Genomic DNA, 113655 nt, shown 5'->3' with positions numbered 1-113655 from the left:
AAGGCCTTCAATGCCTATGCCGACAAGACGGTGCTGTCCAAGCTGCCGCGCGACGGGCTCGAGGGCCGAACCGCGAAAGTGCTCGGCGCCTATACGATAGATGGCGGGCAGGATCTGCCGCTGGTGACGCCGGCGGAGGCCGAGATCGGGCCGAAGCCATGAGCGCATCGACCGGCCACGACGTCATCCTCGAGCTGGAGGACATCTCCAAGGTCTATGCCGGCACGGTGGCGGTCAAGCATGCCAATTTCGAGGTGCGCAAGGGCGCGGTCAACGTGCTTGTCGGCGAGAACGGCGCCGGCAAATCGACGCTGATGAAGATCATCGCCGGCGTCGAGCGGCCGACCGCGGGCCGCATCCTGCTCGACGGCAATGAGGTGTCCTTCTCCTCCTCCGGCGACGCGGTGAGCCGCGGCATAGGCATGGTGTTCCAGGAACTGAACCTGTTCGGTAATCTCTCGGTCGCCGAGAACATCTTCGCCACGCGCGAGCTTACCAACGCCTTCCACAAGATCGACCACAAGGGCCAGGAGCGGCGCGCCGCCGAATTCCTCGAGCAGCTGGAAGCCGGCATCCGGCCGGACATGCTGGTCGAGGACCTGCGCATCGGCCAGCAGCAGCTGGTCGAGATCGCCAAGGCGGTGTCGCTCGACGCGCGCATCCTGATCATGGACGAGCCGACCTCGGCGCTGAGCGCGGCGGAGGTCGAGATCCTGTTCAAGGTCATTGCCGATCTCAAGACGCGCGGCGTGGCCATCGTCTACATCTCGCACCGGCTGGAAGAACTGATCCGCATCGGCGACTACATCACCGTGCTGCGCGACGGCCGCATCACCGGACAGGAGGAGATGCGAAACGTCGACACGCAGTGGATCGTGCGGCAGATGATCGGCTCGGACGCCAAGGATTTCGCCAAGGACGACGGCCATCAGCCGGGCGACGAAGTGTTCCGCGCCGAGGAGATCTGCCTGCCACGCGTGACCGGCGGGCTTGCGGTCGACCACGTCTCCCTGTCGGTGCGCGCCGGAGAGATCCTTGGCATCTACGGCCTGATGGGCGCCGGGCGCAGCGAGCTGTTCGACTGCATCATGGGCCGTCACAGCCAGGCGAGCGGCAGGATCTTCATCGACGGCAAGCAGGTCAGGGAGCGCGACACGGCGCGGCGCATCCAGCGCGGCCTTGCGCTGATCCCGGAAGACCGGCAGCGCGAGGGACTGGTGTCGATCCTGTCGGTGGCCAGCAACCTCACCCTGGCAAGCCTGTCGCGTTTCGTCAGCCTGTTCCACATCCGCGGCGGCGCCGAGCGGCAGGCGGTGGCGCAGATGGTGCGCGAGCTGGCGATCAAGGTCGCCGACCCGGCGCAGGAGGTATCGTCGCTGTCGGGCGGCAACCAGCAGAAGGTGGTGATCGGCAAGGCGCTGCTCACCGGACCGAAAGTGCTTTTGATGGACGAGCCCAGCCGCGGCATCGATGTCGGCGCCAAGGCCGACGTCTTCCGCACCATGCGCAAGCTTTCGCGCGATGGGCTGGGCATCCTTTTCGCCACCTCCGACCTCGACGAGGTGATGGCGCTGTCCGACCGGATCGCGGTGATGAGCAACGGAAAACTGACGGGCATGTTCGATCGCGCCGAGACGACGGGGGCGGCGATCGTTGCCGCGTCGGCGCTTGGCCACGGACCCGTGCATGGAGAGCAACGCTGATGACCGACATTCCAGCCAAGGCGGCCGCGCCATCCGCATCCAGCGGCTCGCTGCTGCTGACGCTGATGAAGCTGCGCACCTTCATCGCGCTGATCGCGGTGCTGGTGTTCTTCTCGGTCGCGGTGCCGAATTTCTTCTCGGCCGCCAATCTCATCCTGATGGCCAAGCATGTGGCGCTCAATGCCTTCCTCGCAATGGGCATGACCTTCGTCATCGTCACCGGAGGCATCGACTTGTCGGTCGGCTCGATCGTCGGCCTGTGTGGCATGGTTGCCGGCTACCTCGTGCTCAACGGCATCGATCTGCAGATCGGCTACACCGTCTATTTCAACGTCGTCGAGATCGCCCTCGTCACGCTTTTGGTTGGTATCTTGATCGGGGCCGTCAACGGACTGTTGATAACAAGGCTGAACGTCGCGCCCTTCATCGCCACGCTGGGCACGCTCTATGTCGCTCGCGGCCTGGCGCTTTTGTCGTCGGACGGCCGCACCTTCCCCAACCTCGTCGGCAAGCCGGAGCTCGGCACAACAGGTTTCGGCTATCTCGGCGCCGGCCGGCTGCTCGGCCTGCCGGTCTCGATCTGGATCCTCGTCGTAGTGGCGCTGGGCGCGGCCTATCTCGCCCGCTACACGCCGCTCGGCCGCCACATCTTCGCCGTCGGCGGCAACGAGCGCGCGGCCCGCATCTCGGGCGTGCGCGTCAACATGGTGAAGATGTTCGTCTACATGTTCTCCGGCTTTTGCGCGGCGATCGTCGGCCTCATCATCTCGTCGGAGCTGATGGCGTCGCACCCCGCGACCGGCGAGAGCTTCGAGCTCAACGCCATTGCCGCCGCCGTGCTCGGCGGCACCTCGATGTCGGGCGGGCGCGGCACGATCGGCGGCACCATCGTCGGCGCCTTCGTCATCGGCATCCTGTCCGACGGGCTGGTGATGATGGGCGTGAGCTCGTTCTGGCAGATGGTGATCAAGGGCCTCGTCATCATCGTCGCGGTGGTGGTCGACCAGACTCAACGCCGGCTGCAGAGCCGTGTGACGTTGATGCAGATGGCAAAGGCGGGCTGACATGACGGCATTGCGTGGGGCGCTGATCGGCTGCGGCTTCTTCGCCGTCAACCAGATGCATGGCTGGCATGACATCGACGGCGCCTCGATCGTGGCGATCTGCGATCGCGATCCCGATCGCCTGAGGATCGTCGGCGACCAGTTCGGCATAGCGAGGCGCTACAGCGATGCGGCCGCGCTGTTTGCCAATGAGACGCTCGACTTCGTCGACATCGCGACCACCGTCGGCAGTCATCGGCCGCTGGTCGAGATGGCCGCCGCCAACCGCGTCCCGGTGATCTGCCAAAAACCGTTCGCGCCGACGCTGGCCGACGCCAAGGCCATGGTGAAAGCCTGCGCCGACGCCAGCGTGCCGCTGATGGTGCACGAAAATTTCCGCTGGCAGTCGCCAATCCAGGCGGTGCGCGCCGTGCTCGACAGCGGCGAGATCGGCACGCCCTTCTTCGGGCGCATCTCCTTCCGCTCGGCCTATGATGTGTTTTCCGGTCAGCCCTATCTGGCGACGGGCAGGCGCTTCATCATCGAGGATCTCGGCATCCACATCCTCGACATCGCCCGCTTTCTGCTCGGCGATGTTTCCAGCCTCACCGCCCGTACGGCGCGCATCAATTCCAACATCGCTGGCGAGGACGTGGCGACGATGCTGATGGACCATGAAGGCGGGGCAACGTCGGTGGTCGATTGCAGCTATGCGACGAAGCTTGCCACCGAGCCGTTTCCCGAAACGCTGATCGAGCTCGACGGCTCAGACGGCACGATCCGGCTGGCGCAAGGCTACCAACTCACGGTCACCGGCAAGAGCGGCACCACCGTCAGCGACGTGTCACCGCCGCTGCTCTCCTGGGCCTCGCGGCCGTGGCACAACATCCAGGAAAGCGTCGTGGCGATCCAGAAGCACTGGGTGGACTGCCTGACGAGTGCCAAGGAGCCGGCAACTTCCGGCGCCGACAACCTCAAGACCTTCGCGTTGGTCGAGGCAGCCTATGCCGGTGCGGCGAGCCGCGAACCGGTGCACCTCGACAGCTGGCTCTGATGACCGCCGATCCGTTCCTCCTCTACGGTACGCGCGCGGTCGAAGCCGAACCGGTCCGGCTCGCAGCCGGCCCGCTCGGCGCCGATCTCGTCAACGGCAATCTGCGCACCATCCGGCACGGCGGCATCGAGGTGCTGCGCGCCATCGCCTATATCGTGCGCGACCGCGACTGGGGCACCTATGAGCCGGCGCTCTCGGATCTGATCATCGAACAGAGCGACGACAGTTTCTCGGTGCGCTACGCGGCAAGCTGCGAGGGGCCGGGCGGCAGCCGGCTCAGCTTTCGCGCCACGATCGAAGGCACAGCCGACGGCCGTCTGACCTTCGATGTGAGCGCGTTGCCCGAAAGCGATTTCGAGACCAACCGCTGCGGCTTCTGCATCCTGCATCCGATTGCGGGCCTCGCCGGCAGCCCGGTCAAGGTCGAGCACACCGACGGCAGGGTGGTGGACACGGAACTGCCGCTGCTGATCGACCCTTGGCAGCCGTTCAAGGACATGCGCGCTATCACCCATCAGGTCCGCCCGGGCGTCAGCGCCGAATGCCGGATGGAAGGCGACGTTTTCGAGATGGAAGACCAGCGCAACTGGTCGGATGCTTCTTACAAGACCTACGTGCGGCCGCTCGCTTTGCCATGGCCCTATGTGCTGCCGGCCGGACGAGCCAATCGGCAGACGATCACCCTGCGCATAACGGGCGGCTCCAAGATGACTGGCGCCGCGACAGGCGCCGAGCCGGTGCGCATCGAACCCGGCGAGGCCGGGGCGAAGCTGCCCGATGTCGGCGTGGTCATCTATCCGGAAGATGTCGAAGCGGCTTTGAATAACCTTTCGCTGCTCAACAAGCTCGGCCCGCAGCAGCTTCTCCTTCATTACGATCCGACACGCGGCCATGGCGTGGACGCCTTGCAGGCTCATGCCGAACTGGCCGCCGCGTTCCCCGCCAAGACGACGCTCGAATGCGTCGTCGCCTGCGCCGGCGATCTCGACAGCGAACTTTCCGCCGTCGCCGGGATGGTGCGCAGGGCCGGCCTGCGGCTCGATGCCGTGGCGGTGTCGCCTTCGGTCGACCGGCAGTCGACGCCACCCGGCAGCGCGTGGCCGGCCTGCCCGCCTCTGGAGGACGTCTATGCCGCCGCGCGGCGCGCCTTCCCGGATATCCGTCTCGGCGGTGGCATGTTCAGCTATTTCACCGAGCTCAACCGCAAGCGTGTTCCGGCCGGCGTGCTCGATTTCGTCACCCATTGCACCTGCCCGATCGTGCATGCGGCGGACGATCTCAGCATCATGCAATCGCTGGAAGCGCTGCCTTTCATCACACAGTCGACACGGGCGATCTACAGGACAAAACCCTACCGCATCGGCCCTTCGACCATCGCCATGCGGCAGAATCCCTATGGCGGCGCGACCAAGGATAATCCCGACGGCCAGCGCATCGCCATGGCCAATCGCGATCCGCGCCATGCCGGGCAGTTCGCCGCCGCATGGACGATCGGCTATGCCGCGCGCGTGGCGCCGGCCGAGCTGGAGATGTTAACGCTCTCCAGCTTCGCGGGATCGTTCGGTGTGCTGGCGGGTGCCGGCGAGCCCGTGAAGGAAGGAGTGCCGCGGTCGGTCTTCCACGCGGTGCGAGGCCTGGCCGCGCTGGCCGGCCAAGCGCATATCGCCACGCGCTCAACTGACGAGAATCGCGTGGCGGTGCTTGCAGGACGTTCGCCGACTGGCGCCGTCACGGTCTGGCTTGCAAACCTCACGCCGGACGATGTTGCGGTCGACGCCTCGGCGTTCGCAGGTTCGATCACGATTTGGGACGGAGCAGGTGAGCGCAGGCTTGACCCAGGTGCAGCATCGGCACGCCTGACGATGCCGGCCTATGCCATAGCCAGGATCGACTGAAGGATGCTATTTCTCGGAGTTCATCACGTAGAGGGCGCGCGAGCGCTCGAGATGCTTGATCATCGCCTTCTCGGCGCCGTCGGCATCATTCTTGTCGATACGGCCGATGATCTCTTCGTGCTCGGTCAGCGTGAATTTTTCCTTGCCGGTCCAGATCAGCATCTCGGTGTGATATTCCTTCAGCCAGCCGAGCATCGCCTCGCTAACCGCGACATAGATCGGATTGCCAGAGATCGCGGCGATCTGGGTGTGGAACTTCATGTCGGCGGAGATGAAGCCCTCCGCATCACCACGCGCGGCGCGCTGCTCGGCGACGATTACCTTCAGCCGCTGCACGTCCTCGGGCGTCGCCTTCTCGGCGGCTTCTCTGACCATGCCGCGCTCGAAGAAGATGCGCGCGCTCTTCAGATGCTCCAGCGTGTCCTTCGACGACGACAGGATGATCTTGGCCGCGCCGTCGACCTGCCTGATGATCGACTTGGCGGTGAGCTGAAGCACCTTGGCGCGCTCGCCATGCGAGATGGCGACCAGGCCCATATTGCTCAGCGCCTGCATCGCCTCACGAATCGCCGGCCGGCCGACCTCGAAACGCTCCATCAGCTCGCGCTCGGACGGCATGTCGTCGCCCGGCTGCAATTCGCCGCTGGTGATGAGGCGCTTCAGCCTGGCAAAGACTTCGTCGGAAAGCTTGCGCCGGACGATCGGTTCCGAACGGTTCATCGCCGAGAATCACTCCCTTGATCCAAGCCCAATCTAGCACCGTCGCTGCAATTTCCGGAATGCCCGTCGTCCTTCCACATGGCGCTTCGTCGGGCAGGATATTGCTTGCAATGCTTATGTACTCATTATACCAGATTTACAGCGCATGGAATTCTTTTCCTGCCTTTCGACTGCTATGACCGGCCATGATCACCCTCACTTATCGCATCGAGACCGCAGGAAGCATCGAGGCGCTGGCGGCCAAGATCGCCAGCGACCAGTCGACCGGCACCTTCGTCGCATTGCCCGGCGAGACCGAAGAGCTGAAGGCGCGGGTGGCGGCGCGCGTGTTGGCGATCCGGCATTTGCCGGACGCGGCGCAACCATCGATACCCGAGCCCGGCAGCGGTCCCTTCAAGCGCGCCGATGTCGTTATCGCGTTCCCATTCGATGCGATCGGCACCGACCTCGCGGCGCTGATGACGATCGCCATCGGCGGCACCTATTCGATCAGGGGCCTGTCCGGCATCCGCGTCGTCGACATGAAGCTGCCCGAGGAATTCAGGGGCGCCCATCCCGGGCCACAATTCGGTGTCGCCGGCAGCCGCAGGCTGACCGGCGTCGAGGGCCGTCCGATCATTGGCACCATCGTCAAGCCGGCGCTCGGTTTGCGACCGCATGAGACGGCCGAGATGGTTGGCGAGCTGATCGAGGCCGGTGTCGACTTCATCAAGGACGACGAGAAGCTGATGAGCCCGGCCTATTCGCCGCTCCCGGAACGGGTGAAGGCAATCATGCCGCTGATCCTCGATCATGAGCAGAAGACCGGCAGGAAGGTGATGTACGCCTTCGGCATCTCGCACGCAGATCCCGACCAGATGATGCGCAACCACGATCTAGTGCTCGAAGCCGGCGGCAATTGCGCGGTCATCAACATCAACTCCATCGGCTTCGGCGGCATGGCATACCTGAGGAAGCGTTCCGGCCTGGTGCTGCATGCGCATCGCAACGGCTGGGACATCCTCACCCGCCATCCCGGCCTCGGCATGGACTTCAAGGTCTGGCAGCAGTTCTGGCGACTGCTCGGCGTCGACCAGTTCCAGATCAACGGCATCGCCTCGAAATACTGGGAACCGGACGACTCCTTCATCCGCTCTTTCGAGGCGGTGACGACACCGCTCTTTTCGCCGGATGACTGCGCCCTGCCGGTGATCGGCTCCGGCCAATGGGGCGGACAGGCGCCCGAAACCTACGCCCGCACCGGGCGCACGGTTGATCTCCTCTATCTCTGCGGCGGCGGTATCGTCAGTCATCCGGACGGGCCGGGCGCCGGCGTACACGCCGTGCAGCAGGCCTGGCAGGCGGCGGTCGAGGGCATTCCGCTCGATGAATTCGCCAGGAGCCATGTCGAGCTGGCACGCTCGATCGAAAAATTCGCCGACGGCAAGGCCGCTTGAGCATGCAGAACCTGCTCCTCAGCTATTATGGCGACGACCTCACCGGCTCGACCGATGTCATGGAAGCGCTGGAGCTCGGCGGCGTGCCAACCGTGCTTTTCATGCGCAAGCCAGACGCCGATCTGCTGGCGCGCTTCGCGGATTGCCGCGCCGTCGGGCTCGCCGGCACCAGCCGCAGCGAATCCCCGCAATGGATGGACACCCATCTTGAAGACGCTTTCGGCTGGCTGAGAACGCTGCGCGCCGAGATCTGCCACTACAAAGTCTGCTCGACTTTCGATTCCAGCCCGACGATCGGCAGCATCGGCCGCGCGATAGAGATCGGTCGCGCAGTGTTCACGCAAGCCTGCGTGCCGCTGGTGGTGGGCGCGCCGCAGCTCAAGCGCTACACCGCCTTCGGTCATCTCTTCGCGGCCTATCGCGACCGATACTACCGCATCGACCGCCACCCGGTGATGAGCCGCCATCCCGCCACGCCGATGGATGAATCCGACCTGCTGGTGCATCTGTCACGGCAAACAGACCTTCCATCCGAGTTGCTCGATTTGGCGACACTGCGCTCACCCGGCAGAGCCGCAGCCTTCGACAGGCTGGCCGCCGGCGCGGCGATCCTGTTGATCGATGTCGACAGCCCCGAGAGCCAAGCACTGGCCGGCAAGGAGATCTGGCGCGCCCGCAAGCCGGGCGGACACTTTGTCGTCGGTTCGTCCGGCATCGAATATGCGCTGCTGTCCGAATGGCTCGGCAATGCAGGGGCAAGCGCGAGCTTCCCGCCGCCCGGAGCGGCAGACCGCATCGCGGTGGTGTCGGGTAGTTGCTCGCCGACGACGGAACGGCAGATCCGCCATGCGATGGGCGACGGTTTCGACGGCGTCGAGGTCGATCCAGTCGAGCTGGTCTCGGAGGAATCCGACAAAGCAATCGCGCGCGCGGCGGCAGCCGGCAAGGCCAGCCTGCAGGCAGGGCGTAGCGTCGTCCTTTACACCGCACTTGGTCCGGCCGCCGACCGCGGCGCCGAGATCGACCGCCAGGAAGGCGCCCGCCACAAGCTCGGCCGCGGCCTCGGCGAACTGCTTCGCGCATTGGCCGTCGAGCAAAAGTTGAAGCGCGTGATCATCGCCGGCGGCGACACGTCCAGCCACGCGCTTGGCCAGATGGGCGTCGATGCGCTGACGGTGAGAATGCCGCTCCCGGCGTCACCCGGTTCGCCGCTTTGCGTCGCCCATTCGAGCATCGCCGCGGTCGACGGGCTGGAAGTCGCGCTGAAGGGGGGACAGGTCGGCACCGACCGTTATTTCTCGGCCATCCGCGACGGCCTCGGCGGTGAGCAATTGCTGTGTTGCCGCGGGAAATCCGCGACACGGCCGCTGCCGGGTGGAAATCCCGGTAACAGCCTGTAGTATCTCGAAAATAGTGAAATTGGGAGGATGCCGGTGCAGACCAAGAAGATCATCAACGACGGCAACCGCGCCGTTGACGAGATGCTGGAAGGGATCCTCGCCGCGCATCCCGCTCACCTCAGGAGCGTTGACGGCAGCCCGCGCTCTATCATCGCCCGCGACGGTCCGAGATCCGGCAAGGTCGGGCTCGTCATCGGCGGCGGCTCCGGCCACGAGCCGACCTTTCTCGGCTTCGTCGGCAAGGGGCTGGCGGACGCAGCCGCCATCGGCAACGTCTTTGCCTCGCCGCCACCCGATCCGATCCTGGAATGCGCCAAGGCGGCGAGCGGCGGTGCCGGGGTGCTGTTCATGTACGGCAACTACGCCGGCGACGTGATGAACTTCGACATGGCAGCCGAGATGGCGGCGATGGACGACATCGAGGTGCGCACCGTGCTGACGACCGACGATGTCGCTTCGGCACCGCGCGACCAGCGGGGAAAACGCCGCGGCGTCGCCGGCAATTTCTTCATCTTCAAGGCCGCGGGCGCGGCCTGCGACCGCATGCTTTCATTCGACGAGGTCGAGCGCATCGCCCGCAAGGCCAACGACCACACCTTCACCATGGGTGTCGCCTTGTCGCCTTGTTCGCTGCCGCAGACGCGGCGGCCGAATTTCGAGATCGGCGCCGACGAGATGGAGGTCGGCATGGGCATCCACGGCGAGCCCGGCATCGCGCGCGGCGCGCTCAAGAGCGCCGATGCTATCACCGACGAGATGCTGGATAGGATTCTCCCCGAAATGGCGCCGTCACGCGGCGACAATGTCGCCGTGCTCGTCAATTCGCTGGGTTCGACGCCACTGATGGAACTCTACATCATGAACCGTCGGCTCAAGCAGAGGCTCGACGATATCGGTGTCTCGGTGCACGCGACCTGGGTCGGCAATTACTGCACCTCACTGGAGATGGCCGGCGCCTCCGTAACCTTGGAGCATCTCGACGGGGAGTTGCAGAAGATGCTCGACCATCCTTGCGACTGCGCGATGTTCAGGGCCGGCTGAGGAGTTTGCCATGACCTCGATCGGCTCGCCTGAACTGAGCAAGATGTTCGACGCCATCGCCGCCGCGATCGCGGCGGACAAGGACCGGCTCTGTCAACTCGACGGCGTGATCGGCGATGCCGATCACGGCATCGCCATGGAGCTCGGCTTCAACGCAGCGCGCGACGCGGTTGCCGGCCTCGATCTCGCCGCGACCGACCCGACAGCTCTGCTCAACACGGCGGCGAAATCATTCCTCAATGCGGTCGGCGCGTCGTCCGGGCCGCTCTACGCAACTGCCTTCATGCGCGGCGCCGCCGCCGTCAAGGGCAAGACGAAGCTCGGCGCCGACGATGCCATCGCCATGTTCCAGGCGATGGCGCAGGGCATCAAGGCTCGCGGCAAGGCCGAGCTCGGCGAAAAGACCATGGTCGATGCCTGGCAGCCGGCGGTCGAAGCCGCTGGTGCCGCGCGGGCTGCTGGCAAGAGCCTCGCAGACAGTCTTGCCGTGGCACTTGCCGCCGCCGAGCGCGGCGCCGAAGCCACCAAGGACATGATTGCCGCCAAGGGCCGTTCCTCACGCCTCGGCGAGCGGTCGCTTGGCCATGTCGATCCAGGCGCGGCCTCGGCCGTCACGGTCATCGGCGCAATGGCGCAGAGCTTAAACAGCCCAATTCCAGGAAAAGTGTGAAGCGGTTTTCCGTCCGGAATTGCGTCAAACCAAGCAGCTTTAGCGCTTTGCCTCGTCGAGGCGGTTGATCGCCTGTACGTTGCCGGCTGATGGTCCCTTCTCGTCGAATTCGGAAGCGAGCCAGGTGTCGACGATCGCCTTGGCAAGCTCCGGCCCGATGACGCGGGCGCCCATGGTGATGATCTGCGCATTGTTGGATTTGGCCGCGCGTTCCGCTGAATAGGTGTCGTGGGTGAGTGCCGCACGGATGCCCGGCACCTTGTTCGCCGAGATCGAGACGCCGATGCCGGTGCCGCAGAACAGGATGCCGCGGTCGTTCTTGCCGTCGACGATCGTCTGGGCGAGGTTCTGCGAAAGGTCGGCGTAGTAGCCCGCCTGGCTGAGATCGCTGACGGTAAGGCCGGGCTTTGTGGCGAGGTGCGCCGCGATCACGTCGAGCAGCGGCTTGCCGGCGCTGTCGGCTCCGATGGCTATCTTCATGGTTCTTGTCCTTCCTTTGACTGAAATGTGCTTTCCATCGGATTTAGATCGCTGCCGAGGCGCGCCGCAGGATGTCGATGTAGCCTTCGGCCTGCCAGGCGGAGCGGCCGATGAACAGGCCATCGACATTGGGCTGGCCGATCAGTTCGGCGGCGTTCTGCGGATTGACGCTGCCGCCATAAAGCACCGGCGGCGTTGCGAGCAGCAGGGCAGTGGCCACTCTTTTGATCAGCGCCTGCTGCTTGTCGGCATAGTCGGAACTGGCTGGGATGCCCTTGTCGCCGATCGCCCAGACCGGCTCATAGGCAAACAGAATCCTGGCTGACTTTGCTTCTCCCTCCAGGAACTGCAGCGCGCCTTCGACCTGCGCCGTCAGTACCGCATCCGCCCTGCCGCTCTCGCGCTCGGACAGCGTCTCGCCGACGCAGATCAGCGGCACCAGCCCCTGCCTCACCGCCGCCGCCGTCTTCAAGCCGACAGCGTGGTCGCTCTCGCCGAAATGCTCGCGCCTTTCGCTGTGGCCGAGTTCGACAAGATCGAGGCCGCAATCCTTGAGCATCAGCGGCGAGATCTCGCCGGTCCAAGCGCCGTTGTCGGCCCAATGCATGTTCTGCGCGCCGACCTTGATGTGCGTTGACGACAGCGCCTTCTTGACTTCGCGCACCGCCGTGAAAGGCGGGATGACGAACGGCTGGATGCGCTTGTCGAAGCCAATAGTGAACGCGGCGATTGCTTCGGCGAAAGCGAGCGCTTCAGCAAGCGTCTTGTTCATCTTCCAGCTTGTTCCGACCCAGTACGTCACGCCTGCGCTCCTGATGTTCAATCTCTGTTGACAACCGTCAGCGAAATCCCCGCGGCTTCCAGTTCTTCGCGCGCGGGCGGCTCCAGCTCGCCGCCGGTGAAGACGATGTTGAACGCCTTGAGGTCGGTGAGGAAGTGCAATGCCGTGCGGCCAAACTTCCCATGATCGACCAGCAGGTATTTGCGCGCCGCGGCCGCCATCATCAGCCTCTTGGTCTGCACGACCTCCTGGTCCTGGTGAAATGCCGCAGCGCCGTAGATGGCCGACGACGAGAGAAAGGCGACATCGGCGCGAAGCGACCGCAGCGTCTCCTCTGCGATGAGGCCGAAGAAACCGTGGAATTTCTTGCTGTAGTGCCCGCCAAGCGCGATCAGGGTGATGCCGCTGAGCCCCGACAGCTCCTGGATGACGGCGAGGTTATTGGTGATCACCGTCAGCGGGCGCAATTCGGCCAAATGCGCGGCTATGCCCCCGGCCGTCGAACCATCGTCGATGATAACGGTCTGGCCGGGCTCGATCATCGCCACGGCCGCCATTGCCAGGCGGCGCTTCTCGTCGCTCGCCTGTTTTTGGCGGTAGCGGAAATCGCTCTCGAACAGGCCGCTCGACTGGATCGAGGCGCCGCCACGCACCTTGCGCAGAAAGCCGCTTTCCTCGAGCTCGTCGAGGTCGCGATGCACGGTCATCTTGGAGACGGCGAAACGCGAAGCGAGATCGTCGACGGAAGCCGTGCCGGCCTCCATCAGGAAATCCATGATGCCTTGTCGGCGGTTGTCGCTTTTCATTGCGGTGCCTTCGAAATGCGCCGTCTGTATCACATCAATATCCGATGAAGATATCATATTTTTTGTGATAATGTGATATTATTCGCAATAATATGTGATTTTCACGGTCGACAACCAGTTAACGCAAGGCGCATCCCAATCCCTTGAGGGCGGTGGCGACCGGCTTGACAAGCGACGCGCGGGTTCTGGTCGATCACCGCGTTGAGCGTGCCGTCGAGCAAAAGCTCCTTGGTGCCGTCGGTCACCAGGTCATCGATCGCGGGAATGTCGTCACGCTGGATGACGCCGCGGTCATTGCCGTAGTGCATCGCTCGGCGCGCGCTTGCATCCAGCATCGGCCTACGCGCCTAAGGCCGATCAGGCAAGGTGAAGGCGAGCCGCAAGGCCGCGCACCGACTGACGGGCGAGAGCGATCACGGTAGTCCTGTCGGCCTTCAGCACCTCGCCATGCTTTAGAACGCACTTGCCGTCGACGAACACGGAGTCGATTGTGCCAGCGTCGGCGATGACCGCGAATTCAAGAGCCGCATCAAGACCCAGGTTTTCAGATACATCCGGCCTACGCACCACGAAGTCGGCGCGCTTGCCGACCTCGAGACTGCCAAGGTCCGAAGCCGCCCCCACAGTGGCAGCTGATCCGATTGTGCGCATGCGCAGGATTTCGTGGGCCGACGCGGCCAGCCCCGTCGCCGCCGCCGTCACCGCGGCCAATGTACCGAGCCCACTAAAATGCACCGCGCGAGGAATGTCGCTTGCGATTCCGACCTTCACGCCCGCCCGGTGCAGTTCCACCATCCGGCCTTCGGCGCCGCCCCGGCCAAGCATCTGCAGCTGCCCGTAGGGACACCACACAACGCCGACGCCATGGGTCGAGATGATGCGGACATCCCGGGGATGAACGGCATTCATGTGCACAAAGGTGACGTGGCTGCCGAGGAGACCCTCGTTGCCCATGTGCTCCATCATGCTGACCCCGAGCGCGTATTCCCGTTGACGGTAAAGGAGAGGCGCGTAGCCCAGATGCTCCTGCATCTGCACGCCATGCTCACGGGCCAGATCGAAGGCTGTGCGGAAAAGAGCCTGAGAGTCCGTGCCTTCACCATAAAGGCCGACAAACGCTTTGACGAGGCTCTTCCGGTCCTTGTTACGGAACAGTTGCGACCCCAGGCGGCGGAAGGCTTCGTCCCGATTTTTTGGCCAAAGGGCGAGAAACGACTCGCTGACAAGTTCCGGGAAGTGTTTCTGGAGTTCGGTGCCGGCGTCGGCGACATACGGATCTGTCAGCCATATGCGAATGCCGAATTCTTCCGCGACCGGGGCGACCGCGTCCGGCGAGAAGATGGTGCCCGGGTCGACGAAGCCAGTGTAGCCGCTTCTCAAATAGTCGACAGCCGCTAAGGCCGCGCTCGCATGCTCATCATCCGGCGTAAGCGCGGCTTTCCAGTCGCCCATGGTAACACTTGTCCCTTCCAGGCAGGAAAGGACGCTGCGCGAGGTGTACTGGGAAATATGGACATGGGCGTCGATGAAGCCGGGATGGAGGATTCCTCCGCCAGCGTCGATGACCTCGCGGAAATCATGGCGAGAAAGGATGTCCCGACTGTATCCGACTGCAACAATCAGCCCATCGTGAATCGCGATGGCGCCGTTCGCGATCACCTGGTCCTTTTCGTCGACCGTCAGAAGCACCGCATTGTGAACGACAAGGTCATACACTTGCCTCTCATTCTCCGAGGGACCCGACGTCTTCGCGGTCAAGATTTTCATGGTTCTCTCCATCCTGAGCGGCTTGACGCGAGCCTTTGGCTCGCATTTTTTCTCGATCGCCTTACCGGCTCGGGCGCGCCTCGTAAAAACCCTTCACGCGATCGCTGTATGGTTTGTCTTCGAGATGTGTGAACCCGATCTTTTCGGCCGCGCGAATCGCGCGCTCGTTCTCGGGCCTGATCAGCGCGACCACCCGCTCCAGGCCAAGTTCCTCGAAGGCATGGCGCAGGATCTCCCCGCCGAGTTCGGGACCGATCCCGCGGCCAGCAGCGTGCCCGAACAAGCAAAGGCCGTACTCGACATCCGCCGTATTCTCGAAGCGGCGCAGGCCCGCGCGGCCCGCGAATTCACTTCCTGCCCGCGAATTTCCTCTCAAGAACACGCCAAAAAAGCCAAAGCCGTTCTGCCGCCAAGCCTGGACATACTGGTCCAGCTTTTCCTCGGTGTTCTGGCGGGACGGAGGCTCGCCTGAAAACAGCGATTGTACGACCAACGGATCGGTGTGCAGGCGATGAACGTCTTCGAGGTCGGACTTGGCCAGCGGGCGCATAAAAAGTCGCGGCGTCTCAAGAGCAAGCATGATCGTTCTCCTCCAACGAGGCGTTTCATAATTTTCGGGAGATCAGCCCACGAACGATGAAAACGCTCGCGACTATGGGCATCATGAGCACCAATTGGATTGGAGTCGGCCTCTCGCCGAGAAACGCGGCGCCGAAGGCGATACTCAAAGCAGGGACCAAGTAGTGATGCGTGCTGGCAAAGGCCGGCCCACTCAACCTGATCAAGCGATAGTAGGCGACATACATCACGGCTGTGGACACGACGCCGAGGACTGGGAGAGCGACAAGAGTCTGCGCTGTCGGGGTGATCGCCCAAGGCCGCTCGAAGGCGAGGCTCAGCGGCAGCAACATTGGAATTGCGCAGATCATGACCGCCGTTCCAGTCACAAGCGCATTCTTGTCCTGTAGTCGGGCCACCGCGCGACCGGACAGCGCATAGCTTGCAGCTGCTACCAAAAGGGCGATTAGCGGTACGGCACTTTTGCTCGAGTGCAACGTCGATACCGTGGAAGGAATTAAGAATGCAGCGAGGCTGATAAAGCCCAGCAACAGACCGAAAATGGTTGCTCGCGATGGTCTCTCACGAAGAGCCAGATGGGCGAGAAGCACCGCGAAGAAAGGCGTCGTGGCGACCAGGATCGCCATTTCGCTCACCGGTACGGTCATGGAGGCCCATGCGATCAGATAAAGGGGCAGAGCGTGGCCGAACATCGCGACCTGTGCGTATCTGGCCCAGGCATCGAGGTCTGCGGGAAGGGATCCTGCATCGCCAAACTTCAACCACACCAGCAGCACGGTTGCTGCAATCAGCAGTCTCGCCGTCGCAAGGGTCGCCGGCGGCACATCAAGAACCGCGATCTTGATGAGAACATAAGAGCCCGCCCACCAAATTGAGACGGCGGCGAGCAGGAGGTAGGCGAGGAGCGATAGCCGATCGTTAGCAAACGCAAAGACGCCCTTCATGACAGTCATTCTCCTGCCTCACGCGACAGCGGCGGACGGTGTCGTGGCGGCCAGCTTGGCCAATGCTCGACCGAACCGCACGGCGAGCGTGGCGATCTCGGCCGTTGCCATTGGGGTTGAAAGGGCCCCCAGGCCGATGCGCGATAGGAGAATCCCTTCGTCGCGGCAGAGCGAAATCAACCGCGAAAGGCGCTGTCTCTGCTGCCACGCATGATAGGCGCTTGCGTAGTCCTTGACTTCTTCGTCGCCAATGAACACGCAAAAAAGGGAGGCGGCGCCGGTGACATGCCCTCCTAAATCTGAGGCAGCCAGTGTTGCGCCAAGTTCCGAACGGGCCTGCGCTCCAAGGGCGTTGAGCCGCTCGATCTCCACTTCGGTCAGGGCGCGCATGGCGGCAGCCCCTGCAACCATGCTTAGTGGATTGGCGGTGAAGGTCCCCGCCTGGGAGACCGGCGGTTTGCCGCGGCTTGGATCAAAGACACGCATGGTTTCGGCTCGACCGGCAACAGCCCCGATGGGCAGTCCGCCGCCGACGATCTTGCCGAAGGTGCACAGGTCCGGTTCGATCCCGTAGGTGGCAATCGCACCGCGATAGCTCAACCGGAAGCTCAGAACTTCATCCGAGATCAGCAGAATTCCATGGCGAGCCGTGAACTCGCGCAGGAAATGCAGGTACGAGCGATCGACGGGTACCAGCCCCGCGCGCGATGGCAGGGGGTCGATGACGACGCACGCCAGCGTCTGCTTGTGCGGCTCCAGCAGCCGCTCAGTCGCAGCAACGTTGTTGAAAGGAATGACGACCACCTCGGCCAGGACTGAGGCCGGGGTTCCGTAGTTATACGCCTGGGCCTCTGCGGTCCCCGTTTGCCAGTCGGCAGGAACGGGATCGAAACTTGCTTCGACATAATCATAGTTGCCGTGATAGGCGCCTTCGCACTTTGCTATTTGCGGGCGCCCGGTGATGGCACGCGCGGCCTTGATGGCCACCATCACCGCTTCCGATCCTGTATTTGTGAAGCGCACCTGCTCGAAAAAGGGCACCCTTTCGCAAAGAATCTCGGCGAGATCGATCTCACTCTCGGTGGGAAAAGCAAAACTCAGTCCCATGCCGATTTGTGTGAGCAGCGCCGAGTTCACCTCTGGGTGGTCATAGCCATGGATTAGCGCCGTGAAATTATTCTGGAAATCCAGATAGGCGTTGTCGTCGACATCTGTCACATAGGCTCCCTTTCCGGATTTCAGATAAAGCGGAAAGGGCGCCTCGTAGACGCTGCTGCGGGTGTTGCCTCCAGGCATGACCTTTTTCGCACGCTCATTGGCCAGGCGAGAGGTCCTCATTTGTTCGTGGCTGGTCATGGTCCGAAACTCCGATAAGCCGCTTTGTCCGGATGCGACTGAGTGGTCACCTGGGCCCCACAGGCCGCGACGAAGCCGACCTGATTGCCGCGTAGGCATCGATGTCGTTCGTGGCTCAGGCCTCCGTCAGTGCTTCTTGCTCATAGCAAGCGATCTTGGCGCAGAGCTGCCCCAGGTCCGAAAGCTCGTGACTTGCCGTCAGGCAGATGCGTATGCCTGACCGACCCTGAGCAACCGTCGGAAAGAACGTCACGGATGTGTAAAAGCCTTCGTCGAGCAGGCGCTCCGCGAACTTGATGGCCGCGAATTCGTCACCCACTTTGATCATGCGGATTGGCAGCAGGGCGCTGCGCTGGTCTGTCACGATGTGCTTGTCGAAAAAGGCAATCCGCTCGGCCAAGCGTTCCTGGCGAAGCTTGAGCTCGGCCGTTTGGTGAATCTTCGCCGAGGCGAGGGCGGCGCCAACGGCCGCGACATTGGGTGAAGCAGAGAATGCATGAGGAAGGGAGTAGCAGCGAAACAGCGCTTCCTGATGCACCGTTCCCAGCATGAGCATGCCGCCAGAAGCGCCGAAACCCTTGCCGAGCGAAGCCGCAACGATCGTGCGCTCGCCAAGTTCGGGGGGCAACTGCGAGCGCACAAAACCTTCGCCGTTGTCACCAAAGATCGAAATGCCGTGCGCATCGTCGATGTAGAGAAAAAGACCATACTTTTCCTGCAACCTCAGAAGTTCTTTGATCGGCGCAAAGCCGCCCATCGAATAGACGCCATCGCACACATAGGCGACGACCGGATGCTTCCGGCAAATCTGCTCCAAGGCATCGAGGTCGCTGTGAGGAATAGTCTCGACCTGGGTCTCTTGCGCCACGACCGGCCTGTGAAAGGCGAGCGAGGCATGGGCCAGACGGTCGAAAACCATCACTGGTTTCTGTCCCTCCGTCAGATGTCCAGAAGCAATGATCGGCAGTGCCCCCATGTTGGCGACCATAACCGTTGAATACGCAATGACGCGTGCGCCAAAGAGTTGGGAGAGGGTGCCCTCAAGATCGCCTATGAGCGCAAAATTCAATCGTGTGCGTGCACAGGACCAGTGAAGCGAGCCATATTCTTCGACTGCCGTGATGGCGCCGGCAACGATAGCCGGATGATTGTCGAGGCCAAGGTAGGAACAGCGCACAAAATCTGTGACCGTGTTGCCTCGACGCGCTCCTGCTGTGAGTGAGACGGCCCTTCCCGGTGCGGAGTGCCCGTAGACGGCCATCAGCCCGCGCCGGTGAGCCTCTTCGAAAAACGTCCGAGTCCGATCGATGACCGAGGCAGTGTTTCGGAAGCGAGCGGCGCGGCCAGCGCTTGCTGAAGATTCTGCTGCCGACATCTGAACCTCTTTTCGCGAGTAAAGGATCGAACAGATGTGGCACATGAGCCCATCTTTCTTTCGCGGGTAAGCATCTTCCGCGAGAGAGGATGGATATAGAGCAGAATATTCTGGTCGTGCGTGAATTGTTGTTAATTGCTTCTGACCGGCAATTAATAATCCAATCAAACTTTCACAGTGTTGTAACAAGCTGGGGGAGGGGACTCGCAGGCGGATCCGGCAAACCCGCGCCGGCGAGAAACAATCAGCTTCGTGTTAAATTCACGGCACGCCGCAAGTGGCGAGGACGTGATGGTGCAGGATGGCAACAGTTCTGCCGCTCAGAAATTGTCTGTGTCATCAAGCATGTAGCCCGCGGACCGGACCGTTCGGATGGAGATTCCAGTTCGGAGCTTTTGCAGCGACTTGCGTAGCCGACTGACATGTACGTCCACCGTGCGAGCGTCGACATGGATGTTTTTTGGCCACGCGACCGCAATTAGGTCCTGGCGGCTGAAAACCTGGCGCGGATTTTCGAGCAGATGTCGTAACAAGCGGAATTCAATCGCTCCTAGTTGGATCTCCCTATCGCCACTTCGCGCGCTCAAGCTGTCGGGGCGCAGTTCCATGGCGCCGAAGCTAAGAACGTGGTGAGCGTGAACATTGCTACGCGCGCCCGTCGTTCGCTTCGACGGCAGGGAAGCCAACAACTTCGCTGGCACAAGAGGTCGCACGAGGCTGTCGTCCACGCCTGCCTTCAAAAGCTGGATATGCTGGTCTTCCGCGCCCGGTGCGATCAGCGCAACAAGTAGGATAGAGCGAGTCGTCGGGTCCTCCTTGAGCTGCGCACATAGTCTGGCAACTGGAAGACCGCTGGGGCGACAGTCCAGGACGACCGTCACCGGGGACGTTTCCCTTGCCCGTTCCGCCGCTTCCTCGATGTTGCCGGCGAGCAAGGTTTTGTATCCGTCCAAGCCAAGAATGTATTCGAGGATTATGTAGAGTTCTGCGTCTTGTGAGCAGATAATTGCCACTGGCTCCATCGGCAGCTCTGCTCCCGGTCGAAGGCGAGCCGATATACGAGATCGCGCGCGGTCGTACTCCTCTCGCCGCAATACCAGCACCCGCTGGATTCCGACCTCGAAGGTGACACAGTCAACACTGACCGCTATCGCAATCGATCCTAGCGAAATAGGTAGTAGAATTACTACCTTGCCAAGAGGCGCTCAACGCGCACCTTGACCGCAAGACCAGGGACGGCACGAATGTTCCCGGGCAGATGCCCGAGACCGTGGCTCACTTCTGTGGGTGAACAACGTCCGGTCTAATGGCTTCGTCAGCCCCGCGCCGGACGCAACCCGCGGGAGATTTTGGCGTGGAACAACACGATAGCGAAGACGTACTGGCTGGCGGAAATCGGTTAACATTATGGCATTTCGCCAATCCTTCCGAGGCTGCTGACGCCGCAGTCGCCCTTTACGGTTCAGGGGCATCGCTCGCAGCTGCGTCCGCGGCCTTCACTGCCCGCTATGCCGGCCGCGAAGATGATTTTCGTTTTTGGTTCACTGTCTTTTCGCAGCTGAGGCGCAGTGATCGAAAAGAACCGTCCGTACGGAAAACCTTGCCGGACGAACAGAAGCCGTCCGGCTGATAGCACATTGGAAGGTCAAGCGAGAGCGCTGCCAGGATGAATTTGCGACAGTGCTAATATCTCAGCCTTGGCTTGCTTTGTAGCTTCCGATGATCGAAAACAGCTTCAATAGCCTCAATCCATCATTAAACTCTTACCGTGTCCGTGGCATTCACGCGAAAGGAAGCGCCGGATGAATACCATGCACATACTTCAGGACGCCTTACAGTTGGCAAATGCCCCAACCGTCGGGGCGCTCATCGGACTCTATCGCGCCGCTATTCGCCAGTTCGGGTTTAGCCACTTCATCGTGACGGGATTGCCAAGCCACGGCCAGCGCTTCGAAAATCTGGTCCTTGAACGGTTCTGGCCCGAAGACTGGATGTCCCACTATCTATCGCGCGACTACATCAAGCGCGATCCGGTTGCGATGGCCTCCCTTGTCCTTAGGACACCCTTCACCTGGAAAGAGGCCAGTATGCGCGCCAGCGCGTTGGGATCCGCTGGCGATCGCATCATGAGGGAAGGGGCCGATGCCGGCCTGAAAGACGGCGTATGTATTCCCATTCCCGTCCGCAACGCGCTCGCCGGCTGCATTTCGCTTGCCGGCGAGACGCCAATCACGCGCAAGGAGGCCCTAGAATCCGTGAATGTCCTGTCGCTTACTTTCGCGAGCAGGCTTCAACTGCTCGTCGACCATAGCCGTCCCAAAGGCCTGACACTCTCTGATCGGGAACGCGAGGTGCTAGCCTGGGTGGCGGAGGGCAAAACAGCGTGGGAGATCTCGCAGATACTCGGCATATCCGACTCCACGGTGAACAAGCACATTGCTGGCGCTATGCGAAAGACTGGGTCCGTCACGCGCACGCAGGCCGTCGCAAAAGCTTTGAGCGCGATGGAGATCGCCGGTTGAACCACGCCCCGCGTCAATGGCTAAAGATGGCAATAGCCGGCGCGAGCGCCTCCTAAGAATGTCGCTCCAAATAGGAGTGGCCGCATTTCATGATTCGTCTCATCACAGGTAGCGCTGACCCTCGCCACCAAGATCTCCTGGAGGAACACTACAGGTTGCGTCACGACATTTTTGTCGGCGAGCGTGGGTGGGCGGCGCTTGCCCGACCCGACGGGCGCGAGGTGGACGGCTATGATACACCCCACGCAGTTTATGTGCTCGCCCTCGAGGATGACCATGTGGTTGGAGGGTACAGGTTCCTGCCGACGAGCGCCCCTCATCTTCTCCAAGATCGTTATTCGCACCTGGTCGATGGACCTGTGCCGCATGGGCGTGAGATCCACGAATGGTCCCGATTTTTCATAAGAAGGGATCGTCGCGGAGGGAAGCTCTTCGGCCAGTTGATGGGTTCAGTTCCCGAGATGTGCAGGCTTCTGGGCGTATCGAGACTAACGAGCGTGATAGAGCCTGATTGGCTCACGCGGTTCGATGCCGCGAGTTTTCGCTATGGACTGCTCGGGCCATTTGTCGAGGTGGCCGGCATGCAACTCGCCGCGGTGCAGATTGACATCGAACAAGCTCCCGAGCCGGGCCAGCCAATCGGCTGGAATACGACAATTTAGGTCGGGCCGATATAGGGTCAGGCTAAACAGGGGTGCCTCGTTGGACGAACAAGTTCACGCTTTGATCGACGCCATCGATCTTGCTCGCGACGAACGCGCGGTGCGAAACGCTCTGAAGAAGTTTGTAGTGGATTGTGGCTTTGAGCGGTACGCATATCTCCATTCCGGTCTGACTGGCGCCGGGGTATCGAGCGATTATCCACCCGAATGGCGAGAGACCTATTTTCGCAAACGATACTCCAGCATCGATCCCGTGGTGACGAAAGCGAAACGACTCAATGCACCGTTTTCCTGGTCGACCGAAGATCTACATCCAAGGCGACGATCGCCGGAAGAGCGGCGGTTTGTTGCAGAGGCGACCGACTTTGGCATTCGGTCAGGACTCACAATTCCGCTGCAAGTGAGTTTTGGAACTGTGGCGATGCTCACCTTGGCGTCCTCCCGTCAGTCCACTGAAATCTCGTCCCTACATGACAGTCACCGGACAGCGACGGCGGTGGCTTTCGTCCACATCAAGCTGAGCATGCTAAGCGCGTCTGAGTGTGAGAGGACGGAAACGCGGCTAACAACGCAGGAGGCTGCATGCCTCACGTGGTCGTCTCTGGGAAAATATATGCCGGAGATTGCTGCCATTCTCGGAATAGAGCACAGAACCGTGCAATATCATCTCGACAATGTGCGAGAAAAGCTCGGGGCGATAAATCTGCCACACGCTGTCCGTATTGCATTGGTGCGCAAGCTCCTCAATTGAGTGCCCGGTGCAAACGGTGACGCCAAATGTTAACCGAATAAACGTTACAGGTGTACTGGCCTGGTTACCGCAAGTTCCATAATGTTTGTTATGCAACTTTAAGTTGTAGGCACAAAGTTAAAATGTCCCACTTCTGCAAAGTAGGAATGTCGCTTTCCCTTTGCTGGATGCCATTCTCACGGGCGCCATTTTTGAGGGAGACAGCTGATGGGATTGGTTCTGATGAGCGAACGCGAGCTTCAACGCATAGAGGTGCTGTCGAGAGTCGCTGATCGGCGTAAGGGTTCCTTACGTGACCTCTGATAAATCACAAACCACTGGGAAGACAATTGGTCTCAGGGCGACTTCAAGCAAGCGTGGGCCTGTGGCGCAGCATCGCGGCACCACCATGGTAGCGTCGCCTCTGATGACCTCCCAACGAGTCTCTGTGCCCTCACGCCAGATCCGGATAGCCAATCGTTTGCCGCAGACCCACATGTCCTTCAGGGTGAGTTCCGGAAGCCATTCGGGAAGCTGGGGATCTAGGTACAGCTTGCCATTGGGAGCGTCAGGCTGGAAGCCAAGCATCGCCTGCAAGAAAGCGAAGCAGGAGCCGGCGGCCCAAGCCTGAGGCACGTTGGCTTTAATGTATTGCACCGGAAACGTCGTCGGCGTCCGGGTGGCCCCGGCGTACAGCTCGGGCATCCGCGGCGTCTCCGTGGGCCTCTAACCTCAAATGATAATTGTTCCGCCCTAACCCACGTTAAAGGCGCGACTTTTTCCCCAACCAAAGCATGCAGTCGCGGTCCCAACGCCGGGGCGGAGCCCCTCGCCGGCTATTGCTGGCGATCGTTTCCGACGGCGGCGAGGATGCGTCGCGTGCGAACCAGGATGCGCGGACTTGCGGTCCGCGGCGTAACCGTTCCGCCACGAGGTCGAGGCCTCCTCCGTGCCCGCCGAGCGCTGGATGGCTCAACAGGCATCCTGACGTCGCGGTGAATGCGGGGTTACTATCCACAGGTGGTTTGAGGCACAGCCCATTCGCCGCTGCGGGAAGAGTACGCTCAGGGCCAAAACTTCGCTGGCGTCAGAACCTGATCAATCCATTGTGCTGGAGGACATATAAGACGATCAAAATCGCGATGATCCCACACACCCCTACCGCGGTCTTGTTCATGGCGCTATCCGGTCACTGGAAGCCACATATTGCCGATCTGTCAGCCGTAGTGAAGCCTGGGCTTGGTCTCGGTGCCGGTAAATTGAACGCCGATCCGCTCGTTCTTCCGCCACCGCATCACGCACCGGTAGGCGACCCCGTCGACCGGCACGTACAGCAGAAATTCCGGGGGCACCCTGGCCTCCACCGGCACCTTCAACTCGGCACCGCCCGCGTGCTGATTGCGGATGCTGCAGCTGATTTCCGAGTTGGTGATGCTGGTAATGATCGCTGCGCCCTTCAGCACCCGCTGCCGGTGCTCGCGGCGGGGTAGCGTTTCGTCCGGCATGGCGGGTCCTCCGCGCGCTCCTTCAGCGCCAAATTGACCGCAAGCCCCCTGCCCTCTTACCACAGACTGGCGCCCAATGTTGCGCATAAGGCGGAATGCCCGCCGCGGTGGTGTTCCGGCAAGGCGACCGGCCGCAAAGCTGCGCCGTCGTCATGGCCGGATTCCTCGCCCGCCAGCGGGTCGTTTCCGGACGAAACCAGATCTCCTCCTTCTACGTCCCCGGCGACATGCCTAATCTCATACCTTGCATCTGCCCGTGATGGAGCATGATCTCTGCGGCGTCGGACGGTCGACCGTCGCCTTCGTGACCCACGCCCACCTCAGGAGCCTGATTGCGGCCTCGCCGAAACTGGCGAATGCGTTCTGGCGCGAAACGCTGATCCAGGCCGCATCTCTCAGGAGTGGCTCGAAAACCTCGGAGCTCGCCAGGCATTGGCTCGCCTGGCCCACCTCTTTTGCGAACTGGCGGCGCGGCTTCAGATGGTCGGCCTGGTGGAGAATGGTCGCTTCGAGCTGCCATTGACACAAAGCGACTTCGCGGACGCCTGCGGGCTATCAATCGTGCACGCGAACCGCATGCTGATGGAGCTTCCGCGCAGAGAGCTGATCGAATTTCAGCATCGGCACGTCCGCATTCTCCATCCCCATGCCCTGAAGGAAATCGCTGAATTCGACCCCGCCTACCTGCACGCGCTGTAGAGTTCGGCCCTTACAGCCATTGAGCGAACGGCACTCAGGTTCCCGGCATTCTGAACGCGAACGAATAGACGACCCCATCGGCCTCGTCCGTCACGCGGACCCATGTCGTCTCTTCGCGCCTGTCCCAGACGTCGCGGCCAGTGGCTGCGCGCGCTGCCTGCAAGGGCGTCTCTGCAGCGGCGATCTGGTGGGATGTCGCGCTCCCACCCGACATGATTTCAACGATGTAGCTCTTCAATGTGCCCTCCAACGCAGTTGCAGCCATCAACCCCGGATGCGCTTTACTTGTTCCGATCGTCAGGGAAAACGGCCCCGGAACCGAAACCGCCAACGCGAATTGAGTGGCTGATTGCTTGGCCCGCCTCAATCCGCTCGATGAGCGTATCGTGGCTCCTGAGGGGTTCGCATGTGTAACGATTATGAGCAGCATATCGCCTGGGCGGAATACTGCCGGATGATGGCCGAGTTGGCCCTCAGAATCCCGAGCCACCAAACCGAGCTCGACCTGCCCCAGGCTGACGACATCCGCATCAACGACCCGGCGCCCGTCATGCGCGCCGCGGGAGACGCGGTCGAGCTCGCCGCAATGACCTTCGGCTTTCCCCCGGGGAGTCCCAAGGGCGGGCCTGTCTTCAACTTCCGCTCCGAGGGCCGGCGCTTCGCCGCCACCAAGCGCTGTCTGATTCCAGCCTCGGCGTTCTTCGAATTCACCGGCGCCCGATATCCGAAGGCCAAACACCGCTTCACGCTAACGGGTGCGCCGTTCATGGCGATCGCCGGGCTCTGGCGTGAAGCGGTCGGCAACAAGCCGCCAACCTTCACCATGCTGACCACCGAGCCCGGCTCCGACGTGGCGCCCTATCACAACCGGCAGGTGGTTGTCCTCCGGCCCCAGCACTGGGCGGCCTGGCTGAACCTAACGAAACCGGAAGGTGAGCTGCTGCGTCCTCTGCCGGCCGGCGCGTTATCCGTCGAGACCGTGCGCCCCGAGAGCCCATAGCCAGCGGCCTGCTCTCAGTTCAAGTGCCTGATCATGATGCCGTGAAGCCAGTGGTAAAGACTGAGGTCGGCCGGGCGGCCATCCTCTTCAGCGATTGCGATTTCCAAGGTCAGGATCACCAGGCTGCCCGATCGCAGGAAACCTGGCCGATGCCCAAGGTTGATGGCGAGGAGGTCAACATGACGGACGACCGTAAAGGCAACGGCCAACAGACCGATGAAAGCCTCATCGCGAAGCTGGTCAGAGAGGCGGGGATTACTGAACAGCAGGCAAGCGAACTGGTAAGGCTGATCGGCACGGACTGGGAGTCGCTGCTCCGGGAAGCCCGCTTCCTCAAAAAGCGGCATTGACCGCCACGCCGTTTAGCGGAATCCTGCTGTCCTGGACGCGGCGGGGAAAGTGGTCATGTTCAGCAAGGAATTTTCGACCCTGATGAGCTCTCACTGCTCAATCGTGTGTTCCAGCGCAGTGCGGCTCGCACCGAAACCGAGGGCGACCGTGAACTCCGGGCGATGCGGATCATCGCACTGTACCGTGCGGGTGTGACCGAGGAACATCGGCTGGTCGAGATGATCGTCGACACTCCGCCTGGCCGTTAGGGCCCTTCCGCACCACCGTTTCGCCGCCGCTTGGCCGGGAGCGGTCTCGGGCGCTTCAACTCGAGCGCGCGCCGGAACGCCACCGCCGCCATATCGCACGTGTGCCGGGAGGGGCCGTTCGAATTCAGGATGATTTTGGCCTGACCGAGAGTGAGCCCGTGCTTTTCGGCAAATTCGACTGGATCGTAAGCGTCCTCCCAGCCTGCCCCGGTGGTTTTAATGCCTCGCATGTGCGTCTCTCTCCTTGGCGCCTCGGGTGCGGGACAGTTTTCGCCGGCTGACACGGCAGCTTCAGGATAGCCGACCCTTGATTTCAGACTGAATGGCCCGGACCCGCTCGTCAGCTTCGGTTGAGGCCGCGTCGATGAGATAGCTCAGCAAGTTCTCGCCCGCAGCACTCGTCCTCTTGCGGATTTCCTTCAGCATCGCCGACGCGAACCGCAAGTTCTCGAGTTTGACATCCGGATGCATCAGAACCTCCCACGCATTCCAGACGAATCGAACCTTATTTTAGCATTTCCGCAGAAACGGCGGCGCGGCCATGTTTGTTCCTCCGCCCCGCGGTGCTATTAAGATCGCATCGTCGACAACGGAGTGACCAGACCTCGACGGCTGAGAGACGCCGACTGAGCTCCCGTCTGTGAGAGACCGGAGACATGCCAGAGGATCCCCATAACCCGCGCCCGCTGCAGTCGTCTCACGACAGGAAGGTCCTCGATGTGAGCCGAGCGCCGATTGATCGCTCCCGGAAGCTCTTAGCGGAGACGCGTCCCCCCGGGTCGCGGCCAGGCTCCGTCGCTATCCGGCACGTTAACGGCGCGTGGCAGGTGACAGTGGAAGAGGATGCGCCGCACGTTGGATTTGCTCGGCACCAGCTTGCCGAGCGGAATGGTGGTTTCAGTCGTGGTCATGGTCTTGCTCCTTGTTGCTTTCAGGGGTCGTCCTGAGGTTCAGGCCCCCTGAACCTCTGCCCAGCGGCGAGCAGCGGGAGTGAGGGAGGCAAGCCCCGGCGGCGGAGGGGGATCACCCGACTCTGCACGGAGCAAGCGAAGGAAGATCGGGGAGACCGCCGGCGGGGCTTGCGGGGAGAGAGGGCCGCGCGCCTCTCTCGCGACCAAAGCAAACAAGGGCGTACAAGGCGGAAGCACCGAAATGCCCGTCAGCGGGACCAAGTCAGTTCGGTGCTGGAGAAAGTTCGTGGCCCTGAGACCGGTTCAACAGGGCAGCCGTAGGAGCATCAGCATAGCGCCGCCGTCAGGCGGGATGCGGGACCGACAGCCCCCGGCGAAGGGCGCCGTATGCTGCGGCCTCAAAAGCTGGTCGTCGGCGCTCAACTACCATCCTGTGCGGCTGAACGACAGACGGGCTGCGCAGCCAGACTGCCTCTGATCGAGCCGCTGCCCGGATATATCGTTCTACACAATCCTCAATTGGTGGACTCGCGCGATATATCGGCAGCTTAGTGTGGCCCCCGTCAGGCCAGAAGGAGGGCCATGCCTGCGGAATCCGGGAGGAAACGATGTCTGCAAAAAATGAAGACTACCGCACGAACAGAGCCGACTACCTGATTGCTGCGAAGAACCGCCAAGCGACCGTTGGTCAACAGGATCCCCATGCGGGGCTGGCAGCGGACGCGGGGAAACCCCTGGGCCTGAGAGATTGGCGCTTCGCCGCATTGGCCGCGAATCCGTGCCAAAGCTTGCCGCGGCCGAGGAGGCCAAACCGCCCGGTTCTGTAATCAGATATCCACCGGTAAGTTCAGCGAGCCTTAGAGCACCAGGCGCGCCGTCATTGCGCTCGCCGGCGTCCTTATCTGCAAGATGTGGTTGGCCAGAAGGAACAATCTCATCATTGCCGTCTGGAGTTTTTATACGCTGACAAAATAAGCGGGTCATTGGAGTGCAGATGCGCATCAAAGATGGCGAGCTTGAGCCCGTAGGTAAGCGGGGTTTGCGTGTTACAAGTGTCGCAGACGAAGACCTTGGCGCTCTTGATCCATAACCCTTTTCGGACCACTGCTCTTTCGCATCCGGGGCAACGGAAATTCATGTCAGAATCGTGCAGGTCTGGTGAAAATCCCATCGTCTCGCTCCGCCGATGAGAATGCGAAGCAAAATCGATGCCGAGGTAATGTCCCAGGCTGATACGCGTTGTCCGAGACAGCGGCCGAACAGGAACCCTACGACCGCGAGGTCGCGATCGTTCGTTCGCACGACGGTGGCCCTTGGCGAACGTGATACAAATCCGGTGTTGCCAAAGGCGGGATTCTTCGGGTCCCCTCTTCAGGTCCCGCCGGAAATCGGCCCGGTAGCCGTCCCTGACCTGACTCTATCGGCCGGCCCCCGTTTAAGCACAAGGCGTCCAGCCCTTGCGCTTCTCGGGCGTGGCATGCCTAGTGAACTGCAGGTTCCGATGGTCTCGGCCGGCGGCGCGGGACCCGAGGCAATAGATGATTTTCAGCAGATCCCGCAGATCCCAATGATGCAAGCAGCCCGTCCGCCCGCCACCTGTTTGTTCAACCTTATCCTGCGGGTGATGTTCCATTAGCGATCGCTTGACTAACCCGCTGCCCGCTCCAGACTCTTTTTATGGCGAAGGGCTCATTCAATATCGGCGATGAAGCCGCCATCACCGCGACCGTGCGCGGGCGCGTCACCGAGGACCGTGTGAGCGTCTCAAGACCCTCCTATGGTCACCCTCATTCGATTGTCGAAACTGCCACGGTGGCGAAGGGTCAACCCATCGAGCTGGTGGGTGATGTCACCTTTGTCGACGCGGAAGCCGGCAAGCTCACCGGCAACCTTGGCGTGCCGGTCACTTTGAATGCCGACACTCTCAGGCTCGTGATGCGCTATGCGCCGCCGAAGCGCAAGGCGCCGCTGGTGGACAAGGCGACGTGACCAAGCTTTCGGAGCTCGGCGCATTCGAACCTCATCTGAACGGGAAAATTTGCGAGCACGAAAGCGAGTATTTCTACCGCTGCCCGCGGTGCGGCCAGATGGTGGATGAACGTGACGCGCGGCAGGTGGTTTGGCATTCGTTCTTGGAGCATGAGCGTCTCATCATCGATGGGGACGCGCCTCACTTGCCATAAAGCGGCGGAGTCGCAAGAAGAGTGGCAACCGACGGCCTTTGGGGGGCGGGTACGAGCTGTCGGTTACCGAGTACGGGAGGCCTTCGAATCAGAAAAATGCTTCGGCCCTGCAACGGATTGTGCCAACACTCGATGGCGACGGGAACTCATGCTGTCTCATTTCGAACCGAAAAAAGCTGGCAATGCTGCCGACACCGCCCTTACCCAAGGTCCCATACAGCTGAATACAATGTTTCAACCGCCGACTGGTTGAACAGACCGTGAAAAAATCGCTAGCCCTGGTGGCCGGACGACCGCCGCGTCGATCTCCCGTTGTGAACGGGGCCGAAGCGAATCAAGTCGTCAGTCGAGAGTTGTTCTCCGGTCCAACAAGGCCCCAGCAGCATGCCCATCTACTATTGCCACGTCGACAACGGCACATTTAACTCTGACGACGAAGGCGTGGATCTGCCCGATCTGGATGCCGCGCGGTTGGAAGCCGTGCGCGCCGCAGGCGAGATGATAAACGACAGCAAACAGTCATTCTGGGAGCACATGACGCCGGGATCATGAACGTGACAGATGACCAGGATCGGCTTCTGTTCACTCTCCAATTCGCCGCGAAGGTCCCGTCAGGAGAGGCCTTTTACATTCCGCGAGAGCGTGAAACAAAAAACCCACCAGCCGAAGCCAGCGGGTTGGCACCGTCCCCTTCTGCGACCAGCAAGGCGGCATAGGTCGCGATGTGCGCTTCATCGTAGGCCGTGATGACAGCCGCGTCCGGCGCCTCATCATCAAGCTCATGTTTGGAGGTGAGGAATATCTCCCAGGCTTCTACCTCTGGTGATGGCGCATCGACATAGCGGCCAATCGAAATCAGGTGCAAGGCGATCTTGCTTCGCAGGTCGTCGCGGCTGCCGAAGCGAGCGTCGATGTCCCTGAGCTTTTTATATAACCCTCGACGTTTGCAGCGCGGAACATCGACATCACCCAGAAACGTAGTGACCGCGGCCAATGGCGCAAATATCGCAGCCCGTGGCAGCGACCTCCTGCACGAACGCCGGGATTGTCGGTCTCTCATCCGCTTCATTCTAACACGCCTTAACGAATGCTCGAAATTTTTCAACCCTACGATGTATCCGCCCAAGGCGCTCACAGTGCCTCCGATTAGGCGCCACCCTGTCAGAATCGTTGCCCAGCGCGGCCTTGGCCGTGCCCTGCTGGCCTGGAGTTCGGATGTGCTGAATGAACTGTTTGAGAAGAATCGGGCGTGGTCCGAGGAACGCCGCCGCGAAGACCCGCCTATTTTGAGCGGCTTTCGAATCTGCAGCGACCGCAATACCTCTGGATAGGCTGCTCAGACAGCAGGGTGCCCGCCAACACCATCACCGGCTTAGAACCGGGCGAAGTCTTCGTCCACCGGAACGTGGCCAACCTCGTGCATCCCAGCGACCTGAATCTGCCGTCGGTGCTCGAGTACGCGATTGATGTTCTCGAGGTTTCCCATGTCATCGTCTGCGGCCACTATGGCTGCGGCGGCATTCGAGCTGCGCTGGACGGAGAACGGCATGGCATTATCGACCACTGGCTGCAGCCCATCCGCGATGTGGCCGAGCAGAACCAGGAAGAGCTCGACCGCCTGCCAGACCTGGCAACCCGTCTCAACCGTGTGTGTGAGATGAGCACACGCAACCAGGTTGCCCGTCTCGAGCAGACACCGATCGTGCAGTGGGCATGGAAGCGCGGCAAGCGCGTGCGCATTCACGGCTGGGTCTACCGACGGACTGCTCTCCGATCTCAAATGCAGCGTGCCGTCTCAACCGGCGGGGACAGACGTCCCGACGCTCAAGAGGCCGGAGTGAGCTCCGCGCCAGTAAAATGGAAATCCACAGAAACGCCGACGGAATTCGGAGCCAGTTCCGAAGGATTCGGCCGGCGCCTAAAGGGAGCTGACTTCCCGGACGTCAGGGTGCCTTCAGCAAACGCTGCAGGGTCGAGAAATCCTTAAGGTCCCGGTACGGCGTGAGGTCGAGATCCTTGGGCACCTTCTTGAGCCTCTCTTCCGATATCGGCTTCTCGTTTTGGTTGAGCGCCTGGTAGGCAGCCCCAGCTCAGACCAGCCGCTTGTACCGCGTCACGTTCGGCCCGGAGGGCGATCTGATGCGCGTGAAGATAGTGTAAGCGAAGCTCGTCCAGAAGTGCCTTCTCTACGATCTCATGGGTGACGAGGAAAGGCGTGATCCTGACCTGGTGGAACGCCGTTCCATGGTGAGAGGCATGTGCCGGTCGATATAGATGGTTGCCCCGTCTCTGCTATAGCCAGCAATGTAGGGGATGTCGAAGTCGTGGACGACCTTTACTCGGCGGTACAGTGCGCGCAGCGCGTCCATCAGAACGGCATCGTCCACGTCATCAGAGACGTGGCGGAGTTCACCGTCGAGCTTTGCTCTTTCTATCCCCAAAGGTGGCTCCATCGGTCGGGCCTGTAGGGGTCCGGTCTGGCTGTCGAAACAAACGGTAAGTCTACTAAAATGTTCCTAGATGAGGCATCGGTGCAGGCGTACTGCGAAGCGGCCTCGAAGGTGTGTGGTGCCGGTGAGGTTGCTCGCCGAGATCGACGGGGGCCGTGCTAGGCGCCGTCACTGCCCTTCACAGCTCGCGCGGCTTTCTTGCACGTCGGAATAAGTTGCTGCCCATATCAAATGAGGTGGGCACAGGCCGCTTCTCAGGCGCAGACTCTCGCCCGCGTCGGCGATCAGCCAATGCAGGCCGGCACCGAGACTCGACACAGCGCTCCCGCCGGAGGGGAGCTATGGACGACGAAGAGCGACGACACCTTGAAACCTTCCGCCCGCTTCAAACGGAGTTTGATCGGAAGCTCCTCGCCGCAGCCAGGCAATGTATCGAGCAGTCACGGCGGACGCTGATCGAGACAGCACCACTGATCGGAGTGCACCGCCTGCGCGCCCAGATGGGGATTTCAACTAAGCCCGCGACCAAGCGACGGCCCGGCAGCAAAAGGTCTGGCGCAAGCTAAGGCTATGGTTCATCTGAAGATGTGGCAGCATCTCCTTCTAAGATAACTCGACGCCCCGCTGGCTGCCACGCTCTACGGAATAGGCCCGAGTGAACTCGGCCCCGAGAAGAAAGATCAACGACGAATAGTAAATCCAGAGCAGCACAACGATCAGCGCGCTGGCCGCACCGAACGACGACGCCACGGCGCTGCTTCCGATGTAAAGGCCGATCAAACTCTTGCCGATTGTGAACAGGGCCGAGGTGACGAACGCCCCAAACCAGACGTCGCGCCACTGCAAGTCCCTGTCCGGGAGAACCTTGTAGATCGCCGCGAATAAAACGGCGATCAGCAGGAACGATATCAGAATATTCACCCCTTCAACGATCGCTGATCCGAACGGCAGCAGCTGATTAATGGTGGCGCTGAGCGCGCTGATCGCCGCGCTCGCCGCGAGCGACACAATGAGAAGGAAGCCAAGCGCGACGACCAGTCCCAAGCTGGCCGTCCTGGCCCGTATCAGGCGCGTGATCGAACTTCCTTCAGGTTTCGCCCTCCAAATGGTGTTCAATGCCGATTGCATTTCGCCAAAGACGCCTGACGCCGTAAGAAGCAGAGTGATGAGGCCAACCACGGTCGCGATGATTCCCGACTTCTGATTTGAGGCGCTCTGCAGCGCAGTTTGCAGCACCTCGGCACTTTGAGTGCCCATCACCCCGGAGAGCTGACCAGCTATTGCATCTCGTGCCGCGTCATGCCCAAACACCAGGCCCGCCACGGCTACCACCAGGAGCAAAACAGGCCCAAGCGACGTCACTGCAAAAAAAGCCATGGCTGCGCCGTGACTGAGGGCGCTATCCGCGATGAACCCCGCCACGCTCGCCTTTACCATTCGCCACACCTCAAGCATGGCACACCCCGCTGTCAGCCCGCCGAAACTCTCCCTTCTCCCATACCAGGAGCATGCTTGTTCTCCAGCTCAGGTCTTGCGCTTTGAATGACCTCCACCAGACTGCTGTGCCGAGTCGGGAGCCGATCCCTCGGATTGCGTAGACTTCGCAAGCTGTTCGCGTACCGCGTTCTCCGTGCTTTCGGCGGTGGACTTTACGATTTCGCCCACTCGGTCTGCCAGAGTGCCATCCTTAGACGCCTGTCGCCCGGCCGCATCGCCGGCTGCATGGTAAGCTTCCGCTGCCACCTGCTTCGCCGCTTCGACGCCCTTGTCGAGGGTGGCTTCGGCTCCCCTCCGCAGCTTTTCTCGGTATTCGCCCAACTGCTCGTCCTCGACTTGCGTATGGGGGAGCAAAGCCCCAATCGCGGCTCCCACGGCGAGGCCAACGGCCGCGAGAGCCAACGGCTGATCCTGCAGAAGCCCCTGCGCAGAGCGAGTAGCTCTTGCCGCCATATCGGCTGTGGCGGTCGCCGAGCTGGTGAGCGTCTCCGATGCGCTGTTTGCCATTCCCGCGACAGTTCCGGCGGCCCCGCTCGCCATCTCGGACAAACTGTCCGCGGCGCCGCTCGCCATTTCGGACATGCTGTCCGCTGCTCCACTTACCATTCCCGAGACAGATCTTGCTGCATCACTGGCAGTATCAGCGGCATAGCCAGTGGCGTCCGAAACAGCGGCACCCATGCCGGGACCCGATATGCCGAGATCTGACTCCGCCCGGCGGGAGGGATAACCTGGTGTTGTTGCGGGAGCGCCGCTGCCCAGCATCAGCCAGGCCAGACCGGCGCCGATCACCGTCAGCGGCAGGGGATTGTCCCGAACTTGGGCCTTCAGGTTGTGGAGCAGGTCGGAGCCCACACCTTCGCTGAAAATGCCCGTGAACTCATCAAAGAGCTGGCCAGGCGTCATTTTGCCTCGAATTGTTTCTGCGGTCGCCACGACCTTTGCGCGCGTGGCCTCAGCCTCGCGTTCGAGTTCGGCTGCGGATTTGTCGCTCATCTCGCCTGTTCCTTGATTGCGTTAGCGTCACGCCTCAGTTGCTCCTGCGTTCGGTCCGGCGCCAACGCGGAGGGCGACATGCTCGCCATCCCGTTCCGCAAGAGGATCACCCCCAGCACCGCAACGATCACTCCAACAACCAGAGAGGACCATCCTGCGCCCAGGCCGAGGCGGGTCAGGGCAATGACGAGCGCTTGCAGAAGGACTATCAGTGCCGCGAGGAGACACACCGCGCCACCCAGAACCTCAACGGCGCCCGCCCCAGCCTTACTCACGCTCTCCGACAGCTCTGCGCGGAGGAGCCTCGCCTCCGTTTGCACGAGTGTGCTCACCTGCTGCGCCAGATCGGCCACCAACGTGCCGAGGCTTTGGTTGTCTTGAGTGGTCATCTCTTTAGCTCCGCGGCTTTCCCAGGAGTGCCGCCATCAACACCCCAGTTGGACGACGCGTCATCCGCCTGCTCGCGCGCCTTCTTGGCGGTTTGCCTGCTTGTGGTCCGATCAGGCTTTTTCGTCCCGGCCGCGCTATGCCCTGCGCGGTGTGTTTCCGAAGGAGAAGCCTTAATGAATCTTCCGAGCGCTAGTCCTGCCAGCACTGAGCCCGCGATAAGAATGCCGGGATTTTGGCGGCCGAAGTTCTGGATATCCTCAAGCACCTCGCCGAAGGGCTTGTCTTTCAATGAGGAGGATAGACTTTCCAATCCGCCTGCCGCATCCCGCATAAAACCCGCCGCCGGGCTCTGGTCGCTGTTGGCCAAATGGTCGCTTGCGGCGCGCAGAGCACTCCCAAATGCCGCCAAGCTGGATCCAATGTCGCGCTGCGTTTGCTGGGCTTTCTCGGATACAGCCTCCTGTACTTCCGCCGTGTAATCGGCTGCCTTACGGCCGATCTCGTCGCGGGCAGTCTGGAGCGCCTCTCCAGCGCTTTGGCTTTCTTTTTTAACACGGTCGGTAATGTCGTTTTTAGCCTTGGTGAACTCGGCCGGTCCACGGCCTTGATCATTTCCGCTCCGCATGACGTCCTCCTAATGAAAGCCGAGGAAGGAGAGCACCGCGAGCACGACGACGATGAGACCTATGAGATAGATGACACTGTTCATGGCAGTGGTTCCTTGCTTCCGGTTGAACGGTTCGTGGAACCCTATGTTCCTTTCGATAAGAGATTTGGTATGGGAATCTCTTGCAGCACTGGAAGCGAGGAGAGATGGGCTCGGCGCTCGCTGTTCTGGCCAGGCCTTACACCAGCAATTGCTATTCATGGGGGCGGGGCTGCGACAGAGGGGCAGGATCAAAAGTCGCCAGCGGGCCTAGCCAGTTCGGCGCTCGGGGAGCTGGACGGTTCGGCGAAAGCCGCCGGCGCGGTTTCACCCGAGTTCACATAGGACTACGCAACTGCCTTCTGACGTTTTTCCGAAGCCCCTTGCTTGCTCTCCTTGGCTCGCGCGCACAACGCGCGAAACTCTTCAACCTCGGCCTCGGTAAGGTGCTCGATGCCGATGAAGGCGTTCTTCGCGGCGCCGGAGCGGATCAGCTCGTCGAGCTTGGCCTGGATGGCCGCGCCGTCGCGGTTCTGGGTGTTCTGGATCAGAAAGACCATCAGGAAGGTGACGATCGTTGTACCGGTGTTGATGATCAGCTGCCAGGTTTCCGAATAGTGGAAGACCGGGCCGGTTACGGCCCAGATCAAAACGGACGCCAGGCATAGGGCAAAGGCCCACGGACGGCCGGAAGCGCGTGCGACGACCGTCGCAACGCGATTGAAGGTTTTTTCCATTGGGAGTCCTGGTGAAATGCGGAGGCGCTTCAACAATGTTGCACTCGGATTTTCGTTCCGAGCCCGCCCGGGCGCGCGCCCGAGAGCAGCAGGTACGCGTGTGCCGGAACATGTTGCCCATGCGGGAGTTAGCCATTGCCTGTCACGGGCGAGTCAACACGCTGAACCTGGAGAACGCCGATGGCTACGAGCAAGAAAGCCGCTGCCGCCGAGAAGGGCCTTGAAGACCTGTTCCTCGACGGCCTGAAGGACATCTATTACGCCGAAAAGAAGATCCTGAAGACCTTGCCCAAGATGGCGAAGGGCGCCGATGACGAGAAGGTCACCGCCGCTTTTGAAAAGCACCGCGCCGAAACCGAAGGCCAGGTCGAGCGCCTCGAGGAAATCTTCGACCTCCTCGGCAAGCCGGCCCGCGGCAAGACCTGCCCGGCGATCGACGGCATCCTCGAGGAAGGGTCCGAAATTCTCGAAGAATACAAAGGAGCCCCGTCCCTCGACGCCGGTCTCGTCGGTGCAGCCCAAGCCGTTGAGCACTACGAGATCGCGCGCTACGGCACCTTGATTGCCTGGGCAAAGTCGCTGGGCAAGGACGACGTCGTGCAGTTGCTGAACGCGACGCTGGAAGAGGAAAAAGCCACCGACGTGGCGCTGACCACCCTTGGTGAGCAGGGTGTCAACGATCGGGCGGTCGCTGAGGCCGCCTGACCTCAGTTCGGGGAGGACTCGCTCGGAGCCCTCCCCGAATACGAGCACTGCCCGAAGCAGCCCTAAAGCGCAGGGAACCATGCGCCGCGTCCGGAGTTGTGTGGCAGCTCAACGCGGTGGACAGGACACATATGGGAAGGAAGGGCCCGGCCGGGTTGGCAGACGACCTCGAGTCCTCAGCCGTCAATTACGAAGATTTTTTTGAAAATGCCGCGGTCGGCCTGCACGTCGTCGACGGCGACGGCCGTATCGTCCACGCGAATTCCGCGGAATTGAAGCTGTTGGGCTATGAGCCCGACGACTATATCGGGAAGGAGATCGCCGGCTTCTACGAAGAGGAAGCTGTCATCCGCGACATCATGGATCGTCTCAAGCGCGGCGAGAAGGTTTACCGTTATCCGGCGCGTCTGAAGGCCCGGGACGGTTCGGTCAAACACGTGGAAGTCAGTTCGAGCGGGTACTTCAAGGATGGCCAGCTTGTCCACACGCGCTGCTTCACCGTTGACGTGACGCCGCTCAAAACCGCTGAACGGGTTATCGGTCAACAGGAGGCCCGCTTCAACCAGATCCTGGATGCCCTGCCCGTCGCGATCTACACGACCGACGCCGAGGGGAAGATTACCTACTACAACCGGGCGGCGGCCGAATTGGCTGGCCGCGAGCCGAAGATCGGCGAGGACGAGTGGTGTGTGACCTTCCGGCTCTTCACGCCCGACGGCAAGCCGTTGCCGCACGACGAATGCCCGATGGCGATTGCCCTCAAGGAAAACCGGCCGGTGCGCGGCGTTGAAGCGATCGCCCAGCGGCCGGACGGATCGTTCTTCCCGTTCATGCCGTTTCCAACGCCGTTGCGCAACGACCGCGGCGAACTGACCGGCGCCGTCAACATGTTATTCGATCTCACCGATCGGAAACTGGGGGAAGATGCGGCCCAGCACCTCTCGGCAATTGTCGAGTCCTCGTTCGACGCCATCGTCAGCAAGAACCTCGACGGCTTCATCAAGACCTGGAACCAGGGGGCCGAGCGGCTCTTCGGTTACACGGCGGACGAGGCTGTCGGCAAACACATCACGATGCTGTTCCCCCCAGAGTATCAGGACGAGGAAGCGATGATCATCGAGCGTATCCGCCAGGGTGGCCGGGTGGAGAGCTTCGAGACCATCCGCCGCCGCAAGGACGGCACCGACATTCCGGTCTCCCTCACGATCTCACCGGTGCGCGACGGCGCCGGCCGGATCGTCGGCGCCTCCAAGATCGCCCGCGACATCACCTCGGCAAAGGAAAGCGAGGAGCGAATCCGCATGCTGATGCGCGAAGTGAACCACCGCGTGAAGAACCAGTACGCGGTGATCCTGTCGATGATCCGCGAGACCAACAAACGTTCGGACAGCCCTGACGTGTTCGAGAAGCAGGTCCGCGAGCGCATCATGGCGCTGTCGAGATCCCATGACCTGCTGGTGTCGGCCGATTGGAAGGGCGCGACCGTGGCGGACCTCCTGCTGGCTCAAGCCAAACCGTTCGGGCGCGAGGAGGCCATCGCCCTGCACGGCCCTGCCCTGGTCCTCACGCCCAACGCGGTCCAATATCTCGGGATTGCATTCCATGAACTGTGCACCAATTCCGCCAAGTACGGGGTGCTGTCCGGCCGCAAGGGCTCGATTACCCTAAACTGGAACGTCACGAACGGTGCCGATGGCCGCATCTTCCAACTGGCCTGGACCGAAAAGGACGGCCCGAAGGTCAAGGCCATCGTCCACGACGGATTCGGCACCGTCGTGCTCAACCGGGTTGCACCGGAGGCTCTCAATGGCACCGGCGGGGTGAGCTACGACGCGGACCAGGTGGTCTGGTCGCTTCAAGCCCCACTAGCATATGTGGATGCGTTCCAGCGGGGTGCAGCGTAAGCGGGGCGAGCCTGACACCATCGAAGTCATGGCGGGTCGTCCGATGCATCCTTGGTCCGGCCGACCTGTCGTGCGAGCTCGGCAAAGGCTGGTACGCCGGTCTCGTCCTGGGACAGGTTGGCAAGCTGCAGCAACCGCAGCGGAAAGCAGATCGCCTCCCGGTGGGCCGGCGACATGTCTTCGTAGACGCGCTCGTCAGCCGTGACGGACGCTTCGGCCTTGCGCAGGGCATCATCGATGGCGTCAATCGACAGCACGCCGTGGTGCACCAGCGCATTGTTGATGGCCGCGACCGCCATCATCAGCCCTTCGAGCTGCAGGTTGGCGACGTTCATCTCTTGTCCTTGACGTAGGCGCCGGGTTGTCGGCCGCCCTTGGGTGCCTTGGCGTCCTCGGAATGCTCGGCGATCGCCGGTCCGGCCCCCGACACTTTCTCGGTTGCCGGCGATGGGGTTGCCGGTTTGGGTTGCGGATCGGGAATGTTCTGCGACGTGTTTGAGACGGTGGAATCGGGCATGTTCGTGCTCCGGCGTTGAACGCAGATCAACTTTGGAGGCGGTTCTAAGTTCCGAAGCCGGCGAGGCATGGTGAGCCATCGCTCCGATCGACGCCCTTGCAACTTGCCTCGATCGCCCGAGCAGTCGTGCGCTGAAGGGCTCGAATCGGATAGATTGCCGCGAGTTCCGGGAGGCAAGCCCGATGGGGAAGAAAAGCAAGTCGCACGACCGCGGCGTGTCCCACGAGAGACTGGCGGAAGCTGACTACTATGCTCGCAAGTGCGGGCTGCCCCGTGATGAAGCCCTGTCGATCATCGAGTGCGCGTACCGCCTACCCACCGCGGGCAAAGCGAGAAAGATCAAGCCTGGCAAGGGCAAACGCTAGAAGACATTCGCGAAAAGTAGCCGCTCTTTGCCTGCGCTCCACCCTTGTTCCCCAAGGTCACGGCGTTATGTTGCGTTGACGCTCCCGAACGGGAAGATGATCCCCGAACGTGCAAGGTCATCGATGGACCTCGATCCCCTGCTCCTGTCCCGGCTCCAGTTCGTATGGGTCATCGGCTGGCACATCCTGCTGCCGGCGTTCACCGTCGGGCTCGCGTCCTACATCGCGCTCCTGGAAGGCCTGCATTTCTTCATCGGTCGCGAGATATACTTCCGCATCTCAGGCTTCTGGATCAAGATCTTTTCCGTGGCCTTCGGCATGGGGGTCGTATCGGGCATTGTCATGCCCTTCCAGTTCGGCACCAACTGGAGCCGCTATTCCGACGCGACCGCGAACGTCCTGTCGCCCCTGTTTGCCTACGAGGGGCTGACCGCCTTCTTCCTTGAGGCCGCGTTCCTGGGGGTGCTGCTGTTTGGCCGCAACCTCGTTCCGCGCTGGGCGCATTTCGTAGCCGCCCTGATGGTGGCGTTCGGCACGCTGCTGTCGTCGTTCTGGATCCTGTCCGCCAACAGCTGGATGCAGACCCCCGCCGGTTATGCGCTGGTCGACGGCCGCTTCTACCCGAACGACTGGTTCGCAATCGTTTTCAACCCGTCGTTCCCCTACCGCCTCGGGCACACGGTGGTCGGGTTCTACGTCACCACCGCCTTCGTCGTGGTGGGCGTCGCGGCGTGGCTGATCCGGCGCGGCCGTTCGGTGGCCGAGGGCTCACGCAGGCTCTCAATGACCTTGTGGTTGCTGACGGTGCTGGTTCCGCTCCAAATCCTGCTCGGCGACGAGCACGGGTTGAACACGCTCGAGCACCAGCCGACGAAGCTGGCTGCGATCGAGGCGCATTGGGACACCGGACGGCGCGTGCCCCTGGTGCTGTTCGCCCTCCCCGACGAGCAGAACGAGGCGAACCGCTACGCGGTCCAGGTGCCGTGGCTCGGCAGCCTCATCCTGACCCACGACCTGAATGGCGAGATCCGCGGTCTGAAGGAATGGCAGCGGGACCAGAGGCCCCCGGTGGCCATCCCGTTCTTTGCGTTCCGCGTCATGGTCGGCATCGGGCTCCTCATGCTCGGCATGGTCGTGGCGAGCTGGTGGCTGCGCTGGAAAGGCAGGCTCTACGACAGCGTCTGGTATCTGCGCTCCTGCCAGTTGGTAGCGCCGCTGGGCTTCGTGGCGGTGCTGGCAGGCTGGACCACGACGGAGGTGGGGCGCCAGCCCTGGACGGTCTATGGCCTACTCAGGACCGCCGATTCTGTGTGATTGCCTATCTCGTGATCTTCCCGGCCGGGCTGCTGATCATGGCGCGCTTTAAGGGCGCAGCAGAGGTCGTCGATGATACAGAAGAAATCGAAGCGGACGCCCGAGCGGCCCCGTGCGCGCCGTGCCCGGCCCCTCCCCGCAAAGCGGAAAGGCCGGTTGATCATGCCGTCCCTAGTGCTCGACTTCGTGCCGCTCTGGACGCTGATCCTCGGTATCGGCGTCTGCTTTTACGTGATCCTCGACGGGTTCGATCTGGGCGTGGGTATCCTCTTCGGCCTCCAGCCGGACACCGCCTCACGGAACCTGGTCATGAACTCCATCGCGCCGATCTGGGACAGCAACGAGACCTGGTTGGTGCTGGGCGGGCACGCGCTTCTCGCCGCCTTTCCACTTGCCTTCGCAATCATCATCCCTGCGGTGTATTTCCCAATCCTCGTGATGCTGCTCGCCCTGATCTTCCGCGGCGTGTCGTTCGAGTTCCGCTACCGTGACAGCGCCCGCAAGACGTTCTGGGACCATGGCTTCAGCTGGGGCTCGACCGTCGCCACCTTCGCGCAGGGCGTCGTGCTGGGCGCCTTCATCCAGGGCTTTCAGGTGGACGGCCGCCACTTTGCCGGAACGTCGTGGGACTTCATCACGCCCTTCGCTCTTGTGACCGGCCTCGCACTGGTTTTCGGCTACGGGCTGCTCGGCGCCGGGTGGCTGGTGCTCAAAACGGAGGGCGATCTGCAGGCGCGGGCGCGCCGACATGGCCGCTGGTGCTTTCTCGGCGTCTTCGCAGCGATCGGGATCGTCAGCGTCTGGACCCCGCTCATGAACGCCGGCATCGCCACACGCTGGTTCTCCTGGCCCAACATGCTGTTGCTTGCGCCTGTTCCGGTCCTGACGGCCTTGCTCGGCTGGTTGGAATGGCGCTCGCTCAACAACAGCTCCGACGCCACCCCTTTCATTGCCGCGATCGGCCTGTTCCTCATCTCCTATCTCGGCATCGGCATCAGCCTGTGGCCGATGATCGTCCCGCATGTCTATACTTTGTGGGATGCCGCGTCGGCACCGAGCACGCAGGCATTCCTCGCCGTGGGAACCCTGTTCCTCCTGCCGGTCATTCTGATGTATTCGGCTTGGTCCTATTGGGTGTTCCGCGGCAAGGTGAAAAGCGACATTGGCTATCACTAGCGGGAGGCAACCAACAGGCGCTGTGATTCCGCGGCGAAATGGTTTGATGTTCATGGTCCGTTTCGGCAATGCATCAATATAAGACAGGACTAAATTTCTTATTCCCAATTCGTTCCGGTCGTTCGATCGCGCCGCGCGCTTTGCACAAGCTATCGCTAAACAGCGGGAATCGTTTGTTTCGTCATGGCAGTCGAAACACAGTTTGATCGGCCAGAGCGGCCCGAGCGGTTTCCTCACGCCGCTACCTTCGTTAGCTTGTCGGATGCCCTTCAGACCGGTCATCCTCAACCACTACCTTGTTGCTATTGAACGCGACGGTGAAGTGGACGGTGAAGTGATGGCTCGCGAGACCGTCGCAGTTCCCCGCGAGGCGACGGCCCGGCTCGAGGCTGGACACCGACACCGCGCGCTCCTGTCGTCGGACGATTCAGCCGAGATGCAGGTGGTGCAGCTCCCCGTCACATCCCAAGTTTCGGGCTTCCGCCACCTTGAAGCCCGCGGAGCGTAGGCGCAGACCGTCTCGGCGACGGAGCTGACCAGACCGCGTCGTGAGCCAAGGAATATTAAGTTTTCAGTGCCAGTGTCCCCTTGGCGAGGAACAGGTGGTTCCTCGCGATCGAGCAAAGGACGGCGCATGGCTTCCGCGTTCATCACTGGGCTGTTGCGGCTCCGTTTTAGCCTGCTGGTTCTCCTGAGCTTGTCGGCCGGCAGCCTCCCGACTTGGGCATTGGAGTCTGTCACATACCCCGAGCCGCCGGATACGGTGGCCTTTGAGGTCCAGAAGGACGGCAAAGCCGTCCCGGTGACATTGCGCCAGCTCGAGAAGCTCGGGCTCTACCAGGTGACCACGCCGAGCCCGTTCGAGGAAGGGCAGCTGACGTTTGAAGGCGTTCTGTTCCGTGACGTGCTCAAGCTTGTGGGGCTGGACAACCAGAGTTCCGTGACGCTGCGCGCCGTGGACGACTATGTGCAGGTGATCCCCCAGGAAGACTGGACGGAAGGCCCGCTGCTGCTGGCGACACGCCAGGACGGCAAGCTGCTCACACGGCGCACGCAGGGCCCCACGCGCCTGGTCTATCCCCTCATCGACTATCCGGCCTATGACACCCCGATCCGCAAGCCCCGGTGGATCTGGCTGATCAAGGCGATGGAGACAGGCAAGTAACAGGCGGCACATCCATGATCTGGTCCCGCGTAAAAGAGTGGCGCATCCCGCTGACCTACGGCACGGCCATAGGCATGGCGTCGATCGGCTCAGCGATTCTGATCTCATCGTTGTTCCTCAGCCTCGGCCGGATCGAGAACGCGCTTCCCCAATTCGGCTTTTTTGCCATCCGCGAATTTCACATCGCAATCCGCGACGTGACGCACCTGCGTGACATGATTTCGGTGGCCGAGGGGGCACCGAACGCGCAAGCCAGCCTCGACCAGCTCTCCGCGGCCAATGACCTTGTCTTTATCCGTTTCAAGCGCCTCGACGGCAAGGGTACCATCAGCGAGATCCCGGCCTACGCGGGTATCGTGCCGCGCGTGAACGATGCGGTGCAGCGCCTTGATGCGGTCATCGAGGCGGGCCTGCCCATGGACGAGCAGACCCTAAAGGCATCGGGCCTCGAACTCGACCAGATCGTCAACCGCATGAACGACGAGTACTACAAGTACGGCGAAGAGGTGAACGTCGACCTCTATTCCGCCGAACAGAGCCTTAAGCGGTTCAACTACCAGATCGCCTTCGCCCTGACTATCCTGTCCCTCCTGGCGATCGGAACCGCCTTCTTGCTCATTGGGCGCCGGGAGGCCTTCAAGAAGCTGGAATTCCTCGCCTGGCGCGACGCCACGACCGAGCTCAAGAACCGCGCCTGGATGTCGGCGAACCGTGACGACATGCTGGAGCGGGCCAGGCAGGCCGGCAAGCAGCTGCAGTTGCTCTTGGTCGATCTCGACCACTTCAAACGCGTGAACGACACTTTCGGCCACCATGTCGGCGACCTCCTGCTCAAGACCGTCGCTGAGACCCTTCAATCGGTCGAATGTCCGGGCGAAGTCGTCGCGGTGCGGCTGGGCGGCGATGAGTTTGCAATCATGGCCATTGTCGACCGCAACGACCAACACAGCCTCGGCGATCACCTGCGCGAGCAGCTGAACAGGTTCGCGGATCTCGATGGCCACCAGGTGCGCATCGGCGCCAGCATCGGCATGGCAAGATTTCCGGAGCACGGCGCGGACATCTCGGTCCTCCTGCGCAACGCCGACACTGCCCTCTACGCCGCCAAGGCGGAGGGTCGGTCGGGTTTCGTGACGTTCTCGCCGACGCTCCTCAGCCAGGTCGACCTGCGCCTCAGCGAAGAGGCCGCCATCAAGCGGGGACTCAACTGCGACGAGTTCTTCCTTGTCTGGCAGCCCCAGTTCGAACTGGCGACCGGGCACATGACGGGCGCCGAGGCCCTGGTTCGCTGGCGCGACCCCGTGTCGGGCTCGATCCGAGCGCCGGGCTCGTTCATTCCAACCGCCGAGAAGAGTGACCTCATCGTCGAACTCGACAAGACGGTGCTTGCGAAGGCCTGCGAGCAGGTCGCCAAATGGCTACCGGTGTCCGGCGACGACTTCGTCTGCTCGGTCAATGTGTCGGGCAAAAGCCTGCAGGATGGCTCCTACGTTCCGCATCTCATCGACACCTTGCAGCAGACCGGATTGCCGCCGGCGCGGCTGCGGCTGGAGATTACTGAAGGCATCTTCATTCATGATAGCCGCGAGGCCTTGGACACGCTGGCCCAAGTCCGAGCGATGGGCGTCAGTCTGGCGCTCGACGATTTCGGGGCTGGCTATGCGAGCTTCGGCTACCTCACCGACTTCAATCTGAACCAGCTGAAGATCGACCGTTCCTTTTTGAGCGACCTACCCACCTCCGCTAAAAAGCAGGGCGTGGTTCGCGGCATGATCGCCCTGGCCAATTCCCTAGGTCTGACCGTCGTCGCCGAGGGCGTGGAGAACGAGGCGCAACTTGACTTCCTGATCGCAGAGCATTGCCACAGCGCCCAAGGGTTCTACATGTCCGAGCCCATCGAGGAACGGTCATTGACCAGCCATCTGGTGGCGAGACAGGGCAGCGTGCCGCGTACGAAGAAGCCGACCTTCGAGTGGCGCAAAGATGCCAGGCCGATCTCTGAACGGTTGGATCTGCAACGCTCCCGCCCACGGCGCTAACGGGAAGTAAGCAAGGGAATAACGTCCATGGCCATTTATCGACAAGCGGCTGACGCAGGCGTCTTCCAGCCTGCCGAGATAGCGCGCGGATGTAGCTCCCTGCGCTGAAATGGCCGACAAACTCCACCGCGTCACCGAGGTAGCGGAAGCACCCATCGGTACGGCTAAGCTTGAGTCTCTGGATTGGCGTGGGCTGGGGGCTTCGTCCTGGGCCGTTGCTGGCGAGTAACAAGCCATGACCGACACCGATATCGATGCGCTCTTCGGCGCGGACCCGAAGGAGATTCCGCTTCCAGCGGCGACTCCTGATCCCTGGGGGAACCCTATCAAATAAAGCGTAAAAGCAGCAAGTTCAACGCTACGTTAAAAAAACACCGGCGGCCGGGAGCAGAGGAACCCGTCCCGGAGGCCGCGAGAATCCCTCGGGGTATCCAGAGACTGGCCAAGGCCGTGTCGGACAGACCAGTCACACGCTACAGGACCGACTTTGTAAAGGAGCTGCGTCTGCGCGGCATCAGCATGATCGAGGTGGCCATGCCGACCCAGTTGAAGTGCAAGTGCTTTGTTTTTCAAGCCGCTAGCGATGCTAAGCACCGGCTGCGATCGATGAGGACCGATCCAGGGACGTTGACCGCGCAGCGGTCGCAGTCCACCTTCCTATCGAACCGATTCAGCTTCTCGACCAGTGCTGACTGACGCGCGGGAGATCATGCAGAACCAGGCAGCGACAGGCAGCAAGGCTAGGCCTTCGACCAAGGCCCACAATGCAAGCGTGGACTTGATCGCTGTCGTTGTGGCGATGACCGAGCATGGTCCAAGCGTGCTTGCCGTCGGGGCTGGCGATGCCTTGCCATCGGGTCCCTTCGAGCATGGCCATCGCTCGCTGCAGTCCGGGCTGCGAGGATGGGTGGAACATCAGACCGGCCACCAACTCGGTTACATTGAGCAACTCTACACGTTTGCCGACCGTGACCGGATCGGTGAAGAGGGCCAACAGCGGGTGATCTCGATCAGCTATCTTGCCCTGACGCGTGCTGAGCATTCCGTTGGCTTGCGCAGACGCCTTTGGCGAAGCTGGTACGATTTCTTCCCCTGGGAAGACCATCGCACGGGTGTGCCGACAATAATTTCGGACGTGGTGGAGCCTCGCCTTCTGGCCTGGGCCAGCGAACCTGGCTCCGAATCGTTGCGGCGCGAGCGCCGGCAAAGGGCCTCATTCGCCTTCGGACTGGACGGTAGTAGCTGGAATGAGGAACTTGCGCTGCAGCGTTATGAACTCCTCTACGAGGCAGGTCTGATCGAGGAGGCGACGCGCGGGTCGGAGCGAAGGGCACCGCCGCCACCGGTACCCGGCGCCAAGATGATAGCCGACCATCGTCGCATCCTGGCAACGGCGATCGCGCGGCTGCGCTCCAAGATCAAATACCGGCCGGTGGTGTTCGAATTGATGCCGCCGGTCTTCACCCTCCTCCAGTTGCAGCGCACCGTGGAAGCGCTCTCCGGAAGGCTGGTCCACAAGCCGAACTTCCGGCGCCTCATCGAGCAGCAGGAACTGGTCGAGGAGACAGGCGAGACGACCGCCGACACTGTCGGCCGGCCGGCGAAGCTCTTTCGCTTCCGCCACGCCGTTCTCGACGAACGGGTGGCCGCAGGGACGAAATAGCCACAATCGCGTCCTTGACATCCCTTATTCTCAAAGTAAGTATATATCCACATTATACTCACTTAGAGAATAATTGGAGCGCCGATGTCTATTTCGCTTTCGACCGCCGCATCCCTCTACGATCGCGTCCGGCGGGTGATCCCGCCGATCGAATGGCCGGCCTTCACCGACGACATCGACGCCATCCTGGCGCTTAAGCGTGAACGCAACGCCGTCGTCCTGTCGCACAACTACCAGACGCCCGAAATCTTCCATTGCGTGGCCGATATCGTCGGCGACAGCCTTGCGCTCGCCCGCAAGGCGATGTCGGTCGATGCGGACATTATCGTGCTCGCCGGCGTGCATTTCATGGCCGAGACGGCGAAGCTCCTCAATCCCGGCAAGACCGTGCTCATCCCCGATCTCGGCGCCGGCTGTTCGCTGGCCGACTCGATCACCGCTTCTGATGTGCGCATGATGCGGCAGCGCTATCCCGGCGTGCCTATCGTGACCTATGTCAACACCTCTGCCGCGGTGAAGGCCGAGTCCGACATCTGCTGCACCTCGGGCAATGCGCTTCAAGTGGTGGAATCGCTCGGCGCACCGCGGGTGATCATGCTGCCCGACGAATATCTGGCAAGGAACATCGCGGCGCAGACGAAGGTCGAGATCATCGCCTGGAAGGGGCATTGCGAAGTGCATGAGCGCTTCAGCCCCGCCGATATACGCGAACTGCGCAAGGCGCATCCCGGCGTCACGGTGCTCGCCCATCCCGAGTGCCCGCCGGAGGTTGTCGCCGAGGCGGATTTTGCCGGCTCGACGGCGGCGATGTCCGATTATGTCGGACGCCACAAGCCGGCGCGCGTCGTGCTAATGACCGAGTGCTCGATGAGCGACAACGTCGCCATCGAGCATCCTGAAGTCGACTTCGTGCGCCCATGCAATCTCTGCCCGCACATGAAGCGCATCACGCTCGCCAACATCCGCGCGGCCCTCGAGGAGAACCGCCACATCGTCACCATCGACCCGGGCGCCGCTGAACGCGCACGACAGGCAGTGGAGCGGATGCTCGCCATATGACCATGCACAACCTCCACGGCCGGCCGGTCATCGTCGGCGGCGGCATCGCGGGCCTGATGGCGGCGCTTCATCTCGCTCCGGAACCGGTCGTCCTCGTCTCCAAAACCGCGCTGGGAGACGAAGCTTCCAGCGTCCTCGCCCAGGGTGGAATCGCAGCGAGCCTCGGCAGCGATGACAGCCCGGACCTGCATCTTGCCGACACGCTCGCGGCCGGCGACGGGCTTTGCGATGAGGTGGCCGCAAGACGTGTCGTCGAGGCGGCGCCGCAAGCGATCGAGCATCTCGCGCGGTTGGGCGTTGCTTTCGACCAAGCGCTCGACGGCACGCTTCTGCTCGGGCTCGAAGCCGCGCATTCGCGCCGGCGGATCGTCCATGCCGGCGGCGACGCCACCGGCCGCGAGTTGGTCCGCGCGCTCGCTGCTGCCGTGCAAAAGGTAGCGTCGATCGCGATCCTTGAAGGCGTCGAGGTGCGGCGCCTGCTCGTCGAGGACGGCGCAATCGTCGGCGTGCTTGCCGTTGGAAACGGCGAAGCTATGACGCTGTCGACTGGCCGCGTGGTGCTCGCGACCGGCGGTATCGGCGGCCTGTTCGATCATACGACGAACCCGCTAGGCTCGTTCGGCCAGGGCTTGGCGCTTGCCGCGCGCGCCGGCGCGGAGCTTGCCGATCTCGAATTCGTGCAGTTCCACCCGACCGCGCTCGATGGCTCGCGGCGCCCGATGCCGCTGGTCAGCGAAGCGGTGCGCGGCGAGGGCGCGGTTCTCGTCGACGAGCGCAGCCGGCGCTTCCTCGCCGATACGCCCGCCGGCGAGCTCGCGCCCCGCGATATCGTGGCGCGGAGCGTGTGGCGCCAGTTCGAGGCCGGGCATCGTGTGTTCCTCGACGCGCGGCGGTGTCTCGGGCCGAGGTTCGCCCGGCGCTTCCCCGCGATCGCATCGCTCTGCCGCGAGGCCGGCATCGACCCCGCAGTGGACCCGATCCCCGTCCGTCCCGCGGCTCACTACCATATGGGCGGGGTGGCCGTGGACGCGAAAGGCCGCAGCTCGCTTCGCGGGCTGTGGGCCTGTGGCGAGGTCGCCCGGACCGGGCTGCACGGCGCCAACCGTCTCGCAAGCAACTCGCTCGTTGAAGCAGTGGTGTGCGCTGCCTCGGTCGCAGCAAGCGTCGCCGCCTCGCCTACCGCGAACAGACGGCCGAAGCCGGCTATCGTGCCGCCGCGACCGGACGCCTCGCGCATCCGACCGATCGTTTCGCACGCGCTCGGCATTGAGCGCAACGGTCAGTTGCTGCGCGAAGCTGCAAAGGCCTTGGCGCCGATTGTCGCCGGCCGCGGTGCCGGGTCGGATCCCGCGCTGGTCGCGCTGATGATCACGATCGCCGCCCTGCGCCGCGAGGAGAGCCGGGGCTCGCACTTCCGGATCGATTTTCCCTGGCGCGATGCTCGGTCACGGTCGCTGCGGTTGACCATGGACGAGACGCTCGAAGCAGCGGCGATCCTTTCCGACACAATACCCGAGACCGCAACGCTGCTCGACAGGAGGGCTTGACCATGGCGCTGACGCCTTTGCCGCACGTGATGGTCGAGCCGCTGGTGCGAGCCGCCCTGCTCGAGGATCTTGGCCGCGCCGGCGACCTCACCACCGAAGCGATCGTTCCTCCGGACGCCACCGCCACGATGGTGCTTGCCGCAAGACAGCCAGGCGTGATTGCCGGCCTCGCTATCGCCGCCCTCGCCTTCGAGCTGATCGATCCCCGAACCGAAGTCACTATAATCCACGCGGACGGCAGCGGCGTCTCCGCGGGAGATATCATAGCGTCGGTGCGCGGACCTGCCCGCGCGCTGCTCACGGCCGAGCGGACTGCGCTCAACCTGCTCTGCCATCTGAGCGGCATCTCGACACAAACCGCGGCGATCGTCGATGCTGTGCGCGGCCACAAGGCCAAGATTGTGTGCACGCGAAAGACCACACCCGGTCTGCGTGCCCTGGAGAACTACGCCGTGCGCGCCGGTGGCGGCGGCAATCACCGCTTCGGCCTCGACGATGCCTTGCTCATCAAGGACAATCACATCGCGATTGCCGGCGATGTCCGCACGGCCATCGAGCGCGCGCGGCCGGCTGCAGGCCACATGGTCAAGATCGAGGTCGAGGTCGACACGCTTGCACAGCTCGATATCGCGCTGGCGGTGGGCGTCGACGCCGTGCTGCTGGACAACATGTCCATCGAGCAGCTGACCGAGGCCGTGGCGATGGTTGACGGCCGCGCGATCACCGAGGCGTCCGGCCGGGTGACCGTGCAGACGGCACCCGCGATCGCCGCGACCGGCGTCGATCTGATCTCGGTCGGCTGGATCACGCACAGCGCGCCGATCCTGGATATCGGGCTGGATTGCCGGTAGCGAGAGGTAGTCAGTCGGGCAGCTCGACATTGATCAGTGGCCATTTCGTACCGGGCCCGCGGCTTCACCCTGTCGGCAAAGTCAGAGCCGCGGTCGTGCGCAAGGCACGGTATTCGTCGCGATTGCCCGCCATATCGTCGCCTTAGCGGCGGTATTGCTGGGGATAAGCCGTGCACAGCTGGAATCTGTGGTGCCGGCACAGCGACGTATTGCGAACATCGCGGCAGTCGATCGGCCAGCATCCGCTGATTTGCTGCGGCCGACGTCCGGGCCGATACTCACGTTATGGATTTTCCGCATTTGCTTGAGTAGATTTGTAAGACAACTGGGAGAATCACGCGGATTTTGCGAATGGGTGCTCCAAATGATGAGCGCATCAAGCTCTCGAAGCGCGTCTATGACGGGTTGCGTCGCCAGATCGACGAAGGTGAGTGGCGCGAAGGCACACGCATGCCTACCGAGACCGAACTGGCGGCCAGCTTTGGTGTTTCACGCCCCGTCGTGCGCGAGGCCCTGGTGCAGCTTCGCAGCGAGGGGATAATCGACTCCCGTCGCGGTTCAGGCAGCGTGGTCATTGCCGCCAACGGGGCACCAAGGCGAAGTTACAGCCCTATCGAGAATGTCGCAGACCTCATCAGCGCGTTCGAGTTCCGATTGACGATTGAGTGCGATGCTGCGGCATTCACCGCGTTGCGAGGCAAACCGCAGGATCTGGCTGAAATTATCTCCGCGCATGAGAAGTTCAAAAGCGATCTGAGCGAGAGTGATTTCGGTGATCTTGACCTGGCATTCCACATCGCGATTGCCAAGGGCACTGGAAACAAGCTCTTCGAAGCGACGCTGTCGATGCTCAATCCCCAGATACTTTTGGGTATGCGCCTGGTGGGCGAATTCTCGCTGATCGGCAGCACCACAAGAGCTCAGACCGTTTATCGCGAACACGCCTTGATCGTCGATGCAATCAAGTCCGGTGACGCGCAAGCGGCTTTTGACGCGATGCGGAACCATCTGCTTCAGTCGCGCCATCGTATCCTGGGATTTGATGTCCCACCGAATTGGCAAAGGCTGGGGCCGGTCAACACCAGCTCGTCAGCTTCGTGACGGTCATATCTAGGTACAAGCCAGAATGGCGTCGGCGTAAGAAAAAATGGCTGGCAGTCCGCCTGTATGGATGAACACCACGCGGTCCTTCACCGTCAGAAGGCCAGACCTTATATCGCCAAGCAAGCCGGAGAGCCCTTTTCCTGAGTACACCGGGTCGACAAGGATACCCTCGGTTCGGGCCAGCAGGGCAGACGCCTCTTGGGCATCCGCCGAGGGGAGGCCGTAGCCGGCACCCACCCAATCGGTGGAGTTGCTGATTTCTTCCAGTGGGACCGACAAATCGAACCCGAGGATACGCGCCGCCGCTTCGCACTGACCGGCAATCGCGGAAGGAAACTCATAGGCCTCGTTGCGGCTGTCCATCGGGTTGATGCCGCGGATTTGAGTGGTGTGCCCAAGCAGCATTGCCGCCGCCTGCAAGCCGGCCTGCGTGCTTCCCTGAGAGGTCGCATAGATGTGAGTGGGCTGCACTTCGTCCAGCGCTTCGAATTGAGAAGATATCTCCAGATACGCATTGACATAGGCGACCGCCGCCAAGCTCAGCGCGGATTGCGATCCCATACCGAGGATAGCCGGGTTTCGGCCTTCGCGTTTCAGCCTTGCCGCCATATCTTCCTTGGCCTGCTTCAGCGAAGCCGTTGCGTCCACGGGCACGATCTTGGCACCGAAAAGTCTGGCGACAAGCTGATTGCCTTGAACATGATCGTAGTGGGCGTCCTTGCGAGGCATCAGGATACAGTCTAGGCCAAGCCGCGCAGCAGCTGCGGCGAGTTGGCGCGATTGATTTGATTGAGACGCGGCGCCCTGGATCACCACGTCGACCCCGCGACTAACCGCGTCACCGAGGATGAATTCATGTTGCCGGACCTTGTTGCCGCCGAAGGCGACACCGGTGCAGTCATCCCTCTTGATCCAGATCCTCGGTCCTTCGAGCCGCTTTGTCAGCGTGGGGCAGTAGTCGATAGGCGTCGGAAGATGCGCCAGCCGCACACGCGGGAGCACTGCGAGCGCAGAGCTCAGTTCGGCCTTTGAAACAATCGTCATTCGGATTGGATCCTTCGGATGATGCTCCCGGGGCGATCCGGTGGCGCGATCCGCACACGTGAAGCGGTCAGATTTCGATCACTCGACCTGTTGAGGCCGCGGTCCGCGCGGCAAGTGCAAATCGAAGCGATGCGAGACCGTCCTCGCCGGAGACAAGCGGGCGGCCGACGCCCCTGACGGCGTCGGCAAAGGCCGCTATGACACGGGGGTAGGCGTTTTCATGCTCGATCGGAATTTCTTGGCGGTTGCCTCGCACGCTCAGCTCCAGCCTGCCGCCGGGCCGCTGCAGCAGCACGTCATCGGCAAAGACAGAAGCCTTGGTGCCGTGCAATTCGAGGGTTGTTCGAGCATGCTCGATCGCGAAGCTCTCCGTGATCTGGACTGTGAGCCCAGACGCCGTTTGGGCTATTGTGGCTACGCCATCTTCAATCCCTTTGGCAGAGATGCCGTTGTTGGAAGTAAAAGCAGCAACGCGCACAAATTTCTCACCCAGTATGAAGTGCAGGGTATCTGCGTCATGAACGGTCAGGTCAAAGAAGACGCCTGCTCCGGCCGAAGCGCTATCGGTGCGCCATCCGCGATTGTCCTGGGGCAGCAGAACGCCGAACATGGCGCGAACCGCGACAAGGTCGCCGAGCACGCCACTTTCGACAAGTTCACGTAGCTTGCGGTGGCTATTCATGCCGCGCAAATGATGGTTGATCGCCAAGACAAGATCTTTGTCTTTTGCCAACGAAACCATTTCCCGGGCGTCTTGTTCGGTCATGGCCATCGGCTTCTCACCCAACACATGCTTGCCAGCATTGAGCGCCGCTATGGCGCACGGGGCATGCTTTTCGTTGGTGTTCGAGATGTAGACGGCATCGACACCGGCCGAGAGCAGGTCCTCAAGCGACTCGCAGGTAAGGGGGATGTCATTGGCCCGGGCATATTCGCTCACACGCGCCGCGTTGCTGCCCTGGACGGCAACCACTTCGTTTCCTGGCGTCGCCCTGATCGCGGGGATGATCCACTCGGCGGCTATGCGGCTTGCGCCGACAAGTCCCCATCGAAGTTGCTTTGTCATTGCACGGGTTCCTGATGAACGAGGATGGATGTAAGCCGATCGCCTACGCGCACGGCTTGGGCTGCTATCGTCAATGCGGGATCGACAGCAGCTGAAGGCGAAATGAAGGATCCGTCAGCAGCATCGAGACTTAGGAAGTGGTGCGCTTTGCGCATGCTGAATACGGGCACAAAATCTGCGGGCTCGCTGGCCCGCACAGTTGCGCCTTGGCGCCAGACACCTGTAACGCCGATCGCTTGGGCAGGTGCCGATGGGCACCCGGTGCGGCGCATGATTTGCCCCCATGGTGACCGGGCGACGGATGCGTCTCCAGGCCAGGAAGCTGCCAGGCAGATATCTGCATCCAGGCTCATTGAAGGCGCTCGCCGGAGCCGCTGTCGAAGACGCTGATCCGTGACGTATCGACACGCAGCCGCGCCCTGCCGCTCTGGCTCACATGCCCTGCCCGCAACAGGGCCAACTGTTCCACGCCGGAATGCTGAAACAAAATGACATCGTCCGATCCCGTCGGCTCAATGAGATTGACGTCGGCCTCGATCTCGACGGTCTTCTCGCTCGCGGCGTTACCCTCTGCCAGGCCATAGTGCTCCGGCCGGATTCCGACCGTGACCCTGCGACCATCCTGGCGCAAAGCCGAGGCGAATTCCTGCGGGGCCGGGAGGATTGTTCCTGACCCCTCCAGCACCACCCTCCCCCCCTTGCTGACCGCCGGCAAAAGGTTGATGCGCGGGCTGCCGATGAAAGTCGCGACAAAGAGATTGGCAGGTCGGTTGTAGACCTCGCCTGGGGTTCCAAGTTGCTGAACGACACCTTTGTCCAGGATGGCGATGCGGTTTGCCAGCGTCATGGCCTCGATCTGGTCATGTGTCACATAGACGGTGGTTCGACCCATCCGATGGTGCAGCTTCTTCAGCTCGGTCCGCATTTCGACACGAAGAAGAGCATCGAGGTTCGATAGTGGTTCGTCGAAAAGGAAAAGGCTTGGCTCTCGCACCAATGCGCGGCCAATTGCTACCCGCTGCCGCTGCCCGCCAGACAGCTGTCCCGGCTTTCGATCCAGCAAATGGGTGATTTGGAGCAGGTTGGCGACATCGGAAACCGCCTTGTCACGTTCGGGTTTCGGCAGTTTTCGCATCTCCAGCGGAAAAGCGATGTTCTGCCCGACGGTCATCGAGGGATAGAGCGCATAGGACTGGAACACCATCGCGATATCGCGGTGCTGACATGGGACTTCGTTGAGGACGCGCTCGCCAAGTCGGATTTCGCCGGCGTTGATCCTATGAAGGCCGGCGATTGCATGGAGCAAGGTCGACTTGCCACAGCCCGATGGTCCGAGAAGGACAAGAAACTCGCCGGATGCGACGTCAATGTTGATGTTTTTCAAGACGCACAGGTTGGGGCCGTAATATTTGTAAACGCTATCGATGGACAACGAAGACATAAGCTAACCTCTCACAGGGCCGCCGGATCGGGCGGCGACCGAAATCGCGCTGGGAAACCCGGGCTGGGTGCACAGATTTACGTTCAAGGGAGCGCCACGCACGGGTGATCGCGGTCGCCAAGAACGCAAGCACGGCGGACGGAGGGGCGGCTTCAATTCTGCCCCCTTCGGATCGTCGGCCCGGTGCCCAATGAGGGTTGCCAATCACTCGCGATTTCGAAGCCGAGGATCCTGCGTCGTGAGTTCATGAGATGCCGACCCATTGCCAACTGGGCGTTGTCGGCATCTCGAGCCTCAACGGCGTCGACGATCGTCTCGTGTTCTTCGAAGATCGCCTCGGACCGGGTTGCCGCTTGTTGTTGAGAGAATTCTCCTACGAGCCGCATCCCGAAGACGATCTGCGTGCGCAGCATGCTGAGCGTGGTCTCATACATAGCGTTTCGACTTGCTCGGGACAGCGCCAGATGGAACCCGAAATCGGCATCGCCGAAGGTCTCCTCGTTCGACTGTTTCCTGACGACGGCGGAGGCAATGCGAATTTCCTCCAACTCCTCGTCGGTCCGCCTCAGCGCCGCGAAAGCAGCCACATCGCATTCCAGGGAGAATCGAAATTCAAACGCCTGGATGAGGTCGGCTATGTTCTCGATTGGCCTATAGCCACCCGAGTCCAGGCCATTTTTGCCGATCACAAAGTTCCCGGATCCTTTGCGCGATCCGATCAAGCCCTCCATTCTGAGCCTGATCAAAGCCTCCCGGACGACGGGCCGCGAGACGCCATAGTTCTTCGCAAGCTCGGTCTCCGGAGGTATCCGCGTGCCCTCTGGCCACTCACCGCCTTCGACGAATTGCCGAAGAGCGGAATAGACCTGGTCTGCCAGTTTGAGCTTCATCGCTCTGCCGGGGCTTGGCGTGTGCACATATTTGTAATCTGTCAGCTAATTTGTTTTACAGCAAGCGATTTTTATGACACATGTCCGACATTCTCCGGATAAGTCCAGCAACTCGCCCCCATTTGCAAATCCTAGCGGTGCTCACGAGAGACGGGGCCCGCCAAACGCACCGCGGGCCCCATAGGAGGAATGACAACAATGACAGGTGCCTTCACCTACAACGGATACGAGATCCCGGCCTACCAACCGCCCGCTTATGGCTACACTTCGGTTCTGGTGCACGACGGCCAGGCCTGGGTCAGCGGTAATGTGCCCAAGACCGGCGATGAGGATCTCCACCCGGGCAAGGTCGGATCGGATGTCACGCTCGAACAGGCAAAGGAAGCGGCTGACCTTGCGATGCGCAACGCGCTTGCCTCTCTCGCGCATGCCGTCGGCGGTCTGGACAATGTCGTCCAGATCCTGAAGATGACAGTATTCGTCGCGTCGGCACCGGGATTCAATCTCCAGCCCCGCGTGGCCGACGCTGCAACCCTTTTGTTGCGTGAGGTGCTTGGCGAACGCGGCAATCACGCGCGCTCCGCGGTTGGCGTTGCCGAACTGCCGCGCAACTCCAGCGTCGAGATCGAGCTTGTCGCTGCCGTCAAGTAGCCGGGTGGGCCGGAAGCTTTTGCAGCACCTCTCGAGCGAGCGTGTGCTGCTGCGGCAACTTGCGCCCTTTCACCGCATCGGCGCCACGCTCGCCGATCATGATCGATGGCGCATTGGTGTTGCCTGAGACCAGCGTCGGCATGATAGAAGCATCGATGACCCGTAGTCCGTCGATGCCGCGGACCTTGAGGTCGGTGTCCACAACAGCCATTTCGTCGGAACCCATCTTGCAGGTCCCTGCAGGATGAAAGTCGGTCTTGCTCCATTCTCGAACATAGGCACGCAAATCCTCCTCGCTCGTTCGTTTCGCGCCAGGCAAGTGTTCGGCCTTGTAGATCTTGGCGAAAGCGGGCTGTGACAGGATTTCACGAGCAATCTTGAACCCGTTGACGGTGTGCGCCCAGTCGCGCTCATGCGTCATGTATTTCGGATCAATGATCGGCTCGGCCGCCGGATCCGCGGACGCCAGCATCACCTCTCCGCGGCTTTCGGGTCGAAGATAGGCGGTGTTGAGGGTCATTCCGTGGCCCTTGACCTGCACGCGGCCATGATCGATGACGTAGGCGGGAAGGAAGTGCATCTGGATGTCGGGCCAATCTGTGTTCCCATCAGTAGATACGAAGCCTCCACCCTCGCAGACATTCGACGTGAGCGGGCCAGTGCCGAAGGCCAGAAATTGCAGCGTGTGCCAAGCCGCCATCGGGCCCTTGTCGTGACCGTTATAGGATACCGGTTCCCTGAGGCTGGCACAGCAATAGACGTCCAGATGATCCTGCAAATTCTTGCCGACGCCTGGCAGATCATGAATCGCCCTCACGCCCGCGCGCTTGAGTTCGGCGGCTGGTCCGACGCCTGAAAGCAGCAGGATTTTCGGAGAATTGATTGCGCCCGCGCACAGGATCACCTCGGACCTGGCCTCGATCCGGCTTGTCTGTCCCTTCATTGCGACCTCGATGCCTCTCGCGCGGCCGTTCTCCACGAACACCCGAAGCACGCGGGCCTCGGTTTGCACGGTCAGGTTCTTGCGATTGGCATTGGGGTAGATAAAGGCCTGCGCGGCGCTCGAGCGACGTGCCGCGCGCTGAGTGACCTGATAATAACCGACCCCATGTTGTTGCGCGCCGTTGAAATCGGTGTTGTAGGGGTAGCCAGCCTGTTGCGCCGCGCGGATATAGACCCGCGTCAGGTCGATCGGCGAACGCTGGTCGGACACGCCAAGCGGCCCGCCCTGACCATGGTAATCGTCGAGGTATCGCTCATTGTCCTCGGATTTGCGGAAATAGGGCAACAGATCATCATAGCCCCATCCCTCGTTGCCCAAGTCGCGCCACTGATCGTAGTCGCGACGGTTGCCTCGGATGTAGACCATCGAGTTGACCGATGAGCCGCCGCCCAGAACCTTGCCCTGCGGGAAAAGCATGCGCCTGTTGTTGAGAGCCGGCTGCGGAACCGTTTCCCACTCGTAGCGAAACCTCGGGCCTTGCAGTTTGGCGTAGCCCGCTGGCCAGCGAACCAGAGGACCGTCGTTCTTCCTGCCGAACTCGACAAGAAGCACGCGTGAGCCGGCATCCTCGCTCAGGCGCGAAGCCACGACGCAGCCGGCCGAGCCGCCACCAACAACGATAAAGTCATATTCCTTGTCCATCCTCACCCTCACCTCAGATGGCCTTGCCGATCCAACGCGGCTGATATCCGCCGCTGCGCAATTGGACAGTTTTGATGTCCATGAACTCTTCGCATCCGACGCGGCCAACCTCGCGCCCGATTCCGCTCGCGCCGAGGCCGCCAAACGGAAGTTCAGCGGGTCCGTCGAGATAGGTGTTGACCCAAACGGTTCCGGCCTCCAGCTCCCGTGCAGCCCTCAGCGCCGCGGCTGTGTCGCCCGTCCATATGCCGGCCGACAAACCGTAGTCGGTGCCATTGGCAATGGCGAAGGCCTCTTCTAGCGTCTCGAAAGTCTGGATGGTGCAAACTGGACCGAATATTTCCTCCTGGGCAATCCGCATGCTGGATGCGACCTCGGTGAAAACGGTCGGGTCGATGTAGCGCCCGCCGGCCTCTTCCCGATACGTACCGCCAAGGGCAAGCGTCGCGCCTTCGGCTTTGCCGATCTCGATGTAGCCTAGAATCTTGCGATACTGCGCTTCGCTGATGATTGGACCCATCAGCACGTCGTCGCGCAGCGTGTCGCCGACGGGGATGGACCGTGCGGCCTCGATAAACTTTCGCGTGAAATCCTTGGCGATGCCGTTCTGAAGCAGGATACGACCGCCTTGATTGCACGATTGGCCGGCGTTGAGAAAGGCTCCATGCAGGGCGGCGTCGAGCGCGGCTCCCAGATCGGCATCATTCATGACGATGTGGGCGTTCTTGCCGCCTAGCTCGAGTGAAACCTTCTTCAAGACCCGAGCGCCGATTTCCATGGCGTGTTTGCCCACCGCCGTCGATCCGGTGAAGGAGATCATTCGAGCCAGCGGGTGCTTAAGCAAAGCCTCCCCGGTCACCCTGCCGCTGCCGGTCACGATGTTGCACACCCCATCGGGCAGGCCTGCCTGCTTGAGGATAGGACCCAAGAGCAGTGTCGTGGCCGAAGTCAGCTCCGATGGCTTCACGACAGCCGCACAGCCGGCTGCAAGGGCAAACGGCAGCTTCTGGCTGATGATCAAGAACGGAAAGTTCCAGGGCGTCACGATGCCAGCCACGCCGATTGGCGCGCGCAGTGTCAAGGCCAAATAGTCCTTACCCAGGCCGCCAAAACTGTCGCCTGTAAGAGAGCGGGCCTGCGTGGCGGCAAATTCCCACAGCATGGCCGACCGCTCGATCTCAAGCCTCGCCTGCTCGTGCGGCTTGCCACTTTCGGCCATTTCGAACCAGGCCAGTTCATCCACATTTTCGCGAATTAGACTGGCGGTTCGCAGCAACACGTTGGAGCGTTGCTCCCCACTCGATAGGCGCCATCCGGCCTCGAAGGCAGCGTGAGCGCTCACACAGGCCTGACCGACCAAGCCTTCCCCCGCCTCATGCAACAGCGAAACCGGCGTGCCGTTGGCCGGGTTGACCGACACACTCTGCGCGCCTTGGCTGAACGACCACGCGCCGTCGATCCAGCTTCCAAATTGTCTGACCGCTTTCGGCGGAATAAAACCAGAAGTCATTCCAAATCCCTGCATTCCAGTCTGCGTGCGCCTTGACCTGATCTGTCGAAGCGCGCCGAAAACGCTGCGCAAAGCGGGCAACAAAATTACATATTTGTCAACCGATTTCGCCGGTCACATATTCCAAAAATTGGCTGACTGTAAACTGGTGGACCGTATATTTCACGGGTTTCGCATTTGCTGCAGTGGCAGAGCGGCAGCCAAATCGCTGTGGGCCGGGCCCCGATAGTCCCGGCCGGCGGGTCTGTGCGTCAGTCTGCACGCCAGATTGATTGACAATCCGCCAGAAAAATTACAAATATGAAAAATTGCCTGCCGTAATGGAGTGCTGATGGTTTCCCGCGTCAACAGAGCGTCCGCTGACATCGGCGGCACTTTCACCGATATCGTCATCGAAATCGGCGGCGTCCGCGCCTCGACCAAGATCCTAACGACCCATCAGGCGCCCGAACGCGCCGTTATCGACGGCGTGCAGGGCCTGCTGGAAACGCAGGGGCTTGGATTCGGTGACCTTGACGTCTTCCTCCACGGCACCACGTTGGCGACGAACGCAATTATCGAACGCCGTGGTGCCAAGACAGCACTGATCACCACGCAAGGCTTCCGCGACACCATCGAAATTGGCTCGGAAAGCCGCCATGACCAGTACGACATCTTCATCAAGAAGCCACGGCCGTTGGTGGGCCGCGGCTTGCGCTTCACCATACCAGAGCGGGTCGCCTCCGATGGAAGCGTCCTGCTCGAGCTCGATGACGCACAGGTCGTCGCACTTGCGCATTCGTTGAAGGAGCAAGACGTTCAATCGATAGCCGTCTCGTTGATCCATGCCTATGCGAATCCGTCGCATGAGGTGCGCGTGCGGGAAATCCTGTCGGCCAGGCTGCCCGACGTTTATTTTTGTATCTCCTCCGAGACGTGCCCCGAGGTTCGTGAGTACGAGCGCACCTCGACCACGGTTGCTAACGCCTATATCCGTCCAATCATGGCCGGTTATCTTGGCCGGCTCAAAGCTGAGTTGGCGCAAAAGGGGCTCAACGCGCCGATTCTGCTTATGACCTCGGGCGGAGGGCTTACGACCGTCGACCAGGCCGCCGATTACCCGATCCGTTTGGTCGAATCCGGCCCGGCCGGTGGGGCAATCCTTGCAGCCAAGATCGCTAAGGAATGCGATCTTGACGCGATCGTCTCATTCGACATGGGGGGAACGACCGCCAAGATCTGTCTGATCGACCATGGCCAGCCGCTGAAATCGCGCAGCTTCGAGGTGGATCGGACCGAGCGGTTCCTCAAGGGTTCGGGCCTGCCGGTCCGGATACCAGTGATCGAAATGGTCGAGATCGGCGCAGGAGGCGGCTCGATCGCCCAGGTCGACAGCATGGGGCGCCTCACGGTCGGTCCTGAGAGTGCTTCTTCGGAGCCAGGGCCGGCTTGTTACGGAATCGGCGGCCGTCGGCCGACTGTCACCGACGGTGATTTCGTGCTGGGGCGGATCGACACCCGAAAATTCGCTGACGGCCGCATGGTCTTGCGGCGCGACCTGGCAGAGCAAGCGCTATCCAGCGAGGTAGGAGATAAGTTGCGCTTGACGCCCGTCCAGGCCGCCGCCGCGGTCACCGCGATCGTCGAGGAGAACATGTCAAACGCCAGCCGGGTCCATGCCGCCGAGCACGGCAAGGACCTGCGGCGCCGCGCAATGATCGCCTTTGGCGGCGCCGCTCCGATGCACGCAGCGCAACTGGCAAGAAAATTGTCCTTGGTCAATGTGATCGTGCCCAAGGGAGCCGGCGTCGGATCTGCCATCGGCTTTCTGGAGGCCCCTTTGGCCTACGAGGTCGTGCGGAGCCGCCATAGCCGGCTGGCCCGCGTCAACAATGCTGCCACTGCCGACCTCATCGCACAGATGAAGCAGGAGGCCAGCGCCGTGGTTGCTCCCGCAGCTGGGGGCCAACCCATCAAGGCGCATGTCTCAGCGTTCCTGCGTTATGTTGGGCAGGGCCACGAACTCGAGGTCGATCTGCCATTCGCGGCAGATGGCGGGATCGACGGCGCGGCTTTAAAGGAGGCATTCGATCGTCGATACAAAGAGGTCTTCGGTCGCTTCCTGCCCAATCACGAGATTGAGGTTCTCACGTGGGCGGTAACCGCATCTGCCGAACAACCTGTCCTCGCGGCGGATGACGCCTCAAATGGCAGCTGTCGGAAGATCGAACCGTCGGGCGAGACCCCCTTCACCGAAATCGATGGCAGCACCGTCCACGCTCCTGTCTATGAGCGCTCCGAGCTTGGCCCGGGCATCATCCTGACTGGGCCGCTCGTCATCACCGAGCGGGAGACCAACACGGTCGTTCCGAGGGACTTTTGTGTCGAATGCAATGCGTTCGGCCATCTGGTCCTGACCAATCTTGCCGCACAAGCGGCCCGACAGTCCGATCGCAAGGGAGCGACAGATGACCGTCAGCCCTGAAATCCAGCAGATTGGCGAGATCGAGTTCCAGATCATGTGGAACCGCCTTATCGCCGTTGTCGAGGAACAGGCCCAGGCCTTACGCCGCACGGCATTCAGCCCGATCGTCCGCGAATCGGGCGACCTTTCTGCCGGCTACTTCCACCCCGACGGCCGCATGATCGCGCAGGCGGTGACAGGCACGCCCGGACATGTCAATACGATGGCCGCCTCGGTGCTGCACTTCCTGAACCGCTATCCCGCAGGCACCATGCGCGAGGGTGATGTCTACGTCACCAACGACCCTTGGATGGGGACGGGCCATCTGCATGACTTCGTCGCGGTAACGCCCGCCTTCCATCAGGGCCATCTGGTTGGACTTTTTGCATCGACTTGTCATTTCATGGACGTCGGAGGCATCGGCTTCGGCCCGGACGGCCGCGATGTCTTCGAGGAGGGTTTTTATGTCCCCCCGCTTGCAATGATCACGGCGGGCGAGATCAATCAGACCCTGATAACCCTCGCGCGCTCGAATTCGCGCTACCCGGCTGAACTCGAAGGCGATCTGATGTCCCTCGCCGCCTGCAATCAGATCGGAGTGAGCCGGCTGGCGGACATGTTGGAGGAGTTTCATCTTACCGATCTGACCGCGCTCTGCGACCAGATTGTCAGGCGCTCACGCGACGCAGCCCTGAAGGCGATCGACGTAATTCCGAAAGGCACAGCCGAGGCGGAAATGGTGATCGACGGTTATGACCGGCCGGTCACCTTGAAGGCAACGACCCGGATTGCGGACGACCACATCACGGTGGATTTTACTGGCACATCGGGCCTTTCAGCGCGCGGCATCAACGTGCCCATCAGCTATGCCCAGGCCTATTCGACCTATGCCGTCGCCTGCGCGCTGTTCCCTGAGGTCCCGAACAATTCGGGCTCGCTATCTGTCGTGACGGTCACGGCTCCCGAAGAGACAATCGTCAACGCCCAACGTCCTGCCCCGGTATCGTCGCGACACGTCATCGGCCAGATGCTGCCCGATGTGGTCTATGGCTGTCTTGCGCAACTGGTTCCCGAGAACGTTTTGGCCGAGGGCGCGTCAGCTCTGTGGAACCTCATCCTTGAAGACGCGCATGACGCTTGCCTCACACAAGGCATCGCAGGGACGCGACGCTTCTCGGCGCTGTCGGTTCAGACCGGCGGCACCGGAGCCCGCTCGCGGCTGGATGGGCTCAACGCCACGGCCTTCCCGTCGGGGGTATCTGGTGTTCCTGTCGAGATCCTCGAGACCCTGACCCCGCTCATTTTCTGGCGCAAGGAATTGCGTGCCGGTTCGGGCGGAGCTGGTAAATTTCGTGGCGGTCTCGGTCAAAGCATCGAGATCGGTCATCGCGAAGGCCATCCGTTCTACATCTACGCAGCCCTCGACCGCATCGAGAACCCCGCACGCGGCCGCTTCGGCGGCGAAAACGGTGCTCCGGGGAAAGTCGCGCTGAAGTCAGGCAGATCCCTCAATGGCAAAGGCAAGCAGCTGGTGCCCGCGGGCGACAGGCTTGTCGTCGAAACGCCCGGTGGGGGCGGCTATGGCCCCGCCGCCGAGCGCGATGCCGGCAGCGTCACGGCCGATCGCCAAAACGGTCTAACCAAGTGAACTCGAGGAAAGCATGAGTGAACATAACTTATCTGACGAAACGCGAGCGAAGCTGAAGAAGATATCCACCGCATCCATCGCCACGGCGCTCTACAAGCGAGGGCTGCGCAACCAGTTCATTCAGGGCGTCGTTCCGGTTGCGCCCAAACAGGACAACATGGTCGGCCCGGCATTCACACTGCGCTACATTCCCGCGCGCGAAGATCGCAATCCGATCACCGTTTTCCGGAATCCGGAACATCCACAGCGCGTTGCGATGGAGACTTGCCCACCCGGCCATGTCCTCGTAATGGACGCGCGCAAGGACGCCAGGGCTGCGACCGCGGGCTCTATTTTGATCACGAGGCTGGCGTTGCGCGGCGCGGCGGGCGTGGTCTCGGATGGCGGCTTCCGCGACGCGGAAGGCATAGGCGCGCTGGACATGCCCGCCTACTACGCCAGGCCGTCTGCGCCAACCAACCTGACACATCATGAAGCGCTGGACATCAACGTGCCCATTTCGTGCGGGGATGCGCCGATCTTCCCAGGCGATGTCCTCGTCGGGGACAAGGACGGCGTGATGGTGGTCCCGGCTCACCTCGCCGACGAGATTGCGGAGGAATGCACCGGAATGGAATGCTTCGAGGACTTCGTCCTGGAGGAGGTTCGTGGCGGCGCGTCGATCATCGGGCTCTATCCGTGTACGAAACCGGAAAACCAGGAAAAATATGAGGCCTGGCGCAAAAAGGCAGGACGCTAGACCCAAAGCGGCCTCGTCCTCCCGAGGCCGGCCTGGCGGGCTGCGATCCTCCCTTCGCAGCCCGCCACTTCTCCTTTGATCTAGGTCTCTTCCTGGCGGGAAAGCAGACGGCGCAGCATCGGCTCTATGCGCGAAAGCTCGTCAAGATGCGCGGCCGACAGTTCGGCCAGACGATCGTCGGCCAAAGGGGTGAGCTCCAGCAAGACGCGGCGGTAATCGCTCTTGTCCTGATCGCGTATGACCAGGCCTGCCTCCGCAAGTCGGTTCACCAGTTCCACCGCGCTATGGTGGCGGATGCGCAGCCGCTCGGCGAGATCGCCCACCGCCACCGGTCCGCCGTTTGGAAAGCCCTTGATCGCCAGCAGCGCCTGGTGCTGGCGCGGCGTGAGGCCCGCCTCGTTGGCCTGGATTTGGCTGAATTCGAGAAAGCGACGGATCAAATAACGGAATTGCGACAGCCGCTGGTAGTCGGCCTGGCTGATGGCGGGACGTGATTTCGGCGGCGTCATTTCCGACTTATGGTCCTTTCCCGCGAAAGCTCAACAGGTTGTTGTCGTGGTCCCTGCCCAAAATGACGCGGAGCAGGGCGCGAAAACGGCTTGAAGAGTTATATCGTATTACGATATGAGGCCAGCTGAAACCGGACGGTCTTCGCGCCGCCAGAAAGTTCAGGCTCCCACAATGAAATCCGCTCACGCCGGCAACGGCCATCTTCGCGACTTCACGACCGATCCGCGCGTGCTGCTGATCGCCGCCATCGCCGTGGTGGTGGCGACCGCCGGGCTCTTTGCCGGCATCGTGCTGCTGAAGCTCATCAGGCTTGCCACCAACATTGCCTATTTCGGTCAGTTCACGCTGGCCGAACTGAGGCTCGAGGATACGCCGCTCGGGCTTGCCGCGGTGCTCGTGCCGGTGATCGGCGCGCTGATCATCGGACTGATGGCGCGTTTCGGCAGCGAGAAGATCCGCGGCCACGGCATTCCCGAGGCCATCGAGGCGATCCTGCTCGGGCGCTCGCGGCTCGACGCCAAGGTCGCGGTGCTGAAGCCGCTGTCGTCGGCGATCTCGATCGGCTCGGGCGGACCGTTCGGGGCCGAAGGCCCGATCATCATGACCGGCGGCGCCATCGGCTCGCTGATCGCACAGATGCTGCCGGTCAGCGACAATGAGCGCAAGACGCTGCTTGTGGCGGGTGCGGCGGCCGGCATGACGACGGTGTTCGGCACGCCGATCGCTGCCATCATGCTCGCCGTCGAGCTGCTCCTGTTCGAGTGGACGCCGCGCAGCTTCATCCCGGTCGCCGTCGCCGCGATCGTCGCGGAAGTCGAGCGCACCCTGCTGCACCTGCCGAGCACGATCTTTCCGTTCTCGGGGACCATGGAGGCATCGATCGCGGGGCTCGGCGGCTGGGTGCTGGTCGGCATTGCCGCCGGGCTGCTTTCGGGACTGCTGACGCAATTGGTCTATGCCTGCGAGGACGCCTTCCTGAAGCTGCCGATCCATTGGATGTGGTGGCCGATGATCGGCGGCCTGGTGGTCGGCATCGGCGGACTGATCGAGCCGCATGCGCTTGGCGTCGGCTACGACAACATCGCCAACATGCTCGACGGCCGCACGGTCGCCACCGCCGCGCTGCTGCTTCTGGTGGTGAAGGCCGTCATCTGGTCGGTCGCGCTGGGATCCGGAACATCGGGCGGCGTGCTGGCACCGCTGCTCATCATGGGCGGCGCGATGGGAGCGGTGCTTTCGGGCATCCTGCCCGAGGCGAGCCCCGGCATCTGGCCGCTGCTGGCGATGGCCGCGACCATGGGCGGCACCATGCGCGCGCCGCTCACCGCGACCTTTTTCGCCACGGAGCTCACCGGCAACACGCATGTCCTGGTGCCACTGATCGCTGCCTGCGCCACCGCGCACGCGGTCACCGTACTGTTGATGAAGCGCTCGATCCTGACCGAGAAAGTGGCGCGGCGCGGGCATCACATCATTCGCGAATATCGCGTAGACCCCTTCGCGCTGACCAGGGTGCGCGAGGTTATGACATCCAAGGTCGAGAGCGTGCCGGCGACGATGACGCTGCATGGCGCGGCAACCTTCCTGACCGCGCCGGACACGCGGCATCCGAGCTTTCCGGTGATCGATGAAGCGGGGCATGTGCTCGGCGTCATCGATCCGCCGGCGATCCTGCGCTGGCGTCGTAACGGCAAGCACCGCAACGCGACCCTCGGCGAGCTGCTCGCCGGCAGCAAGATCACGCTCGCTTATCCGGACGAATATCTGGAGGCGCTTTCCGACAAGCTGCTCACCGCCAATGTCTCGCATCTGCCGGTCGTTTCACGCAAGGATGAACGGCTCGTCGGCTATATCGGTTGGAAAGACATGATGCGGGTAAGGTCGAAAAAGCAGGCGGAGGAGCGCGAACGCACCGCCTTGCTCAGCTTTGGCGCGAAGCGCAAGGCGCAGCAAAGCGTCGGCGAAAGCGCGGTTTAGAGCAATCCCAGGAAAAGTGGGGCGGTTTTCCGTCCGGAATTGCGTATACACAGAGCGGTTCGCCGCTCCCGCCGGCGAAACGCTCTAGAGACGGCCAACGGCCGAGAGTGGGCAGCAGCGTACCTAGTCACCATTCAACTGATCGATGCGAAGCTTGTTGAACGGGTGACGAGCTCCGGTGCCGAAGTTCGACAGATATGTATCGTGGTGGAATCCCTTTGCCTCCAGGACGATCATAGTCACCACCCACACGATAACGATGAGGCCGAGGCCGACAGCTAGGCTAGAGATCCAGTATTGCGACAGGCCTGTCACCACTGCGCCCAACGCCAGGGCGACCGTGAAGTACCCGACAATCTTATGGTAGGCCTCGAACCATCGGCGTTGTGGGCTCATATCATAATGATCGCCCCGACCGACGGTCGCGGTCATGGCGCTCTGGGTGGATGCATCGGGGCCGCCATGGGTCCCGCGAAGGCGCGCGCTCACAAGCTGGAGGATGCCGAGAATGACGGTCGTGATGCCAAATACCGCGTGGATCGTGGCACTCAAGCCTCCGTTCGCCAGCCAGGCGATTGACCCTCCACAAAGGCTGCAGAAGGCGAGAAAGGAAAGTCCCAGGCGATGAACGGTGAACCAATAGAGCTTGCGGCCAAGTTTAGGACTTCCCTTCGGTATACCTTCGCGAGAGGGCGGCGGTTTGCCGTACCGGGTGAGAAGAACAATGCCGGGCACCAGAACGATCCAGATCGCGAACATCAGCCAGGCGTGATATTCCCAGTGCGCCTCGAGAGCGAAGCGTAGTGGCAATTGCAAGGTCGTAGGAGCGTCCATCTGTTGCTCATCCGTCTGGCGCGCAGATCCATTGTGCCACCTGGGCGCCATTGCTGACGCGCCAGGAGCCAGGATTCCAATAACTTGCCGGCTCTCCCTACCCCTTCACGGAACCGGCCATCAGGCCGCGAAGGAAGTACTTCCCAGCTAGAACGTAGATGGCGATCGTTGGCAGCGCGGTCAGCACGACTGCCGCCATGTCCACGTTGTAGCGCTTCACGCCTGTGGTGGTGTTGACAATATTGTTCAGAGCCACGGTCACCGGAACGTTATCGCCGGATGTAAATGTTGTACCGAAGAGGAAGTCATTCCAGATATTGGTAAACTGCCAGATCACCGCGACGACGATACAGGGCATTGAAATGGGCAGGATGACCCTAAAGAAGGTTTGATAAAAACCCGCGCCATCTACCTTTGCGGCCTTGACCAATTCGGCAGGCAGAGAGACGAAATAGTTCCTGAAGAAAAGCGTTGTGAAAGGGATCCCATATACCACGTGAACCAATATGAGCCCCGGCATAGTATTCGCCAGGCCAACCGCGCCGAGCGAACGCGCCATTGGAATGAGGATTATCTGAAATGGAATGAATACGCCGAAAAGGAGCAAGGCGAATATAACGTTGGAGCCACGAAACTTCCAATGCGTGAGCGCAAAACCGTTTATGGCTCCGATTGCGGTTGACAAACCTACAGCGGGGACGATCAGGATCATTGAATTGAGAAAGAAGCCCTTCAAACCTGAACATTGAAGGCCAATGCAAGCGTCGGACCAGGCTTGCTGCCACGCTTCCAGGGTTGGCGCCTTCGGCAGCGAAAGCAAGGAGCCGTTGCGTATCTCGTCGATATTCTTGAGAGACGTAAATACCACGACCACGAGCGGCAGCAGATAGACACCCGCGATGAAAATCAAGCAGCAATAGATGAATACGCGCCGGAGATGATAGCGCCCTCCCCTTTCGAGAACGATGCTGTCATGCGTCATCGCGTTGTTTCCTCACGTCGGAATAAAGGTATGGTGTCACGACCGCGGTGACTGTCATAAAGATCATCATGGCACTGGCTGCGCCCACTGCCATCTGGTCTCGACCAAATGTCTGCATGTACATGAACGTCGCGGGAAGGTGCGTGCTGTTTCCAGGGCCCCCGGCGGTTAGAGCCACCACCAAGTCGAAGCTTTTCACTGCCTGCTGCGTCAGGATGACGAACACGGTCAAGAAGGCTGGCCCGAGCTGCGGTATGATGATGCGCCGGTAGATTTGAAAGCTGCCGGCCCCATCAAGCCTCGCGGCCTTGGTGATATCCTCGTCAATTCCTCGGAGCGCCGCCAGGAACAGGGCCATAACGAAACCGGACGACTGCCAGACCCCTGCCATGACGAGCGTGTAGATCGCAAACCGAGGGTCCACCAACCAGTCGAACCGGAAGCTATCCCAGCCCCATAGCCGCACCATTCGCTCGATGCCGAGGCCCGGATTGAGGATCCACTTCCAGGCTGTTCCCGTCACGATGAACGACAGCGCCATCGGGTAGAGGTATATCGTTCGAAAGAAGCCCTCGGCGCGGATCTTCTGATCGACCAGGATTGCCAGGGCCATCCCGATGACCGATGCAATCGCAATGAACAGGATCGCGAAAATGAAGATATTGTCGACCGCGATGCGCCATATTGGATTGCTCCAGAGGCGCCAGTACTGATCGAGGCCGACAAATTCATAGGATGGGAGCATCTTGGATGCTGTGAACGACACCACCCCCGTCCACACCATGAAGCCGTAGACCGCCAGAAGGGTGATAGCGACCGATGGAGCCAACGCCAGTTGGGACGCGTTGCGGGCAAGCCAGAGCTTGACGCCGGAGCCTTCACGCCATTGCCCGCGCTTCGCGGTTTGCAGGACCGGGAAAGTCGTTGACACAGGAATCCTTTCGTCTCGCAAAAGCCGACGATCGCAGCTTCGTTAGACGGCTGCGATCGTCGCCTGACCTCGATCTGTTCCGCTACTGCGCGGATTTAAGGCCGGTTACGAGTTGCTCGATAGCCTGCTGCGAGGTCACGCTGGGCGTCTCGAAGAACGTTGAGACGACGTCGGTGAAGACGCCCGTTTTCGCTGCGCCGGCTGCGGCATTGTGTGCCAGTGACGGCAGCGATTTCTGGCTCTTTTGGGCTTCCGCGCGATCCGCAAAGGCGGCCTTGCCGCAGAAGTCGAACTTGTCCATCGAAACGTCGATCCGCGAAGGGATCGAGCCCTTCTTGATGTTGAAGGCTTCCTGGAACCCTTTGTCCAGGATCGCCGACGCCATGGCGAGCTGGCCGGCCTGTTTGTCCTTGTCCTTTGTCTTGAAGAAGCCGAAATTGTCGGTCAGCCAGACGTAACTTCCCTTCGTGCCCGGGGCGGGCACACAGCCGTAGTCAACGTTGGGCTGCAGGTTGGCGAGCGACAGCTCACCTTTCGCCCAGTCTCCCATGATCTGCATTCCAGCCTCGCCCTTGATCACCATCTGGGTAGCAAGGTTCCAGTCGCGGCCGGGATAATTGGAATCGATATATTTGTTCATCTTGCGCAACTGGTCGAAGACCTTGACCATCGTGTCGCTGCGAAGCGCTGCTTCGTCCTCGTCGATGACAGCCTTGCGGTAGAAGTCGGCGCCGCCAATGCCAAGAACAGCATTCTCGAAAAGATCCAACTCCTGCCAGGGCTGACCACCCAAGGCCAGCGGCGTCACGCCCTTGGCGAGAAGCTTTTCGGAAACTTCGTTGAATTCGTCCCAGGTCGTAGGCGGCTGCAGGCCGGCGGAATCGAAGACTTTCTTGTTGTACCAGAGCCAGTTCGAACGGTGCACGTTCACCGGAACGGCGACATACGATCCGTCATGGGAAATGAGAGGAACAAGTTCCGGGGCAATCACCTTCGCCCAGTCGTCCTTCTTGGCGAGGTCCGTCAGATCGGTTAGCACGCCCTCGGATGCCCAGGCCTGGACCTGCTGAGCGTGCATCTGCGCTGCGGCTGGCGCGGTATCGGATGCGATGCGGGCGCGCAGCACCTGCACCATGTTCATCCCGGTACCGCCGGCCACCGGCGAGTCGCTCCAGGTGACGCCACGCTCCTCGAGGAGCTTCTTGAGCACATTCAGTCCGGCCGCCTCGCTGCCACTGGTCCAGTAGTGCATAACCTCCACATTCGGCCCGCCCGCCAGCGCCATCGTTGTCGAACCGGACAGCAACAAGGCCGTCGCAAGAACCAGATTCCGATTAAGCATTTCTCATTCCCCTTGATGAAACTACGGTTGCTATACAAGGTTGTTATTTGCGGTCTTCTGGGCGTTTCTTTTGCCTCTTCTTGACAATACGTGAGCCGTTACCCGACGCTGACACTGCCGCGTTGCCTGTCGTTCAGAGTCGCCATCTCAGGTCGCCGGCTTCTCATGTCCGACTTATCGTTAGATTTTATTACATATATGTCAATCACAAATCGGAAGACCGGCCTGCGCACGCCTCCGGCGGGCATGCAATGCGCGTGCATAACGGCGCTAAGTCTGCATTTTTGCGAGGAAAAATTCGAAATCAGGCTGGGGCAGTCCGCCATTTCCACTTGCCAGCACGTTGACAAATAGTACGTTAGTCAGACAAATTATCGCCCGCATCAGGATCCTGCAGCCCTGCGGGAGTGAATGGGAGTGCATCGCAATGAACGAGAAAGTGGTTTCCTGGGCCCTAATTGGCGCCAGCACCATCGCACGCGAGTGGATGGTCGACTCCATACGCAAGCATCCGCTGGGCAGGATTAAGGCTACCGTCAGCAGCGATTTGAGCCGCGCCCAAGCCTTCTCAGACCAGATGGGTATTCCTGACGCCTATGACTCGCTTGAGCCGATGTTGAGCGATCGAGAAATCGACGCGGTCTACATAAGCACCAAGAACGACCAGCACCTGTCGCAGTCGCTGGCGGCCATAGAAGGCGGCAAGCACGTGCTTTGTGAAAAACCGCTCGCTCTGGAGCCGAAAGACGCGAAATCGATCGTTGAGGCGGCCGAACGCAAAGGCGTGGTACTCGCTACCAACCACCATCTGCGCAACATGGAGAGCCACCGAGCGATAAAGCGACTTCTGCGCGAGGGAGCGATAGGAAAGATCAACTCGATCCGCATTTTCCACGCAGGATCGTTACCCCAGAGCCTAAAGACTTGGAGACTTTTCGAGAAGGCTGCGGGCGCCGGGGTTATTTACGACATCACCGTGCACGATGCAGATCTCCTTAGATTTTATCTGGAGAGCAATCCCACCAAGATCACCGCACTGGCGACTGCGTCTGGCGAAGGGGCGAACGGCATCGAGGACAGCGTCATGTCGGTATGGGAATTTCCAGGCAACATTTTGGTGCAATGCCATGACAGCTTTGTCGTCGGTTATGGCCCGCGCGGCGTCGAAATCCATGGCTCCGCCGGCAGCATTCTTGGCATCGACGTCATGTCACAGGCCCCTGGTGGCCGCGTCGTTTTAAGAACATCCGACGGTGAGCGAGACATACCTCTTGAACTCAAGGTCACTTATGACCGTGGTGTTTCCGATTTCATGGCCGCTATTCAAGGGAAAGGCAGGCCCTCCTCGACGGGCGAGGATGGCGTTTGGAGTGTCAAGTTGGCGAACGCCGTGGCGCAATCGGCCGCTACAGGTCAAACCGTTCTCATCGACCAAGGATGAGACGGGGTTGCGCGGCCAATCGGCGATGCCCCAGACCGGGGCCCAAATTCGTCGGTGCATCCCGTCAAATGGGCGGCAGTCGAACGGCAGCTTCGCATCCTCGATGGAGATGCCTACCTCAATCCGGTGTCAACCTTTGCAATACACCGGGCTCTTTTTAGCGTCCGGTCATCCAGCAAAGATGCCAGCGATCCTTGATCAAGCCATGGCGGCTGGCTTGTCATCCCGCAATCCGAAATGAGGCCGTCGTTCAAACGATATGCGCAGCCCCAACTCGGACATTAGATCCCGAGCGCGGTCTGTGTCGCGCCTGCCGACCCGCGACACCCAGTCCGAAAAAAGGCGGACCGCGCGCCGGTTCATGTGCCGCGAAGGACAGACAAGCCAGTATCCGGGGAACTCTATGGCGTCGAACGCGGTCGAGACGGGCACCAAAGCTCCCGAAACAAGGTCCTCGAATGCAATTGACGTGCTTTCCAGAACCACGCCCGCTCCATCTTTCGCCAGCTGAACCGACATCGAGGAGCGGTCGAAACGATAGGGATAGGTCATGCGCGCGCCCTGGACCCCGTTACGCGGCAGCCAGTAATCCCAGCGGAAATAGGCCTTCACGCTGTCGATCAGTCTTGCCTGGCGCAACTGCTCGCGCGGATCGGATGAAAGCCTCCGTAGTTCGCTGAGATACGAAGGCGAGCACATCGGCAGGATCAGGTCGTTTACCACGCAATCCGAATAGAGGCCGGCCCAGCCCCCGTCGCCGTAGCGAAGATCGAGATCGATGACCTCGGTTTCGAAATCCGAGAAATTGGGCGTCGCGTCGACGCGCAAATTCCAGGTCGGGTAGTCCTTGCTGAATTCAGCCAAACGTGGCGCCAGCCATTTCTCGCCAAAGGAGGGACTGACCCGGAGGCTGAGCTGAAAGCTCTCGCGCTGGCGTACGATGGCGTTTCGAACCTCGCGTATGGATTCGAAGGCTTGCGTGGTGGTCTGATAGAGCCGCTCGCCGTCGATCGTCAGGGAAAGGTGGCGCTTTTCGCGCTGGAACAGCCGCACGCCCAGCTGGTGCTCGAGCAAGCGCAGTTGCTGGCTGACGGCCGAAGGCGTCACCTGCAATTCCTGCGCGGCTTTCGCCACGCCGCCGAGGCGCGCAACGGCTTCGAAATGCGCCATCGACTTGAACTTGATGTCCGACATATCGTCATCGTCAGTTAAGTTCAGCTACACAGAATGTTAAGAAACGAGAATTGAGCCGAATGTCAATCGGCCGCATCATCCCTGCGATCTCGGGAGGAGATGCAGGATGGAAACGGCCCAGGGCCTGGGCGTCGTTGGCAATATGCCGACGGCCGGACAAGTATCGCGCAGAAAGCCTCTGATCGACGCTGCTAACGTCGAGAAAAGCTACGGCGCAACCCGCGTCTTGCGCGGTGTGAGCTTTCAGGTCCGGGCAGGCGAAATCCATGCGCTGCTGGGTGGCAACGGCGCCGGCAAGAGCACCCTGATCCGCATCATCACAGGCCTTACCTCCCGCGATGCCGGCGACATCGCCGTCAGCTCCGCGAAGCTTAGCCGGGGCGGCCCGATCATAGCGGTGGTGCATCAGGAGCTGGCGCTGGTACCCGAACTGTCGGTCGCGGAAAACATCGGTATCGTGCATGCGAAGTCCGGCCTGTCGCAGAGCAGCCGCCACCGGATGCGCGACATCGCGCTCAATGCGCTGCGCCTGATCGATGCGGCGATCGGCGAGGAGATCGTGGACCTGCCGGCGCGCAAATTGTCCCTGCATGAAGGGCAGATCGTCGAGATTGCCCGCGCGCTTTCAACAGGCGCCGAAGTGCTGCTTCTCGACGAGCCCACCGCCAACCTGACAGCGGGCGAGACGGCCAAGCTTTTCTGCGTGCTAAAGCGTTTGGCGCGCGACGAGGGTATCGGAATCGTATTCGTCTCGCACAGGATGCGGGAAATCCGCGAGCTCTGCGATGTTTGCACCATCCTGCGGGACGGCATCACTGTGGCGAATGGGACGCCGCTTGCCTCGCTGAGCGACGCGGAGATCATCCAGCAGATGGGGCAATCGACCCACCGTTCCGGCGCGCAGCTCAAGCGGCGGGAGCGCAGCCGAGAGGGTACGCCGGTGGAGTTGCTGGGGCCCGACGGCGCCATTTTGGAAATCTGGCCCGGCACCATCTTGGGGCTGGCCGGCGCACCGGCGGGTCCGACGGGACTGATCGATCCCCTCGTCGGCGCGGGAAAGGGCGCCGGCTGGCGCCTCTCCGGCGAGGGCCTCGCAGATGGATTCTCCTCCCCGGCCGCGGCGGCGCGCGCGGGCATCGGCTTCGTCTCGGGTGACCGGGCAGCGAAGGGCATCCTTTCGCAGCTTCCGATCGTCGACAACGTGCTTGCCGCGCGCAGGGTTCGCGACAACCGGCGGATCGTCGGCGCCGCCGAACGGCAGGAATGTTCCGATCTGGTTTCGGCGCTCAAGTTGAAGGCGGGCTCGATCTGGGACCTTCCGGCGTCGCTGTCCGGCGGCAACCAGCAGAAGCTGATCGTTGCGCGCTGGCTCGGATTGCCGCTGCGCATGGTGGTGCTGGAAGAGCCGACGCGCGGCGTCGACATCGGCACCAAGCACGATATCTACGCGCTGATCCGCGAGATGGCGGATACGGGAGCAATCATTGTCTGGTGGTCGACCGAGAACGTCGAGCTGCTCGAGCTGTGCGATGTGATCTTCGCCTTCGACACCGAGGGGCGTCCGAAGGGGTTTCTGCCGGACGAGCGCTTCACCGAAGACGGGCTCGCCGAGCTGACGGGGATGGCAGCATGACCGACGCAACCAACGGCGCCACGACGGCCAAGAAGGCTCGGGCCGCCAGGACCCGCGCTCCCGGGATTCTTCTGTCCTACCGCACCGAGGCCGCAATCGCCGGCGCGATTGTCGTCCTGTTGCTGGCGGTGGGCATATTCGTCCCCGCGGCGCTCAGCATGGGCAACGTCCAAAACATCATCCAGGCCGCCGCGCCGCTCATCATCATGTCGCTCGGCGTCTTCTTGGTCGTGGTCACCGGCGGCATCGATCTTTCGGTCGGCTCGGTGTTCTCGCTGACTGGAATGGTCACGGCGCTGGCAATGGCCAATGGAGCGGACGATCTTACCGCCAGCCTGGCAGGCTTGGCCGTGGGGCTGGTATTCGGAGCGATCAACGGGTTTCTCGTCACTGTCGTCAGGCTTGCTCCTTTCGTCGTCACCCTCATCACTTACGCGGTGGCGGGCAGCTTGGCCTTCATCGTCACCAACGGTCGCTCGATGCCGATCAGTGCGCCGGATTTCTGGCTGCTGAATTCCGGCGAGATCGTCCCCGGCATCCCCAATCATCTTCTGTTCTGCATCGTCCTGATGGTCTTGCTGGAATATGTGCTGCGCAAGGTCGTGCTGGGTCGCTGGTTCTATGCCGTCGGGTCGTCGGCGACCGCAGCCCGGCTGCTCGGCATTCCCGTGCTTCGCATCAAATTCGCCGCCTATGTCATTTCCGGCCTGCTCGCCTCGTTCGCCGGGCTGCTGACGGCGAGCTACATCCTCAATGCCGAGGCAACGGCCGGCGCCAGCCTGATGCTGCAGGCGATTGCCGCGGTCGTCATCGGCGGTGCCAGCCTCTTTGGCGGAACCGGCAGCGCGATCGGCGCGGTGCTCGGCGCGCTGATGATCACCTGCATCCAGAACGGCGTGAACCTCATCGGCGTCAACAGCTTCTGGCAAGGCTCCGTCACCGGCGCGGCGATCCTGCTTGCGGTTCTGATCGACCGCTTCAGCAACAAGAACCGACTCTAGATCATCAACGGGAGGAACCAAGATGAAGTTGAAGAGCATCCTGATTGCAGCACTGGCGGCGTCCGCCTTGTCCAGCGCATCATATGCCGAGGACAAGAAGACCGTCGCCTATATCGCGCCCTCGCTGGACATCTCCTACTGGCAATGGGTCGGCTACGGCGTGAAGGAGAAGGCCAAGGAGCTCGGCATGGACTATGTCGAGTACACCTCTGAGAACTCACCCGCCAAGCAGATGGACAATGCGCGGACGGCCGTGACAAAGGGGGTCGCGGCAATCGTGATCGGTCCGGTCAGTTCGACATCGACGCCGCCGCTGCTCGATTATCTGGAAAAGCAGAAGGTGCCGATCGCCTTCGCCGGCATCGGTCCGCAGCCGGGACTAACCAACTACACATCTTCTGTCACCGCAAACAATTATGAGACCGGCAAGGCGCAGGGGAAATTCACCTGCGATCTCGCCAAGGAGCGCGGCGGCAACAAGGTAGGCATGCTGTCGCTGCCGCAGGACCGCGAGAATGCGCAGAAGTATCTCAAAGGCGCCAAGGAGGCGTTCGCGGCAGACGGCTGCGACCTGGTCCAGATGCTTGAAACCCGGGGCCTCACCATCAATGAGGCTGTCACCCAGGCAAACGATCTGCTGACTGCACATCCCGACATCAAGGCTATCTACGGCATGTATGATGAGGCCGGGAGCGGTGCCGCAAAGGTGGTCGAGACCCGAGGCCTCACCGGCAAAGTTGGCATCACCGTCGCCGATGGCTCGCCCACCACCATTGCGCTGCTGAAGAAGGGGGCGATCCAGGGCATCTTCTTCCAGGAGGCGGTCGGCCAAGGCATCGACGGCACCCAGCAAGTCTACAACGCCCTGACGGGAGGCAAGGTGACCCAGGATCTGGCCCTGGTGATGCCATTGGTCACCGCCGACAAGGTCGACAGTCCCGAGGCGAAGAAGGTTATCGCCCGCGTTTTCCCCCCGAGCAACTGACCGCCTTCGAACGGGCCCGCCGGCGAGGCCGGCGGGTCCAGCAGCAAGCGAGGGAATCCGACCGTGGCCGAACTGCCTTTCATCGATCCGCATCATCACCTTTGGGATCTGGAGACCCACTATTATCCGTGGCTGACCGACGGGGTTAAGCCAGCGGCCTTCGGAGACTATGAGGCGATCCGCAAGAGCTATCTGATCGACGATTATCTGGAAGACGCCAGGAACCAGAACCTGGTGAAATCGGTGCATCTAGACGTCGGGTTCAATCCCGCCGATCCGGTCGGGGAGACGCGCTGGCTGCAAGGCATCGCCAACAAGCGGGGCTTTCCCCATGGCATCGTCGGCTATGCCGACCTGTCCAAGCCCGATGTCGGCGACCTTCTTGACCGACACATGGAATATCCGAACTTTCGCGGCATCCGGCAGTCGATGAATTACCATGCCGATCCCGCCAAGACCTATCTGGCGCAGCCGGAGGTCAGCCGGACACCCGAATGGCGGCGCGGCTTCCGCGAGTTGGCGAAGCGCGGGCTGAGTTTTGACCTGCAGCTCTATTATCCGCAGATGGGCGAGTTTCTTGAATTGGCGCGCGCCTTTCCCGACGTGCAGATCATTCTCAACCACACCGGCATGCAGGTCGACGGACCCGAGCATTTCGACGCCTGGAAGAAGGGCATGCGCCAGCTGGCGCAGGCGCCGAACGTCGCCTGCAAGATCTCGGGTCTCGGCATGGGCGACTGGACATGGACGAGGGCGTCGATCCGTCCCTATGTCGAGGAGGCGATCGCCGCCTTCGGCATCCACCGATCGATGTTTGCGACGAACTTCCCGGTCGACAAGCTGTTCTCGAGCTTCGACGCCGTCGTGAACGCCTTCAAGGAGATCACGCGACACTATCCGCGTGAAGAGCGGCTCGCGCTGTTCCACGACAACGCCGCCCGGTTCTACCGGCTCTAGATGATCCGCCAAGAGATTGGAAAAAGCAGGAGAGTTCGACATGTTGCTGAAGGGCAAGGCTGTGGTCATTTCAGGCGCCGCGAGCCCACGCGGGATAGGACGCTCCACGGCGAAGCTGATGGCCGAGCATGGGGCGCGCGTCGCGATCCTTGACCTCGATGAGGGGCAAGCGCGTGACGCCGCCGCTTCGCTCGGAGGCGACCATATCGGCCTCGCCTGCAACGTCGCCGACCTCGCTGCATGCAAGACAGCGGCGGCGCAAGTCACCGAAATCTTCGGCAAGGTGGACGTGCTCTGCAACAATGCCGGCATAACCCAGCCGGTGAAGACCCTTGAGATCAGCCCAGGCGATTGGGACCGCATTCTCGACGTCAATCTACGCGGTGTCCTCTATCTCAGCCAGGCTTTCATTCCCCACATGCGCCAGAATGGCGGCTCCATCATCTGCATGTCGTCGGTTTCGGCGCAACGCGGTGGCGGCATCTTCGGCGGCCCGCATTACTCCGCCGCCAAGGCGGGCGTACTCGGCCTGGCGAAGGCGATGGCGCGCGAATTCGGTCCCGACCGCATCCGCGTCAACTGCGTCACGCCCGGCTTGATCCAGACCGACATCACCGGCGGCAAGCTGACCGAGGCAATGCGCGCCGACATCATCAAGGGGATTCCGCTCAGCCGGCTCGGCGACGCACGCGACGTGGCCGGCGCCTATCTGTTCCTCGCATCGGATCTGGCCAGCTACATCACCGGCGCGGTGATCGACGTCAATGGCGGGATGCTGATCCATGGCTGACGCCGCGGCAGAATCGGAGATGCCGCGCTCCGGCAGCAACGTCAGCCTTGCCGAACGGGCCTATCGCATCCGCCGGCATGCCGTGCGCATGGGCGAAGTCCAGGGCCAGGGCTATGTCGGGCAGGCGCTCGGCATTGCCGACGTGCTCGCCGTCGCCTATTTCCATGCGCTCCGCTATCGGCCGGATGAGACGCTATGGGAGAAGCGCGATCGCTTTCTTCTGTCGATCGGCCATTATGCGATCGCGCTCTATGCGGCGTTGATCGAAGCGGGCGTGCTGCCGGAGGAAGAACTCGAGACCTATGGCACCGACGACAGCCGCATGCCGATGTCCGGCATGGCCGCCTGCACGCCTGGAATGGAGATCACCGGCGGCTCGCTCGGCCATGGGCTCGGCATCGCCGTCGGTATGTGCCTGGGGCTAAAGCGCAAGCAGAGCGACAGTTTCGTCTACAATCTCTTGTCGGACGGCGAGCTCGGCGAGGGCTCGACCTGGGAAGCGGCGATGTCAGCCGCCCACCACAAGCTCGACAATCTCATCGCCATCGTCGACTTCAACAACCAGCAGGCCGACGGCCCGTCGACGGCGACGCTGTCTTCCGAGCCGGTGACCGACAAGTTTGAGGCCTTCGGCTGGCACGCACAGCGTGTCGACGGCAACGACATCGAGGCGGTCCGCGCGGCATTCGACATTGCCCGGGACCTCAGGGAGCCGCGCCCGCGCATCATCGTCTGCGACACGCGCATGGCAAAGGGTGTGCCTTTCCTGGAGGCCCGCGAAATCACGCATTTCATCCGTGTCGAGCCGGATGAATGGACGCTGGCGCTCGAGGCTCTGGAGAAGGGACGTCGGCAGTGAGGTTGTCAAAATTCGAGCCACGTCAGGCTGTCATTGCCGGAGAGCGCAAGACCACCTCGGCGATGATCGCCTCGATCGCCCCGGACGGCATTCCGACGCGTAGCGCCCCTTTCGGCCACACGCTTGCCAGGCTGGCACATCACCGGAACGGGATCGTCGGGCTCACCGCCGATCTTGCCAAATACACAGACCTCCATGTCTTCGCGCAGGAACATCCGGATCGCTTCTACCAGATGGGCATGGCGGAGCAGCTGCTGATGAGCGCGGCTGCCGGGATGGCCCGGGAAGGTTTTACGCCATTTGCAACGACCTACGCGGTCTTTGCCTCACGTCGCGCTTACGACTTCATCTGCATGGCGATCGCGGAGGAAAAGCTCGACGTGAAGATTGTCTGCGCCCTCCCGGGACTGACCACCGGTTACGGCCCCAGCCACCAGGCGACGGAAGATATCGCCATCTTCCGCGGCATGCCCAACCTGACGATTATCGATCCATGCGACGCGATCGATATCGAGCAGGCCACCGAGGCAATCGCGGACCACAAAGGGCCGGTGTATATGCGGCTCCTGCGCGGCAAGGTGCCGGTGGTGCTCGACGGGTACGACTACCGCTTCGAGATCGGCAAGGCGCGGCTGCTGCGCGAAGGGGCTGACGTGCTGTTCATTTCCAGCGGCCTGATGACGATGCGTGTCCTTGAGGCGGCAAAGGCTCTCGAAGCGGACCGCATAAGGAGCGCAGTGCTACATGTGCCGACGATCAAGCCGCTGGACAATGAGAGAATTCTTGCAGCAGCGCGTCGACCTGGCCGGCTGGTGGTGGTGGCGGAAAACCACACGTGTATAGGCGGACTGGGGGAAGGTGTGGCATCCCTGCTGATGCGCGAGGGTGTGACCCCGGTCTTTCGCCAGATTGCCCTTCCCGATGAGTTTCTCGATGCCGGGGCTCTGCCGACGCTCCACGATCGCTACGGGGTATCGACAGCTGAGGTCGTGCGCCGTATTCGCGAATGGACGAGTAAGTGAAGTAGGAGTTCGGCTCTGCTGTGCTTAGGGTTCGTTCATCCCGAAGACGATCTTTTGCGGCTGTCTTTGCCGGCCGAACAAACACGCTTCAACTCGGCGCCAGAAGGGATTCCAGAAGCGTCTCCCTTGCGGATGACAGGTGGGCGCCGGCCGCCACCTCGACGCGCGAAAGGTCGTGACTGAGCAAAGCGTCGATATACGCCAAATGCTCGACCAATGCCGCGTGATTGCGCTGCTTCTCGTCGCGCTTGTTCCACTGATAGTGGTAGTGGAAGATGAATGTGATGATGTCGTAGAAGTCGTCAATGAAGCGATTGGGCGAGGCCTCGTTGACAAGTCGATGGAACCGGTTGTCGAGACTGGAGAAGTCATGGAATCGATGATCGATCTCCCCAAGCAGATCGAGGTGCGCGCGCTTTAGAGTCTCCAGCTTCTCCCACAGCGGCGAGTGGTCCGATTGCTTGGCAAAGAGTCGCGCTGATCGCAGCTCGAACATGACGCGAATCTCGAACAGATCGAGTGCGAACTCCTTGGTGAACCCCTCAAATATCCACCCTGAATTCGGCCGCTTTTCAAGCAGGCCGAAGCGGCTGAAACGGATCAGGAACTCCCGTATGCCACTGGTTGCCACACCGAATTGACGGGCCAGTTCGAGTTCGTTGATCAATGTGCCCGGCTTGGTGTCGCCGCGTAGCATCCATTCCATTAACTGCCGTTCAATATGGAGATTGCGCGGCATCGTTTCGACATCTGGGAAGTAGTCGTTTGGCAGGACTTGACGATCTTCGACCTGCGATCTCGTGGTAGCGACAATGACGCCGCGCTGATCCAGTTCCCCCAACACTTTTCGAATGGTCGTGCGGCTCACCCCCAACCGACGCCTGAGTGCATTTTCCGAGGGCAACGGATCCTCGATCTCGCTTCGAACCATGAGATCGAGAGTTCGATTGAATGCCCTTTTGAAGACGGTGTCCGTTTTCATGAAGGCCAATCCTCCCAGGCTTGTCCTTTTTGGTGAATTTTTATCCATAAAAAACAACTTGCGCGACCGCGGATAGTATTGTTTTTTATCGATAAGAGGAAGAGCAAAATACAAAAGCGAACTTTCAGGTCGGAGTGCAGGTCACTCCCGACGGCGGGGGACTATTTGCCTGGGCTAGCGAATAAACCCGAAGAAAATATCATCGGCAGTGTGGCCGGCAGCCCCGAGGCGCGCGCGAACACGTTAGCGATCGGCCTGAGCATTCTGAATTTCGGGCCGGCACTCATCCTTGTGTTACTGATCGCTGCACTGAGCATATCATCTCCTTACTTTCTCACCGCACGCAACATCAGCAACATACTCGCCCAGACGGCCGTCATCTCGGTAGTCGCCATGGGGCAGCAACTGGTGATCTTGACGCGCGGCATCGACCTATCCGTCGGCTCGAACCTGGCCCTGGCGTCGGTGCTGGGCGCCTTGGCATTCCACGCGGGAGCGCCAGCCGCGCTGGTGATTGCCGTGATGATCGCGTCCGGCGCCGTCGTCGGCGCCATAAATGGCGCCTTCTACGTCTTCGGCCGGCTGCCGCATCCATTCATCATCACGCTTGCCACATTGAGCATAGCCAAGGGCGTGGCGCTGCAGCTTGCCGACGGCCGCGCCATTCCTGGCATGCCGCCGGCGATCAGCGCGCTCGGCACCGATGCGCTCGGTGGGCTTCCGGGTTCGGTCTTCCTGGTGCTGGCGGTCGCGACCGTGTTCTTCGTGGTGACCCAGACAATGGTCTGGGGCCGCTGGATCTACGCCGTGGGCGGCCGGCCGGATGCCGCGCTGCGCATGGGCATTCCCGTGTCATGGGTGCTGGTCTCGACCTATGTCGTGTCGGGCACTTGTGCGGGCATCGGCGCAGTGATCCTGGCCGGCAGGACTGATGCGGGTTCGCCGCTCTTCGGTAACCTGCTCGAACTCGACACGATCGCTGCCGTCATCATCGGCGGGGCAAGCTTCCTGGGCGGACGCGGACATCTCGGCAACGCCCTGATCGGCGCACTGATGATCGGTGTCATCCGCAACTCGCTGAACCTGCTCAACGTCAACATCTTCTTCCAGCTGATCGTCATTGGCGTGGTCATCGTGATCGCTGTCGAAGGCGACGTCCTTCGAAATTACCTCGAAGGGCGAGTTCGCGTGATGCAGGCGGGGAAGCACTCATGAACGATAAGTCCGCTAGCGCTCCCGCACACGCAGGCGATCTGGGCACCCCGGTCCTTTCAGTGCAAGGGGCAACCAAGCGGTTCGGGTCTGTCCTGGCGCTCAGCGGGATCGACATCTCGGTGCGGCGCGGAGAAATCCTCTGCCTTCTCGGCGACAATGGCGCCGGCAAATCGACCCTGATCAAGTGTATCAGTGGCGTGCATCGCCTGGATGCGGGCTCGATCGTGATCGACGGGCAGATCACTGCGATCCGCTCGCCGGCCGAGGCGCGCACCGCTGGAATAGAAACGGTCTACCAGGATCTGGCGCTTTTCGACAATCTCACACCGGCGCAGAACTTCTTTGCCGGCCGAGAGATCGCGGCGCCGCCATGGCTGCCGCGCGGACTGCGCTTCCTGCGCCAGCGCCGGATGGATGCCGAGACCAAGTCTCTGCTCGCCAACCTCAAAGTGGCCTTGCCCAGGACCGATGCCGTCGTCGCGATGATGTCTGGTGGCCAGCGCCAGGCGATCGCGGTGGCGCGGTCCACGGTTTTCGCTCGCAAGGTGGTCATCCTGGACGAGCCTACCGCGGCACTCGGCCTGCGCGAATCCCGGCAGGTCCTGGATCTGGTGGCGAGGCTGCGAGACCATGGCAACGCCGTCATCCTGATCACCCACAACATGGAACATGTCATCGAACTGGCGGACCGGGCCATCGTTTTGCGGCAGGGGCGCAAGGTCGGCGAACTGGTGCCCACCGCCGACAACAAGCAGCAGCTGGTCGCCATGATCGTCGGAGCATGACGGCGCGGCTTTGCAGACTGCAGGAGCAGGTCGCAAATGAGGGGTCACCCTTCCTTCGGAGGGAACCCAAAAAAGGGAGGAAACGAGCATGAAATTGCAAGCAGGACTTCTGGGCGGGCTGGCGATCGCATTGGCGTTCGCAACGCCGTCCCACGCGGCCGACAAGATCAAGGTCGGCCTGATCACCAAGTTCCCCGTCCCGTTCTATTCCACGATGGAAGAGGCCGCCAAGAAATATGCGGCGGCCCATCCCGAGGTCGAGCTGGTGACCGGCCAGGGACAATCGGCGACCGACATCGAGGGACAGATCTCCTTGATCGAGTCCATGATAACACAAGGCGTCAAGGGTCTGGCCATCACGCCCGTCGATCCGACGGTGGCGCCTGCACTCGACAAGGCCGTGGCAGCAGGCATCAAGGTCGTGCTGGTCGACAACGGAATACCGAACTGGAAGGGATCGAGCGCGCTTGTCTCCACGAACAATCTCAACGGCGGCAAGATCGCGGGCGAATACCTTAAGACAGTTCTCAAGGCGGGCGACAAGATCGGCATCCTGCAAGGCGTGCCAGGTGTACCCGCGCTCGATGATCGCGTCACCGGCATGATGCAGGGCCTTGGCGATCTCAAGGTGGAGGTGGTCGGCAAGGGAGCGACCAACTGCACCCTGGAGCTGGGAACTTCGGTCGCCGAGGATATTCTCACCGCCAATCCCGACCTGAAGGCGATCTACGCCGCTTGCGGACCGCCCATCCCGGGCGCGGCGAAGGCAATCGCCAATGCCGGGATCGCGAACGACAAGTTCATCCTCGTCGGCTTTGATGCATGCTGCGGGGAGATCGAGGCGATCAAGTCGGGAGCGGAAGACGCCAGCGTCGCCCAGTTCCCTGCCAAGATGGGTGAACTCGGCATCGATACCGTGGTCAAGGCGATACACGGCGAGAAGGTGGAGGCAAATGTCGACACCGGGGCGGGGCTGGTGACGCTCGCCAATGTCAAGGACTTCGAATAGTCGAAAGATCGCCCGGCGGCTGAGATTGCCGCCGGGCCGATCATCCGGCACCGCTGAAGTCCGAATGCGTGGCCCCTTGGGCGCCCGCCCAATTGCACGAGGAGCACTCCCCGCCGTGAAAGCCGCCGTTTGTCTTGCACCCGGCAAGCTGGTTCTCAGGGACCTGGCCTGGCCGGCATTGCCACCGCCAGGGTGGGCATTGCTGAGCGTGAGCCATGTCGGCATCTGCGGCACCGACTATCACATCTTCGAAGGCAAGCACCCCTTCTTGACCTATCCTCGCGTGATGGGTCACGAAATTTCCGGGACGGTCGTCGCTGCCGGTGAGGGCGTCGGCGTCGCAACGGGCCAGTCGGTGATCGTCAATCCCTATCTGGCGTGCGGCCATTGCATTGCCTGTCGCCAGGACAAGCCCAATTGCTGCGTCGCCATCGAGGTGCTTGGCGTTCACCGCGACGGCGCCATGTGCGAGCAGATCCTGGTCCCTGCCGGCAACCTCTATCCCACCGGCGGGCTTTCGTTGGCCGAGGCCGCGGCGGTCGAGTTTCTGGCCATTGGCGCTCATGCGGTTCGCCGCTCGATGGCAGGCAAGGGAAAGCGGGCCCTGGTCATCGGTGCGGGGCCGATCGGCCTCGGCACGGCCCTCTTCGCCAGGATAGCGGGCCAGGAGGTCACGATCCTCGATGTCGACCGCGAGAGGCTGGATTTCGCCGAGCGGGATCTCGGTTTTGCCGTCGTCGACGGGTCAATTGCGACAGGAACCGAGCTTCTGCGAAGCCGGACTGCCGGCGAGGCCTTCGATATCGTCTTTGACGCTACCGGAAACAGCGCGTCGATCCGAGCCGCCTTTGCATATGTCGCGCATGGCGGCGCGCTCGTCATGGTAAGCGTCGTGAAGGACGAGATCTCCTTTTCCGATCCAGAATTCCACAAACGAGAGATGACGCTGATCGGCACGCGTAACGCCACCAGGAGCGATTTCGATCAGGTCGTCGCATCGATTCGGGACGGCGACATACCTATTACCAGGCTCGTGACTCACCGGACCACTCTGGCCAAGAGCCCTCACGACATTGCGCGCTGGTCACGTGAGAAGGTTGGGCTGATCAAGGCTGTCATCGCCGTCCACGACGTCTGATGCGTGCGCGCAAGAAAAAGCGCGGCCCCTTCGTAAGCGGCGCCCTGCCCTAACGGTATTGTCTCCCGATCTTGCTAACCGCAGCCAGAACTCCTGGAATAAGTTTGCCGGGATTCATTATGTTATTAGGGTCAAAAAGCTCCTTGATATCGCGCATGATATCTAGCGCGGTCCCATGTTCGGCTTCCATGTATCTAAGTTTGCCCAATCCTATGCCATGTTCTCCAGAGCAGGTCCCTTCCATTGCTAAGGCACGATAGGCCAAGCGGGAACTGATGCCGCTCGCGATCTCGTATTCTTCCTGGCTATCGGGATCGATGACCAGACCAAGATGGAAGTTTCCGTCTCCCGCGTGGCCGTTCAGACACACAAAGAATGGGGCCTTTTCGATGTCGGCCTTCGTTTCCACGACACACTCGGTCAGTCGGGAAATCGGCACACAAGCATCCGTGGGCATCACCTTCGCGCCGGGCCGGCTGGCCAACAGCGCATTGTGCATGCGATGGCGCGCGCGCCATAGGGCCGCGCGGCTCTCCTGATCCCTGGCCCAGCGAAACTCGCCTCCGCCCATCTCCGCGGATATCGCCTCGACAGTGGCTATCTGTTCCGCAACGGCTTGGGGCGCGCCGGCGAATTCGAAAAACAAGGTAGGCCGTGTTTCATAATCGAGTTTGAAGTAATCGACGCATGTCCGCATGGCGGGCTCGTCCATCAACTCCGCTCGCGCAATCGGCAGGCCCAGCTGAACTATTTGAGTGACAGTGTCGACCGCGGCCTTCAAAGATGGATAGCCGCACACGGCTGCAACCGTCTCCTCTGGAACGCCATGCACGCGGATGGTTAGTTGTGTGATGATGCCGAGAGTGCCTTCCGAGCCGATGAAAAGCTTGGTCAGGTCGTAGCCTGTCGACGATTTTCGAGCCCGGCTCCCTGTCTTGATGACCCGGCCATCGGGCAATACCACTCGCAAGGACAGTACGTTCTCGCGGATCGTACCGTAGCGCACGGCATTGGTGCCGGACGCACGCGTAGCTGCCATCCCGCCGATCGTCGCCTCCGCGCCGGGATCGATGGGGAAAAACAGCCCCAGATCCTTCAGATGCCTATCAAGCGCCTGTCGCGTAACGCCAGGTTCGATGACCACGTCAAGATCGTCGGGATGCACAGCAAGTATTCGATTCATGCGGCTGACATCTAGGCTTACTCCGCCGTGGACGGCGCTCAAATGGCCTTCCAACGACGTTCCGGCTCCGAAGGGAATGACCGCTACGCGATGGGCATTGGCGTTCTTGAGGATCGCCGCGACCTCCGCTTCGCTCTCGGCAAAGCAGACGGCGCCTGGTGCTTCAACCGCGTGGAACCCCTCTCCACCGCAGTGCTGCTGCCTGAGCGCCGTGTTGGTGGTGAAGCGGTCGCCAAGCAGCTTTGCGATCTCTTGGACAAAGGCAGTCGGCAGCGGCTGCTTCGACACTGACATTGGAAATCCCATCGACTGAGTATGCCTGTGTTGGCTCATTTGGCCTGTTGGAGAGATCGCAGGCTGGCTGTTGGCGGCGCGATTATCCTTTGACCGCGCCGGCCGTCAGGCCCCTGACGAAGTACCTTCCGGACAGGACATAGACGATCAGCGTCGGAAGCGCGGCAATCAGTGCCGCCGCCATGTCCACGTTATACTGCTTGCGCCCAAGGGTTACGTTCACGACGTTGTTCAATGCGACAGTGATCGGTGAACTTCCACCGGCGGAAAACGATACGCCAAACAGGAAATCGTTCCATATCGACGTGAACTGCCAGATGCAGCACACAACGGCGATAGGAATGGCCGTAGGCAGGGCAATGCTGAAGAATATCCTGAAGAAGCCAGCGCCGTCGACCAAAGCCGCCTTGGTCAACTCATCAGGGAACGAGACAAAGTAGTTCCTGAAAAACATTGTCGTGAATGCGATACCATAGACCGTGTGAACCAGTATGAGGCCCGCGGTTGACCCCGACAAATGCAACATGCCGAGCACTCGTGCAATAGGCAGCAGGACCGCTTGCAGCGGAAGGAAGCACCCAAACAACATGAAGGCGAAGAAAAGGTCTGATCCGCGGAATTTCCACTTGGCCAGCGTGTAGCCATTGATGGCGCCGATGGACGTGGACACGAAAACCGACGGGACAGTAATGATCAGCGAGTTCAGAAAGAAGGGCGAAAGGCCGACACAGTTGGTGCCGATACAAGCCGTACTCCAGGCTTTCGACCACGCTTCGAACGTGAATTGCTTTGGGAGGCCGATAAGCGAGCCGGAATAGATTTCATCCAGTGGCTTGAACGACGTAATCAACATGACCCAGAGCGGCACCAGGTAGAGCGTAGCCAGGAAAGCCAGGCAGCCATAGACAAACAGCCTGCCGCCGTAGCGCTCGAAATTGCGCATCTTATTGATCATTGGCTGGCTTCCGAAGTTCGGTGTAAAGATACGGAACGATAATCGCCACCACCGCGGCCAGCATCATCATCGCGCTCGCCGCGCCGACTGCCATCTGGTTTCTTTCGAACGTCGCGGAAAACATGAACATCGACGGCATCTCGGTTGCCCCGCCCGGCCCGCCATTCGTCAGGGCGAATGTGAGGTCGAACGTCTTGATGGCGATCTGGCCAAGCAGGACGACGACGCTGAGAAACGCCGGTCGAAGCATCGGCACGACGACGCTGACATAGATGCGGACCTGAGAAGCGCCCTCCATCTGAGCGGCTTTTATGATCGAATTGTCGATCCCCCTCAGGCCGGCGAGAAAAATGGCCATCGCGAAGCCGGACGACTGCCATACCGCGGCAATGACGACGGTGTAGAGGGCGTAGTTGGGATTCACCAGCCAATCGAATGTGAAGGAGGTCCAGCCCCAGCTCCGAACCACATTCTGGATGCCGAGACCGGGGTTCAAGACCCATTTCCAGGCGACGCCGGAAACGATGAATGACAGCGCCATCGGATAGAGGAAGACGGTTCTGAGAAAGCCTTCCGCCCGAATTCGCTGATCGAGGAGAATGGCGATGAAAAGGCCAAAGAAAGTCGCGATCGACAGGTAGAGTGCCGAGAAGATAAACAAGTTCTTGACGGCTATGTACCACCGCGGGGTCGACCAAAGACGGATGAACTGCTCCAGACCCACAAAATCGTATATCGGCATCACCCTGGATGAACTAAGCGAAATACTTGCAGTCCACGCGATGAATCCGTACGTAATTACGAGTATAATCAATCCGCTCGGAGCCAGAACGATTTTTGGCAACTGGTCGGCGAAGTATCGCTTGATATCCGTCCTTCGAACCATGTCATTCCTCGAATTGCCCGGCCAATTCAGGTTCAAGCAGAACGCCAGCCGGAAGGCCATCGGCGGCCTTCCGGTCGTTGTCAATCACGCCTAACGAGCGTTATCGATTTCGTCCGCGAGAAGCGTCACCGCATCTTGCGCGCTCATGTCCGACACGAAGAACTTCCCTGCAACTTCCTTGAAAATCGCAGCGAATTGAGGTTCGGCGGCATAGCCGCCAGACAGGGTGCCGAGGAACGATTTGTTGTCGATCGCCGTCTTGAGGTCCGCTGCGGCCTGCTTGGCGCAGTCGTCAAACTTCGACATGTCGACACCGAGCCGAGGCGGGATCGACCCCTTGATCAAGTTGAACTTTATCTGCACTTCCGGATCGAGGATCACCTTGACCAGTTCGTCCTGCGCGGCCCGAAGGTTCGGATCGGTGGTCTCGAACATGCTGAACGAGTCCATCGCCCAAAGGAAATTCGGCGTTGACGTAGGGGTCGGGAAACACAGGAAGTCCACGCCGGGCTTCAGGTTCTTTGCGAGAAACTCGCCCTTCGCCCAATCTCCCATGATCTGCATGCCGGCTTTACCGCTCGCCACCATTTCACTCGCAACAGCCCAGTCACGGCCGACAAAATTGTCATCGACGAGACCCCTTACCTGGCGCAGCTTTTCGAAAACCTTGACCATTTCCGGGCTGCGAATGGCCTTGTCGTCAACCTTGAGCGCGACCCGCGTGTAAAACTCGGGTCCATTCAAATCGATGATAAGGCTGTCGAAGATTTTGGCGACCTGCCATGCCTCGTCGCTGGCTGCCAGAGGGATGATACCCGCCTTGCGCAACTTTTCGCCCGACGCGATGAGCTCGTCCCAGGTTTTCGGAATGCCTATACCCGCGGCGTCGAACGCCTTCTTGTTTGCCCAGATCCAGTTGGAACGATGCAGATTGATCGGCACCTCGACCCACTTGCCGTCGGGCGCCGCAAGACGCTTATAGTCGGGCGGGATCAAGTCAGCGCCGCCATTCGCGGTTTCCAAATCGGTCAGGTCCCGCAGAACGCCTTCCTTGGCCCAGGTCGAGGCGTCGTAGCCCAGCATCTGCATTGCGCCCGGTGGGTTGCCGGCGACGATTCGTGCGCGGAGCGATTGCTCCGCATTGACACCATTTGCTCCACCTATAGCGGCGTCCTTCCAGATGACACCGTGCTTCTCCAGCTCCTGCTTGATCGTATTGACCGCGGCCACTTCGCTGTCGGACACCCAATGGTGAATGACCTCAATGGACTTTTCTTCCGCTTGGGCCGTGGCAGACATCATGCCGCATATGGCGGCGCCCAGTAACAGAGTCCGACTACGCATTTCCTCTCCCAACTATCTCTGATTTGCGATGAGTACAGAGCGCTTGCAACCTGCGACCCGCGCCTGCCCCGGTAAGCTCGCCATGCAGGTTTTTCCGCTCACCGGTATAGAGGTTCATACAACGGAACAGTGCCAGCAATTGCGCACTCGGCAGGAAACTGACGCTATGTGATGCACAAAGGCGCAGCCACTGCGACAGCCGAGGATTTCCAGCAGAATCACTCATCGAAATTCTTCTTGACAAAGGCTCTACGGCAGAGCGATTTTGCGCTAGTCAATATACAGTTTCATTGAATGAAACATTGGCGGCCGCCCGAGCACATAATCGACGCCGGGGCCGAGCGGTCCGCTGGTTTCACAACGATCCCTCTCAGCAGGAAATGCAAATGGTTGAAGCACTAAGGCGCGAAGAAGTCAGAGGCGTCATTACACCGATCGTCACGCCGTTTAACCGCGATGAGACAATCGATTTCGAATGCTTTGAACGCGAAGTTTCGTTCATGGAAGCATCCGGCATCAGGGTAATCATCATTGGCGGCAGCACCGGATCCGGCAACGAGCTGAACGCCGAGGACCTGGCGACCTTGATCCGCACCGCGACGACCAAGAGCAATCTGCGCGTCATCGCCGGCATCATCCCCGATACGACCAAGGACGCCATTCACCGGTCTCTGCTTGCGAAAGAGGCAGGCGCCGCCGCGTTGCTACTCTGCCCACCGACTTACAACGGCATGACAGACGAATCGGCGCTTGCATTTATCACAGATGTGGCTGCTGCATCCGAGTTGCCAATCGTTTTTTACGACCACTTCAATTACTCCGTCGATCTCTTGAAGACGATTGCTCGCCTGCCTGAAGTCATTGCAATCAAGTGTGTATTCCAGAACATAGGGGAGCTTGTGCAGACTGTCGGCGATCACGTGACTATAGCTGCCGGCTATGACCCGATCACACTTGCCGGCTATGTGATGGGCGCGGAGGCTTCAATCTGCGGCGTTCACGCGGTGTTGCCGAAGCAGAACGTCGATATCTATCGGGCGTTCAAGGACGGCAATATCGCAGAAGCGATGCAGTTGACCAAAGCCATCGGCCCGATTTGCCGCGAAGTCAGTCAGGCAACCAATTTTCCCACCCGCATAAAGTACGCGATCGGCATGCTTGGCCGGGATGTCGGGACGCCCATCCGTCCGCTGGACCGGATTGGCGAAACTGATAAAGCGGCCATCGACGACGCTCTCAGGGTCGCCGGACTGCGATAAGAAGATTTTCTGGGCGGGTCGTCTCACTCTCGAGGTAGACGATCCCGCCTCTCTACAGTACGCGATTTTTCCGCTAGCGATGACGTCCGATTCTCAAGCGCCGATGCGGGAATCCCTTCTGCCGGGGAATCCAATTGCTCGCGACAGTTGCGCAGTAACCTCGACCAGATGGGCCCCCACGGACGGGATCGCATCGTCAACAACGCGGGTCGTCGGACCGGAGATGCTGATTGCTCCGATCGGTCGACCCGAGGCATCGAATATCGCTGCCCCGACGCACCTGCTGCCTATCGTGGCCTCTTCATTGTCCACGGCGTAACCAAGTTCGACGATCTCCGGCAATTCGGCCAGGACCTTGGCTGCGCTGGTCAATGTCCGCGGCGTGTAACGGTCAAAGCTACACCGCTGCAGCAAGCGGTTGGCCTCGTCGCGATCGAGCCACGCCAATATGCTTTTGGACAGGGATGACGCATGCCAGGGATTCACTGAACCAACCGCCCCGCCCTGCCTCAGCATCTGTGTTGTCTCGATACTGTCGACGACCACGACTTCCTGGCGGACTAGCAGTGCCAGGTTTATGGTTTCATTGAAGTGTTCATACAATTTCTGCAGATAAGGGCGAGCCACGGCGCGAATGTCACGGCGGTGCAACGCTTTCTGTCCCAGCATAAACAGGTCGATACCCAACGTGTAGCCATTTCCGTCGACACGCTCGATGACCCCATGGCCGACCAAGCTTGCCAGATATCGCAACGTCGTTGGTTTACCGAGGTCAACCTCCCTGGCGATCGCGGATAGAGACAATGGCCCTTCCGCCTTCTCAAGGACGCGCAGGATCGCCATCGTCCGATCAACAGCGTCGAAACGGACTTTCTCGGTCAAATTTTGTGATGGTTCTATCAACTAGCCAACTCCGAATGAGGCATGGGCAGACGCCAGCAAAATTGGCCGTTGCCTAAGTCAGCAAGCGCTCAATCAGAGATATTCAGTGCTGAAGCGGTCCCGCTGCCCCAATGCCCGAACGGGAAACCTCGACAATGGGTGAAGCGACTCGTATTTTACACCTGCCAAACAACGATATCACTCACCGAAACATCAGGCAACACAGTCGAACAAGAGTCGATGATCGTCTGACCACCACCTGACGCGCAGGGCGCCGGCCTTTTCCTTCTCTATCGTTTATCGCAGCGAGGCCGATTGCGCTTCAAGCCGAGGCGGCGTTCGAGAGACCCGCGAACTCGGCACTGTTACCGAATATCTGCTCAATCTGTTCAGGCAGCAGAACACCCTCGTCTTCAACGACCTGGCGCAAATTTCTCTTGCCAGCCAAAGCGCGCTTCGACAATTCGGCAGCCTTGCTGTAGCCGATGAGCTTCGCCAACGGCGTGGCCAAAGCAAGGGATTGGTCCAGCAAGGCTTTGCAGCGATCCTCATCGACTTCGATCCCGTCGATGCAGCGCTCTTTGAAAATCCGCATTCCTTTGGTCAACAACCGCATGGACTGCAGGATATTCAAGACGATCACCGGCTCCATCGCATTCAACTGGAGCTGCCCGGCGCTCGCGGCGAGCGTTATGGCAAGATCATTCCCAATGACCTGGAAACTGAGCTGATTCATCATCTCCGGAATGACCGGATTGATCTTGCCAGGCATGATGGAAGAGCCGGCCTGTACCGGCGGCAAACGAATCTCCCCAAGGCCGCCGAGCGGTCCGCTGCTCAGAAGACGCAGATCGTTGCAGATCTTGGTCAGCTTGACCGCAATGCGCTTCAGCATGCCTGAAAAGGAGACAAACCCGCCGGTGTCGGACGTTGCCTCGATAAAGTTGCGCGCGGCGATAAGCTGGATTCCGGATATCTGCGACAGATGACGGCAAACGATGCCGGGGAATTCGCGGGGCACGTTGATCGACGTGCCGATCGCCGATCCGCCGAGGTTGATTTCCAGCAACAACCTCGATGCCGATTGAAGCTGGATGATGTCCTCGTCGATCAGTTCGGCAAAGGCCCCGAACTCCTGCCCGACTGTCATCGGAACGGCATCCTGAAGCTGAGTTCTGCCGACCTTCAGAGCATTTGCGTGCTGCAGCGCTTTCGCGCGGAAGGCCTCACGCAAACCGACCTGTGCGGATACCAGCCCCTCGCAGGCTCGCAGCACAGTGAGGCGGATCGCGGTCGGATACACATCGTTGGTCGACTGGGAGAGGTTTACGTCGTCGTTGGGGTGGAGTCTCGTATAGTCGCCAACGGCTGCGCCGAGCTTGATCAAGGCCAGGTTCGTCACAACTTCGTTGACGTTCATGTTTGTCGAGGTACCGGCACCTCCCTGCATCATGTCGACTGGGAAGTTCTCTTCGATCCCCCTCAGCTCGATGATCTCGTCGCAGGCATTGGATATGGCTTCAGCCTTTTCGGGGGAAAGGAGTCCGAGCTCCCTGTTTGCAAGACAAGAGGCCTTTTTCACCATCGCCATCGACTGGACGAGCTCGGGGAAATCCTTGAGCCGCAGTCCCGAGACATCGAAGTTCTGCTCTGCCCGGCGGGTGTGCACGCCGTAGAGCACGTGGCCCGGGATATCCAGCGGACCGATCAGATCCGATTCGACGCGGTCGGCAAACATGATTGCAAAGTTCCTTCAGACAAAACCCTTGGCGTCACGAAAGCAGACCCGAGTGTCCGACAAGACCGTGAGATTGCCCCCTCACGACCGGCTGATGGACGCGCCAGCCTTTATGGCGAGCGCTGCGATGGTCAGTGCCGGGTTAACAGCCGCCGAGGTGGGAAGTATCGAGGCGTCCGTGACATAGAGGTTTTCGATTTCGTGAGAGCGGCACTCAGGCGACACAACCGATGTCTCCGGACTGTTTCCAAGTCGGGCAGTGCCGCACTGGTGTGAGGTCGTCTTTCTGCCGAAGGTTCGGGTAAGAACGATGGGGAAGCCCGCCCTTCGCATCACGCCTCGTGTCCTGCGGATCAGCAGCTCGTGCGCTCGCATGTTGCTGCGGACCCAATGCATGACGATGCGGTCATTCTGGACTGTGACCCGGCTCTCTGGGTTGGGCAGGTCCTCGCTCGTCAAGAACCAACCATAGCAATTGCGGGCTATGAGCCCCGCCAGCCAGCATGGCAGCAAGGGCGCGTTCGCCTTGAGGATGTTGCCTGTGATATGACCAAGCAATTGCACGTTGCCAAGCGGGAAACCGGTCTCCGGATCGGCATTGTAGAAATCGTTGAATGCTAGGGTCTTCTGGTAAACCGACGTATTGGCCGACCGCGGGTCGATCGCCAGCATTGCGGTGGTGTTGTGGTTCATGAAGTTGCGGCCGAGTTGGTCGGAGCCGTTGACCAGTCCACGCGGATGCGCAGCATTCGCCGAGCGCAGCAAGAGTGCCGCGCTCTGGACCGCGCCGGCCGCAACGGCGAAGATGCCAGCGCTAATCCGGCGCTCGACACCATCCTTCAAAAAAACTGCCGCAGTCACCTTGCGACCCGCCGGATCGGTTTCCAGCCGCACGACATTGGCCCCGGTCACGAGGCTGACGTTGCTGCTATCCAAAGCGGCTGTCAGTGGTCCAACCTCGGCGTCGATCTTGCCGAAACCCGTATTGGGAAACGCATCCCAACCGGTCTTGGCTCGGCGAAGCCACTCATTGATGTCGATAGCCAGGGGAAGGCTGGATGGGTGGATCCCCGCCTCCTTGAGGCGAGCGCGCACAGCCGCTATGGCCGGCTCGTCGGGTACCGGCGGAAAACGGTAAGCACTGATGCGCGGCGGCTCGGTGGGATCCTGCGAGGGGTCACCCCGCACCTTGAAAATCGCCTCGGCTCGCTCATACCAGGGCTCAAGCTCCTCGTAGGTGATCGGCCATCCAGGTGAGGCGCCGTCCATGTGGGGCCGGGGCGAGAAATCCTCAAGCCTGTAGCGGTACATGACCGCGCCGAAGAATTTGGAATTGCCTCCGACATAGTAGTAATTGCCAGGCAGGAAAGCCTGCCCATCGTCGCCGAGCCACTCTTCGGTCGAACGGTAGAAGCCCTCGAGGAATATAGCCCGGTCGTCGCGCGCCTGGGGCGCGTCGCGCAGGTGCTCGCCACGTTCCAGAATCACGATGCGCCTGCCGGTGCTGGCCAAGCTATAGGCCAGGGAAGCGCCTCCTATGCCCGACCCGATAATGACGATATCAGCTGTTTGATCCACGTCGATGCCTCAGTCTATGCGTTGCTCATTGTCGGCATCGAACAGCACGATCTTGCCAGTATCGACCGCGAGGGTCGCCGAAGTGCGGGCTGCCACGGCCCTTGGCGGCACCCGGGCCGTGACCTCGACCCCGCCTGCCTGGAACAAGGCGAGCGTATCGGGGCCCGTGGGCTCGACAACATCGATGTTTACCGTGAGCGCTTGCGAGGCTTGCTCGCCGGCGACGCTGAACAACTCCGGACGAATGCCCACCAGAATACTGCGCCCAGCGTATTTGGCTGCCGCCTGTGAAGATAAAGAAATGCCCGAGAGGCGGGCTGTCGCCGCGCCCGGGATGTCGATCGCCGCAACGGGCCTGCCGTCTTCAACCTCAAGGCGCGCCGGAATGATGTTCATCGATGGCGACCCGACGAACTTGGCCACATATACGTTCGCCGGCCGGTCGTAGACCGACTGCGGATCGTCAAGGTGCTGGACCACGCCATCCTTCATCACTGCGACGCGCGTGGCGAGCGTCATGGCCTCGATCTGGTCGTGGGTGACATATACGATGGTGGTTCCCAGTCGTGCGTGGAGGCGCTTGATCTCGGTGCGCATGTCGACACGCAACTTGGCGTCCAGATTGGACAAAGGTTCGTCGAACAAAAACAGCTTCGGTTGACGCACAATCGCGCGCCCCATCGCTACGCGCTGGCGCTGGCCGCCGGAAAGCTGCGAGGGCTTCCTGTCCAGAAGATGCGTCATCTGGAGCAGATCGGCCGCGGTCTTCACGGCTTTGTCGCGCTCGGCCTGCGACACTCTGCGTATCTTCATGCCGAACTCGATGTTCTGGCGCACGGTCATCGTGGGATAGAGCGCGTAGGACTGGAATACCATCGCGATATCCCGGTCTTTCGGCGAAAGATCGTTGACCACCTTGCCAGCAATACGGATCTCGCCGCCCGATATCTCTTCCAATCCCGCGATCATGTTGAGCAGCGTTGACTTGCCGCAGCCCGATGGGCCCAGCAGTACGAGGAAGTCACCGGTGCCGATGGAGATGCTGACTTCCTTCAGGACTTCGAGTTCACCATAGAGCTTACGGGCACGATCGATTTCGAGAGTTGACATAGCATCAGCCTTTCACGGCGCCGGCGGTAAGGCCGCGCACGAAATATCGTCCAGCGACGACGTAGACAAAGAGGGTCGGAAGCGCGGCGATCATGGCGGCAGCCATGTCGACGTTGTATTCCTTGCGACCCATCGAGACGTTGACGATGTTGTTGAGCGCTACGGTGATGGGTGCATTTTCGCCGGCGGTGAATGACGCCCCAAACAGGTAGTCGTTCCAGATCTGGGTGAACTGCCAGATACAGGACACGACGATTATCGGCAGCGCCGCCGGCAGCATGATTGATACGAAGATCCTGATGAACCCCGCACCGTCGATCTTCGCCGCTCTTACGAGTTCATCGGGAATGCTGACGAAATAATTGCGGAAAAACAGCGTGGTGAACGCAATCCCGTAGACTGTATGGACCAGCACGAGCCCTGGAAGAGACCCTGCCAGACCAAGGATTCCCAAAGTTTGCGCCATGGGAAGAATCACTGCCTGAAAAGGCAGGAAGCAACCGAACAACAGCAGCCCGAAAATCACGTTGGAGCCAGGAAACCGCCATTTGGTGATGACATAACCGTTGATCGCACCGATGCCGGTCGACATGATCACTGCCGGAATCGTCAACAGCAGCGAGTTGATGAAATAGGGTTTCAGCCCTTTGCAGGCCGTTCCGTTGCAAGCCTCGGACCAGGCGGTGCGCCAGGCGTCGAAGCTGATTTGCTGCGGCAGGCCGATGAAGGAACCGGCATAGATCTCATCAAGGTGTTTCACCGAAGTGGTGATCATCACCCATAGCGGCATCAGGTAGAACGCAGCCATGAAAAACAGACTGCCGTAGATGACGGCGCGACCGATCCGATGCTGCCGACGGAAGGACGCGGCTTTCGTGGCCAAGGGCGTGGAATTGCTAGCCAAGGACGCGGCATTACTGGCCATCGCGGGACTCCTTCAGCTCTGAATAGAGATACGGAACGATGATCGCGGCGACGGTCATCAGCATCATCATCGCGCTGGCTGCGCCAACGCCCATCTGGTCACGCCGGAAGGTGGCGGAGTACATGAAGGTGGAAGGCATCTCGGTGGCGGAGCCGGGGCCGGTGTTGGTTAGCGCCAGAATGAGATCGAAGCTCTTGATCGCAATGTAGCTGAGCAGAACGATCACGCTCAGGAAGGCCGGGCGCAGCATCGGCACGACGATTGTCCGATAGATCAGCGGCAGGCTTGCACCTTCGATCTGGGCGGCCTTGATGACCGAATTGTCGATGCCGCGCAGTCCGGCCAGGAAGATCGCCATGGCGAAGCCGGTCGATTGCCATACTGCGGCAATCACCACGCAATAGATCGCGAAAGTCGGCTGTGCGATCCAGTCAAACACAAAGCTGGTCCAGCCAAGGTCATTGACCACTTTCTGCACGCCCAGGGCGGGATTGAGAATCCATTTCCAGGCTGTGCCGGTGACGATGAACGACAGCGCCATCGGGTAAAGAAAAATCGCCCGCAATGTGCCTTCCACCCGGATCTTCTGATCGAGAAGGATTGCCATCAGCAGTCCGAGCCCCGTGGTCAGAGCCAGGAAGAGTGTTGAAAAGACGAAGAGATTGAACACGGCTGTGTGCCAGCGCGGCGTCGACCACAGGCGGACATACTGGTTGAGGCCGACGAAATCGTATTTCGGCACGATCATGGAAGATGAGAGCGAGATCCAACCCGTCCAGCAGATGAACAGGTAGACCGCAACCAGGACAACCAAGAGGCTGGGCGCCAGCACCAGCCGTGGCAGCCAATTCTCGATACGGTTCGATAAAGGGGTGGATCTGCTCATCGGCTTGCCCTCGGATTGGGTCAATGGAGCTGCTAGCAAGGCGCTGCCGGGACCTCATGGGAGGCATCGCCCCGGCAGCGAACGCACGCCTCAGCGTGCGTTGTTGATCCCGTCGACCAGGGATTTGACCGCGTCTTCCGCACTCATATCGGTGACGAAAAACTTGCCGACGACGTCCTGGAACACGCCCGAGAAGCGCGGCTCGACAGCAAAGCCGTCGGTGAGCGATCCGTAGATTGCGTTGTTCTTGATGGCAGCGACGCGATCCGAAAAGCTGCGCTTGGCGCAGTCGTCAAAGTCGTCCATCGGCACATCGAGACGAGCCGGGATCGAGCCTTTGATCAGATTGAACTTCTTCTGAACCTCGGGGTCCATGATCGCTTCCGCAACCGCGTCCTGCCCTTTTTCGATATCGGCATTTTTGATCTTGAAGCCGCCGAATGTATCGAACACGAACTTGTAGTTCGGCGTGGCGGTCGGCGTCGGAAAGCAGAGGAAATCGGCGCCCGGCTTCATCCCCTTGGCAAGGAATTCACCCTTCGCCCAATCGCCCATGATCTGCATGCCGGCCTGGCCGTTGGCGACCAGATTGGTCGCAGCCGCCCAGTCACGGCCGGTGAAACCGGCGTCATGCAATCCACGCACCTTGCCCAGAAGTTCAAACGTCTTGATCATCTCAGGGCTGGACAGCGCCGTTTCATCGAGATCGATGGCAGCTTTCTTGTAGAAATCCGGGCCGTTCACGTCGATGAGCATGGACTCGAACAGCTCTTCGATCTGCCAGCTCTCATCGCTCATCGCGATCGGCGTGACACCAATCGCCTTCAGCTTTTCGGCACTGGCAATCAGCTCGTCCCAGCTTGTGGGAATGGCGATCCCGGCCTTGTCGAAGACAGCCTTGTTCGCCCAAACCCAGTTCTGGCGATGCATGTTGATCGGGGTCGAGAAAAAGGTGTCATCCTGCTGCAGGAATTGCAGCATGACCGGCGGGAGGGCGTCTTTCCAGCCGTTCTTGGCGTAGAGGTCATTCAATGAACGAAGCACGCCTTCCTTGGCCCAGCCCAGTCCCTCGAAGCCGAGGAACTGCATGACGGCAGGCGGATTGCCGGCGGCAACGCGGGTGCGCAGTGCCTGCTGGGCATTGGCGCCATTGGCACCGCCAACCGCGCTATCCTGCCACTCGAAGCCCATGGTCTTGAGCTTGTCGGTAATCACTTTCAGGGCACCGACTTCACTCGCCGACGTCCAGACATGCAGGCCTTCGATTTTGGTTTGTGCCATTGCCTGGCCCGCGAAGGGCAGTCCCAGCGCGGCGGCGAGCAGGATTCTTTTGAATTTGGTCATCGTCATTCCCCTGTTGAGGTTGAAATGCCCGGTCGCATTTCGCTGTTATCGGGCGGGTTGGAGTCAGCTCGGATCAGCCGGCATGGCATAGCCGACGTTCTTTCTGCCGTAGCGGCGGACCCGGATGTTGGCTTGTTCGGCGTGCCCGGCGAACCCTTCCATCAGGCAGAGACGCGAGCCGTACTCTCCGATCAGGGCCGAGGCCTCGTCGGTCAGAATGCGCTGGTAGGTGCAGGTCTTGAGGAACTTGCCGACCCAGAGCCCGCCCGTGTAACGCGCGGCCTTGTTGGTCGGTAGCGTATGGTTGGTGCCGATGACCTTGTCGCCAAACGACACATTCGTGCGGGCACCGAGAAACAGCGCGCCATAGTTCTTCATCTTCTCAAGGAAGTAGTCCGGATCACGTGTCATGACCTGGACATGCTCGGAGGCGATGCGATCGGCCTCGGCCACCATCTCGTCGACCGTATCGCACAGGATGATCTCGCCGAAATCCTCCCACGCTTTGGCCGCGACAGCCGCAGTCGGCAGGATTTTGAGCAGCCGCTCGATTTCATCCAGCGTGTCGCGGGCTAGCTTCTCGGAATTGGTGATCAGCAAAGCGGGAGAATTTACGCCATGCTCGGCCTGGCCAAGCAGGTCGGTCGCCACGATCTCGCCGTCCACGCTGTCGTCGGCAATTACAAGGGTCTCGGTCGGGCCGGCGAAAAGGTCGATGCCGACCTTGCCGAACAGCAGCCGTTTGGCTTCTGCGACATAGGCATTGCCGGGGCCGGCCAGGATATCGACGGGAGCGATCGTCTCCGTGCCGTAGGCCATGGCGGCGATCGCCTGGACGCCGCCGAGACAGTAGATCTCGTCGGCACCAGCGAGCGCCTGGGCGGCGACGATCTTCTCGGCGATCTTGCCCTGAAACGGCGGGGCGCAGGTGATGACGCGCTCGCAGCCAGCCACTCGGGCGGTCAAGACGGTCATATGGGCGGATGCAAGCAGCGGATACTTCCCGCCCGGCACGTAGCATCCGACATTCTGGATCGGTACGTTCTTGTGGCCCAGGACAACTCCCGGCAGCGTTTCGATCTCCAGATCTAGAATGGTCTCGCGCTGGGCTTCGGCGAACCTGCGCACCTGGTCCTGCGCGAAATCGAGATCCTCGCGTTCGCGCTTGGTCAACGCGTTGATACATCCGTCGATCTCGGCCTTGGTCAGGCGATAGTCATCCCTGTCGAACTTGTCGAAGCGAACGGCCAATTCGCGCACCGCCTTGTCGCCGCCCTTCTCAATCTGGGCCAGCAAGGCCTGAACCGTCGCGGTGACGGCCGGCTGGCCATCGTCAGCGACATTGCCTTTGGCGGGCTTGAAGGTGCGTATCATGGCAATATCTCTTGCTTTGCGTACGCGCGTGCGCGCCGCACTACCGAACGTGATGGTTGGCGATGTGGGAGGGCGCTCGCCGCCCTCCTGCTTGCTAGAGGTGCTGCTCGCGTGCGCGCATCTCGGCGTATCCGGCCTGTTCTTTTTCGTAGTAAGCAGGCGACGGGAAATCCCACCAGCCGGTCGCGAACGGTCCCGCCGCGTCGCGTGAGACAATGACCTCGACAAGAGCCGGGCCGCCGCATTCCAAGGCTGCCTTCAAGCTGCTTTCAAGGTCTTCATCCTTCTCGACTTTCCAGGCCTCGAGCCCGAAGGCGCGGGCGGAAGCCGTGATATCGGCAGAGTAAGGCTGGCCGTTGCCGGAGTGATGGGTAAATTCAGAAGCGATGTGGCGTCCCATGAACTTGCGCTGGCCACCACGGATCGACATGTAGCCGGAGTTGTTCAACACAAGGAACACCACATTGATGCCGTTCATAACGGCAGTGCCCATTTCGGGCAGCGACATCATGAAGTCGCCGTCGCCAACGATCGCCACGACCTGACGATCCGGGCATGCGAGCTTGGCGCCCAACGCTGCCGGGACCGCCCAGCCCATCGGCGAATAGGAGCCGGAAGTCAGATGGGTGCGAGGCTCGTAGACCGGGAAGCTTTGCTTCACCGAACCCTGGGTGTTGCCCGAACCCACAACCACGATACCATTGCGGTCGAGGACCTTGCGCAAAGCGACCAGCGGACGCTGTGATGTGAAGGGCGTTTCGCGGCTGTTTTCGCGCGGCGACACCTGGGCGATCCAGTCGGCCTTCGCCTTCTGGACGTCGGCCAGAAACGTTTCGCGTTTGGCCAGGGCCTTCTTGGCATCCGCCTCCGAGATCAACGCCAGGATTGCCTCCAACGCCACCTTTGCGTCGGAAACGATGCCGACCTCGGTCGGATAGGTTTTGCCGATCTCGCGCGGGTCAAGATCGATGTGGATCAGCTTGCCCGGGGGGATCGAGAACGAGACGCCCTTGGCGTAGGAGGACGCCGACCAATCTGTGAAGCGGCAGCCGACAGAGATCACGACGTCAGCGGATGCGGTGATCTTGTTGCCACATGTTGTGCCGGTCTGGCCGACCGCGCCGATGAAGAGCTCATGATCTTCCGAGATGGCGCCCTTGCCGTTCCAGGTGATCGAAACTGCCGCGCCGAGCCGCTCGGCCAAACGGGTCAATTCGTTTGAAGCGTTGGCTGTGATGGCGCCGCCACCGGCGACGATGACCGGCCGTTCGGCGTTCAACAGAAGCTTTACCGCGGCCTCGATCGCGCTCGGGTCCGGGTAGGTCACACCGATCGGCAGGCGCTTGTCCAGCGGATGAATGCTGACTTCCGCCGCTTCGACCTGCACGTCCATCGGCACCTCGACATGCACGGGGCCCGGACGGCCGGTAAGCATCTCGTTGAAGGCGCGATGCATGATGGTCGGCAGAACCTGCACGGATTGCGCCTGCCAGGCGCGTTTGGTCACCTGCTCGGTGATGCGCGCAAAGGCGTTGTCCTGCTGGCGCTCGATCTCCTGCATGGTGCCATGGCCATGCATGTAGGTCTGCGGCGAGCCCGACACATAGAACAGTGAAGTTGAGTCACAGTAGGCTGTCGCAAGACCAATGATCGTGTTGGTAGCGCCGGGTCCGACCGACGTCGAACATGCCATGGGCTTGCCGCTGGCGCGGAAATAGCCGTCCGCCATGTGGACAGCGCTCTGTTCATGCATGACCTGGATAAAGGGCAGCTGCGAGCCTTCCTCGAGAAAAGCATCGAACAGGGCCCAGATGCCATGTCCAGGTACGCCAGCCACATATTCGACGCCATATTCCTTGAGCGCTCTTGCGACGATCTGCCCACCGGTCAGTTTCATTGTTCGACCCTCTTATCTTTTGGCTGACGAGGCGGTTGCGAGATATGCCCTCGTCCATGCTCTTAGTAAGCAGCTATGGATCGCCCGCGACAAGTTCGCAGGGTAGGATTATTCGAAGCAATGTGGCGCGCTATCCGAGAAGAGTTGCGACAGTAGAGGTTGTCCATTTCCGGCCGCCGATGGGCGAAATATGCCGAGGCGGGCTCCAGTCAAGCGCAAAGACGCATCCGGTTTCCAGAAGATTTTCGACGCGATGTAGCGCGATAAGTGCTGCAAATCGCGCAAGAATTCGCACTATCGCGCAATTCCGCCTCAACATGGCGTATGGCTTGCTTGCTGGTAGTGTCAACCACTTTGCAAAGGTGGACCTCATGTCGAAGAGCAATCAGATTGTCCTGCATGCACTCGTGGCGCGATATGGCACGCTTGCGCTTGACCTCGATATCGCACATGAGATCGGTTTCGACGGGCTGGAAGCCTCCGGCGCCAAGATTCGGGCTTTCCTGGACGCTGGTTTCAGCCCGCAGGACCTGCGCCACTTAGTCGGTGAGACCTTCATTCCGGGCGTTGGATTTCTTCTCGATGTGGAACGCTACGGCGACGCCCGAAAGGACTTGCTGAAAGACGCCGAAGCGTTGACGAACCTTGCCTCGGCGGTTGGATCAAAGGGCATTCAGGTCATTACGGGTCCAATCAGCCTCGACGCTCTCGATCCCAGCAGCGTTACTCGGCGACCCGATCTCTACCGAGGCGTTGTCGGCCTGCCGATAGAAGAGCAGATCGACATCACGGCGTCTGGATTGGCCGCGGTCGCCGACATTGCCGCCCAGCGCAACCTGGTCATCTACCACGAAGCGCTGTCCTGGACGCCGCTCAACACGCTTGACAGGCAGCTTCGTACGATCAGGAAAGCAGCGCGCGACAACATACGTCTCGTCGTCGACTTCTGGCATTGTTACACCTCAGGCGATGGCCCCGAACAAATCTCGCTATTGGACAAGGATTTGATTTACGGCGTGCACATCTGCGACTCACGGCCGTTTGCGGGCGGAGTTCCCAACGAGCCTGTTCTCCGTGATGTCGAAACTGGCAAGGGCGTGTTGAACCTGAGAGAGTGGGTGGCTGCAGTGAAATCGACCGGCTACGATGGCTGGTGGAGTTGCGAGCTGTTTTGCAACAGGCAGCATCAGATGAACAGCTACGATGTCGCTCGTGATCTCAAAACGCTCATGCAGGATCTTGTTGTAGGTTCTTAGGTCGTCGATCGTCGAGGCTTCGATTAGACCGTCCTATGCGCAGTGAATCATCGTGCCCTGCTCGCTAAACAATTCGAGGGTGTCGGCATTTAGCTGGCCCCCTACGACCAAATGGTCGATCTCTCCAGGTCCCGAAACTTGAAAGGGCGCGACCCTCGACATGCTGTCGACGGTAGCCAAAACCACCCGAGCGGCACTTCGCCGGCACATCACGCGTTTGATTTCAGCGTCGGCAAGATCGAATGCGGTCAATCCGACCGCAGCATGCACCGCGCAATCACTGACAAGGAAGACGTCGGCGTTAAACTGCTCCAATTGCGAAAGGGCGGCAGCTCCAAGACAGCATCTTTTGCCGTGGTCGTACAGGCCGCCCACAAGAACGACGCCGGCTTGACGATGCCCTTCCAGTGCAGCCGCGACATTTGGGGAATTTGTTACAATCGTCAAAGACAGGTGGCGGGGTAAAGCGGCGGCGAAAGCAACGCTGAGGGCTGCGTGGTCCATCATAATCGTCGCGTTCGGTTGAACGAGCTTCGCTGCGGCGGCAGCCAGCCGCGAGAGATCCGTGGTCGAGGTCCTCAACCGCTCAGGCCCGGCTTTGGCCTCCGATGCCTTCGCCAACGCTCCGCCATAGACCCTGCGGCAAAGTCCGGCTCTGGCAAGATCGCGCAGGTCGCGGCGCACAGTGTCTTCAGAGACACGGAACTCGAGCGCAAGCGCTTTGGCCAGGACCCTGCCATGCTCGGCCAACCTGTCGCGAATGACGGCCTGGCGTTCTTCTGTAAGCATATCCAGAAATCCTTAGGACGAACCTGGGCGACTTTCTGTTCGGGGAATGCAAATCGGATATAGATCCCAAGCGCCCCACGCCGCAATGTCGTCGTGAACCGACCTATGACATGAGCGCGCGCGGGACGACGCTCGATGCTGCCGACGAGCCGAATGAACTTCAGGATCGGCAGGACTGATTCTCAGCTCATCGTGTCGGTCGCCGCTGCTGCCTGCAGGAGATGCCTGCGCGTTTGGTGTGTTGTCGAGCCAGCATGATGCCGTTGCGGCGATCGCAAAGGAGCGCTCGGCTCTCATTCGATTGATCGAACTGCGTATTCGATCGCATCACTGTGCGTCACTGATTGGCGACGTGCGAACTTGTCGCTCTTTTCACGGAGTGGAAGGATGCCTTCAATCGTCTCGGTGCAGCCGCCGCCAATTGAACGGATTCGGTGCCGGTCTACCGGTTCTCCCGGTCAGCCCAGAACCGGGCCGGAACGCGCAAGGGTATCCATGAACCTTCTCACAGACGACATCCCCGGCAGACGTCGCCTTCGCGCGGGCATGGTGGGAGGAGGGCGAGGTTCCTTTTTTGCAAGCCGGCATAGAACTGCCATGCGGCTAACCAATCGGTTCGAATTGGTCGCAGGCTCGTTCTCGTCCGACCGACAAACCAGCATTGAAGCCGGCGAGGCGCTTGGGGTGGCTCGGGACCGCACCTACCCCAGCTTCACTGACATGGCAGCCGCTGAAGCGGCACGAGATGACGGCATCGAAGTCGCGATCATCGTAACGCCCAACCATCTTCATTTCGAGCCATGCAAATCCTTTCTCGAGGCGGGTATCCCTGTCATCTGCGAAAAGCCGCTGGTCCACTCATCGGAGCAGGCGCGCGAGCTCCAACGGATCGCGGCCGCAAACGAGACGTTCTTTGCCGTGACATACACCTACACAGGCTATCCGATGGTTCGAGATGCTCGCGCTCGCATTCGCGCGGGCGAGATCGGGCAGGTTCGCTTCATGCATGTGGAGTATCTCCTGGAATGGCTGGTCAACGACCCCTCGAAACTGGGCAAAGGCGGGATATGGCGCGGCGACCCCGAAAGGGCGGGGCCGACGGGCGCGCTGGGGGACATCGGAACACACGCCTTTAACATCCTCGAATTTGTTTCTGGTCTCCGGTGCACCGCACTCAACGCCAATTTGCTGCAAACCGTCGACTCCTTCGGCCTGGACGACACCGATGTCGTTCAGCTCGAATTCGAGGGCGGCGCCAACGGTGTGTTGTGGTCCTCTTTTGCCGCTCCAGGCCACCGCAACGGCCTGCGTTTCAAGATCGTCGGCTCCAAGGCCACTCTCGAGTGGCGTCAGGAGGCACCGGAGACGCTAACAATGTCCCGGCTCGGCGAAAGCGACCTTACCTATCGTCGAGGCCACGCCGACATCTCCTCGGACGCGAAACTTGCGACCAGTCTGCCGGCGGGGTCTCCTGAAGGCTACCTCGAGGCCCTTGCGGTCCTGTACAGCGACTATGCGACGGCGCTGGAGGCCGGCCGAAACTGGCGAGAAGTGCTCCCCGTGCCGATCCCGGATGTGTACGAAGGGCTGCGGGGCGTTCTGCTGTCCGAGATCAGCGTCAGATCTTCAGCTTCGAAGTCATGGGTTTCGTTCCCCCGCTCCTGAGCAGGCTAGCCGTCAACACTGTGAATGAATGTCCGATGTCGTTTGAGCTATCTCGTTCGGACGAAGCCTTGAGGGCGGAAACAACAAGGAATGCACAACGGTGGATGAGATCGCGCGCGACGCTTATGCAGTACTTCTGCCCGCCTTTGAAAGGGCTGATTTTACGGACGCCTCGAGGTCTTTCTTCGATGCCGGCGGCGTCGCTTCGCTGCTCGGCTCGACGCGAGAGGAATACGTTGCGCGTCGCATGTCTAGAGACAGGCAGCAAACGGAGACGCGCGAGCTTCTTTTTGACTATCACAACCGCGCCCGGTCGCTTGCTGGCGACGTGCTGATCGCGATCGATTACGAGCTGGGAGGGGTCCACCGCCTCCACAAGCTTGCCCCCCAGCTTCCTCACCCGCGCGAGGTCCTGGAAATGAAGGAGGCCGAAATAGAGCATTTTGGGGTCGAGGCTGCTCGCGCAGCAAGGGCATGCGGCATCAACTTCTTCCTGGCACCGGTGCTCGACCTAGTGACCGGGAGCAACCCATGGCTGCGTGACCGCACCTTCTCCGCGGACGCCGATCTCGTCGGTCGCGCCACCTCTGCGTTCATTCGCGGAGTACAGAGCCGGGGTGTCGCGGCAACGGCGAAGCACTTTCCCGGTCACCCCCATGTTCCCGAGGATCCCCATGACAGCGCCAGTGCGACGGTGACCGCCGCGCTGGATGATCTCAAACCCAATCTTCGATGCTTCGACGCGGCCATTGCGGCGGGTGTGCGGGCCATAATGACCGGACCAATACCCGTGGATGCGATCGATCCGGGCGAGCCTTCCTCGACCTCAGCGAAGGTTGTGGCGTTGCTTCGCGAGACCCACCGGTTTCAGGGCCTGATCGTTTCGGACGATCTCGATCTGCCCGGGACGTTGCGCGGCCGGACCGTCGCAGAAACCGCGGTGGCGTCGCTGAAAGCTGGCGTCGACCTTCTTTTGTTGGCGTCCGGTCCCCAGGTCGACGAGGTGGCGAGTTACATCATCGCGAGTGTCCAGACTGGCAATCTCCGACGAGAGGTCGTCGCGCGTGCAGCGAGCGCAGTTCGTCGGTTGGCTTCGGACGCGGGACGCCGTCTTCAGGCCGCCTGAACGGTTCGCGACCAGGCACCAACGATTGCAAATGAACGTGTCATGAAGCGAACACAGCGCAGAAGCCGTCCTGGTGACTGGGCTTTATGGCCACTCCCATTTTGGAGACTGGATTTGGCATGCGAAGCGCGGCTGAATTCATAATCGTCGGCGGGGGATCGTCGGGCTGCGTGCTGGCGTCGCGCCTGAGCGAGGATCCGGATGCCTCGGTGCTGCTGCTTGAGGAAGGACCCAAGGACAGCAGTCCCTGGATTCATATTCCGGTCACGTTTTACAAGACCAGCAAGGGCAATCTCGTCAAACCTTATCCATGGACTCCCAATGCGGAGCACCTGGGCGATCCCGAGCCAACCATGGTGCAGGCGCGGGTGCTGGGTGGCGGCAGTTCCGTCAACGCCATGGTATATCTAAGGGGACAGCCGCGCGACTACGACGAATGGCGCGACGCTGGCGCCAAGGGTTGGGGCTGGAATGACGTCCTTCCCTACTACAAGCGCTGCGAATCCAACGACCGCTTCGCCAATGACCTGCATGGCACCGACGGCCCCCTCCCCGTTTCGGACCAGCAGTTTACTCATCCCATGAGCCGCAGATGGGTTCAGGCATGCCAGCAGGCGGGCTTGAGATACAATCCAGATTTCAACTCGGGCGACCAGGAAGGCTGCGGCTTCTACCAGATCAATGCACGCGGCGGCCGCCGCGGGAGCACTGCGGTCAGCTACCTTGGACCTGCTCGCAATCGCCGGAACCTTGTGGTCAAAACCGGCGTTCGCGTGCTGCGGATCATCTTCGCGGGACAGCGCGCCATAGGGGTCGAAGCGCTGGTCAACGGCAGGCGCACTCTGTTGCACGCAGGCAGCGAGGTGATCGTGACCGCCGGCGCCATCAACACGCCGAGGCTGCTTTTGCTCTCAGGGCTCGGCAATGCCGGCCACCTCATGCGGCTTGGCCTTCCTGTCACCCAGCATTTGCCAGGAGTGGGACGGAACCTGCAGGATCACATCGAGGTTTCGCTGATCCACGAGGTGAACGGGCCGTTCAGCTACGACAGGTACAAGAAGCCGCATTGGCAATTCCTGGCCGGGCTTGAGTACCTTTTTTTCCGTCGGGGCCCGTGCACGGCGAACGTCGTCGAGGGCGGCGCCTTCTTCCGATCCTCGCTCAATGACGACCGGCCCGACCTGCAGTGCTGTTTCATGCCGGGCGCCGGCGTCGAAGCGGGCCTTGACACTGTTCCCGGCGGCAACGGAACGACCCTGAATATTTGCCAAACCCGGCCACGCTCAAGCGGCTGGGTCGAATTGAGGAGCGCAGATCCTCTTGAGGCGCCGATCATCCGGCCGAACTATCTGCAGGAGCAATACGATCTCGACGTCATGTGCGAGGGTGTCGAGTTCGGGCGAGAGATCATGTCACAGCCAATCATCGCAAAACACCTTTCGAAGGAATATGCGCCAGGGCCTGTCCGGAGTCGGGCGGAAATCCTAGCCTACGTCAAAAGTCAGGCGCACGCGGCGCTCCATCCGATGGGTACTTGCAAGATGGGCAGCGACGATATGGCCGTCGTCGATCCCGAACTGCGCGTTCACGGGATCGATGGGCTGCGTGTCTGCGACAATTCAGCCGGTCCAAATCTTGTTTCCGGCAACACCAACGGCGTCGCCATTATGATCGCGGAGCGGGCAGCCGACTTCATCGCGGCCAAGCACGGATTTGCTTCCGTCCAACGCAGATGATGGAAAATAAATAGAATTGGACCGAGCGCCCGCCCTAAACGCTGCCGCATCGCATAAATCGGAAGGAAATCATGTCGAAGCTACCGGACTCAACATTCTTGCACCGCCTCGCTGATCTGGCGGATGCCGAAACCCTGCCGCGCTATCTAGTCGAGCTTGCCGTCGAGACCAAGCCGAAGCCCGGGTATAGATTCGATCCGGTGACCGAGGCGGATCGCGAAGCCGAGATCGCCTTGCGTGCAGCCATAACGGCAGAATTTCCGGACCATTCGGTGCTTGGCGAGGAATTCGGTGAAACGGGCGGCGGCAGCGACTGGCGTTGGGTGCTCGATCCCGTGGACGGAACCCGACCTTTTATCTGCGGCATTCCCGTCTGGGGAACGCTCATCGGTCTGACCAATCGCGGGCGCGCCGAGATGGGGATGCTCAGCCAGCCGTATATCGGGGAGCGGTTCTGGGCGGACGCGACTGGCGCATGGCGTCAGCGCGGCGGCGAGCCACAGCCGCTCAGGACGCGCGGCATCGACACGCTGTCCGACGCCATTCTCCACACCAACTCGCCCGAGCATTTTCACGGCGATCTCAAAGCTGGCTTCGAGCGGCTGAACAGCGCCGTCAAGATGACCCGCTACGGGGGCGAATGTTATGCCTTCGCCATGCTGGCGGCGGGCCGGATCGACCTAGCACTCGAGCCTTCTCTGCAGCCCTATGACATCGTGGCCCTTATCCCGATCATCGAGAAGGCCGGGGGCGTGATCACACGTCTCGACGGCGGGCGAGCTGAGGAAGGGGGCCCCGTTCTTGCCGCGGCCACGCCGTCGCTGCATCGGTTGGCTCTGAATGAACTTGTCCTGAACGCCTAACCTCAAGAAACTCACGTCAGGAACCGACAGCTTACCGGCCAGTTGCACATACAATAGCCTCTGATTGATCATGCAGGTTTTGGGGCGATCTGGCGATCAGCTTCTCACCTGCCGGCCCTCAGTTGCGATGACGTCAATAACCTCGAACACGGAAGTCTGATTCCAGCTGACGTTAGGAGGCGCCTGTCATGCATAATGTCGCTTCACAAACCTTTTCCGTGCGAAGTTGCGCCCCCACAGGCTCAAGGGTTAACTCACGCATATAACAGAACAGCAGCGAATTGGGCTTCGGTCTCTATCGGCCAGTCGAATCTGAGGCTTGTCTGACGTCCTCCCAGGACTTCTCGTCACATTGAAGGCGGGCAACCATGTTGCCCGCCTTTTCTTGCTGTGATCCTAGCACGTCTTGGGCGCCATCAGATCGTGACACGGACCGGCGCAAGGTGCGGTGATCGGCTTGTCGGCAATCCGGGAACTGGACAGATCGGCAAAGCTGTTGAACCGGTAGGGTAAAAGCCGGGTTTGCCCACCAGCCGAGCATAACGCTGACGAGCAATGCACTTGGTGCTGCGCATGTCACATCTGGATCATGTCCGAACCGTCGCCCAGATATTGCAGCACTTCCCTGGGGATGCCGGGGTCGCTCCTGTCAATCACGGTAAGCTCCTTCAGGTGACTGCGTTGGAGCAGGCCTGGCCCCTTGTAGTGCAAGGCGACCTTCGTCGAATAGGGCTGTCGGAAGGCATTGGCGGCGATGCCGCTGGCGATGCCGAACATGAAACGCTTCGCATTTCGTTTGACCTGGGCATAAACGCCGAAGGTGAGCTCATTGCTCTGGATGCCTTCGAAATCAGCCGTAAACAGCCGATCAGCAACTGGGAAGCTGAACCCGTAGTACTTGAAGACGTACTCCGTTCTTCCCGGCCTATCGAAGCTCGGGAACCGCTCGATATAGTAATGCTGGAGAAAATTGTTATTCCGATAAAGGCAGAATGCCGATTTTAGAATGAAACCTTTATAGATCGACGAAAACTGATACCGGTCGTAGACACCCAGGATCTCCGAATCCTGCACGCTTCCGTCGAAGACAATATTCGACAGGAAGTTGACAAACTCCGGCAGATGACGCGCGGTTGACATCGCATGAAAAAAATTGCCGTCAATTAGCGTCCTGAACTCCTCAGGGTTGGAGAAAAGGATCGGTACGCTCAGCCCGAAGAAATTCGCGATCGTGCGCAGATTGGCGCTGGACGGCACGTGCGCGCCTGACAGATATTTGTTAAATTGTTGCCGGTTGACGTTTAATTTGCGACAAACAGCGGCGACAGACCCGTGGCGATCGCACAAGGTCCTCAAATTTGCCGCGAGCGCGGCGGTATCCCCCGCGATGTGGTTCATCTTTGATCGCCTCCCCTATGACGCGAACAGACGCTATCTGTACGTCACTTTAATGCAGACTTCAACGAGGTGCGAAGTTGGCTGCAAGAGGCGAATGCGCCCATACTCGGGGCCAGATCAGGAGCGCCTGGCATGGCAACTCACGGCAAGACGGGGTGGTCAGTTATGGGGACCGGGACCATTGCCACGGAGCAGATGGTCGCGGGCATCAGAGCGCAGGGGCACACTCCGTTGTGGGTGGTCAGCCGCCGAAAGATGGATGCAGCTCATTTCGCTCAGGATCTCGACATTCCGCAATGGACGACCAACCTGTCGGATGCCCTGGGCGATCCTAACGTCGAGTTCACCTATGTCAGCGCACGTCTGAGGCGGCGAGCCCATTACATCACCGCTGCGGCCAAAGCTCGCAAGAACGTCCTTTGCGACGGCCCGATCTCCGAAAACAGCAAAGTAGCCGCTGAGCTTGTGCGTCTGTGCGACAGCGCCGGGATAGTGCTTGCGGTACATCATCCGTTCC

At 61.1% G+C, this 113655-nt stretch carries 108 protein-coding genes and 1 pseudogene (2 of these 109 cut by a window edge); 57 read left to right on the top strand and 52 right to left on the bottom strand.

All coding sequences use genetic code 11. From position 1 onward, the window contains the following. The 5 genes in view from EN869_RS02005 to EN869_RS01985 are tightly spaced (at most 1 nt apart) and all read left to right on the top strand, a layout consistent with a single transcriptional unit that may run on beyond the window. Positions 1-162 carry the end of a DUF2291 family protein gene (locus EN869_RS02005; RefSeq protein ID WP_127227880.1) on the top strand. Its footprint begins 504 nt before the window's first position, so 162 of the gene's 666 nt are visible here — the last part of the coding sequence; its start codon lies off the left edge, out of view; its stop codon occupies positions 160-162. Then, positions 159-1703, top strand: a complete 1545-nt coding sequence (locus EN869_RS02000) for a sugar ABC transporter ATP-binding protein (protein WP_127227881.1) — start codon at positions 159-161, stop codon at positions 1701-1703. Before EN869_RS02005 ends, EN869_RS02000 begins: the two co-directional genes overlap by 4 nt. Continuing rightward, on the top strand, positions 1703-2767 hold the full coding sequence (locus EN869_RS01995) for an ABC transporter permease (protein WP_127227882.1): 1065 nt from the start codon (positions 1703-1705) through the stop codon (positions 2765-2767). The genes EN869_RS02000 and EN869_RS01995 overlap by 1 nt, the downstream gene beginning before the upstream one ends. 1 nt (position 2768) lies before the next feature. Beyond that, a complete protein-coding gene (locus EN869_RS01990; protein ID WP_127227883.1) occupies positions 2769-3800 on the top strand; it encodes a Gfo/Idh/MocA family oxidoreductase in 1032 nt (343 codons plus the stop codon). Continuing rightward, the gene (locus tag EN869_RS01985; protein ID WP_167506982.1) at positions 3800-5695 is read left to right on the top strand and encodes a hypothetical protein; all 1896 of its coding nucleotides are present in this window, start codon (positions 3800-3802) and stop codon (positions 5693-5695) included. Before EN869_RS01990 ends, EN869_RS01985 begins: the two co-directional genes overlap by 1 nt. 6 nt (positions 5696-5701) lie before the next feature. On the opposite strand, the gene EN869_RS01980 is transcribed toward EN869_RS01985, so the two are convergent. After that, positions 5702-6415: a transcriptional regulator NanR gene (locus EN869_RS01980; RefSeq protein WP_127227884.1), complete on the bottom strand. Its 714-nt coding sequence runs from the start codon at positions 6413-6415 to the stop codon at positions 5702-5704. Between the two features lie 185 nt (positions 6416-6600). On the opposite strand from EN869_RS01980, the gene oiaX reads away from it, so the two are divergent. The 4 genes from oiaX to dhaL are packed head-to-tail and all read left to right on the top strand — an operon-like array spanning position 6601 to position 10962. Beyond that, positions 6601-7851 carry a 3-oxo-isoapionate-4-phosphate decarboxylase OiaX gene (gene oiaX, locus EN869_RS01975; protein ID WP_127227885.1) on the top strand — a complete coding sequence of 417 codons (1251 nt, stop codon included), beginning with the start codon at positions 6601-6603 and terminating at the stop codon, positions 7849-7851. Positions 7852-7853: 2 nt separating this feature from the next. Continuing rightward, positions 7854-9251, top strand: a complete 1398-nt coding sequence (locus tag EN869_RS01970; RefSeq protein WP_127227886.1) for a four-carbon acid sugar kinase family protein — start codon at positions 7854-7856, stop codon at positions 9249-9251. A 27-nt stretch (positions 9252-9278) separates the two neighbouring features. Further along, positions 9279-10292: a dihydroxyacetone kinase subunit DhaK gene (locus tag EN869_RS01965; RefSeq protein WP_189341250.1), complete on the top strand. Its 1014-nt coding sequence runs from the start codon at positions 9279-9281 to the stop codon at positions 10290-10292. 10 nt (positions 10293-10302) lie between these two features. After that, positions 10303-10962 (top strand): dihydroxyacetone kinase subunit DhaL, encoded by a 660-nt coding sequence (gene dhaL / locus EN869_RS01960; RefSeq protein WP_127227888.1) that lies wholly within the window; start codon positions 10303-10305, stop codon positions 10960-10962. 39 nt (positions 10963-11001) lie between these two features. Here the strand turns inward: dhaL and EN869_RS01955 are convergent, their stop codons facing one another. The 10 genes from EN869_RS01955 to EN869_RS01910 form a co-directional block, all read right to left on the bottom strand. Continuing rightward, positions 11002-11442 (bottom strand): RpiB/LacA/LacB family sugar-phosphate isomerase, encoded by a 441-nt coding sequence (locus tag EN869_RS01955; RefSeq protein ID WP_127227889.1) that lies wholly within the window; start codon positions 11440-11442, stop codon positions 11002-11004. Between the two features lie 43 nt (positions 11443-11485). Then, the gene (locus EN869_RS01950) at positions 11486-12259 is read right to left on the bottom strand and encodes a triose-phosphate isomerase (RefSeq protein ID WP_189341255.1); all 774 of its coding nucleotides are present in this window, start codon (positions 12257-12259) and stop codon (positions 11486-11488) included. Between the two features lie 2 nt (positions 12260-12261). Next, positions 12262-13029 (bottom strand): DeoR/GlpR family DNA-binding transcription regulator, encoded by a 768-nt coding sequence (locus tag EN869_RS01945; RefSeq protein WP_127227891.1) that lies wholly within the window; start codon positions 13027-13029, stop codon positions 12262-12264. Positions 13030-13130: 101 nt separating this feature from the next. Further along, entirely contained in the window at positions 13131-13364 is a 234-nt protein-coding gene (locus EN869_RS01940; protein ID WP_127227892.1) for a hypothetical protein, read from the bottom strand. Positions 13365-13386: 22 nt separating this feature from the next. Next, positions 13387-14796 carry an amidohydrolase family protein gene (locus tag EN869_RS01935; protein ID WP_167506981.1) on the bottom strand — a complete coding sequence of 470 codons (1410 nt, stop codon included), beginning with the start codon at positions 14794-14796 and terminating at the stop codon, positions 13387-13389. A gap of 61 nt (positions 14797-14857) precedes the next feature. After that, positions 14858-15376, bottom strand: a complete 519-nt coding sequence (locus EN869_RS01930; RefSeq protein ID WP_127227894.1) for a GNAT family N-acetyltransferase — start codon at positions 15374-15376, stop codon at positions 14858-14860. A gap of 25 nt (positions 15377-15401) precedes the next feature. After that, entirely contained in the window at positions 15402-16319 is a 918-nt protein-coding gene (locus EN869_RS01925; RefSeq protein WP_167506980.1) for an EamA family transporter, read from the bottom strand. An 18-nt stretch (positions 16320-16337) separates the two neighbouring features. Next, on the bottom strand, positions 16338-17675 hold the full coding sequence (locus EN869_RS01920; RefSeq protein WP_245489513.1) for an aspartate aminotransferase family protein: 1338 nt from the start codon (positions 17673-17675) through the stop codon (positions 16338-16340). 115 nt (positions 17676-17790) lie between these two features. Beyond that, positions 17791-19050 (bottom strand): aminotransferase class I/II-fold pyridoxal phosphate-dependent enzyme, encoded by a 1260-nt coding sequence (locus EN869_RS01915; protein ID WP_127227896.1) that lies wholly within the window; start codon positions 19048-19050, stop codon positions 17791-17793. Positions 19051-19370: 320 nt separating this feature from the next. Continuing rightward, positions 19371-20072 carry a response regulator transcription factor gene (locus EN869_RS01910; RefSeq protein WP_127227897.1) on the bottom strand — a complete coding sequence of 234 codons (702 nt, stop codon included), beginning with the start codon at positions 20070-20072 and terminating at the stop codon, positions 19371-19373. Positions 20073-20404: 332 nt separating this feature from the next. Here EN869_RS01910 and EN869_RS01905 point away from each other — a divergent pair, with 332 nt between their 5' ends. The 4 genes from EN869_RS01905 to EN869_RS01890 all read left to right on the top strand — a co-directional run bounded on the left by EN869_RS01905 (position 20405) and on the right by EN869_RS01890 (position 22985). Then, positions 20405-20680, top strand: coding sequence for a hypothetical protein (locus tag EN869_RS01905; RefSeq protein WP_127227898.1), 276 nt, complete (start codon positions 20405-20407; stop codon positions 20678-20680). A gap of 172 nt (positions 20681-20852) precedes the next feature. Continuing rightward, entirely contained in the window at positions 20853-21572 is a 720-nt protein-coding gene (locus tag EN869_RS01900) for a LuxR family transcriptional regulator (protein ID WP_127227899.1), read from the top strand. Between the two features lie 89 nt (positions 21573-21661). After that, entirely contained in the window at positions 21662-22234 is a 573-nt protein-coding gene (locus tag EN869_RS01895) for an acyl-homoserine-lactone synthase (RefSeq protein ID WP_127227900.1), read from the top strand. A 40-nt stretch (positions 22235-22274) separates the two neighbouring features. Next, positions 22275-22985: an autoinducer binding domain-containing protein gene (locus tag EN869_RS01890; RefSeq protein ID WP_127227901.1), complete on the top strand. Its 711-nt coding sequence runs from the start codon at positions 22275-22277 to the stop codon at positions 22983-22985. 288 nt (positions 22986-23273) lie between these two features. Here the strand turns inward: EN869_RS01890 and EN869_RS01885 are convergent, their stop codons facing one another. Beyond that, a complete protein-coding gene (locus EN869_RS01885) occupies positions 23274-23669 on the bottom strand; it encodes a hypothetical protein (protein WP_127227902.1) in 396 nt (131 codons plus the stop codon). 512 nt (positions 23670-24181) lie between these two features. Further along, the gene (locus EN869_RS01880; RefSeq protein WP_127227903.1) at positions 24182-24469 is read right to left on the bottom strand and encodes a PilZ domain-containing protein; all 288 of its coding nucleotides are present in this window, start codon (positions 24467-24469) and stop codon (positions 24182-24184) included. Between the two features lie 432 nt (positions 24470-24901). Here EN869_RS01880 and EN869_RS01875 point away from each other — a divergent pair, with 432 nt between their 5' ends. Next, positions 24902-25168 carry a helix-turn-helix domain-containing protein gene (locus EN869_RS01875; protein WP_127227904.1) on the top strand — a complete coding sequence of 89 codons (267 nt, stop codon included), beginning with the start codon at positions 24902-24904 and terminating at the stop codon, positions 25166-25168. A 34-nt stretch (positions 25169-25202) separates the two neighbouring features. On the opposite strand, the gene EN869_RS01870 is transcribed toward EN869_RS01875, so the two are convergent. Beyond that, a complete protein-coding gene (locus tag EN869_RS01870) occupies positions 25203-25406 on the bottom strand; it encodes a hypothetical protein (protein WP_127227905.1) in 204 nt (67 codons plus the stop codon). A 168-nt stretch (positions 25407-25574) separates the two neighbouring features. Between EN869_RS01870 and EN869_RS01865 the strand changes: the two genes are divergently transcribed. Together EN869_RS01865 and EN869_RS01860 are read left to right on the top strand one after the other, a co-directional pair. Further along, the gene (locus EN869_RS01865; RefSeq protein ID WP_127227906.1) at positions 25575-26168 is read left to right on the top strand and encodes an SOS response-associated peptidase family protein; all 594 of its coding nucleotides are present in this window, start codon (positions 25575-25577) and stop codon (positions 26166-26168) included. A gap of 50 nt (positions 26169-26218) precedes the next feature. Continuing rightward, complete coding sequence (locus EN869_RS01860) at positions 26219-26518, top strand: hypothetical protein (protein WP_127227907.1); 300 nt, start codon at positions 26219-26221, stop codon at positions 26516-26518. 540 nt (positions 26519-27058) lie between these two features. Here the strand turns inward: EN869_RS01860 and EN869_RS01850 are convergent. After that, complete coding sequence (locus EN869_RS01850) at positions 27059-27238, bottom strand: hypothetical protein (RefSeq protein WP_127227908.1); 180 nt, start codon at positions 27236-27238, stop codon at positions 27059-27061. Positions 27239-27522: 284 nt separating this feature from the next. After that, positions 27523-27678 (bottom strand): hypothetical protein, encoded by a 156-nt coding sequence (locus EN869_RS34260; protein ID WP_167506979.1) that lies wholly within the window; start codon positions 27676-27678, stop codon positions 27523-27525. A 1677-nt stretch (positions 27679-29355) separates the two neighbouring features. Here EN869_RS34260 and EN869_RS01845 point away from each other — a divergent pair. The 3 genes from EN869_RS01845 (at position 29356) to EN869_RS34255 (ending at position 30413) form a co-directional block, all read left to right on the top strand. Then, positions 29356-29667 (top strand): hypothetical protein, encoded by a 312-nt coding sequence (locus tag EN869_RS01845; protein WP_127227909.1) that lies wholly within the window; start codon positions 29356-29358, stop codon positions 29665-29667. After that, positions 29664-29861, top strand: coding sequence for a hypothetical protein (locus tag EN869_RS01840; protein WP_127227910.1), 198 nt, complete (start codon positions 29664-29666; stop codon positions 29859-29861). The genes EN869_RS01845 and EN869_RS01840 overlap by 4 nt, the downstream gene beginning before the upstream one ends. A 384-nt stretch (positions 29862-30245) precedes the next feature. Continuing rightward, positions 30246-30413: a hypothetical protein gene (locus EN869_RS34255; protein WP_167506978.1), complete on the top strand. Its 168-nt coding sequence runs from the start codon at positions 30246-30248 to the stop codon at positions 30411-30413. A 73-nt stretch (positions 30414-30486) separates the two neighbouring features. Here EN869_RS34255 and EN869_RS34955 read toward each other — a convergent pair whose 3' ends face one another. Further along, on the bottom strand, positions 30487-30855 hold the full coding sequence (locus EN869_RS34955) for a hypothetical protein (RefSeq protein ID WP_245489512.1): 369 nt from the start codon (positions 30853-30855) through the stop codon (positions 30487-30489). Positions 30856-31078: 223 nt separating this feature from the next. Between EN869_RS34955 and EN869_RS01830 the strand changes: the two are divergent. Then, positions 31079-31702 (top strand): annotated as a pseudogene (locus EN869_RS01830) (carbonic anhydrase). Between the two features lie 950 nt (positions 31703-32652). Beyond that, positions 32653-32877: a hypothetical protein gene (locus EN869_RS01825; protein ID WP_127227911.1), complete on the top strand. Its 225-nt coding sequence runs from the start codon at positions 32653-32655 to the stop codon at positions 32875-32877. 37 nt (positions 32878-32914) lie between these two features. On the opposite strand, the gene EN869_RS01820 is transcribed toward EN869_RS01825, so the two are convergent. The 5 genes from EN869_RS01820 to EN869_RS01795 form a co-directional block, all read right to left on the bottom strand. Beyond that, a complete protein-coding gene (locus tag EN869_RS01820; RefSeq protein WP_245489511.1) occupies positions 32915-33748 on the bottom strand; it encodes a YihY/virulence factor BrkB family protein in 834 nt (277 codons plus the stop codon). Between the two features lie 87 nt (positions 33749-33835). Further along, positions 33836-34804 carry a hypothetical protein gene (locus EN869_RS01815; RefSeq protein ID WP_127227913.1) on the bottom strand — a complete coding sequence of 323 codons (969 nt, stop codon included), beginning with the start codon at positions 34802-34804 and terminating at the stop codon, positions 33836-33838. Continuing rightward, a complete protein-coding gene (locus EN869_RS01810) occupies positions 34801-35193 on the bottom strand; it encodes a phage holin family protein (protein ID WP_127227914.1) in 393 nt (130 codons plus the stop codon). The genes EN869_RS01815 and EN869_RS01810 overlap by 4 nt, the downstream gene beginning before the upstream one ends. After that, positions 35190-35819, bottom strand: a complete 630-nt coding sequence (locus EN869_RS01805) for a hypothetical protein (RefSeq protein WP_127227915.1) — start codon at positions 35817-35819, stop codon at positions 35190-35192. Before EN869_RS01805 ends, EN869_RS01810 begins: the two co-directional genes overlap by 4 nt. Before the next feature lie 368 nt (positions 35820-36187). Beyond that, positions 36188-36577, bottom strand: coding sequence for a low affinity iron permease family protein (locus EN869_RS01795; protein WP_127227917.1), 390 nt, complete (start codon positions 36575-36577; stop codon positions 36188-36190). 180 nt (positions 36578-36757) lie between these two features. Here EN869_RS01795 and EN869_RS01790 point away from each other — a divergent pair, with 180 nt between their 5' ends. Both EN869_RS01790 and EN869_RS01785 read left to right on the top strand, forming a co-directional pair. Continuing rightward, positions 36758-37282 carry a ferritin-like domain-containing protein gene (locus EN869_RS01790; RefSeq protein ID WP_127227918.1) on the top strand — a complete coding sequence of 175 codons (525 nt, stop codon included), beginning with the start codon at positions 36758-36760 and terminating at the stop codon, positions 37280-37282. 155 nt (positions 37283-37437) lie between these two features. After that, complete coding sequence (locus tag EN869_RS01785) at positions 37438-39186, top strand: PAS domain S-box protein (protein ID WP_245489510.1); 1749 nt, start codon at positions 37438-37440, stop codon at positions 39184-39186. A gap of 26 nt (positions 39187-39212) precedes the next feature. Here EN869_RS01785 and EN869_RS01780 read toward each other — a convergent pair whose 3' ends face one another. Further along, on the bottom strand, positions 39213-39521 hold the full coding sequence (locus EN869_RS01780; RefSeq protein WP_127227920.1) for a hypothetical protein: 309 nt from the start codon (positions 39519-39521) through the stop codon (positions 39213-39215). Next, positions 39518-39703, bottom strand: coding sequence for a hypothetical protein (locus EN869_RS01775; RefSeq protein WP_127227921.1), 186 nt, complete (start codon positions 39701-39703; stop codon positions 39518-39520). The genes EN869_RS01780 and EN869_RS01775 overlap by 4 nt, the downstream gene beginning before the upstream one ends. A gap of 182 nt (positions 39704-39885) precedes the next feature. On the opposite strand from EN869_RS01775, the gene EN869_RS01770 reads away from it, so the two are divergent. The 10 genes from EN869_RS01770 to EN869_RS01725 all read left to right on the top strand — a co-directional run bounded on the left by EN869_RS01770 (position 39886) and on the right by EN869_RS01725 (position 51983). Beyond that, positions 39886-40068, top strand: coding sequence for a hypothetical protein (locus EN869_RS01770; protein ID WP_127227922.1), 183 nt, complete (start codon positions 39886-39888; stop codon positions 40066-40068). Between the two features lie 123 nt (positions 40069-40191). Then, positions 40192-41382, top strand: coding sequence for a cytochrome ubiquinol oxidase subunit I (locus EN869_RS01765; RefSeq protein ID WP_210213851.1), 1191 nt, complete (start codon positions 40192-40194; stop codon positions 41380-41382). A 162-nt stretch (positions 41383-41544) separates the two neighbouring features. Then, positions 41545-42558 (top strand): cytochrome d ubiquinol oxidase subunit II, encoded by a 1014-nt coding sequence (cydB, locus tag EN869_RS01760; protein WP_150852415.1) that lies wholly within the window; start codon positions 41545-41547, stop codon positions 42556-42558. Positions 42559-43192: 634 nt separating this feature from the next. Continuing rightward, entirely contained in the window at positions 43193-43723 is a 531-nt protein-coding gene (locus EN869_RS01755) for a molybdopterin-dependent oxidoreductase (protein WP_127227923.1), read from the top strand. Then, entirely contained in the window at positions 43684-45762 is a 2079-nt protein-coding gene (locus EN869_RS01750) for a bifunctional diguanylate cyclase/phosphodiesterase (RefSeq protein WP_127227924.1), read from the top strand. The genes EN869_RS01755 and EN869_RS01750 overlap by 40 nt, the downstream gene beginning before the upstream one ends. 709 nt (positions 45763-46471) lie before the next feature. Continuing rightward, the gene (locus tag EN869_RS01745) at positions 46472-47425 is read left to right on the top strand and encodes a hypothetical protein (protein ID WP_127227925.1); all 954 of its coding nucleotides are present in this window, start codon (positions 46472-46474) and stop codon (positions 47423-47425) included. An 84-nt stretch (positions 47426-47509) separates the two neighbouring features. Then, entirely contained in the window at positions 47510-48484 is a 975-nt protein-coding gene (nadA, locus tag EN869_RS01740) for a quinolinate synthase NadA (RefSeq protein ID WP_127227926.1), read from the top strand. Then, on the top strand, positions 48481-50031 hold the full coding sequence (locus tag EN869_RS01735; protein WP_127227927.1) for an L-aspartate oxidase: 1551 nt from the start codon (positions 48481-48483) through the stop codon (positions 50029-50031). The genes nadA and EN869_RS01735 overlap by 4 nt, the downstream gene beginning before the upstream one ends. Before the next feature lie 2 nt (positions 50032-50033). Beyond that, positions 50034-50882, top strand: coding sequence for a carboxylating nicotinate-nucleotide diphosphorylase (gene nadC, locus EN869_RS01730; RefSeq protein WP_127227928.1), 849 nt, complete (start codon positions 50034-50036; stop codon positions 50880-50882). A gap of 351 nt (positions 50883-51233) precedes the next feature. After that, positions 51234-51983 carry a FadR/GntR family transcriptional regulator gene (locus EN869_RS01725; RefSeq protein WP_127227929.1) on the top strand — a complete coding sequence of 250 codons (750 nt, stop codon included), beginning with the start codon at positions 51234-51236 and terminating at the stop codon, positions 51981-51983. 9 nt (positions 51984-51992) lie between these two features. Here the strand turns inward: EN869_RS01725 and EN869_RS01720 are convergent, their stop codons facing one another. The 4 genes from EN869_RS01720 to EN869_RS01700 all read right to left on the bottom strand — a co-directional run bounded on the left by EN869_RS01720 (position 51993) and on the right by EN869_RS01700 (position 56427). Beyond that, positions 51993-53030: a pyridoxal-phosphate dependent enzyme gene (locus tag EN869_RS01720; RefSeq protein ID WP_127227930.1), complete on the bottom strand. Its 1038-nt coding sequence runs from the start codon at positions 53028-53030 to the stop codon at positions 51993-51995. Positions 53031-53097: 67 nt separating this feature from the next. Further along, on the bottom strand, positions 53098-54096 hold the full coding sequence (locus EN869_RS01715; protein ID WP_127227931.1) for a Gfo/Idh/MocA family oxidoreductase: 999 nt from the start codon (positions 54094-54096) through the stop codon (positions 53098-53100). Between the two features lie 349 nt (positions 54097-54445). Beyond that, positions 54446-55537: an ABC transporter ATP-binding protein gene (locus EN869_RS01705; RefSeq protein ID WP_127227933.1), complete on the bottom strand. Its 1092-nt coding sequence runs from the start codon at positions 55535-55537 to the stop codon at positions 54446-54448. Positions 55538-55689: 152 nt separating this feature from the next. After that, positions 55690-56427 (bottom strand): FadR/GntR family transcriptional regulator, encoded by a 738-nt coding sequence (locus EN869_RS01700; RefSeq protein ID WP_127227934.1) that lies wholly within the window; start codon positions 56425-56427, stop codon positions 55690-55692. A 198-nt stretch (positions 56428-56625) separates the two neighbouring features. Here EN869_RS01700 and EN869_RS01695 point away from each other — a divergent pair, with 198 nt between their 5' ends. Then, a complete protein-coding gene (locus EN869_RS01695) occupies positions 56626-57078 on the top strand; it encodes a RidA family protein (protein WP_127227935.1) in 453 nt (150 codons plus the stop codon). On the opposite strand, the gene EN869_RS01690 is transcribed toward EN869_RS01695, so the two are convergent. Next, positions 57071-58723 carry a choline dehydrogenase gene (locus EN869_RS01690; protein ID WP_127227936.1) on the bottom strand — a complete coding sequence of 551 codons (1653 nt, stop codon included), beginning with the start codon at positions 58721-58723 and terminating at the stop codon, positions 57071-57073. The two genes, EN869_RS01695 and EN869_RS01690, sit on opposite strands and share 8 nt — an antisense overlap. A gap of 13 nt (positions 58724-58736) precedes the next feature. Continuing rightward, entirely contained in the window at positions 58737-60233 is a 1497-nt protein-coding gene (locus tag EN869_RS01685) for an aldehyde dehydrogenase family protein (RefSeq protein ID WP_167506977.1), read from the bottom strand. Positions 60234-60564: 331 nt separating this feature from the next. Between EN869_RS01685 and EN869_RS01680 the strand changes: the two genes are divergently transcribed. The 3 genes from EN869_RS01680 to EN869_RS01670 are packed head-to-tail and all read left to right on the top strand — an operon-like array spanning position 60565 to position 65063. Continuing rightward, positions 60565-62697 carry a hydantoinase/oxoprolinase family protein gene (locus EN869_RS01680; protein ID WP_127227938.1) on the top strand — a complete coding sequence of 711 codons (2133 nt, stop codon included), beginning with the start codon at positions 60565-60567 and terminating at the stop codon, positions 62695-62697. Then, positions 62681-64324, top strand: coding sequence for a hydantoinase B/oxoprolinase family protein (locus EN869_RS01675; protein WP_127227939.1), 1644 nt, complete (start codon positions 62681-62683; stop codon positions 64322-64324). The genes EN869_RS01680 and EN869_RS01675 overlap by 17 nt, the downstream gene beginning before the upstream one ends. Positions 64325-64337: 13 nt before the next feature. Continuing rightward, positions 64338-65063, top strand: a complete 726-nt coding sequence (locus tag EN869_RS01670; RefSeq protein ID WP_127227940.1) for a ribonuclease activity regulator RraA — start codon at positions 64338-64340, stop codon at positions 65061-65063. 80 nt (positions 65064-65143) lie between these two features. Here EN869_RS01670 and EN869_RS01665 read toward each other — a convergent pair whose 3' ends face one another. Beyond that, positions 65144-65572: a helix-turn-helix domain-containing protein gene (locus tag EN869_RS01665; RefSeq protein WP_127227941.1), complete on the bottom strand. Its 429-nt coding sequence runs from the start codon at positions 65570-65572 to the stop codon at positions 65144-65146. Between the two features lie 172 nt (positions 65573-65744). Here EN869_RS01665 and EN869_RS01660 point away from each other — a divergent pair, with 172 nt between their 5' ends. After that, positions 65745-67550, top strand: a complete 1806-nt coding sequence (locus tag EN869_RS01660; protein ID WP_127227942.1) for a chloride channel protein — start codon at positions 65745-65747, stop codon at positions 67548-67550. Positions 67551-67673: 123 nt separating this feature from the next. On the opposite strand, the gene EN869_RS01655 is transcribed toward EN869_RS01660, so the two are convergent. From EN869_RS01655 to EN869_RS01640, 4 genes are all read right to left on the bottom strand, one after another. Next, positions 67674-68384, bottom strand: a complete 711-nt coding sequence (locus tag EN869_RS01655) for a cytochrome b561 domain-containing protein (RefSeq protein WP_127227943.1) — start codon at positions 68382-68384, stop codon at positions 67674-67676. 97 nt (positions 68385-68481) lie between these two features. Then, positions 68482-69366 (bottom strand): carbohydrate ABC transporter permease, encoded by an 885-nt coding sequence (locus EN869_RS01650; protein WP_127227944.1) that lies wholly within the window; start codon positions 69364-69366, stop codon positions 68482-68484. Next, positions 69356-70201, bottom strand: a complete 846-nt coding sequence (locus EN869_RS01645) for a sugar ABC transporter permease (protein WP_245489522.1) — start codon at positions 70199-70201, stop codon at positions 69356-69358. Before EN869_RS01645 ends, EN869_RS01650 begins: the two co-directional genes overlap by 11 nt. A gap of 178 nt (positions 70202-70379) precedes the next feature. Then, on the bottom strand, positions 70380-71639 hold the full coding sequence (locus tag EN869_RS01640) for an ABC transporter substrate-binding protein (protein ID WP_127227945.1): 1260 nt from the start codon (positions 71637-71639) through the stop codon (positions 70380-70382). 427 nt (positions 71640-72066) lie between these two features. On the opposite strand from EN869_RS01640, the gene EN869_RS01635 reads away from it, so the two are divergent. Further along, complete coding sequence (locus EN869_RS01635; RefSeq protein WP_127227946.1) at positions 72067-73080, top strand: Gfo/Idh/MocA family oxidoreductase; 1014 nt, start codon at positions 72067-72069, stop codon at positions 73078-73080. A gap of 198 nt (positions 73081-73278) precedes the next feature. Here EN869_RS01635 and EN869_RS01630 read toward each other — a convergent pair whose 3' ends face one another. Next, the gene (locus tag EN869_RS01630) at positions 73279-74250 is read right to left on the bottom strand and encodes a LysR substrate-binding domain-containing protein (RefSeq protein ID WP_245512358.1); all 972 of its coding nucleotides are present in this window, start codon (positions 74248-74250) and stop codon (positions 73279-73281) included. A gap of 130 nt (positions 74251-74380) precedes the next feature. Here EN869_RS01630 and EN869_RS01625 point away from each other — a divergent pair, with 130 nt between their 5' ends. The 7 genes from EN869_RS01625 (at position 74381) to EN869_RS01595 (ending at position 81521) form a co-directional block, all read left to right on the top strand. Next, on the top strand, positions 74381-75907 hold the full coding sequence (locus EN869_RS01625; protein ID WP_127227948.1) for a sugar ABC transporter ATP-binding protein: 1527 nt from the start codon (positions 74381-74383) through the stop codon (positions 75905-75907). Continuing rightward, the gene (locus EN869_RS01620; RefSeq protein ID WP_127227949.1) at positions 75904-76908 is read left to right on the top strand and encodes an ABC transporter permease; all 1005 of its coding nucleotides are present in this window, start codon (positions 75904-75906) and stop codon (positions 76906-76908) included. Before EN869_RS01625 ends, EN869_RS01620 begins: the two co-directional genes overlap by 4 nt. 22 nt (positions 76909-76930) lie before the next feature. Continuing rightward, positions 76931-77893 (top strand): substrate-binding domain-containing protein, encoded by a 963-nt coding sequence (locus EN869_RS01615; protein WP_127227950.1) that lies wholly within the window; start codon positions 76931-76933, stop codon positions 77891-77893. 63 nt (positions 77894-77956) lie between these two features. Beyond that, positions 77957-78850 carry an amidohydrolase gene (locus EN869_RS01610; protein WP_127227951.1) on the top strand — a complete coding sequence of 298 codons (894 nt, stop codon included), beginning with the start codon at positions 77957-77959 and terminating at the stop codon, positions 78848-78850. Positions 78851-78890: 40 nt separating this feature from the next. Next, on the top strand, positions 78891-79640 hold the full coding sequence (locus EN869_RS01605) for an SDR family NAD(P)-dependent oxidoreductase (RefSeq protein ID WP_127227952.1): 750 nt from the start codon (positions 78891-78893) through the stop codon (positions 79638-79640). Next, positions 79633-80499 carry a transketolase gene (locus EN869_RS01600; protein ID WP_127227953.1) on the top strand — a complete coding sequence of 289 codons (867 nt, stop codon included), beginning with the start codon at positions 79633-79635 and terminating at the stop codon, positions 80497-80499. The genes EN869_RS01605 and EN869_RS01600 overlap by 8 nt, the downstream gene beginning before the upstream one ends. Then, the gene (locus EN869_RS01595; RefSeq protein WP_189341249.1) at positions 80496-81521 is read left to right on the top strand and encodes a transketolase family protein; all 1026 of its coding nucleotides are present in this window, start codon (positions 80496-80498) and stop codon (positions 81519-81521) included. Before EN869_RS01600 ends, EN869_RS01595 begins: the two co-directional genes overlap by 4 nt. 88 nt (positions 81522-81609) lie before the next feature. Here the strand turns inward: EN869_RS01595 and EN869_RS01590 are convergent, their stop codons facing one another. After that, positions 81610-82503, bottom strand: a complete 894-nt coding sequence (locus EN869_RS01590; RefSeq protein ID WP_127227954.1) for a GntR family transcriptional regulator — start codon at positions 82501-82503, stop codon at positions 81610-81612. A gap of 78 nt (positions 82504-82581) precedes the next feature. On the opposite strand from EN869_RS01590, the gene EN869_RS01585 reads away from it, so the two are divergent. The 4 genes from EN869_RS01585 to EN869_RS01570 all read left to right on the top strand — a co-directional run bounded on the left by EN869_RS01585 (position 82582) and on the right by EN869_RS01570 (position 86650). After that, a complete protein-coding gene (locus EN869_RS01585) occupies positions 82582-83718 on the top strand; it encodes an ABC transporter permease (protein ID WP_245489509.1) in 1137 nt (378 codons plus the stop codon). Further along, on the top strand, positions 83715-84503 hold the full coding sequence (locus EN869_RS01580) for an ATP-binding cassette domain-containing protein (RefSeq protein WP_127227955.1): 789 nt from the start codon (positions 83715-83717) through the stop codon (positions 84501-84503). Before EN869_RS01585 ends, EN869_RS01580 begins: the two co-directional genes overlap by 4 nt. Before the next feature lie 88 nt (positions 84504-84591). Next, the gene (locus EN869_RS01575) at positions 84592-85512 is read left to right on the top strand and encodes a sugar ABC transporter substrate-binding protein (RefSeq protein ID WP_127227956.1); all 921 of its coding nucleotides are present in this window, start codon (positions 84592-84594) and stop codon (positions 85510-85512) included. Positions 85513-85627: 115 nt separating this feature from the next. Next, complete coding sequence (locus tag EN869_RS01570) at positions 85628-86650, top strand: zinc-binding alcohol dehydrogenase family protein (protein WP_127227957.1); 1023 nt, start codon at positions 85628-85630, stop codon at positions 86648-86650. 49 nt (positions 86651-86699) lie between these two features. Here EN869_RS01570 and EN869_RS01565 read toward each other — a convergent pair whose 3' ends face one another. The 4 genes from EN869_RS01565 to EN869_RS01550 form a co-directional block, all read right to left on the bottom strand. Next, complete coding sequence (locus tag EN869_RS01565; RefSeq protein WP_245489508.1) at positions 86700-88127, bottom strand: FAD-linked oxidase C-terminal domain-containing protein; 1428 nt, start codon at positions 88125-88127, stop codon at positions 86700-86702. Between the two features lie 82 nt (positions 88128-88209). Continuing rightward, complete coding sequence (locus tag EN869_RS01560) at positions 88210-89082, bottom strand: carbohydrate ABC transporter permease (RefSeq protein ID WP_127227958.1); 873 nt, start codon at positions 89080-89082, stop codon at positions 88210-88212. Next, entirely contained in the window at positions 89072-89968 is an 897-nt protein-coding gene (locus EN869_RS01555) for a sugar ABC transporter permease (RefSeq protein WP_127228114.1), read from the bottom strand. The genes EN869_RS01560 and EN869_RS01555 overlap by 11 nt, the downstream gene beginning before the upstream one ends. A gap of 90 nt (positions 89969-90058) precedes the next feature. Next, complete coding sequence (locus tag EN869_RS01550; protein ID WP_127227959.1) at positions 90059-91312, bottom strand: ABC transporter substrate-binding protein; 1254 nt, start codon at positions 91310-91312, stop codon at positions 90059-90061. A gap of 386 nt (positions 91313-91698) precedes the next feature. Here EN869_RS01550 and EN869_RS01545 point away from each other — a divergent pair, with 386 nt between their 5' ends. Continuing rightward, on the top strand, positions 91699-92571 hold the full coding sequence (locus EN869_RS01545; protein WP_167506976.1) for a dihydrodipicolinate synthase family protein: 873 nt from the start codon (positions 91699-91701) through the stop codon (positions 92569-92571). A gap of 93 nt (positions 92572-92664) precedes the next feature. Here the strand turns inward: EN869_RS01545 and EN869_RS01540 are convergent, their stop codons facing one another. The 9 genes from EN869_RS01540 to EN869_RS01500 form a co-directional block, all read right to left on the bottom strand. Continuing rightward, positions 92665-93453 (bottom strand): IclR family transcriptional regulator, encoded by a 789-nt coding sequence (locus EN869_RS01540; RefSeq protein ID WP_245489507.1) that lies wholly within the window; start codon positions 93451-93453, stop codon positions 92665-92667. 322 nt (positions 93454-93775) lie between these two features. Further along, complete coding sequence (locus tag EN869_RS01535) at positions 93776-95191, bottom strand: aspartate ammonia-lyase (protein ID WP_127227961.1); 1416 nt, start codon at positions 95189-95191, stop codon at positions 93776-93778. An 81-nt stretch (positions 95192-95272) separates the two neighbouring features. Next, positions 95273-96769 (bottom strand): GMC family oxidoreductase, encoded by a 1497-nt coding sequence (locus EN869_RS01530; RefSeq protein ID WP_127227962.1) that lies wholly within the window; start codon positions 96767-96769, stop codon positions 95273-95275. A gap of 9 nt (positions 96770-96778) precedes the next feature. Then, positions 96779-97879 carry a sn-glycerol-3-phosphate ABC transporter ATP-binding protein UgpC gene (gene ugpC, locus EN869_RS01525; protein ID WP_127227963.1) on the bottom strand — a complete coding sequence of 367 codons (1101 nt, stop codon included), beginning with the start codon at positions 97877-97879 and terminating at the stop codon, positions 96779-96781. A 4-nt stretch (positions 97880-97883) separates the two neighbouring features. Continuing rightward, on the bottom strand, positions 97884-98804 hold the full coding sequence (locus EN869_RS01520; protein ID WP_245482196.1) for a carbohydrate ABC transporter permease: 921 nt from the start codon (positions 98802-98804) through the stop codon (positions 97884-97886). Continuing rightward, the gene (locus EN869_RS01515) at positions 98794-99690 is read right to left on the bottom strand and encodes a sugar ABC transporter permease (protein WP_127227964.1); all 897 of its coding nucleotides are present in this window, start codon (positions 99688-99690) and stop codon (positions 98794-98796) included. Before EN869_RS01515 ends, EN869_RS01520 begins: the two co-directional genes overlap by 11 nt. Positions 99691-99780: 90 nt before the next feature. Further along, on the bottom strand, positions 99781-101034 hold the full coding sequence (locus EN869_RS01510) for an ABC transporter substrate-binding protein (protein ID WP_167506975.1): 1254 nt from the start codon (positions 101032-101034) through the stop codon (positions 99781-99783). 63 nt (positions 101035-101097) lie between these two features. Next, the gene (gene hisD / locus EN869_RS01505) at positions 101098-102408 is read right to left on the bottom strand and encodes a histidinol dehydrogenase (RefSeq protein WP_127227966.1); all 1311 of its coding nucleotides are present in this window, start codon (positions 102406-102408) and stop codon (positions 101098-101100) included. Positions 102409-102502: 94 nt separating this feature from the next. Next, a complete protein-coding gene (locus EN869_RS01500) occupies positions 102503-104305 on the bottom strand; it encodes a thiamine pyrophosphate-binding protein (protein WP_127227967.1) in 1803 nt (600 codons plus the stop codon). Between the two features lie 371 nt (positions 104306-104676). Between EN869_RS01500 and EN869_RS01495 the strand changes: the two genes are divergently transcribed. Beyond that, on the top strand, positions 104677-105561 hold the full coding sequence (locus EN869_RS01495) for a sugar phosphate isomerase/epimerase family protein (protein ID WP_127227968.1): 885 nt from the start codon (positions 104677-104679) through the stop codon (positions 105559-105561). 33 nt (positions 105562-105594) lie between these two features. Here EN869_RS01495 and EN869_RS01490 read toward each other — a convergent pair whose 3' ends face one another. Further along, positions 105595-106350, bottom strand: a complete 756-nt coding sequence (locus tag EN869_RS01490; RefSeq protein WP_127227969.1) for a DeoR/GlpR family DNA-binding transcription regulator — start codon at positions 106348-106350, stop codon at positions 105595-105597. A 387-nt stretch (positions 106351-106737) separates the two neighbouring features. Here EN869_RS01490 and EN869_RS01485 point away from each other — a divergent pair, with 387 nt between their 5' ends. From EN869_RS01485 to hisN, 4 genes are all read left to right on the top strand, one after another. Further along, positions 106738-108015 carry a Gfo/Idh/MocA family oxidoreductase gene (locus EN869_RS01485; protein ID WP_348630845.1) on the top strand — a complete coding sequence of 426 codons (1278 nt, stop codon included), beginning with the start codon at positions 106738-106740 and terminating at the stop codon, positions 108013-108015. 100 nt (positions 108016-108115) lie between these two features. Next, entirely contained in the window at positions 108116-109141 is a 1026-nt protein-coding gene (locus EN869_RS01480) for a glycoside hydrolase family 3 N-terminal domain-containing protein (protein WP_127227971.1), read from the top strand. Positions 109142-109227: 86 nt separating this feature from the next. After that, a complete protein-coding gene (locus EN869_RS01475; protein ID WP_245512357.1) occupies positions 109228-110877 on the top strand; it encodes a GMC family oxidoreductase N-terminal domain-containing protein in 1650 nt (549 codons plus the stop codon). A gap of 71 nt (positions 110878-110948) precedes the next feature. Continuing rightward, a complete protein-coding gene (hisN, locus tag EN869_RS01470) occupies positions 110949-111740 on the top strand; it encodes a histidinol-phosphatase (RefSeq protein WP_127227973.1) in 792 nt (263 codons plus the stop codon). A 576-nt stretch (positions 111741-112316) separates the two neighbouring features. Here the strand turns inward: hisN and EN869_RS01465 are convergent. Further along, complete coding sequence (locus EN869_RS01465) at positions 112317-113138, bottom strand: helix-turn-helix transcriptional regulator (RefSeq protein WP_127227974.1); 822 nt, start codon at positions 113136-113138, stop codon at positions 112317-112319. Between the two features lie 132 nt (positions 113139-113270). On the opposite strand from EN869_RS01465, the gene EN869_RS01460 reads away from it, so the two are divergent. Further along, positions 113271-113655 carry the start of a Gfo/Idh/MocA family oxidoreductase gene (locus tag EN869_RS01460; RefSeq protein WP_245489505.1) on the top strand. Its footprint extends 671 nt past the window's final position, so the window shows 385 of its 1056 coding nt (coding positions 1-385); it begins with the start codon at positions 113271-113273; its stop codon lies beyond the right edge, outside the window.

The sequence above is a fragment of the Mesorhizobium sp. M2D.F.Ca.ET.226.01.1.1 genome (assembly GCF_004022705.2).
Lineage (GTDB): Bacteria > Pseudomonadota > Alphaproteobacteria > Rhizobiales > Rhizobiaceae > Mesorhizobium.
Note: the sequence above shows the minus strand (reverse complement) of the source record. Positions and strands in the feature narration are given on the sequence as shown.

Bases quoted from the DNA above. Each gene is read 5' to 3' on its own strand.
- EN869_RS02000 (WP_127227881.1), top strand. From the start codon at position 159: ATGAGCGCATCGACCGGCCACGACGTCATCCTCGAGCTGGAGGACATC.
- EN869_RS01995 (WP_127227882.1), top strand. From the start codon at position 1,703: ATGACCGACATTCCAGCCAAGGCGGCCGCGCCATCCGCATCCAGCGGC.
- EN869_RS01990 (WP_127227883.1), top strand. From the start codon at position 2,769: ATGACGGCATTGCGTGGGGCGCTGATCGGCTGCGGCTTCTTCGCCGTC.
- EN869_RS01985 (WP_167506982.1), top strand. From the start codon at position 3,800: ATGACCGCCGATCCGTTCCTCCTCTACGGTACGCGCGCGGTCGAAGCC.
- EN869_RS01980 (WP_127227884.1), bottom strand. From the start codon at position 6,415: ATGAACCGTTCGGAACCGATCGTCCGGCGCAAGCTTTCCGACGAAGTC.
- oiaX (WP_127227885.1), top strand. From the start codon at position 6,601: ATGATCACCCTCACTTATCGCATCGAGACCGCAGGAAGCATCGAGGCG.
- EN869_RS01970 (WP_127227886.1), top strand. From the start codon at position 7,854: ATGCAGAACCTGCTCCTCAGCTATTATGGCGACGACCTCACCGGCTCG.
- EN869_RS01965 (WP_189341250.1), top strand. From the start codon at position 9,279: ATGCCGGTGCAGACCAAGAAGATCATCAACGACGGCAACCGCGCCGTT.
- dhaL (WP_127227888.1), top strand. From the start codon at position 10,303: ATGACCTCGATCGGCTCGCCTGAACTGAGCAAGATGTTCGACGCCATC.
- EN869_RS01955 (WP_127227889.1), bottom strand. From the start codon at position 11,442: ATGAAGATAGCCATCGGAGCCGACAGCGCCGGCAAGCCGCTGCTCGAC.
- EN869_RS01945 (WP_127227891.1), bottom strand. From the start codon at position 13,029: ATGAAAAGCGACAACCGCCGACAAGGCATCATGGATTTCCTGATGGAG.
- EN869_RS01940 (WP_127227892.1), bottom strand. From the start codon at position 13,364: ATGCTGGATGCAAGCGCGCGCCGAGCGATGCACTACGGCAATGACCGC.
- EN869_RS01935 (WP_167506981.1), bottom strand. From the start codon at position 14,796: ATGAAAATCTTGACCGCGAAGACGTCGGGTCCCTCGGAGAATGAGAGG.
- EN869_RS01930 (WP_127227894.1), bottom strand. From the start codon at position 15,376: ATGCTTGCTCTTGAGACGCCGCGACTTTTTATGCGCCCGCTGGCCAAG.
- EN869_RS01925 (WP_167506980.1), bottom strand. From the start codon at position 16,319: ATGAAGGGCGTCTTTGCGTTTGCTAACGATCGGCTATCGCTCCTCGCC.
- EN869_RS01920 (WP_245489513.1), bottom strand. From the start codon at position 17,675: ATGACCAGCCACGAACAAATGAGGACCTCTCGCCTGGCCAATGAGCGT.
- EN869_RS01915 (WP_127227896.1), bottom strand. From the start codon at position 19,050: ATGTCGGCAGCAGAATCTTCAGCAAGCGCTGGCCGCGCCGCTCGCTTC.
- EN869_RS01910 (WP_127227897.1), bottom strand. From the start codon at position 20,072: ATGGAGCCAGTGGCAATTATCTGCTCACAAGACGCAGAACTCTACATA.
- EN869_RS01900 (WP_127227899.1), top strand. From the start codon at position 20,853: ATGAATACCATGCACATACTTCAGGACGCCTTACAGTTGGCAAATGCC.
- EN869_RS01895 (WP_127227900.1), top strand. From the start codon at position 21,662: ATGATTCGTCTCATCACAGGTAGCGCTGACCCTCGCCACCAAGATCTC.
- EN869_RS01885 (WP_127227902.1), bottom strand. From the start codon at position 23,669: ATGCCCGAGCTGTACGCCGGGGCCACCCGGACGCCGACGACGTTTCCG.
- EN869_RS01880 (WP_127227903.1), bottom strand. From the start codon at position 24,469: ATGCCGGACGAAACGCTACCCCGCCGCGAGCACCGGCAGCGGGTGCTG.
- EN869_RS01865 (WP_127227906.1), top strand. From the start codon at position 25,575: ATGTGTAACGATTATGAGCAGCATATCGCCTGGGCGGAATACTGCCGG.
- EN869_RS01850 (WP_127227908.1), bottom strand. From the start codon at position 27,238: ATGCATCCGGATGTCAAACTCGAGAACTTGCGGTTCGCGTCGGCGATG.
- EN869_RS34260 (WP_167506979.1), bottom strand. From the start codon at position 27,678: ATGACCACGACTGAAACCACCATTCCGCTCGGCAAGCTGGTGCCGAGC.
- EN869_RS01845 (WP_127227909.1), top strand. From the start codon at position 29,356: ATGGCGAAGGGCTCATTCAATATCGGCGATGAAGCCGCCATCACCGCG.
- EN869_RS34255 (WP_167506978.1), top strand. From the start codon at position 30,246: ATGCCCATCTACTATTGCCACGTCGACAACGGCACATTTAACTCTGAC.
- EN869_RS01825 (WP_127227911.1), top strand. From the start codon at position 32,653: ATGGACGACGAAGAGCGACGACACCTTGAAACCTTCCGCCCGCTTCAA.
- EN869_RS01820 (WP_245489511.1), bottom strand. From the start codon at position 33,748: ATGGTAAAGGCGAGCGTGGCGGGGTTCATCGCGGATAGCGCCCTCAGT.
- EN869_RS01815 (WP_127227913.1), bottom strand. From the start codon at position 34,804: ATGAGCGACAAATCCGCAGCCGAACTCGAACGCGAGGCTGAGGCCACG.
- EN869_RS01810 (WP_127227914.1), bottom strand. From the start codon at position 35,193: ATGACCACTCAAGACAACCAAAGCCTCGGCACGTTGGTGGCCGATCTG.
- EN869_RS01805 (WP_127227915.1), bottom strand. From the start codon at position 35,819: ATGCGGAGCGGAAATGATCAAGGCCGTGGACCGGCCGAGTTCACCAAG.
- EN869_RS01795 (WP_127227917.1), bottom strand. From the start codon at position 36,577: ATGGAAAAAACCTTCAATCGCGTTGCGACGGTCGTCGCACGCGCTTCC.
- EN869_RS01790 (WP_127227918.1), top strand. From the start codon at position 36,758: ATGGCTACGAGCAAGAAAGCCGCTGCCGCCGAGAAGGGCCTTGAAGAC.
- EN869_RS01780 (WP_127227920.1), bottom strand. From the start codon at position 39,521: ATGAACGTCGCCAACCTGCAGCTCGAAGGGCTGATGATGGCGGTCGCG.
- EN869_RS01775 (WP_127227921.1), bottom strand. From the start codon at position 39,703: ATGCCCGATTCCACCGTCTCAAACACGTCGCAGAACATTCCCGATCCG.
- EN869_RS01770 (WP_127227922.1), top strand. From the start codon at position 39,886: ATGGGGAAGAAAAGCAAGTCGCACGACCGCGGCGTGTCCCACGAGAGA.
- EN869_RS01765 (WP_210213851.1), top strand. From the start codon at position 40,192: ATGGACCTCGATCCCCTGCTCCTGTCCCGGCTCCAGTTCGTATGGGTC.
- cydB (WP_150852415.1), top strand. From the start codon at position 41,545: ATGCCGTCCCTAGTGCTCGACTTCGTGCCGCTCTGGACGCTGATCCTC.
- EN869_RS01755 (WP_127227923.1), top strand. From the start codon at position 43,193: ATGGCTTCCGCGTTCATCACTGGGCTGTTGCGGCTCCGTTTTAGCCTG.
- EN869_RS01745 (WP_127227925.1), top strand. From the start codon at position 46,472: ATGCAGAACCAGGCAGCGACAGGCAGCAAGGCTAGGCCTTCGACCAAG.
- nadA (WP_127227926.1), top strand. From the start codon at position 47,510: ATGTCTATTTCGCTTTCGACCGCCGCATCCCTCTACGATCGCGTCCGG.
- EN869_RS01735 (WP_127227927.1), top strand. From the start codon at position 48,481: ATGACCATGCACAACCTCCACGGCCGGCCGGTCATCGTCGGCGGCGGC.
- nadC (WP_127227928.1), top strand. From the start codon at position 50,034: ATGGCGCTGACGCCTTTGCCGCACGTGATGGTCGAGCCGCTGGTGCGA.
- EN869_RS01725 (WP_127227929.1), top strand. From the start codon at position 51,234: ATGGGTGCTCCAAATGATGAGCGCATCAAGCTCTCGAAGCGCGTCTAT.
- EN869_RS01720 (WP_127227930.1), bottom strand. From the start codon at position 53,030: ATGACGATTGTTTCAAAGGCCGAACTGAGCTCTGCGCTCGCAGTGCTC.
- EN869_RS01715 (WP_127227931.1), bottom strand. From the start codon at position 54,096: ATGACAAAGCAACTTCGATGGGGACTTGTCGGCGCAAGCCGCATAGCC.
- EN869_RS01705 (WP_127227933.1), bottom strand. From the start codon at position 55,537: ATGTCTTCGTTGTCCATCGATAGCGTTTACAAATATTACGGCCCCAAC.
- EN869_RS01700 (WP_127227934.1), bottom strand. From the start codon at position 56,427: ATGAAGCTCAAACTGGCAGACCAGGTCTATTCCGCTCTTCGGCAATTC.
- EN869_RS01695 (WP_127227935.1), top strand. From the start codon at position 56,626: ATGACAGGTGCCTTCACCTACAACGGATACGAGATCCCGGCCTACCAA.
- EN869_RS01690 (WP_127227936.1), bottom strand. From the start codon at position 58,723: ATGGACAAGGAATATGACTTTATCGTTGTTGGTGGCGGCTCGGCCGGC.
- EN869_RS01685 (WP_167506977.1), bottom strand. From the start codon at position 60,233: ATGACTTCTGGTTTTATTCCGCCGAAAGCGGTCAGACAATTTGGAAGC.
- EN869_RS01680 (WP_127227938.1), top strand. From the start codon at position 60,565: ATGGTTTCCCGCGTCAACAGAGCGTCCGCTGACATCGGCGGCACTTTC.
- EN869_RS01675 (WP_127227939.1), top strand. From the start codon at position 62,681: ATGACCGTCAGCCCTGAAATCCAGCAGATTGGCGAGATCGAGTTCCAG.
- EN869_RS01670 (WP_127227940.1), top strand. From the start codon at position 64,338: ATGAGTGAACATAACTTATCTGACGAAACGCGAGCGAAGCTGAAGAAG.
- EN869_RS01665 (WP_127227941.1), bottom strand. From the start codon at position 65,572: ATGACGCCGCCGAAATCACGTCCCGCCATCAGCCAGGCCGACTACCAG.
- EN869_RS01660 (WP_127227942.1), top strand. From the start codon at position 65,745: ATGAAATCCGCTCACGCCGGCAACGGCCATCTTCGCGACTTCACGACC.
- EN869_RS01655 (WP_127227943.1), bottom strand. From the start codon at position 68,384: ATGGACGCTCCTACGACCTTGCAATTGCCACTACGCTTCGCTCTCGAG.
- EN869_RS01650 (WP_127227944.1), bottom strand. From the start codon at position 69,366: ATGACGCATGACAGCATCGTTCTCGAAAGGGGAGGGCGCTATCATCTC.
- EN869_RS01640 (WP_127227945.1), bottom strand. From the start codon at position 71,639: ATGCTTAATCGGAATCTGGTTCTTGCGACGGCCTTGTTGCTGTCCGGT.
- EN869_RS01635 (WP_127227946.1), top strand. From the start codon at position 72,067: ATGAACGAGAAAGTGGTTTCCTGGGCCCTAATTGGCGCCAGCACCATC.
- EN869_RS01630 (WP_245512358.1), bottom strand. From the start codon at position 74,250: ATGGCGCATTTCGAAGCCGTTGCGCGCCTCGGCGGCGTGGCGAAAGCC.
- EN869_RS01625 (WP_127227948.1), top strand. From the start codon at position 74,381: ATGGAAACGGCCCAGGGCCTGGGCGTCGTTGGCAATATGCCGACGGCC.
- EN869_RS01620 (WP_127227949.1), top strand. From the start codon at position 75,904: ATGACCGACGCAACCAACGGCGCCACGACGGCCAAGAAGGCTCGGGCC.
- EN869_RS01615 (WP_127227950.1), top strand. From the start codon at position 76,931: ATGAAGTTGAAGAGCATCCTGATTGCAGCACTGGCGGCGTCCGCCTTG.
- EN869_RS01605 (WP_127227952.1), top strand. From the start codon at position 78,891: ATGTTGCTGAAGGGCAAGGCTGTGGTCATTTCAGGCGCCGCGAGCCCA.
- EN869_RS01600 (WP_127227953.1), top strand. From the start codon at position 79,633: ATGGCTGACGCCGCGGCAGAATCGGAGATGCCGCGCTCCGGCAGCAAC.
- EN869_RS01590 (WP_127227954.1), bottom strand. From the start codon at position 82,503: ATGAAAACGGACACCGTCTTCAAAAGGGCATTCAATCGAACTCTCGAT.
- EN869_RS01580 (WP_127227955.1), top strand. From the start codon at position 83,715: ATGAACGATAAGTCCGCTAGCGCTCCCGCACACGCAGGCGATCTGGGC.
- EN869_RS01575 (WP_127227956.1), top strand. From the start codon at position 84,592: ATGAAATTGCAAGCAGGACTTCTGGGCGGGCTGGCGATCGCATTGGCG.
- EN869_RS01565 (WP_245489508.1), bottom strand. From the start codon at position 88,127: ATGTCAGTGTCGAAGCAGCCGCTGCCGACTGCCTTTGTCCAAGAGATC.
- EN869_RS01560 (WP_127227958.1), bottom strand. From the start codon at position 89,082: ATGATCAATAAGATGCGCAATTTCGAGCGCTACGGCGGCAGGCTGTTT.
- EN869_RS01555 (WP_127228114.1), bottom strand. From the start codon at position 89,968: ATGGTTCGAAGGACGGATATCAAGCGATACTTCGCCGACCAGTTGCCA.
- EN869_RS01550 (WP_127227959.1), bottom strand. From the start codon at position 91,312: ATGCGTAGTCGGACTCTGTTACTGGGCGCCGCCATATGCGGCATGATG.
- EN869_RS01545 (WP_167506976.1), top strand. From the start codon at position 91,699: ATGGTTGAAGCACTAAGGCGCGAAGAAGTCAGAGGCGTCATTACACCG.
- EN869_RS01535 (WP_127227961.1), bottom strand. From the start codon at position 95,191: ATGTTTGCCGACCGCGTCGAATCGGATCTGATCGGTCCGCTGGATATC.
- ugpC (WP_127227963.1), bottom strand. From the start codon at position 97,879: ATGTCAACTCTCGAAATCGATCGTGCCCGTAAGCTCTATGGTGAACTC.
- EN869_RS01520 (WP_245482196.1), bottom strand. From the start codon at position 98,804: ATGGCCAGTAATGCCGCGTCCTTGGCTAGCAATTCCACGCCCTTGGCC.
- EN869_RS01515 (WP_127227964.1), bottom strand. From the start codon at position 99,690: ATGAGCAGATCCACCCCTTTATCGAACCGTATCGAGAATTGGCTGCCA.
- EN869_RS01510 (WP_167506975.1), bottom strand. From the start codon at position 101,034: ATGACCAAATTCAAAAGAATCCTGCTCGCCGCCGCGCTGGGACTGCCC.
- hisD (WP_127227966.1), bottom strand. From the start codon at position 102,408: ATGATACGCACCTTCAAGCCCGCCAAAGGCAATGTCGCTGACGATGGC.
- EN869_RS01500 (WP_127227967.1), bottom strand. From the start codon at position 104,305: ATGAAACTGACCGGTGGGCAGATCGTCGCAAGAGCGCTCAAGGAATAT.
- EN869_RS01495 (WP_127227968.1), top strand. From the start codon at position 104,677: ATGTCGAAGAGCAATCAGATTGTCCTGCATGCACTCGTGGCGCGATAT.
- EN869_RS01490 (WP_127227969.1), bottom strand. From the start codon at position 106,350: ATGCTTACAGAAGAACGCCAGGCCGTCATTCGCGACAGGTTGGCCGAG.
- EN869_RS01485 (WP_348630845.1), top strand. From the start codon at position 106,738: ATGCCTTCAATCGTCTCGGTGCAGCCGCCGCCAATTGAACGGATTCGG.
- EN869_RS01475 (WP_245512357.1), top strand. From the start codon at position 109,228: ATGGCCACTCCCATTTTGGAGACTGGATTTGGCATGCGAAGCGCGGCT.
- hisN (WP_127227973.1), top strand. From the start codon at position 110,949: ATGTCGAAGCTACCGGACTCAACATTCTTGCACCGCCTCGCTGATCTG.
- EN869_RS01465 (WP_127227974.1), bottom strand. From the start codon at position 113,138: ATGAACCACATCGCGGGGGATACCGCCGCGCTCGCGGCAAATTTGAGG.